Source organism: Shuttleworthella sp. (assembly GCF_057251025.1).
On record NZ_DBHIDN010000004.1, the window covers coordinates 1 to 95,885 of the forward strand.

103 protein-coding genes, 1 tRNA gene and 1 riboswitch are annotated in these 95,885 nt (G+C 53.1%); of the genes, 13 read left to right on the top strand and 91 right to left on the bottom strand.

What is annotated here, in order from left to right; translation table 11 throughout:
- Nucleotides 1-111 precede the first annotated feature (111 nt).
- The 15 genes from ACO5R6_RS01670 to ACO5R6_RS01740 form a co-directional block, all read right to left on the bottom strand.
- Entirely contained in the window at nt 112-618 is a 507-nt protein-coding gene (locus ACO5R6_RS01670; protein WP_485625444.1) for a YfbM family protein, read from the bottom strand.
- A gap of 88 nt (nt 619-706) precedes the next feature.
- Entirely contained in the window at nt 707-1,192 is a 486-nt protein-coding gene (locus ACO5R6_RS01675; protein ID WP_485625445.1) for an imm68 putative immunity domain-containing protein, read from the bottom strand.
- Between the two features lie 145 nt (nt 1,193-1,337).
- A complete protein-coding gene (locus ACO5R6_RS01680; protein WP_485625446.1) occupies nt 1,338-2,246 on the bottom strand; it encodes a radical SAM mobile pair protein B in 909 nt (302 codons plus the stop codon).
- On the bottom strand, nt 2,234-2,923 hold the full coding sequence (locus tag ACO5R6_RS01685; protein WP_485625447.1) for a radical SAM mobile pair protein A: 690 nt from the start codon (nt 2,921-2,923) through the stop codon (nt 2,234-2,236). The genes ACO5R6_RS01680 and ACO5R6_RS01685 overlap by 13 nt, the downstream gene beginning before the upstream one ends.
- The gene (locus ACO5R6_RS01690) at nt 2,920-3,357 is read right to left on the bottom strand and encodes a radical SAM mobile pair system MarR family transcriptional regulator (RefSeq protein WP_009219716.1); all 438 of its coding nucleotides are present in this window, start codon (nt 3,355-3,357) and stop codon (nt 2,920-2,922) included. The genes ACO5R6_RS01685 and ACO5R6_RS01690 overlap by 4 nt, the downstream gene beginning before the upstream one ends.
- A 96-nt stretch (nt 3,358-3,453) precedes the next feature.
- A complete protein-coding gene (locus ACO5R6_RS01695; protein ID WP_485625448.1) occupies nt 3,454-3,768 on the bottom strand; it encodes a TfoX/Sxy family protein in 315 nt (104 codons plus the stop codon).
- Between the two features lie 88 nt (nt 3,769-3,856).
- Complete coding sequence (locus ACO5R6_RS01700) at nt 3,857-4,276, bottom strand: hypothetical protein (protein WP_485625449.1); 420 nt, start codon at nt 4,274-4,276, stop codon at nt 3,857-3,859.
- A 20-nt stretch (nt 4,277-4,296) separates the two neighbouring features.
- Nucleotides 4,297-4,515 (bottom strand): hypothetical protein, encoded by a 219-nt coding sequence (locus tag ACO5R6_RS01705; protein WP_485625450.1) that lies wholly within the window; start codon nt 4,513-4,515, stop codon nt 4,297-4,299.
- 234 nt (nt 4,516-4,749) lie between these two features.
- Nucleotides 4,750-5,598 (bottom strand): YwqG family protein, encoded by an 849-nt coding sequence (locus ACO5R6_RS01710; protein ID WP_485625451.1) that lies wholly within the window; start codon nt 5,596-5,598, stop codon nt 4,750-4,752.
- A gap of 123 nt (nt 5,599-5,721) precedes the next feature.
- Nucleotides 5,722-6,126, bottom strand: coding sequence for a hypothetical protein (locus ACO5R6_RS01715; RefSeq protein ID WP_485625452.1), 405 nt, complete (start codon nt 6,124-6,126; stop codon nt 5,722-5,724).
- Between the two features lie 309 nt (nt 6,127-6,435).
- Complete coding sequence (locus tag ACO5R6_RS01720; RefSeq protein WP_485625453.1) at nt 6,436-6,843, bottom strand: hypothetical protein; 408 nt, start codon at nt 6,841-6,843, stop codon at nt 6,436-6,438.
- A 202-nt stretch (nt 6,844-7,045) separates the two neighbouring features.
- The gene (locus tag ACO5R6_RS01725; protein ID WP_485625454.1) at nt 7,046-7,429 is read right to left on the bottom strand and encodes a hypothetical protein; all 384 of its coding nucleotides are present in this window, start codon (nt 7,427-7,429) and stop codon (nt 7,046-7,048) included.
- A 113-nt stretch (nt 7,430-7,542) separates the two neighbouring features.
- On the bottom strand, nt 7,543-8,706 hold the full coding sequence (locus ACO5R6_RS01730) for a hypothetical protein (protein WP_485625455.1): 1,164 nt from the start codon (nt 8,704-8,706) through the stop codon (nt 7,543-7,545).
- On the bottom strand, nt 8,699-9,670 hold the full coding sequence (locus ACO5R6_RS01735; protein WP_485625456.1) for a DNA-methyltransferase: 972 nt from the start codon (nt 9,668-9,670) through the stop codon (nt 8,699-8,701). Before ACO5R6_RS01735 ends, ACO5R6_RS01730 begins: the two co-directional genes overlap by 8 nt.
- Before the next feature lie 11 nt (nt 9,671-9,681).
- Nucleotides 9,682-9,888, bottom strand: coding sequence for a helix-turn-helix domain-containing protein (locus ACO5R6_RS01740; protein WP_485625457.1), 207 nt, complete (start codon nt 9,886-9,888; stop codon nt 9,682-9,684).
- Between the two features lie 160 nt (nt 9,889-10,048).
- Here ACO5R6_RS01740 and ACO5R6_RS01745 point away from each other — a divergent pair, with 160 nt between their 5' ends.
- Both ACO5R6_RS01745 and ACO5R6_RS01750 read left to right on the top strand, forming a co-directional pair.
- A complete protein-coding gene (locus ACO5R6_RS01745; protein WP_485625458.1) occupies nt 10,049-10,330 on the top strand; it encodes a type II toxin-antitoxin system RelB/DinJ family antitoxin in 282 nt (93 codons plus the stop codon).
- A complete protein-coding gene (locus tag ACO5R6_RS01750; protein ID WP_485625459.1) occupies nt 10,320-10,595 on the top strand; it encodes a type II toxin-antitoxin system YafQ family toxin in 276 nt (91 codons plus the stop codon). Before ACO5R6_RS01745 ends, ACO5R6_RS01750 begins: the two co-directional genes overlap by 11 nt.
- 98 nt (nt 10,596-10,693) lie before the next feature.
- Here the strand turns inward: ACO5R6_RS01750 and ACO5R6_RS01755 are convergent, their stop codons facing one another.
- Entirely contained in the window at nt 10,694-11,329 is a 636-nt protein-coding gene (locus ACO5R6_RS01755; RefSeq protein ID WP_485625460.1) for an L-2-amino-thiazoline-4-carboxylic acid hydrolase, read from the bottom strand.
- A 65-nt stretch (nt 11,330-11,394) separates the two neighbouring features.
- Entirely contained in the window at nt 11,395-11,595 is a 201-nt protein-coding gene (locus ACO5R6_RS01760) for a helix-turn-helix domain-containing protein (protein ID WP_485625461.1), read from the bottom strand.
- Between the two features lie 535 nt (nt 11,596-12,130).
- Between ACO5R6_RS01760 and istA the strand changes: the two genes are divergently transcribed.
- Both istA and ACO5R6_RS01770 read left to right on the top strand, forming a co-directional pair.
- Nucleotides 12,131-13,720, top strand: a complete 1,590-nt coding sequence (istA, locus tag ACO5R6_RS01765; protein ID WP_485625463.1) for an IS21 family transposase — start codon at nt 12,131-12,133, stop codon at nt 13,718-13,720.
- Nucleotides 13,710-14,204: an ATP-binding protein gene (locus tag ACO5R6_RS01770; RefSeq protein WP_485625464.1), complete on the top strand. Its 495-nt coding sequence runs from the start codon at nt 13,710-13,712 to the stop codon at nt 14,202-14,204. The genes istA and ACO5R6_RS01770 overlap by 11 nt, the downstream gene beginning before the upstream one ends.
- Nucleotides 14,205-14,381: 177 nt before the next feature.
- Here the strand turns inward: ACO5R6_RS01770 and istB are convergent, their stop codons facing one another.
- From istB to asnS, 17 genes are all read right to left on the bottom strand, one after another.
- The gene (gene istB, locus ACO5R6_RS01775; RefSeq protein ID WP_485625465.1) at nt 14,382-15,170 is read right to left on the bottom strand and encodes an IS21-like element helper ATPase IstB; all 789 of its coding nucleotides are present in this window, start codon (nt 15,168-15,170) and stop codon (nt 14,382-14,384) included.
- Nucleotides 15,167-15,658 carry a hypothetical protein gene (locus tag ACO5R6_RS01780; protein ID WP_485625466.1) on the bottom strand — a complete coding sequence of 164 codons (492 nt, stop codon included), beginning with the start codon at nt 15,656-15,658 and terminating at the stop codon, nt 15,167-15,169. The genes istB and ACO5R6_RS01780 overlap by 4 nt, the downstream gene beginning before the upstream one ends.
- An 18-nt stretch (nt 15,659-15,676) precedes the next feature.
- Nucleotides 15,677-16,270: a transposase gene (locus ACO5R6_RS01785; RefSeq protein ID WP_485625467.1), complete on the bottom strand. Its 594-nt coding sequence runs from the start codon at nt 16,268-16,270 to the stop codon at nt 15,677-15,679.
- A 12-nt stretch (nt 16,271-16,282) separates the two neighbouring features.
- On the bottom strand, nt 16,283-17,158 hold the full coding sequence (locus ACO5R6_RS01790) for an IS3 family transposase (RefSeq protein ID WP_485625468.1): 876 nt from the start codon (nt 17,156-17,158) through the stop codon (nt 16,283-16,285).
- 29 nt (nt 17,159-17,187) lie between these two features.
- A complete protein-coding gene (locus tag ACO5R6_RS01795) occupies nt 17,188-17,526 on the bottom strand; it encodes a transposase (RefSeq protein WP_485625469.1) in 339 nt (112 codons plus the stop codon).
- A 73-nt stretch (nt 17,527-17,599) separates the two neighbouring features.
- Nucleotides 17,600-18,103 (bottom strand): hypothetical protein, encoded by a 504-nt coding sequence (locus ACO5R6_RS01800; RefSeq protein WP_485625470.1) that lies wholly within the window; start codon nt 18,101-18,103, stop codon nt 17,600-17,602.
- 160 nt (nt 18,104-18,263) lie between these two features.
- Nucleotides 18,264-18,449, bottom strand: coding sequence for a Maff2 family mobile element protein (locus tag ACO5R6_RS01805; RefSeq protein WP_485625471.1), 186 nt, complete (start codon nt 18,447-18,449; stop codon nt 18,264-18,266).
- A 1-nt stretch (nt 18,450) separates the two neighbouring features.
- Nucleotides 18,451-18,762, bottom strand: a complete 312-nt coding sequence (locus ACO5R6_RS01810) for a single-stranded DNA-binding protein (protein ID WP_485625472.1) — start codon at nt 18,760-18,762, stop codon at nt 18,451-18,453.
- Between the two features lie 192 nt (nt 18,763-18,954).
- The gene (locus tag ACO5R6_RS01815) at nt 18,955-19,623 is read right to left on the bottom strand and encodes a hypothetical protein (protein ID WP_485625473.1); all 669 of its coding nucleotides are present in this window, start codon (nt 19,621-19,623) and stop codon (nt 18,955-18,957) included.
- Nucleotides 19,624-19,748: 125 nt separating this feature from the next.
- A complete protein-coding gene (locus tag ACO5R6_RS01820) occupies nt 19,749-20,030 on the bottom strand; it encodes a CD1845 family protein (protein WP_485625474.1) in 282 nt (93 codons plus the stop codon).
- A gap of 18 nt (nt 20,031-20,048) precedes the next feature.
- A complete protein-coding gene (gene rlmD, locus ACO5R6_RS01825; protein WP_485625475.1) occupies nt 20,049-21,821 on the bottom strand; it encodes a 23S rRNA (uracil(1939)-C(5))-methyltransferase RlmD in 1,773 nt (590 codons plus the stop codon).
- A 42-nt stretch (nt 21,822-21,863) separates the two neighbouring features.
- Nucleotides 21,864-22,898: a hypothetical protein gene (locus tag ACO5R6_RS01830; RefSeq protein ID WP_485625476.1), complete on the bottom strand. Its 1,035-nt coding sequence runs from the start codon at nt 22,896-22,898 to the stop codon at nt 21,864-21,866.
- Nucleotides 22,899-23,101: 203 nt separating this feature from the next.
- Entirely contained in the window at nt 23,102-23,350 is a 249-nt protein-coding gene (locus ACO5R6_RS01835; RefSeq protein WP_485625477.1) for a hypothetical protein, read from the bottom strand.
- A 103-nt stretch (nt 23,351-23,453) separates the two neighbouring features.
- Nucleotides 23,454-25,715: an ATP-dependent helicase gene (locus ACO5R6_RS01840; RefSeq protein ID WP_485625478.1), complete on the bottom strand. Its 2,262-nt coding sequence runs from the start codon at nt 25,713-25,715 to the stop codon at nt 23,454-23,456.
- 58 nt (nt 25,716-25,773) lie between these two features.
- Nucleotides 25,774-26,067: a YerC/YecD family TrpR-related protein gene (locus ACO5R6_RS01845; protein WP_485625479.1), complete on the bottom strand. Its 294-nt coding sequence runs from the start codon at nt 26,065-26,067 to the stop codon at nt 25,774-25,776.
- 139 nt (nt 26,068-26,206) lie between these two features.
- Nucleotides 26,207-27,217 carry an aspartate--ammonia ligase gene (asnA, locus tag ACO5R6_RS01850; RefSeq protein WP_485625480.1) on the bottom strand — a complete coding sequence of 337 codons (1,011 nt, stop codon included), beginning with the start codon at nt 27,215-27,217 and terminating at the stop codon, nt 26,207-26,209.
- A gap of 25 nt (nt 27,218-27,242) precedes the next feature.
- The gene (asnS, locus tag ACO5R6_RS01855; RefSeq protein ID WP_485625481.1) at nt 27,243-28,640 is read right to left on the bottom strand and encodes an asparagine--tRNA ligase; all 1,398 of its coding nucleotides are present in this window, start codon (nt 28,638-28,640) and stop codon (nt 27,243-27,245) included.
- 144 nt (nt 28,641-28,784) lie between these two features.
- Nucleotides 28,785-28,885: riboswitch (TPP riboswitch) on the top strand.
- A 27-nt stretch (nt 28,886-28,912) separates the two neighbouring features.
- Here asnS and ACO5R6_RS01860 point away from each other — a divergent pair.
- A complete protein-coding gene (locus tag ACO5R6_RS01860; protein WP_485625482.1) occupies nt 28,913-29,599 on the top strand; it encodes an energy-coupled thiamine transporter ThiT in 687 nt (228 codons plus the stop codon).
- Nucleotides 29,600-29,632: 33 nt separating this feature from the next.
- Here the strand turns inward: ACO5R6_RS01860 and ACO5R6_RS01865 are convergent, their stop codons facing one another.
- The 14 genes from ACO5R6_RS01865 to ACO5R6_RS01930 form a co-directional block, all read right to left on the bottom strand.
- Nucleotides 29,633-30,862 (bottom strand): DUF4317 domain-containing protein, encoded by a 1,230-nt coding sequence (locus tag ACO5R6_RS01865; RefSeq protein ID WP_485625483.1) that lies wholly within the window; start codon nt 30,860-30,862, stop codon nt 29,633-29,635.
- Nucleotides 30,859-31,878: a DMT family transporter gene (locus tag ACO5R6_RS01870; protein WP_485625484.1), complete on the bottom strand. Its 1,020-nt coding sequence runs from the start codon at nt 31,876-31,878 to the stop codon at nt 30,859-30,861. The genes ACO5R6_RS01865 and ACO5R6_RS01870 overlap by 4 nt, the downstream gene beginning before the upstream one ends.
- Before the next feature lie 260 nt (nt 31,879-32,138).
- Nucleotides 32,139-33,458 carry an aspartate kinase gene (locus tag ACO5R6_RS01875; protein WP_485625485.1) on the bottom strand — a complete coding sequence of 440 codons (1,320 nt, stop codon included), beginning with the start codon at nt 33,456-33,458 and terminating at the stop codon, nt 32,139-32,141.
- A gap of 167 nt (nt 33,459-33,625) precedes the next feature.
- Nucleotides 33,626-34,243: an ECF transporter S component gene (locus tag ACO5R6_RS01880; RefSeq protein WP_485625486.1), complete on the bottom strand. Its 618-nt coding sequence runs from the start codon at nt 34,241-34,243 to the stop codon at nt 33,626-33,628.
- Nucleotides 34,244-34,561: 318 nt separating this feature from the next.
- A complete protein-coding gene (locus ACO5R6_RS01885) occupies nt 34,562-35,050 on the bottom strand; it encodes a MarR family winged helix-turn-helix transcriptional regulator (RefSeq protein ID WP_485625487.1) in 489 nt (162 codons plus the stop codon).
- A 14-nt stretch (nt 35,051-35,064) separates the two neighbouring features.
- Nucleotides 35,065-35,979: an NAD(P)/FAD-dependent oxidoreductase gene (locus tag ACO5R6_RS01890; RefSeq protein ID WP_485625488.1), complete on the bottom strand. Its 915-nt coding sequence runs from the start codon at nt 35,977-35,979 to the stop codon at nt 35,065-35,067.
- A 60-nt stretch (nt 35,980-36,039) separates the two neighbouring features.
- Entirely contained in the window at nt 36,040-36,351 is a 312-nt protein-coding gene (gene trxA, locus ACO5R6_RS01895) for a thioredoxin (RefSeq protein ID WP_485625489.1), read from the bottom strand.
- Nucleotides 36,352-36,428: 77 nt separating this feature from the next.
- The gene (locus ACO5R6_RS01900) at nt 36,429-36,722 is read right to left on the bottom strand and encodes a hypothetical protein (protein ID WP_485625490.1); all 294 of its coding nucleotides are present in this window, start codon (nt 36,720-36,722) and stop codon (nt 36,429-36,431) included.
- A gap of 206 nt (nt 36,723-36,928) precedes the next feature.
- A complete protein-coding gene (locus ACO5R6_RS01905) occupies nt 36,929-38,077 on the bottom strand; it encodes an FprA family A-type flavoprotein (RefSeq protein WP_485625491.1) in 1,149 nt (382 codons plus the stop codon).
- 282 nt (nt 38,078-38,359) lie between these two features.
- A complete protein-coding gene (locus ACO5R6_RS01910) occupies nt 38,360-39,220 on the bottom strand; it encodes a hypothetical protein (RefSeq protein ID WP_485625492.1) in 861 nt (286 codons plus the stop codon).
- 11 nt (nt 39,221-39,231) lie between these two features.
- Nucleotides 39,232-40,017 (bottom strand): hypothetical protein, encoded by a 786-nt coding sequence (locus ACO5R6_RS01915; RefSeq protein ID WP_485625493.1) that lies wholly within the window; start codon nt 40,015-40,017, stop codon nt 39,232-39,234.
- A 713-nt stretch (nt 40,018-40,730) separates the two neighbouring features.
- Nucleotides 40,731-41,720 (bottom strand): L-lactate dehydrogenase, encoded by a 990-nt coding sequence (locus tag ACO5R6_RS01920; RefSeq protein WP_485625546.1) that lies wholly within the window; start codon nt 41,718-41,720, stop codon nt 40,731-40,733.
- Nucleotides 41,721-41,854: 134 nt separating this feature from the next.
- Entirely contained in the window at nt 41,855-43,153 is a 1,299-nt protein-coding gene (eno, locus tag ACO5R6_RS01925) for a phosphopyruvate hydratase (RefSeq protein ID WP_485625494.1), read from the bottom strand.
- Nucleotides 43,154-43,236: 83 nt separating this feature from the next.
- The gene (locus ACO5R6_RS01930) at nt 43,237-43,440 is read right to left on the bottom strand and encodes a DUF1858 domain-containing protein (protein ID WP_485625495.1); all 204 of its coding nucleotides are present in this window, start codon (nt 43,438-43,440) and stop codon (nt 43,237-43,239) included.
- A gap of 198 nt (nt 43,441-43,638) precedes the next feature.
- On the opposite strand from ACO5R6_RS01930, the gene ACO5R6_RS01935 reads away from it, so the two are divergent.
- Nucleotides 43,639-44,316 carry a Crp/Fnr family transcriptional regulator gene (locus tag ACO5R6_RS01935; RefSeq protein WP_485625496.1) on the top strand — a complete coding sequence of 226 codons (678 nt, stop codon included), beginning with the start codon at nt 43,639-43,641 and terminating at the stop codon, nt 44,314-44,316.
- Nucleotides 44,317-44,335: 19 nt separating this feature from the next.
- Here ACO5R6_RS01935 and ACO5R6_RS01940 read toward each other — a convergent pair whose 3' ends face one another.
- From ACO5R6_RS01940 to ACO5R6_RS01965, 6 genes are all read right to left on the bottom strand, one after another.
- The gene (locus ACO5R6_RS01940) at nt 44,336-44,512 is read right to left on the bottom strand and encodes a DUF6472 family protein (RefSeq protein ID WP_485625497.1); all 177 of its coding nucleotides are present in this window, start codon (nt 44,510-44,512) and stop codon (nt 44,336-44,338) included.
- Nucleotides 44,513-44,523: 11 nt separating this feature from the next.
- On the bottom strand, nt 44,524-45,024 hold the full coding sequence (locus tag ACO5R6_RS01945; protein ID WP_485625498.1) for a COG2426 family protein: 501 nt from the start codon (nt 45,022-45,024) through the stop codon (nt 44,524-44,526).
- Nucleotides 45,025-45,100: 76 nt separating this feature from the next.
- Nucleotides 45,101-46,165: a histidinol-phosphate transaminase gene (gene hisC / locus ACO5R6_RS01950; protein WP_485625499.1), complete on the bottom strand. Its 1,065-nt coding sequence runs from the start codon at nt 46,163-46,165 to the stop codon at nt 45,101-45,103.
- Between the two features lie 103 nt (nt 46,166-46,268).
- Nucleotides 46,269-48,002, bottom strand: a complete 1,734-nt coding sequence (locus tag ACO5R6_RS01955) for a L,D-transpeptidase family protein (protein ID WP_485625500.1) — start codon at nt 48,000-48,002, stop codon at nt 46,269-46,271.
- Nucleotides 48,003-48,054: 52 nt separating this feature from the next.
- The gene (gene hslO / locus ACO5R6_RS01960; protein ID WP_485625501.1) at nt 48,055-48,933 is read right to left on the bottom strand and encodes an Hsp33 family molecular chaperone HslO; all 879 of its coding nucleotides are present in this window, start codon (nt 48,931-48,933) and stop codon (nt 48,055-48,057) included.
- A gap of 37 nt (nt 48,934-48,970) precedes the next feature.
- Nucleotides 48,971-49,867 carry a class I SAM-dependent DNA methyltransferase gene (locus tag ACO5R6_RS01965; protein WP_485625502.1) on the bottom strand — a complete coding sequence of 299 codons (897 nt, stop codon included), beginning with the start codon at nt 49,865-49,867 and terminating at the stop codon, nt 48,971-48,973.
- 111 nt (nt 49,868-49,978) lie between these two features.
- On the opposite strand from ACO5R6_RS01965, the gene ACO5R6_RS01970 reads away from it, so the two are divergent.
- Complete coding sequence (locus tag ACO5R6_RS01970) at nt 49,979-51,160, top strand: DUF6709 family protein (RefSeq protein ID WP_485625503.1); 1,182 nt, start codon at nt 49,979-49,981, stop codon at nt 51,158-51,160.
- A gap of 132 nt (nt 51,161-51,292) precedes the next feature.
- Here ACO5R6_RS01970 and ACO5R6_RS01975 read toward each other — a convergent pair whose 3' ends face one another.
- The 4 genes from ACO5R6_RS01975 to pta all read right to left on the bottom strand — a co-directional run bounded on the left by ACO5R6_RS01975 (nt 51,293) and on the right by pta (nt 56,018).
- The gene (locus ACO5R6_RS01975; RefSeq protein ID WP_485625504.1) at nt 51,293-52,252 is read right to left on the bottom strand and encodes an alpha/beta fold hydrolase; all 960 of its coding nucleotides are present in this window, start codon (nt 52,250-52,252) and stop codon (nt 51,293-51,295) included.
- A 102-nt stretch (nt 52,253-52,354) separates the two neighbouring features.
- Nucleotides 52,355-54,127 carry a single-stranded-DNA-specific exonuclease RecJ gene (gene recJ, locus ACO5R6_RS01980; protein ID WP_485625505.1) on the bottom strand — a complete coding sequence of 591 codons (1,773 nt, stop codon included), beginning with the start codon at nt 54,125-54,127 and terminating at the stop codon, nt 52,355-52,357.
- Nucleotides 54,128-54,298: 171 nt separating this feature from the next.
- A complete protein-coding gene (locus ACO5R6_RS01985) occupies nt 54,299-54,955 on the bottom strand; it encodes a trimeric intracellular cation channel family protein (protein WP_485625506.1) in 657 nt (218 codons plus the stop codon).
- 76 nt (nt 54,956-55,031) lie between these two features.
- Nucleotides 55,032-56,018 (bottom strand): phosphate acetyltransferase, encoded by a 987-nt coding sequence (gene pta, locus ACO5R6_RS01990; RefSeq protein ID WP_485625507.1) that lies wholly within the window; start codon nt 56,016-56,018, stop codon nt 55,032-55,034.
- A gap of 291 nt (nt 56,019-56,309) precedes the next feature.
- Here pta and ACO5R6_RS01995 point away from each other — a divergent pair, with 291 nt between their 5' ends.
- Both ACO5R6_RS01995 and ACO5R6_RS02000 read left to right on the top strand, forming a co-directional pair.
- Nucleotides 56,310-56,924, top strand: coding sequence for an ECF transporter S component (locus tag ACO5R6_RS01995; RefSeq protein ID WP_485625508.1), 615 nt, complete (start codon nt 56,310-56,312; stop codon nt 56,922-56,924).
- Nucleotides 56,925-56,961: 37 nt separating this feature from the next.
- The gene (locus ACO5R6_RS02000; RefSeq protein WP_485625509.1) at nt 56,962-57,141 is read left to right on the top strand and encodes a DUF4250 domain-containing protein; all 180 of its coding nucleotides are present in this window, start codon (nt 56,962-56,964) and stop codon (nt 57,139-57,141) included.
- 21 nt (nt 57,142-57,162) lie between these two features.
- On the opposite strand, the gene purD is transcribed toward ACO5R6_RS02000, so the two are convergent.
- The 13 genes from purD to ACO5R6_RS02065 all read right to left on the bottom strand — a co-directional run bounded on the left by purD (nt 57,163) and on the right by ACO5R6_RS02065 (nt 69,880).
- Nucleotides 57,163-58,434 carry a phosphoribosylamine--glycine ligase gene (gene purD / locus ACO5R6_RS02005; protein WP_485625510.1) on the bottom strand — a complete coding sequence of 424 codons (1,272 nt, stop codon included), beginning with the start codon at nt 58,432-58,434 and terminating at the stop codon, nt 57,163-57,165.
- A 54-nt stretch (nt 58,435-58,488) separates the two neighbouring features.
- Entirely contained in the window at nt 58,489-59,136 is a 648-nt protein-coding gene (gene purN, locus ACO5R6_RS02010) for a phosphoribosylglycinamide formyltransferase (protein ID WP_485625511.1), read from the bottom strand.
- A complete protein-coding gene (purM, locus tag ACO5R6_RS02015) occupies nt 59,130-60,155 on the bottom strand; it encodes a phosphoribosylformylglycinamidine cyclo-ligase (protein ID WP_485625512.1) in 1,026 nt (341 codons plus the stop codon). The genes purN and purM overlap by 7 nt, the downstream gene beginning before the upstream one ends.
- A gap of 85 nt (nt 60,156-60,240) precedes the next feature.
- Complete coding sequence (purE, locus tag ACO5R6_RS02020) at nt 60,241-60,747, bottom strand: 5-(carboxyamino)imidazole ribonucleotide mutase (protein ID WP_485625513.1); 507 nt, start codon at nt 60,745-60,747, stop codon at nt 60,241-60,243.
- Nucleotides 60,748-60,861: 114 nt separating this feature from the next.
- Nucleotides 60,862-63,150 (bottom strand): aminopeptidase, encoded by a 2,289-nt coding sequence (locus ACO5R6_RS02025; RefSeq protein ID WP_485625514.1) that lies wholly within the window; start codon nt 63,148-63,150, stop codon nt 60,862-60,864.
- 92 nt (nt 63,151-63,242) lie between these two features.
- The gene (locus tag ACO5R6_RS02030) at nt 63,243-63,575 is read right to left on the bottom strand and encodes a hypothetical protein (protein WP_485625515.1); all 333 of its coding nucleotides are present in this window, start codon (nt 63,573-63,575) and stop codon (nt 63,243-63,245) included.
- The gene (locus tag ACO5R6_RS02035) at nt 63,572-64,039 is read right to left on the bottom strand and encodes a VanZ family protein (RefSeq protein ID WP_485625516.1); all 468 of its coding nucleotides are present in this window, start codon (nt 64,037-64,039) and stop codon (nt 63,572-63,574) included. Before ACO5R6_RS02035 ends, ACO5R6_RS02030 begins: the two co-directional genes overlap by 4 nt.
- Nucleotides 64,040-64,111: 72 nt before the next feature.
- Nucleotides 64,112-64,789 (bottom strand): orotate phosphoribosyltransferase, encoded by a 678-nt coding sequence (gene pyrE / locus ACO5R6_RS02040; protein ID WP_485625517.1) that lies wholly within the window; start codon nt 64,787-64,789, stop codon nt 64,112-64,114.
- 54 nt (nt 64,790-64,843) lie between these two features.
- Nucleotides 64,844-65,770, bottom strand: coding sequence for a dihydroorotate dehydrogenase (locus tag ACO5R6_RS02045; protein ID WP_485625518.1), 927 nt, complete (start codon nt 65,768-65,770; stop codon nt 64,844-64,846).
- On the bottom strand, nt 65,767-66,567 hold the full coding sequence (locus ACO5R6_RS02050) for a dihydroorotate dehydrogenase electron transfer subunit (RefSeq protein ID WP_485625519.1): 801 nt from the start codon (nt 66,565-66,567) through the stop codon (nt 65,767-65,769). Before ACO5R6_RS02050 ends, ACO5R6_RS02045 begins: the two co-directional genes overlap by 4 nt.
- A complete protein-coding gene (pyrF, locus tag ACO5R6_RS02055) occupies nt 66,564-67,493 on the bottom strand; it encodes an orotidine-5'-phosphate decarboxylase (protein WP_485625520.1) in 930 nt (309 codons plus the stop codon). The genes ACO5R6_RS02050 and pyrF overlap by 4 nt, the downstream gene beginning before the upstream one ends.
- Before the next feature lie 92 nt (nt 67,494-67,585).
- Nucleotides 67,586-68,848, bottom strand: a complete 1,263-nt coding sequence (gene hflX / locus ACO5R6_RS02060; RefSeq protein WP_485625521.1) for a GTPase HflX — start codon at nt 68,846-68,848, stop codon at nt 67,586-67,588.
- 54 nt (nt 68,849-68,902) lie between these two features.
- Nucleotides 68,903-69,880, bottom strand: coding sequence for a tetratricopeptide repeat protein (locus ACO5R6_RS02065; RefSeq protein ID WP_485625522.1), 978 nt, complete (start codon nt 69,878-69,880; stop codon nt 68,903-68,905).
- A 209-nt stretch (nt 69,881-70,089) separates the two neighbouring features.
- On the opposite strand from ACO5R6_RS02065, the gene ACO5R6_RS02070 reads away from it, so the two are divergent.
- From ACO5R6_RS02070 to ACO5R6_RS02080, 3 genes are all read left to right on the top strand, one after another.
- Nucleotides 70,090-71,337: an adenosylhomocysteinase gene (locus ACO5R6_RS02070; RefSeq protein WP_485625523.1), complete on the top strand. Its 1,248-nt coding sequence runs from the start codon at nt 70,090-70,092 to the stop codon at nt 71,335-71,337.
- A 46-nt stretch (nt 71,338-71,383) separates the two neighbouring features.
- A complete protein-coding gene (locus ACO5R6_RS02075) occupies nt 71,384-72,760 on the top strand; it encodes an HlyC/CorC family transporter (protein WP_485625524.1) in 1,377 nt (458 codons plus the stop codon).
- 87 nt (nt 72,761-72,847) lie between these two features.
- Nucleotides 72,848-73,369: a peptidylprolyl isomerase gene (locus ACO5R6_RS02080; protein ID WP_485625525.1), complete on the top strand. Its 522-nt coding sequence runs from the start codon at nt 72,848-72,850 to the stop codon at nt 73,367-73,369.
- 73 nt (nt 73,370-73,442) lie between these two features.
- Here the strand turns inward: ACO5R6_RS02080 and ACO5R6_RS02085 are convergent, their stop codons facing one another.
- The 17 genes from ACO5R6_RS02085 to ACO5R6_RS02165 form a co-directional block, all read right to left on the bottom strand.
- Entirely contained in the window at nt 73,443-75,095 is a 1,653-nt protein-coding gene (locus ACO5R6_RS02085; protein WP_485625526.1) for an amino acid ABC transporter ATP-binding/permease protein, read from the bottom strand.
- Complete coding sequence (locus ACO5R6_RS02090; protein ID WP_485625527.1) at nt 75,092-76,855, bottom strand: ABC transporter ATP-binding protein/permease; 1,764 nt, start codon at nt 76,853-76,855, stop codon at nt 75,092-75,094. Before ACO5R6_RS02090 ends, ACO5R6_RS02085 begins: the two co-directional genes overlap by 4 nt.
- Nucleotides 76,852-77,388: a YbaN family protein gene (locus ACO5R6_RS02095; RefSeq protein ID WP_485625528.1), complete on the bottom strand. Its 537-nt coding sequence runs from the start codon at nt 77,386-77,388 to the stop codon at nt 76,852-76,854. Before ACO5R6_RS02095 ends, ACO5R6_RS02090 begins: the two co-directional genes overlap by 4 nt.
- Before the next feature lie 95 nt (nt 77,389-77,483).
- Nucleotides 77,484-78,320, bottom strand: coding sequence for a P-loop NTPase (locus ACO5R6_RS02100; protein ID WP_485625529.1), 837 nt, complete (start codon nt 78,318-78,320; stop codon nt 77,484-77,486).
- A gap of 42 nt (nt 78,321-78,362) precedes the next feature.
- On the bottom strand, nt 78,363-79,469 hold the full coding sequence (gene mtnA, locus ACO5R6_RS02105) for an S-methyl-5-thioribose-1-phosphate isomerase (RefSeq protein WP_485625530.1): 1,107 nt from the start codon (nt 79,467-79,469) through the stop codon (nt 78,363-78,365).
- A gap of 12 nt (nt 79,470-79,481) precedes the next feature.
- On the bottom strand, nt 79,482-80,468 hold the full coding sequence (locus ACO5R6_RS02110; protein ID WP_485625531.1) for a DUF3878 family protein: 987 nt from the start codon (nt 80,466-80,468) through the stop codon (nt 79,482-79,484).
- A 190-nt stretch (nt 80,469-80,658) separates the two neighbouring features.
- A complete protein-coding gene (locus ACO5R6_RS02115) occupies nt 80,659-81,720 on the bottom strand; it encodes an electron transfer flavoprotein subunit alpha/FixB family protein (protein WP_485625532.1) in 1,062 nt (353 codons plus the stop codon).
- Between the two features lie 21 nt (nt 81,721-81,741).
- Nucleotides 81,742-82,524, bottom strand: a complete 783-nt coding sequence (locus tag ACO5R6_RS02120; RefSeq protein ID WP_485625533.1) for an electron transfer flavoprotein subunit beta/FixA family protein — start codon at nt 82,522-82,524, stop codon at nt 81,742-81,744.
- Between the two features lie 38 nt (nt 82,525-82,562).
- Nucleotides 82,563-83,708, bottom strand: a complete 1,146-nt coding sequence (locus tag ACO5R6_RS02125; protein ID WP_485625534.1) for an acyl-CoA dehydrogenase family protein — start codon at nt 83,706-83,708, stop codon at nt 82,563-82,565.
- Between the two features lie 24 nt (nt 83,709-83,732).
- Nucleotides 83,733-84,572, bottom strand: a complete 840-nt coding sequence (locus ACO5R6_RS02130; protein ID WP_485625535.1) for a 3-hydroxyacyl-CoA dehydrogenase NAD-binding domain-containing protein — start codon at nt 84,570-84,572, stop codon at nt 83,733-83,735.
- An 80-nt stretch (nt 84,573-84,652) separates the two neighbouring features.
- Entirely contained in the window at nt 84,653-85,852 is a 1,200-nt protein-coding gene (locus ACO5R6_RS02135) for an acetyl-CoA C-acetyltransferase (RefSeq protein ID WP_485625536.1), read from the bottom strand.
- A 253-nt stretch (nt 85,853-86,105) separates the two neighbouring features.
- A complete protein-coding gene (locus ACO5R6_RS02140; protein ID WP_485625537.1) occupies nt 86,106-87,461 on the bottom strand; it encodes a cell wall hydrolase in 1,356 nt (451 codons plus the stop codon).
- A 20-nt stretch (nt 87,462-87,481) separates the two neighbouring features.
- Complete coding sequence (gene ilvN, locus ACO5R6_RS02145) at nt 87,482-87,997, bottom strand: acetolactate synthase small subunit (RefSeq protein WP_485625538.1); 516 nt, start codon at nt 87,995-87,997, stop codon at nt 87,482-87,484.
- Between the two features lie 9 nt (nt 87,998-88,006).
- Nucleotides 88,007-89,731: a biosynthetic-type acetolactate synthase large subunit gene (gene ilvB / locus ACO5R6_RS02150; protein WP_485625539.1), complete on the bottom strand. Its 1,725-nt coding sequence runs from the start codon at nt 89,729-89,731 to the stop codon at nt 88,007-88,009.
- Nucleotides 89,732-89,766: 35 nt separating this feature from the next.
- Nucleotides 89,767-90,258, bottom strand: a complete 492-nt coding sequence (locus tag ACO5R6_RS02155) for a dihydrofolate reductase (RefSeq protein ID WP_485625540.1) — start codon at nt 90,256-90,258, stop codon at nt 89,767-89,769.
- Nucleotides 90,259-90,322: 64 nt separating this feature from the next.
- Complete coding sequence (gene thyA, locus ACO5R6_RS02160) at nt 90,323-91,189, bottom strand: thymidylate synthase (protein WP_485625541.1); 867 nt, start codon at nt 91,187-91,189, stop codon at nt 90,323-90,325.
- A gap of 107 nt (nt 91,190-91,296) precedes the next feature.
- Nucleotides 91,297-91,369 (bottom strand) — tRNA-Gly (locus ACO5R6_RS02165).
- A 185-nt stretch (nt 91,370-91,554) separates the two neighbouring features.
- Here ACO5R6_RS02165 and ACO5R6_RS02170 point away from each other — a divergent pair.
- Nucleotides 91,555-92,751, top strand: a complete 1,197-nt coding sequence (locus ACO5R6_RS02170; protein ID WP_485625542.1) for an Mbeg1-like protein — start codon at nt 91,555-91,557, stop codon at nt 92,749-92,751.
- Here ACO5R6_RS02170 and ACO5R6_RS02175 read toward each other — a convergent pair.
- Genes ACO5R6_RS02175 through ACO5R6_RS02185 form a run of 3 tightly spaced genes read right to left on the bottom strand, consistent with a single transcriptional unit; the run spans nt 92,733 to nt 95,713 of the window.
- Entirely contained in the window at nt 92,733-93,551 is an 819-nt protein-coding gene (locus ACO5R6_RS02175) for an ABC transporter ATP-binding protein (protein WP_485625543.1), read from the bottom strand. The genes ACO5R6_RS02170 and ACO5R6_RS02175 overlap by 19 nt on opposite strands.
- Before the next feature lie 11 nt (nt 93,552-93,562).
- Nucleotides 93,563-94,624 carry a FecCD family ABC transporter permease gene (locus tag ACO5R6_RS02180; protein WP_485625544.1) on the bottom strand — a complete coding sequence of 354 codons (1,062 nt, stop codon included), beginning with the start codon at nt 94,622-94,624 and terminating at the stop codon, nt 93,563-93,565.
- Between the two features lie 24 nt (nt 94,625-94,648).
- Nucleotides 94,649-95,713 carry an ABC transporter substrate-binding protein gene (locus ACO5R6_RS02185; RefSeq protein WP_485625545.1) on the bottom strand — a complete coding sequence of 355 codons (1,065 nt, stop codon included), beginning with the start codon at nt 95,711-95,713 and terminating at the stop codon, nt 94,649-94,651.
- Nucleotides 95,714-95,885 lie beyond the last annotated feature (172 nt).

Here is a 95,885-nt window from a genome sequence, read left to right on the forward strand (position 1 = left end):
TTTCACCTTCTTTCTGACGGAACCCTACACTTAGATCATACAGGAAGCTCCTTTGTGTACCTCATCTGTTCTCACATGGGGATCGGAGTGTCCAGTTTTTTGTCCGCCCCCCTAATAAATTGTAACTAAAACATTCCCTTTCACTTTAAGTATTTTTTTATAAAAGTCTTTCATATTTTGAAAACAATCCATGATTTCTTCTTTTATTTCATCAGTTTCTTCTTCATACTCCCAAATATTCGGATATAAGTCAGCTTCTTTACAGGCTTTCATTGTGAATTTATCTAAAGCCATTTTTATATCAAAATTTTCTAAAGCTGAAACAATATCAGCTATTCTTGTTTTCTCCGTATAGGCTATAAACTCATCAACATCATCAATTGAAATTACACCAACCACTGCTTCGCTAAGAGGATTATTTTCCATAGGATTACTGCAATCTATACCAGTCAGAATAAAATGAAGTGCATCCCACATTTTGTCTATATCAAGCAATATTTCAGCTTGTTCATTCCAATCTTCAACTTCCTCAAAAATTTCATCTTCTTCTGCATTAAAAGATTTAAGTGCTTTTAGATTTTCATCACTTATGTATTGATAATTAGCAATCATTCCCATTTTTAATCCCTCCCGAAACCCCAGTTTGTTCATTTCAAAATATATTTTTGCATAAGTAAGTGGTGTTTCACCATCCTCTTTACAAATTTTAATTTAACAACTCTTGTCTAAGGCTTTCACAAATTTCTGCCATTTCTAACATATCATCCTGCGGAACAAGTTCGCAAAGGTCATACTCAAGAGGGTTGTGAGAAAAATCGGCAAGTGTTCTATCTATAAATTCGTAGTCTTTTTGCGTAGCAATGATATTTATTATACGCGAAGATGTATCAAATGGTTCTAATTCATGCAAATCCACACTACCACTCATTTTACATTCTAACAGTATCGCTGCAAGATCAGTTATTACATCAATAGCAAAATGGAACTCAATATCAATTCCTAAAGAATCAGTGAATCCCAAAGATCCAATAGTGTTCCTAAAATTTTCGACTTGTTTATGAAACCCTAAATTTTTAAGTATCTCGGAAAATGCGATTTCATTACTCTCTTGTTCTTCTAAAAAAGCAATAAGGTTAAGACTATCATCCGTATCCCCAATGTAATTATTCCAATATTTATTCTCAATATACATTCTGACTTTCCTCCAACTTCAAATTTATTGATGAATAGCCTTTTTGAGTTGCATTTAAATCTTTAATTTTAATCATCTCGACAAACTGGAATTGTGCGTTTGAAGCGAAGCAAAATACGAATGCACCGCAGCAATAAATTTCTGTTTAACGATTTCTTTTTCCGGTATTTTCTGTCCCTCGGATTTCCTCATGATAGAAATAATCCACAATCACCGGATGTCCCTGCGTGACCCTGCCATAAGGCATTTCATTATCCACAAAGGGACAATCATACTTCTTAGCCATTTCCGCAGCTTTTACTTCAAGCGCTTCAAAGTAGCTGCGGTTATGCTTGTTATAGATCTCATCGTAAAGCGGTACAAGATCAGGATATTTTCCGGCGATATAATCCATGATCGTCTTTTTGAAGCCGCCCCGAAGATTGAGGTTTTCGAGCCAGAACAGATCGCACTGATCCTTTACCCGCTCAAAGATGGCTTCAAAGTCCGTGATACCGGGGAATACCGGGGATACGAAACAGACTGTACGGATACCTGCATCATATACCTGCTTCATAGCAGCGATACGACGCTCAATGCTCGAAGCAGAGTCCATATCGTTCTTGAAATTTTCATCCAGTGTGTTGATCGACCATGAAACGGTCACTCGTCCAAGCTTCTTCAGCAGATCAATATCACTTACCACAAGATCAGACTTTGTGCAGATCAGAATATCTGCGTCACTGCCAATCAACTGCTCCAGAAGTTTTCTGGTATTCCCGAATTGCTCCTCCTGTGGATTGTAGCCATCCGTCACAGAACCGATGACCACCCGCTGTCCGGCATATTTCTTCGGATTTTTAATTTCCGGCCAATGCTTCACATCAAGGAAAGTGCCCCATTCCTCCGTGTGTCCGGTAAAGCGCTTCATAAAAGAAGCATAGCAATACTTGCAGGCATGTGTACAGCCTACATAGGGATTGACCGAGTAACCGCCTACCGGCAGACTGGACTTGGTCATGATGTTCTTTGTTTCCACCTCACTAATGAGGATTCCATCGATTACTTCTGCCATGATCTCTGTACCACCAACACTTTATTGAATTCCTCCGGCATTTCCTGAATCATATTTTCATCCCCTATGATAGGGACAAGGTCTTCCTTCATAAACACCGGAATGCCGAGCGCATATGCCTGGTCCGTCAGAGACCATGCCCACTCCGGCTCCGTATGAACCTTCCTGCTCTGAGTTCCAGTCATGGTGCCGACAACGATCCAGTTGATTCCGGAAAGATCAACTGTACCGGGATCGTCGAATAACGGCTCAAAGGTAACATGGTAGTGTTTTGCTCTGACGTTTTCCCGAAGGGCGTCAATACGCCACAGTTCTGCTTTCCTCGTCACCGTAACGCCAAACCATGCGTTTTCCAGATCGGTATCAAAATCCAGCAGATCGGGGCACTTGGTCAGGAACAGGAACTGATGCTGTGGATTTTCACGGATCTTTGCAAATACCTCGTCTCTCCATTCCGGCTTCCATCCGGAGAGATCGCTCATGCCGGTAAGAAGAAAGTTCTGCGGACGTTTCTTTTCCATCATCTTGAGCTTGCCCGGAAAGAACTCAGGATCAGCAAAGTCATCGATCATATGCCAGCGCTTTACATTGTTGCGGGCATAGCAATATGCACACCTCACTGTGCAGCCGATGACGAGATTCATGTTCTGAATCTGATCTTTGATACAAATACTCATGACTTCTGCCACTCCTCAAGATTCTTTCTGATGCGGTCGAGGCATTCCTCAAACCGGGTAATTTCTTCCTCTGAAAAACCTTTGTAGTAAATGCTGCCCATCTCATCAGATACAGAATCGTACTCGCCCTTTAAGGCATGTGCTTTCTCAGTCAGAAACAGGAGTGTTTTCCTTTTGTCCGTTTCAGACTGAACACGGCTTATCAGCCCTTGATGTTCCATTCTTTCCAGCATCGTCGTAAGAGATGTTATCGCTAATCCGCATTTGACCGAGAGTGACCTGATCGAGATTCCATCCTCCTGCCACAGCACATAAAGAATGCGCCCCTGGGCTCCATTGAACGCATCAATATTCTTTTCGCTGAGAATCTTCTCAAAAATCCGGTCACCAAGCTGTTTTATTTTGGTGACAAGAAATCCTCCATTTGTTTTCATGCAAAAGCTCCTATATAGTAGTTTATAAAAACATACTATATAGGAGCTTTATTGTCAACAGTTTGTATGTCTGAATAAAGGAAAAATCTAATTTGATTATTTCTTTGGTTTTGGTGCAGGTAACTCCTCATACATTGAGTTGAATAAGCCGGTTAAAAATTCTTTGTTGTCAACATCACCTACCAACAGCATTTCCTTTGCTCCATTATATGGTAATTCATACTTTGCATTTGGCATATATGCTATTGCAGATTTAACAGGCTTCACTAAAAGCCTATCATCATAAATTCCACCAACAATTTTTCCGCGATAATAAACAATATATTCGCCCATCATTGATCTATATGTTATTTCTTCCAACTCGGATAATTGTTCTAAAATGAAATCTAAATATTCTTTACTTGAAGCCATACCCTGCACCTCCAAAAATTCAAATTTACAGATTCAGCATTCGCAGTAACGGAAAGTTCAAATTTCTCCTGTTGTCTTTTTTGATAATTTATTTTTTAACACGATACACCATATCTCCGCTATTCCAAATATACATAATTGCCGATACCGGTGGTTTTCCGTCTACCCAAAGCCAACCTGTATATGTCGTTGTGTTACCAAAATAGCCTTCCGTGATTATTTCAAATTCTGAGTCTGCATATTCATCCATAAATTGCTGTAAGTCAATGGCCTTTCCGTTAAAACGTCCTTCACCCAAGGTTTTGTTAAATATCAATACGTCACACATGTCCACATCGCAATTTCTAAAACATATTTCACCTGGGTATGATTTTTCTTCGCCATCAACAAATTCATATATTTTACCAACTTTTAACATCAAAGTTTTGTTGTGAAATTTGATTTCTTTCACCTTGCTATCATGAAGACTGAAAAGAATGTTACTAGTTCTGTCGTGTATAAAATCCATATGATTCCTCACAGATTAAATCAATATTCCTCGTCAGCAACAGAACCGATACGAATAATTCCTCTTGTTTCCTTTGTTGTCTGTTTTTGTGCAAACTGACTACCATCAACTCTTTTAACACAACATAAAAGTTCCAGCGTAAAACCAGCCGTTCTATCACAGTATCCGTATATTAAAACACCATCAGCATCCTCATATCCCGGAAAATCTTGCGCCACTGCCTTTATTGTTTCGCTCATCGGAAAGATACAAAAATTGTGATATAAAGGTCTAAACCCGTCTCGGAATATTTCACGGCTATACCCCCTATTCTCCCTCAAAAAACAATTTACAAGCAACTCGTAAAAGTACGCGGTAGCATAAAAGCAAAAACTATTAATGTCTTAAAGCCGTAATAGGTATTACGTAAACACCGTCATTTCTTTTATAAGCAAAAGGCGCTTTGGCACATCTGCTGATTTGCACTGATTATATTAGCAACAGTCCCAGCTATACAGGCACTCGGTAAAATCTAAATTACGTAATTGCTCTTTTGTCGCAAAGAAATTTCCTACGCCACAGTCACCCCACAATATGTAATAATCGTCAGTTCCGAACTCGGAATCCAGCTGAAACAGTAACTCGGTGTAATCCTCAAAGTCGTCGTACATGCGTGGATCTTCCTGCGTGAAATGACCATAGCCCCCTATCTGCGTGTGACTCGAGATATCGAGTGCCTCCATAATCTCATCAACCTCTTCTTCGTCTATGTCGTACATCTCGTATATTTCTTCTATCTGCTTCCCCGGAAAGTTCTGATTCCATTTCTCTACGAACACCTCTTCAAATCTGAAATCGTTCGGCATAGTCCACTGGCTAGTTTTTTCAAAGGACATGGCAAATGGTGCACCGTCATTAATCGGTGTGATAAGTTCGTCTTCCTTCTTATCCTTCTGTGGTTCATACATCTCTCTGAGTTCCTCTTCAGAGAAATGCTCGTCTATCTCTGGATAGTAAATAACCCTTTTCTTGCTATCTGAAGTAGGCCTTCTATAGTCGTTGCCCAGATTATAGTCTCCGCCAAATATCCAAAATTGCATGATGCCCTTAACTGGGTAGATACTATTCTCTGGTAGCTCCTCGCAGTTTATCTGCGCCAAATACATCAGCTGTTCGCCCCTATCGGTGGTAGGGATGTTCGCAGTCTTCGGCAAATAAAACCAGCCCGCAACATTGCTGCCTGTCAGCGAAGTCTTGGTTTCGGGGATTAAATTGATTTTTATGGTCTCCTTATTCTCGATTTTCTTGAAATCTTCGATGAAAGCTTTTATTTTATCATTCATAATATCGCCTTTCTTAGTGTACAGTGGTTTGTAATGGTCTGTAATGGTGTGTAATTTAAGTATAGGTTTCGACGAAATGATACCGATTAACCGCATATATCTAACACGTCCCGTCGCTGCGTTTTAGTACACTTCGCAGATTACTTCTGGGTTGGCATCAAATTCCTCATTGAAGCTAACTAGCAGATACAGTTCGCCTGCTGGAGATTCGCCTACATAATATCCTAGTGCAAATGCATCGTAGCATCCACTCTTATCGAACATTATATCAGTGAGCGAGATACCTTCGATATCCTCTTCGGGAAAATTTCCATTTATCAGGCGCAGTGCCTCCTGATCCAGCTCGGTGAGTTCGACACTTAGCCTTTTCATTAATGGGTCTGGGATAGATTTTACATCCCTTTCGCTGTATCCGGAGAAGCTAACGTGCAAGTCCTTATCGGACTTGCGACTTATAAAGTATATTCCTGCTGGTGATCTTTCCCATGACTTGCCCTGCCAGAGGGCGATGAGTTGTTGTTTGGTCATGTGATATCCTCTGTGCTTATTGATTATTGCAATATGTGCTATCGCGGTTTATAGCTCTGAATCTTCATCGGTTAACACTTTCTTCTGCCAGCAACGCCACCGCACTTTGGGCATCTCATATATCTGTCTCTACCTCTATGCGGAGCTAAGATCACCTCTCTATAGGTCGGCACGTATCTGTGATGACAGGACTCACATTCATAATACTCTGCTTTTTGCTCAATGCTAACTGCAATAATATAATGGTTGTCGTAGGAGTCTCCTTGTGCTTGTGCATTATATTCATAAACCTTGATATCTCTTACTATTTTAAATCCAGCTCAGCCCCTCAACATTTTTCAGCACCATAGTTTCCCCAGTATAGTCATTTTTTAATTCGACTTCATTTTCCTTGACTTTCACATTATTATACCAACCACCGAGACTGGCACTTTTCCCAGTATGTATATTGATAAGCCTGCTAGTTATAGGATCCCAAGTGTGCTCCTCCACCGTTTCTGCAAGCAGATAGTAAGCATCTAAAAATATCAGATTCCTTCCATACATCCAAAACGGAAGCTTAACATCTAAAAGTGGCAATTTTGCAGAAAAAATTTCATCGCCATGCGGAGGCACTGTCTGGTAGTGAAATTCTATTTCACTACCAGAGTATGCAATAGTCGCCCCTTCACAGCCGATATTTTGAGGAATCCCTTCCTTAGCTAGTATAAACTCCATAGTATCTCCTTATATTTCGCTTAGTACACGCTCACCAGTTCTTTCCAAAAAGCAAGATTACTGTCAGAATCCTCGCGTTCCATCAATTCCACAAACTCTTCTTCAGTGTGCTTCCATACAGCATGTTGAGCAGTTCCCATCGCTCTTATAAATTCTACAAAATCGGAAGCAATAGGTACTATCTCCTCATAACTCATGTCACTTATGAATGCATATATTCCCCGGATTTACGTTCTAATAAAATAGTATAGGGATCTCCGTTTGCAATAATTATTAAGTTCTTTTTGCGAAGAACCGGATACTCCTCATATTCCAGATTGCGGTTAATTAGCCAGTTGAGGCTCATTTCATCCCCATATCCAAACTGGTAGCTGAGAAAGCCGAAATTCCCCCAATTGTAACTTAAAATATTTTCTGTAAATACCGAATCTAAATACTCTATTTCAAGTTCAGATTTTAATTTCTCGATTTCAGACGGAGGAATTTCCTTTTTGCTAAGAATAATTCCATCTGCTATTTCAGCATCAAGTCCATCTGTTTCTTTTCTTATTGAAGATATTATTTCGTCGATTGTTAGTAATTGCATCTACAGTTACTTCCTCTGCTTTATGACTTCATTGGAATGCCTGTTTTCTGATCTGCCCCACGTGTCAAGATCATTCGCCACCGTCTGTTGGTGCAAACTCGCTATTTTGTTTTCTACTTGTTAATCAATTCCTCAAGGAATGCTTCGGCTTTCTTTTTATCTATTATTGTTCCACTATTATCCGCAAGAATCTCTTTTAAGGCATTCCCGACAAACTGTGTTACTCCTCGTGTATTTCGACCCGCCCAATGGTGTTGTACATTTGTTCCATCTATCAATCTATGATCAAAAGCAGAACACAATCTTGCTACAATATTACCTTTATCATCTACTCCAAGAAGATAAATCATATATACAGATTTTTGGGTTGCTAAAAACTCAAGAAGCTTATCAATATTGTATGCTTTGGGATTACCATTCAAAAACAATACCTTTGTTTTTATATCCGTTTCTGTATCATAGTCCGGATAAGATTTTGAATAATCTCCCAATTTATCCTCTGTCTTAAATTCCGGTAATGGTTTCTTATTCTGCAATGAACCAATAATCTGGTCTTTGAGGGATGAACCATTATTGGTTATCAAATACTCTATCACTCTCCCTCGCAGATTTACATTATCAATAAAAGCAGCAATAGCAATTTCACCTTGCACGCGTTTAACACGACTATCAAGATCAGATTTCAGATCTTTATAATCTGCCGATGTAATAAAGCTCTGAGCACGATCGACAGAAGACATTATCGTTCCCTTATTGCTATCATTAACTTCGAATTTAGGAACCCTTCCTACAATATCGTTCGTACTTGCCACTAATCTTTCAAGGTTATCTGTAAAAGAAAGACCGGAATGGTAAGCATATAATCTATCAAAATAACTTGGATCATTCTCCATGTCATTGTAAACAAGCATAATGTCTCCACCATTAAAACTACCCTTGATATTATCAATCCGCAATTCCTTTGATGAATGGCTAATTTTCTGCAAAAATGTACTGTTTGCAAGTAGCAGATAATTCACTGTGGATGCAACAATACATACCAAGAACGGCTTATCATCGTATTTTTGCAGTGCAGATAGTGACAGTACCGTATTGCTCATTCTTTTGCTTTCAGACTTACTAAATCTTATTGCAAAATCAGTGCAATAATACACCTTGCGATCCTGTACCAATGAAAATTCCTTTTGAACAGCATCAGCCAACTTGTTTTTATCGCCAATTCCATCAAGTTTTTTTATATAGGCAACTAACCTATCAACTACAGTTTTGTTATACATTGGCGGCCTCCCATAATGACAATTGCTGTGGCTGTGTTTTTTTCTGCAGGGCATTTGTATTTCTTTCCCAAAATACTCCATCCGTATATCCTTGAATTGAAGAATCTACGTCTGCCATCTCAATTCTTTTTTCAGCCCAAACACAATACTGTTCATTCGCTTCAATTCCCACATAGTGTCTTCCAAGCTTTTTTGCCGTTACAGATGTTGAACCGGATCCAAGAAAAGGATCTAACACTATATCACCCGCATTTGAACTTGCCAAAATCAGCTTTGCTAATAATTTTTCCGGCTTTTGTGTGGGATGTGCAGTATTCTCAGGCATAGACCAATATGGGATAGATATATCGTCCCAAAAATTTGAAGGATAAGTGTTTCTGAAATTACCATCTGCGGTTTCTTCCCAATCCTTCGGCTTGCCATCAACCTTATACGGTGCAATAACTTTTCTTCTTACCTTAACGCTCTCAACATTGAACGTATAAGACTTTGAGTTTGTTGCAAACCAAATATCTTCCATACCATTTTTCCAATTACTCAAAGCACCTCTGCCTTTTTCACGTTGCCAAGTAATTCTGTTCTGAATATGAAAATGTCTCTTCAAAACAGTACCAATTGCAGGACTTGAAGCCCAATCACAACAAACATATACCGAAGCATTCGGCTTTAGCAGGGGGTTAACCTTGCTTATCCATGCTTCCGTATACTGTTCATACATATCATCAGTAGTTTTCTTAAACTTGTTACCGTGAAAATCCTTATCCAAATTGTAAGGCGGATCAACGACAAGTAAGTCTACAAAGCCTTCCGGTAATAGTGGTAATATCTCAAAAGTATCGCCAACAATAGTTTTATCTATTATCTGATCAAGAGAAGCTGATTCAGTTACATGAATACAACGTTCCAAATAACAACGCCCCTCCTCAATACTGATATCAATTGTCTTGTTTCTACCTGCCTTCATGCGATATCTCCTTAATCCTTTTCTATAAAATCCATCATATCGCTCGGACCGCAATCCATTGCTTTACAGATACTCTCTACCTTATCAAGCGCAATGTATTTTCCCTCTTTTATTTTCGATATGATGTTTGCAGAGATATTTGCTCTGCGCATCAATTCAGCATTTGATATCTCTTTTTCAATCATTAGATGTTGTAGTTTTTTATAACTTACTGACATAAAAACCTCCATTTGCCACTAGATGATTATATCACATAAATGTGAATTTTTCAACAGAAACGTGCTATAATGTAGCTTGCAAAACATATCTTTATTTTGTGTTGACATTGCTTGCGCTCTTTCTTATAATAAAGATACTCAAACGAAAGGAGTGATTTAAATGGCTACAACCAATATCAATGTCCGTGTCGATACTGATTTGAAAAAGTATGCCGAAGCATTATTCAATGATCTCGGTCTGAATATGTCTTCCGCTATTACCATGTTCCTTAAGAGCGCTGTATCTCATAACGGTATTCCGTTCGAAGTAAAGCGTATGACTCCGAATGCGGAAACAATCGCTGCTCTTGCTGAGTATGATGCAATGAGGAAGAATCCCGGCAGCTACAAGCGGTATAGTTCTTTTGATGAAATAATGGATGAGGCCTTTGATGAAGCTTGAAATTGTAATATCAAACCAATTCAAGAAGGACCTGAAGCTTGCCAGAAAACGCGGCCTTAAATTAGATAAGCTACGCGAAGTCATAGACACGCTTGCAGAAAAACAGTCGCTTGAAGATAGATATCGCGACCATAATCTGACCGGAGATCACAAGGGATTCCGTGAATGTCACATTGAACCGGACTGGCTTCTCATCTATCGCATCGATGATAATCTTCTTGAATTATTTCTATTTCGCACCGGCACACATTCAGATCTTTTTTAGGCGGCTCTTCGAGGCCGTCTTTTTTATCTGTTTCCTCGCTTTTTATCTATCTTTTGGTCACGGCTTCTGCATAAGATCACCAGATTGAGGAGAAGGTTTCAGCGGGGATTCTTGTTCTGATCCCCTACAATCCAATAATCACAGATATCTCCGCCTGATGCCAGCGTCTGCTCTCGATGAAGCACGCCCTTTCTCGCAGCACATGATAGATAATCCGTATTACAAGCAACCGGAAGCACATCGAGATAACCATTTTCTCTTGCAAATGTATTCATGGGACACCTTGTAAAGTAATAATAAAAGCCATCTTTGTGAAGCGTTTCATCGAAATGAAAATCCCACGTCTTATTTTTGTATTCCGGGTGACTGTCCGCCCATTCCTGCATTTTATGCATAAGACAGGCAAACTTTTTAAGATCCTCCGTTTTATTCAAATTTAAACCGCTTGTAAGCCTTTTTATGATTTTCCCGTTCATAAAATCCGCTGTGACATCGATAAAATCATCGGGGTTAAAATTACCGGCTCTGCAAATGGCCATAAACACATAGCCCATGTAAATATTTCCTGCCATAGGATTGTCCTGACCGATGTCTTCCGTTTTCTCTATCATTTCTCTGTATACGGGCTTTGCCTTTTTCAAGCTTTCTCTTGTTGCCTTTTCTCCAAATTTTCTAATCATAGGTTTTTTTAAGAAAAAGGTCAAAAATTTAAAGTAGAAACTTTTATACTTCATTTAAATCAACTCCTCATAAGTCATTTACTTTTTTTCAAAGAGCAGCCTTGAGCCTGTAAGCATTTTTATTTTATGTAATCAACAATATCGCTGAAATTACAGTCAAGTACCTCACATATTCTCTCAAGAATATGTAGATGAACAGATTCATCTCTGCGCATTTTTGTCATAGTATTCGGAGCAATTTCAGCCGCCTTTCTAAGCTCCGCTCTGCTCATCTTTCTGTCGATAAGAATTTTCCATAATTTGTTATACGAAACAGCCATATTTCCCCTCTTTCTTCAGTTAGATTACGCTAACATTATATTCCTGTTTGTCTTTATTTTCAATAAAACATCGCAAAACTTGCGAAAACTATTATCGTCCACAACCGCACACCCTACACCTACATGTGAGAGGTGACTCTGACGCTTGTAGGCAAAAATCCTTGTATCAATCACGCAACATTTTCATCTTGATAAATTCCATCCAAAAATAATTCTAACTTATAAAAATTGATTGCACCGTCAACAGTTCCCTTGTTACACACCCTCTAAACCAGCAAAACAATAGTTCCATAGTCTCAACACCTCGAAAAACGCTTCTAACAATAGTTCTGTAGTTACAACCCTCTTGAATATTCCGGCCTCATGGTACCGTTTTTCCGCATGATGATACCGCGGCCCGCAACAGCGTACTCTCGGATTTTTTAAGTTAATCCGCGCAGTAGTACCGGCATTCCGCACATATGTACCAGGCCTTGATCCGGAGTAGAATTTGGGATGGGAAATAGTCCCGCTTCTACGAAAGGAGGCCTCTACTATGGCCAAACGGATCCAGGTGCGGCTGATCTTGCAGCTGCACAACAGCGGTATGTCGCAGGACGACATCGCTTCAAGCCGACACATGTCGAAAAGCTCCATCAGCAAGGTGCTGGCGGTCGCACGGGAGAAGAACATCACCTATGCGGACATCCAGGGAATGGATGATACCGCTGTATACAAAATGTTCTTCCCTGACAACCTTCTCTCCGAGGACATCTATGAACTTCCAGATTATGATGCTGTCAGCGAAGACCTAAAGCAGGTCGGCGTCACTATGATGACCCTCTGGAAAGACTACAGGGACAAGTGCCGCGAACATGGCACCATTTCTGTCGGGAAGACAAAGTTCTTCGACGACTATGGGAAGTACTGCCAGACCCACGACATTTCCAATCATCTAGAACATAAGCCCGGCGAACGCTGCGAGGTAGACTGGAGCGGTCCGACCATGAAGGTCGTGAACCGCTATACCGGGGAGGCTCTCAAGGTCTATCTCTTTGTCGGGTGTCTTACCTACAGCCGCTACGCGTACGTTGAGGCGACGCTGAACATGAAGATGGACACCTGGCTCCGGTGCCATGTCCATATGTATGAAGCTTTCGGCGGCGTACCGACACGCACGATCTGTGACAACCTGAAGACCGGCGTCGTAAAGCATCCAAAGGAAGGCGAGGTCATACTTACGGACGCTTACGAGATGTTCGGCCTCCATTACATGACTGCGATCATGCCTGCAGCCGTCCGGAAGCCAAAGCAGAAGGCATCCGTGGAGAACACCGTCGGAAACATCGCGACCACAGTGATCGCGGCATTCCGCCACCGCACTTTCTATAACGTGCCATTCCTGCAGGAAGCGATCAAGGAAGCCGTAAAACGTTACAATGACCAGCCGTTCCAGAAACGGATGGGGAGCCGTTCTTCCGTTCTGGAAGAGGAACGGAGATATCTGCGTCCGCTTCCGGCAGTCCCTTATGAGATAACGACGCTCGTTCCGGACCGCAAGGTCTATCCGAACTGCCATATCTCCCTGCTGAAGAACTGGTACTCGGTGCCGTATATCTACCGCGGCAAGAAGGTCGACGTCAGATATACCGAGACGACGGTCGAGATCTTCTTTGACCATCAGCGGATCGCGTCCCATCCGAAGTTCCCGGACTATGTGGAGAACCGGTATTCTACCCGCGCTTCGGATATGCCGGACGAATTCAACCGACCGGAAATGGATCAGGAGCGCATGTGTGCCTGGGCATCCACGATCGGTCCATACACCAGGGAGGTGATTGACCGGATCTTCCGCAGCGTAAAAGTAAAAGAACAGGGCTATAATGCGGCATTGTCCGTGCTCCATCTAAGCAGCCATTACTCGAATCAGCGTTTCGAAGATGCGTGCCAGATCGCGCTCACCAATACCACATCGCCCCGTTACAAGTATCTTAAGGCGATTCTGGCAAGCAATCAAGACATTATGCTCCGTCAGCGGAAGGACATCCCGGCCCATCCGGGGGCACTGGATTCAGAAAACATCGATCAGGGCGCCTTTGTCCGTGGGGGCAGCTACTACGGAGGAGGTGATCACGATGATCAGTGATGAATCCAGACGCAAACTCCGCGAAATGCAGCTCGAACCGATGATCGAAGCACTCGACAACCAAGAGACGAACCGGGATTCCTACCTTGGCATGAGCTTTGATGACCGTCTGAACCTGCTGATCGACGAATGCTATACGGCAAAGAATAACGACCGCGCCAAAAGGCTGATGCGCTGCGCAAAGCTGAGATATCCAAACGCCGATATCAACACCATATATTACGAAGGACGCGGCCTGAACCGGAACGCGATCCTTGGGCTTGGTTCGTGCAGCTTTATCACCAGCCGGACGAACCTGATCATCAATGGTTTCACCGGTTCCGGGAAGACCCATCTTGCCTGCGCGATCGGAAAGGAATCCTGTCGCCATCTTCACAGGACAAAATATATCCGGATGCCCGACATGCTGGAAATGCTGAACCTTGCCGTACAGTCCGGAAGCAGTATCAGCAGCACGGTAACAAAGCTCTCGAATTATCTGTGAATGTCAACCACTTTTTTAGGTGGTATGGTAAGCAGCTTTTTATGTTCCTCGGTAATGAGTTCTTACACCACTGTGGTAAGCAGATTTTTATGTCAGGCGGTAAGCACTTTTTTACATAACGGTAAGGAGTTTTTTAGGTAAGGTAACTCCTTCCGCCGGTATCTTGAAAACTTTATATCATGTGGTAAACATCTCCGGATGCTTCAGACGGTAGGACTGTCCTCTCAGTGAGAAGCATGCTGCGTGGTGAAGGATTCTGTCCAGCATGGCTGTGGTAAGAACCGGATCACCCATCATCTCGGCCCACTCGGTGATCTCCTTGTTGGTGGTAAAGATGATCGATGTCGTCTCGTATGTATCACTGATGAAGGTAAAGAACCTGTTGGCCTGTGCTCTGCTGATCGGTGTGTATCCGATCTCATCGATGATGACTAACTGTGCCTTCTTGATGTTCTTCAGCCGGAAGCCTGCACTGCGCTCGGTATCAGCATTGTCGAGGATCTTCACAAAGTTGGACATCCTCTCAAAGCATACCGTGTAGCCGCTGTTGATCGCCTCCATGCCGAGGCCCACTGCCAGCATGGTCTTGCCGAGCCCCGGAGGGCCCGCAAGAACGATGTTTGCATTGGTGTCTATCCAGTTCAGTTCCCTGAGCTGCCGGACCTGGCTCTCGCTGATTCCAGATTCCAGCTCCAGCGGATCGAACAGCTCGACAGGCTTAGGATCCGGCGGGAAGTGAGCAGCAGAGAGGTTTCTCTTTCTGCGCCGTTCATTTCTTCCCCTGACCTCTGTTTCCAGAAGATCGAGAAGGAATGCGCGGTAGGACAGCTGATTCAATTCGGCGCACTCCAGTATCTCAGGCAGTTTTCTAGCCGCGTGTTTCAGCGCAAACGTCTGAAGCAGCGCGCTCAGCCGGTCAAGAGGGATATGATCCGTATCCAGGTTTCTGACGATCTGACGTTTCATACCAGGGCCTCTTCTCTGGAGGAAGTGCATCTGGCCTCAAATGCCTTCTGATACACGCTCAGATCCTGTTTCTGAACATCGCTGCACGTGAACCTGTTGCCGCTGATCTGACCCTTTTCTACGGCAGTATAGACAACCTTGAACTGTGAGAACTGATAACGGTACTTCTCACAGCAGATCTTCATAACGACGGCAACCGTGGCGCGGTCAGGCGACTGTTCGTCCAGGAACCGTTCGATCGCCGAGAACTGCTCCACGAGGTAACGGGGGTTCTCTTTCTTGACACCGTTGACGAAGTGCTGGAAGTCGATACAGTTCCATTTCTTTCGCATACGTTCGACGATCGGAATCCACTTGTCCGTCGACTGATGCCTGTGCTCTTTGAGCTGAACTGTCGTGCCACGGCACTCCGACAGCGTATGCGTGCAGACAAATCTTCTGGATTCGTCATAGACATGCATCCTGTTTCCGACAACCTTGTAGAACACGGAATGGAAACAGCAGTCCTACGGCATGGAATACTTGTTGGATCGGTACTTGATGAATGGATAACCGTTCAGCTGTACTTCCACAAAGGAATTCGGTGAGCTCTCGTAGAACGAAGGAATCAGTTCTCTGAGAGAGGGTAGCTCAACTTCGCGGAACACCTCTGCCGGAACACAGTACGTTGCCTGATGTACCCGTTTGTTCTTGCGTTCCTGCCATCCCGGCAGTGAGCGCCAGACATCATCGATGGTTTCCAGGTTTCTTGCACTGAAGAAGTTTTTCTTCACGAATCCTACAGAATTCTCAATCGGACCCTTGGATTCCGGATCCGCCTTGTGGCAGACCCACAGCTTCAGATCCTGTTCTGTGCAGAAGTCCTCGAAGGTTCTGGTCTTGACGACCTCACCGTAGGTCTCTGTCGCAACGAACACGGCATCCTGATCGATGACTAGCACTGACGGGCGGCCGCCGAGCTTGCAGAAGGACCGGTAGAGTGCCTTGCATGCTTCTTCTGCGTTGTACTTGTGATCCTGCGCGTATACGACAAGGTAACGGCTGTACCGGAGCAGCAGACAGATTGATATTGTCAATAATGGTTGACAGATTTTCCTCAAGGATTTACAACCCTAAGCTGCTTCCTGTAAAGATGAATAGTATTGTTGTCTCTTGACCATGGGTGGAAGGCCATCATTTGCGGAACAGATTCGACGGTTATTCCAGTAGCTCATGTAGTAACGCCAGATAAGCTCTTTTAGCTCAGTTACAGTCATCTTCTCGGTGTCATAGCGATCATATAAGAGTTCAGATTTCATTCTCGCCCACATGCTCTCACAACGAGCATTATCATGGCAACGGCCACCATCACTGTTCATGCTCTGTGTTATATGGCAGTCCTGGACGGCTCTACGGTAGCAATCACTGGTGTACTGTACTCCGCGATCGCTATGGCAGATCGCACCTTCGATCTCCGGGTAAGCCTTATGAGCATTCCTCAGGGTTCGGGCACACAACGGGGCCTTCATGTTGGTAGCCATTGCCAATCCTAAGACAGCCAGATCGAAGCAGTCAAACATAGCAGAAACATAGAGTTTCCCATCACTCGCCTTGATTTCGGTTATGTCCGTAACACATTTTGTCAGTGGCTCTGTTGACCTGAAATCCCGCTTGAGCAGATCATCCGATTTACGAGCAGCCTTGTCGGCTTTCGTTATTCCATTTGGCTTACGCTTTGGACGATGACTGATACCAATTTCTTCCATTACTCGATAGACGGTCCGCTCACTCGGGATATCGACATCCTTCGGCTTCTTCTGCAGAAGAGCATCACGCATCCTGGAACGACCATAGGTATCATTACATTCATCTTCCTTTAGGATATCCCGCATAGCATCGGCCAGCTTCTGATATTTCCAAGGCCGATCCTTACGTTGCAGGTATTTATAGAATGCCTGGCGGCTCACATGGAGCATCCGACAGTAGAATGTAAGTTTCCCTTTCATCATGCCGTCTTCTGTCTTAACAGCGATATATTTCAGCCTTTCATTTTTGCTGACTTCAGACGGCTCGCGGCGAAAAAAGCGCTGGCTTCCTCCAGGAACTCGTTTTCTTCTTTAAGACGACGAATTTCCTTATCCTGATCTTTGACCTGCTTACGTAAGGTGATCAGCTCCTCATTCAGGGTCATAGCACTTTTGGGGGTCTGGGATCCCGCTCCAAGATCCAGATTTCCGAGCCTATTAGCGCGTATCCATGTATAGAGCGTGTTTTTGGGGATGCCTAGTTCACGTGCAGCTTTTGCCTGGCCAATTTCTTTTGCCAGCTTAACTGCCTGGATTTTGTACTCCTGATCGTACTGTCTGTTCGTTGCCACTGTAAACGCCTCCTTATTCTCTTAATTATGGTGAAATCCTTGAGAATAAGATGTCAACTTTATTTATACAGCATCAGATGAAGTAGATCCTCAGTCCGCTGTCGATCTTCAGCTCGCCAAAGTCGATGAGCATCTGTTCACCGGGTGCGGTATCAAAGACGTTGTCGTAGATCCGCTGGTTCTTCGGGACTTCGGCAACAATGCCGTTGTCCTTGAGATAGTGGACGTAGTTGCGCAGCGTCTGCGGATTGCCCGGAAGCGCGGTGAACTCACCGTTCTCTATGAACTTCTCTTCGAGAACGTCATAGACCGAGCTGATACACAGGCTCTTGTTCTTCTCGTTGTTGCGCAGTACCTCGATGATCACGGACCGAAACGGCTCGACATCAAAAGCCTTGGGCTTTTCGAGTTTCTCACCGGGATTGTCGGGAACGACATCCATGTCATAGTACTTGCTGATTGTCGGGGCCGAGGGAGGCTTGATTCCCTGTGCCTCGTAGTAGCCGGGGATCTGGCTCTTTGTGTAACCGCGGAGCTTGAGATCCTGTATTTCCTGCATCATGACTTTTGTCAGCATCGGTTGTTCCTCCTCTCGTATGCCTTGAGAAAAGTATACGTGAGTCGGCGATGCTCCTCCTGTTTTACTTGCTGCACAGGAAAAAAGTCCTTACCGCGTCGATAAAAATCTGCTTACCACCTGATATAAAAAAGTGCTTACCACGCAATGAAAGAAATCCTTACCGTACAACGCAAAAACTGCTCACCGTGCGGTGAAAAAACTCGTTACCGTGCAGCTGTAAAATCAGCTTACCATGCATACCGTAACCTTCCATCAGGTTGATCACGCCCCACGCACCGAGTCCTGCTCCTACCGCCATTACCAATACTTTCAGTACATCTACTGCCTGTGTAAAAAATTCCATTTTATTCTTCCTCCTTGTTTTCTTTCTTTTCAATTTTGTTGTATGACTTCACTACAAAGTTTTTGTAAGTCTTACCGTCTTTTTCACGATCTTTAAAATATCCAAAGATATGAATGAGATCGCCTTTTTCAAAGTCTTTCGCTGTTTCCACCTTCTCACCGTAAGCGGCACAGTTGATATATTCCTTGCCTTTCCCGTACTTCTTTACAAATGCAAAATTAACAACTTCTACCGTTTCTCCGTCTTTTTCAAAACTTGAGAAAGTAGGCTCTGCAACCAAGTTGGCATTGATGTTCATCATTTCCTGCTTCATATTTTTAATTTCTCCTTTTCATTTCAATAAAAAAAGCGACTGAAAGTTTAAGTTTTCAATCGTTTTCTAAGCCTCGATATTAAATTTTTCCTACCTGTCAAGTGGGATTTCTTATCCTTATCATCTTTCCTCCTGATTTTGGGTAAAATAAAAGACGATAGAGTTTTTTATTTTCTATCATCTCTAAATATTTTACTTTTTTAATAATATAGGTTTATATGAGCTATTGTCCAAATTATATGCAATACAGTCTAACATATAAAATCCAAACCTAAATTCCTGTTCATACTCATTCCCTATTAGGTCATAATACTTGATTTTGAATTTCAAAAAATCATTAATTTTTTCTCCATTTTTTAAATCCACCTTAATTTTGAATGTAACCTCTTCTCTTGCAGCTGCATAATACTGACTTAAATATTCATAAATATAATACTGTTTCTTAGGATACCCTTCACTATCAAAATATCCTTGCAATCCTTTATCTGGAAATTTCGGTGATAGCTGTATATTTGTCGCACTTTCTTTTCCTATATTCATGAAACCTATTTCTAAAATCAAGCTATTCTCTTCTTTTTTAATTCTATTGTCCTTTAACACTACATTGAAATATGGAATAATTGACGCTCGGGTATTCTGTTCAGATAACAAATTTTGAATTAAAATATCTTTTTGTCTATTTTCTTCTTTGTATATATCAAAATTTTTCTTCCAATTATAATTTTCTTCATTAATTTTTTCAGCTTGCTTTAAGCGTTTACCAGAACAATAATTGCTTATAATTGTATATATCAACGATATAATAGAAATCACAATTGGAATCCATGTCGCTACATCTATATTTCTTAAAAATTCATACATCCATTTCCCTCCATCTTTTTATTAATTAGATATGAAATATTATAACACTCCCTTCCTTGATTTTTCGCAAAGAAAAAGACGATAGTTTTTTCTATCGCCTCCCATAACTATTTTTATGAAATTTTTTAGATTGATTTTATGGCTTCATTGATTCCTTGTATAAAAGCTATGATTGCCGCTCCAATCATCGGTATTCCGTAAGGACTTAACAAGAAACCCAATATCAACGCTTCAATGCCTATTGCAAAGTTCTTTTGAAACAATGATACAACCCCAACAACGACACACATAAACATAAGCAAATATAATATCGTTGTTCCTATGGCAAGTAAAAATGCAAGAAATGCAGTGAGAATACTTAGCGATAGGCTAATTGGAAACAAGATTATTTTTATTATCCATCTCATAAATACCCTCCATTTCTATTAAATCATTTTAAAATGCCTTAAAGCATCCATGATAGCTTCCTCTTTTTCCGGTGTGCATTGTGGAATAAATTGTTTCCCTTTTTTCGATTTATTATAATGCTCCCTCAGTACAATTCCACACTTCTTTTTAATCTGTGCAATATAGAGTGTCGAAACCTTTAAATCAAATTTTTCTAATATATATTCCTTAATTTGTGCATAAGACGCTTTACTTTCAGCACTTGTCAAATCAAGCTCATCAAGCTTAATTTCAACATCTATATGTTTATCGACATCAAGTTTGGACAATAATGCTACTGTCTCCACATGCACCGTGCCCGGAAACATATCCACACACCGCATCCGATCGACCCGATAGCCTCTGGCGATCAGGACTTCCAAGTCCCTGGCCAGGCTGGTCGGTTTGCATGAGATATAGACCATGGCTGGAGCCCCGTAGTCGATGATCTTAGTAAGAGCCTTGGGATGGATTCCGTCTCGCGGCGGATCCAATACGATGAAGTCCGGCTTAACCGCAATGTCGTCAAGGACCTTGAGCACATCGCCCGCGATGAAGTCACAGTTATGAAGACCGTTTTTCTCGGCATTGCTTCTGGCCGCTCCGACCGCCTCTTCAACGATTTCAACGCCGACCACATGGCCGGCTGCGGGAGCCAGGATCTGGGCGATGGTCCCTGTCCCGGAGTATAGGTCGAAGACGTTTTTCCCCCGGATTGCTTCCAGTCCGCTTCCATCTCCCTGCCCGGTTGCGGCCCCTCGGATGAACCCTCTTGCTGTCTCGTAGAGGACCTCGGCCCCTGAGGAGTTGGTCTGAAAGAAGGAAAAGGGGGTGATGTCGAACCGAAGACCTAGAATCTCCTCCGTCAGAAGATCACTCCCGTAGAGAATGTCCGTCCCCTGATCTTCAATCACATCCGCCGGAGAGTCATTTCTGGTATGGAGGAGACCTGTCAGTTCCCCCTCCCACGCGTGTTCGAGCAGGGCCTGCTTCCAGTCATCGAGCAGGCGCCTCTCCTCCCCCTCTGTGAAGGGCTCTCCCTCCCGGTCGACCCGGTTGCCGGAAGTCACAAGGTCTGCCATGAGACTCCCGTCCCTTTGGCTGCGGCGAACCAGCAGGTGACGCAGATATCCCTCATGGCGCAGCTTGTGGTAGAAGCTCATCTTCCTCTCGCGAAAGAAGTCTAGGGTCAGGCGCAGGACATCCCGCATGTCCTGATTGATAATGCGGCACTGATCTACGGGAACAATATCATAGAAGGAGGACCGCCTGTGCATTCCGAGCGCGAGACTCCCCCCCTTCTCCCGGTCACCGAAGGAGAACTCCATCTTGTTGCGGTATTCCTCCCGCATAGGAGAGGCCGTCACCCCCTCGAAGACCCGGTCGAATTCCTCGCCCAGAACCGGCTTCATGAGGCGGCGGACCTGTTCCTCCTTTAAGGTCAGTTGATCTTCATAGGCCAGATTCTGGTAAGCGCAGCCGCCGCAGTCCGCAAAATGGGGGCAGGCCGCCTCCTGAAGCTCATTGGGGGCCTTTGCCAGAATTTCCATGAGGCTTCCCTGACTCCTGCCGCGCCCGGTCCTCTTGAGACGGAGGCGGACCCTCTGCCCCGGGAGAACATTCTTCACTGCGACAAGCCGGGTGGGGTCTGCCCCCTGCGCGATGGCCTCCCGGGATTCCTCCACCTCAACAAGGCCCCTGTTCGGGAAGTCAAGGCTCCTTACCATTCCATCAACGATCTGTCCCCTCTTCACGGCGTACTCCTCATACATCTGCTTCCCTATCAACAGGACACGCTCCGGCACACATCACCCCTAATGCTGATAGTCCCTGACCGGATCGGTCAAAAGCTCAAAACTTGTCATAAGATCATTTTCGTCAAAACGGATATAGCTGTAGAAACCATCCCAGAAGACGTGGTCGGAGCGGGAATTCCAATGGATTCCATAGACCAGGCTTGTGACATCCGCCTTGCTCCCATTCGTGGGACGAAGCCAAAGCTTCTTCTTGAAAATGTGGGAGATTTCCATCGAATCAAGGGGCTTCATCAGGTCGATCCCCTCAAGCGTGACCTTAGTTCCCCTCTCCCGGTTCACTTGACTTCCCTGCTCCTCGATACCGAAACCGATTACCTTGCTGTCCTCTATCAGCTTGTCTTCCTTCTGTCCCGCATAGAGGATGAGATTCCCGATCACATGTCCGTCCTTGACCAGGATATAAGGCGGATAGCCGGAATCAATATTTCTTGACTCAAAGCCCTTTATGACCTTTCTGCTCCGATCCCAACTGTATCTCTGATAATCTCCGCTGGACAGGTAATCATCATACTTAGCATAGCCGGCCTCCTCCCGCCTCAGGTAGACCTCATACCCCTCCCGGTGGAGATCTTCCGCACTCGTCTGATTCATAACGATCGGCGTCTGATCGACCACCAGGCTGGGGGCCTTGGGCGGCAGACCAATCATGAAATAGAGGAGCATCAGATAGAGTGCCGCGAGGAAAGCGGCCATAATGGCCATCATAGACCGGCCGGTCCGCCGCCTCGCATTGAAGATGGAAGTGGCGATCGGAATGGCAATCAGTCTGCCGATCAGGCCGACATTGACTCCGCCCTCATGGACCAGGTTATAGATCAGAAATCCTCCGATCACGATCAGACTGCCGTAGATCAATATCTCCTCGATGGTCGGCTTTCCGGTCTTGGTCTGCTCATTAACGGCATCATCGATCGCTCTTGTTCCGTCTGCCCTCTTTTGCCGCAAGAAACGGAGCATAAATAGATAGACCAGAATATAAAAAATACCCAGGAGTACAAAACTGCCGATAAGGACTGTTTTTGCATTTATCACTTCAGCAAGCCCCCTTTCCTCTGTCCGCTTGGGCCTAATCTGCCCGCTTGGGCCTAATCTGTCCGCTTGGCCCTAATCTGTCCGCTTTGGCCTATGACAAAGCGGACAGCAGAAAAGGATTTCCCATCCCACGGATCGGAAATCCTTCACTCAACCATATCACATGCGCCCGGGTTCCCCGGGCATAGAGATATTCAAGCCCTTCAGTCCGCGAAGCTGCTCTCATCCTTGAGCTCGGTCTCTGCTGCCTGCTTGGCCTCATCAACCTTGGCTGTGAACTCCCCTTCATCCTCATCCTCGAAGAAATCATCGTCATCGAAGGCATCGTCGATGTCATCCATGAACTCTTCCTCGTAATCGGGCTTAAAATACTTATACACTGCATAACCGACACCGGCAACGAGAGCTGCTACTGCGGTCAAACCAAACAGAGTCTTAAATGCCTTCTTCATAGCGCCATACCTCCTGTATGCATGCACAACTTCTACATGTCTCTGATTATATCACATTGCCCGCCAAAGCAAGATACTTCCGATCAATTTGTTGGGATCTCTGTCATAGCTTGACCAGTTTCGCGAATGCAGCGAACATCTTCTTGGTTCCGGCCCGGTCGAAATCGACGGTCACTTCATAGTCTCGTCCCCCCTCCACAATAGAAGTGACCTCTCCTTCTCCAAACTTCACATGTGACACCCTGTCTCCGACCCGGTAGTCGAGCGCTTCCTTCCCGCCGCTGCCAATGCCCCTGGCCGCCGCCGCATATTTCTGGGCGGAAGTCTTCTTGTGAATTCCTCCCCCGCCCGGGCCGGCATAGGCTTTGGATCCATAGCGGGGGCCCGGTTCATGGTCCTCTTCCGTGAAGAAATCAGCCCGCTTTCCGGGCAGACTTCCGTCGAGGACCTCCGGGGGGATCTCCTCGACGAAGCGGCTGATCGCGGCATACTGCATCTGCCCCCGCACCATGCGCATCCGGGCCGCCGTAATGGTCAGCTGCTCCTTGGCCCTGGTGATCCCGACATAGGCCAGGCGGCGCTCCTCCTCGATCTCCTCCTCGGAATTGTCCGCCGTAATTGACATAAAGCTTGGAAAGAGCCCGTCCTCCATGCCCACCAGAAAGACCCTGGCAAACTCCAGCCCCTTGGCCGCGTGCAGAGTCATCAGAGCCACATAATCTGCGGATTCGTCCAAGCTGTCGATGTCGGCGACCAGGGCGACCTGCTCCAGGAAATCATGAAGGCTTGCCTCCTCTGTCTCCTGCTCATAGAGAATGAGTTTATTCATAAGCTCATCGATGTTCTCGATCCTGGACTTGGCCTCATCGGTCCCCTCGGCCTTAAGTCCCTCCACATAGCCGGTCCGGTCTATGAGATCAAGGAGGCACCGGCTTATGCCCTCCTGGTCTAAGACCTGTCTGGACTGGTCGATCAGGGAGACGAAGTCCCGAATCCCTGCCCCCGCCCGGGCCAAGCCCGGGATCCGGTCCGCTTGGGTCATGGCCTCATAGAAGTCAATCCTCTTGGCATTGGCATAGGCCTGGATCCGGTCCATGGAGCCGGCCCCGATCCCCCGCCTAGGGACATTGATAACCCTGCGGACTGCCAGGTCGTCCCTGGCATTGTCGATGACCTTGAGGTAACTGATCAGGTCCTTGACCTCCCGGCGGGCATAGAAGTTGACCCCGCCGAAGATCTTGTACGGAATATTGTCGACAACCAGCTTCTCCTCCAGAAGGCGAGACTGGGCATTCGTTCGGTAGAGAATGGCGCAGTCCTTATAGGAGCAGTCGCCGCGGCGGACGGCGGCACGGATCCGGTCAGCCACATACTCCGCCTCCTCATAGGCCGTATCGAACTGCCTCAGGACGATCCTCTCTCCGGCGCCCGAGTCGGTCCACAGGGCCTTGTCCTTTCTGCCGACATTGTTGGCGATCACCCCGTTGGCCGCCGTCAGAATGTTCTGGCTGGACCGGTAGTTCTGTTCCAGCTTGATCACCCTGGCGTCCGGATAGTGCTCCTCGAAGTGGAGGATATTATAGATATTCGCCCCCCGGAACTTGTAGATGGACTGGTCATCGTCCCCGACCACGCAGATGTTGCGGTGGCCGTCCGCCAGCAGTCGGACCAGCTCGAACTGGGCTGTATTCGTGTCCTGATACTCGTCCACCATAATGTACTGAAAACGTCTCTGGTAGTAGTCTCTGACCTCGGGATCCCTGCGCAGGAGCTCCACTGTCTTCATGATCAGGTCATCGAAGTCCATGGCGTCATTGGCCAGGAGCCTGGCCTGGTACTCCCGGTAGACCTGGCCCTGGCGGGTTCGGTTGAAGTCCCCGGCCGCCCCCTGCAGGAAGTCCTCCGGCCCGATCAGATTCTCCTTGGCCCGGCTGATCACGGACAGAAAGGACCGCTCCTTGTGGATCTTGGTGTCAATATCCAGCCGCTTGCAGATATCCTTCATCAGGGTCTTCTGGTCATCCCCGTCATAGATGCTAAAGCGGCCGTCATAGCCGATCCGGTCTGCAAAACGGCGGAGGATCTTGACACAGGAGGCGTGAAAGGTCGCCACCCACACCGCTTCTCCGCCGAAGCCCGCAAGGCGGTTGATCCTCTCCCGCATCTCCCCGGCCGCCTTGTTGGTGAAGGTGATCGCCATGATCCGATAGGGGGCCACCCCCTTCTCCTCAATCAGATAGGCCACCCGGTGCGTCAGAACCCGGGTCTTGCCGGATCCGGCGCCGGCCAAAATAAGGACGGGGCCCTCACTTGCAAGGACTCCGTCTCTCTGCTGTTCATTTAATAATTCAAGCGATCTTGACATCTTTTCTCCGTGGGGCATCATCCCTGCCCCTGCTTCCTCCACCGCCGCCATACGGCCGTCATGAGTCCGAGCTGACCCGCTTTAATACGGCGTTATAGCCTCCATCCCCGTAGATGAGGGCCCGGTTGACCCTGCTGATGGTCGCCGTTGAGGCCCCGGTCCGCTCTGCGATGTCCATATAGGTGTAATTCTTCCGCAACATGCCGGCGACCTCGAAGCGTTGGCTCAAGGACACCATCTCGTTGGCCGTGCACAGGTCCTCGAAGAAGAGATAGGCCTCTTCTCTGTTCTTTAAGGTCAGGATCCCGTCCATGAGCCGGTCCATGTTCTCATCTCTCATTTTCTTAATCATTGCTGTCCCCGATCCTATCTGTCAGGCTCTTTGCCCCTATAAATAATCCCAGCAGCCGCCTTTTAGGCAACTACTGAGATTTTAGCACGCTACTTTATGAAATTCAATCGATTCTTCTTTCGGTCCCATCTCCTGTTCATCAGAGAAGGGTGACGCCCCGATCCGCCGCGAGCTTTAAGTCCTCCTCCGGCCAGATGGAGACCTGGACCTCGCCGATGTGGCATTTGCGCAGGAAGAACATGCAGATCCTGGACTGGCCGATTCCTCCGCCGACCGTATAGGGAAGTTTCCTCTCTATAATGGACTTCTGGAAGGGAAGGTCTGCCCGCTCGGGACAGCCCGCCTTGGCAAGCTGACTCAGAAGCGCCTCCTCATCGACGCGGATACCCATGGAGCTTAGTTCCAGGGCGATATCGAGGACGGGATAGTAGACAATAATGTCTCCGTTCAGACTCCAGTCATCATAGTCGGGAGCCCTGCCGTCGTGCCTGTCCCCGCCCCTTAACTTGTCGCCAATCTGCTCGATGAAGACCGCCCCCCGGAGCTTGGCGATCCGGTATTCCCGTTCCTTCGGCGTGCAGTCCGGATACATATCCTCTAATTCCTGGGTGCTGATGAAGCTGATGTCATCGGGCAGGATGCAGTCCACATAGTCATACTTGTTGGCCACATACTTCTCTGTCACATGCAGGGCCTCATAGACGTTTTTAACGATTTTGTGCAGGAAGCTCCGATTGCGGTCCGCCTTGTCGATCACCCGCTCCCAGTCCCACTGGTCCACATAGATGGAATGGATGTTGTCCGTGTCCTCATCCCGGCGGATGGCATTCATATCCGTGTAGAGTCCCTGCCCCCGGGTGAAACCGTAGCGTCCCAGGGCATACCGCTTCCACTTGGCCAGGGATTGGACGATCTCCACCGCATGGTCTCCCTGCTCCCGGATCCCGAAGGAGACGGGGCGCTCGCTCCCGTTTAAGTTGTCGTTTAGGCCGGAGGAGGGCTCGACGAAGAGAGGAGCCGTCACTCGCTGCAGATTCAGTTCTGCCGCCAGCTGATTCTGGAAGAAATCCTTGACCTTCTTAATGGCGATCTGCGTGTCCCTAAGGTCCAGGGCTGACTGATAACCGGATGGAATTTGAATACTGCTCATAGATAACTCCTAACTCACCGGTCCCTTACAGGTCACAGGTCCCCACCGTTCTGGGGAATGGCAGGACGTCCCTGATATTGGAAATCCCGGTTAAATACATGATCAGACGCTCGAAGCCGAGCCCGAAGCCGGCGTGACGGGTGGAGCCGTACTTGCGCAGGTCCAGGTAATAGGCATAGGTGGACTCGTCCATCCCGTTCTCCCGGATCCGCTCAAGCAGCTTGTCATAGTCGTCCTCACGCTGGGAGCCACCGATGATCTCTCCGATCGCCGGAACCAGGCAGTCGACCGCGGCGACCGTCTTATGATCTTCATTCAGCTTCATGTAGAAGGCCTTGATCTCCTTGGGGTAGTCCGTGACGAAGACCGGTCTCTTGAAGACCTGCTCGGTCAGATAGCGCTCGTGCTCGGTCTGCAGGTCACAGCCCCAGAATACCTTGTAGTCGAACACGTCATTGTGCTTGGTCAGCTCCGCAACCGCGTCTGTATAAGAGATGCGGCCGAAATCCGAATTCACCACGTGATTCAGGCGGTCGATGAGCCCCTTGTCCACAAAGCGGTTGAAGAAGTCAATCTCCTCCGGACAGTGTTCGAGCACATAGGATATCACATACTTGAGCATGGACTCGGCCAGCTCCATGTCGTCCTCGAGGTCAGCGAAGGCGATCTCCGGCTCAATCATCCAGAACTCGGCCGCATGTCGGCTGGTGTTGGAATTCTCGGCCCGGAAGGTGGGGCCGAAGGTGTAGATCCTCTGAAATGCCTGGGCGAAGGTCTCACCCTGCAGCTGGCCGGACACGGTCAGGTTGACGGGCTTGCCGTAGAAATCCCGGGTGAAATCCACCTTTCCCTGCGCATCCTTGGGCACATCGTCTAAGTCCAGGGTGGTCACCTGAAACATCTCCCCCGCTCCCTCCGCATCCGAGGAGGTCAGAATGGGGGTGTGGACATAGACGAAGTCCCGCTCCTGGAAGAACTTATGAATGGCATATGCGGCCACGCTCCGGACGCGAAAGGCAGCCTCAAAGGTATTGGTTCTGGCCCGCAGATGGGGCATGGTCCGCAGGAACTCCAGACTGTGCCGCTTCTTCTGCAGGGGATAGTCCGGTGTGGACGCCCCTTCGACCTCAATCGCGGTCGCCTGGATCTCAAAGGGCTGTTTCATGTCCGGCGTCAATGTCACAAGACCGGTCACCCGAACGGCGGCTCCGACATTCTGATGTGAGATCTCCTCGTAGTTTGGAATCTGATCCGCGGAGAAGACCACCTGGACGGGGGTGAAGAAGGTTCCGTCATTTAAGACCATGAAGGAGAAATTCTTGGAATTCCGGATGCTTCTGACCCATCCGCCGAGGGTCACTTCCCTGTCCCCGTACTCCTTGTAATTCCGCTGTAAGCTGCGGACGTCTAATCGATCAGCCATCTTTATCTCCTTCATCTGTCGCACAAAATTATGCTATAGTTTATCCCATCCAATCCCACATTTCAACCGAAAGGGCCCGCATCTTGCGTCTCCTCCCTTGACATTTCGCGGTGAAGTGATAGCCTTTTGTTCAGTAAATAAATTGTATATCGCTGGGGGTGCCCTGTGGCTGAGAGAAGCGTCTGCTTCGACCCTTATCACTTGATCCGGATCATACCGGCGTAAGGAAGCAAGATTCCACCCCCCGCGCATCAGTCAAGGGAGGTTATTTTATGTCATTTTTTGCAACTGCCGACGCAAGCGGTTCCTATTCTCTCACGGTCTGGGGCTACACCGCCCTGATCCTTGCCTTAATTGCCGTCCTCCTTCTGGGCAACTTCCTCTTCGGTCGGAAGAAGAAATTCTCCGCCAGAGAGATCTCCTTCGCGGCCATGGCCATCGCCCTCGGCACCGTAAGCTCCATGATCAAGCTCTTTAATCTGCCCATGGGAGGGTCTGTCACCCTCCTCTCCATGCTCTTTATCGTCCTGGTCGGCAACTGGTACGGCCTTGGCATGGGCCTGTCCGCGGGTCTGGCCTACGGCATCCTCCAGCTCCTCCTGGGCCCCTATATCATCAGCCTGCCCCAGATGATCTGCGACTACCTTCTTGCCTTCGGCGCCCTGGGCCTCTCCGGCCTCTTCGCCGGGTCCAGGAACGGTCTGATCAAGGGCTATCTCCTGGCCGTCCTGGGCCGCTATTTCTTCGCTGTCTTGTCCGGGGTCATCTTCTTCGGCGCCTACGCCGAGGGGGTGGTCTTCGCCGGATACGACTTCTCCGGCCGCCCCTTGCTCTATTCCCTGGCCTACAACGGCTCCTATCTGCTGGCAGAAGCCCTCATCACCATCCTGATCCTCGCCATTCCCGCTGTTCGCAGGGGTCTGTCCCGCGTCCGTGACCTGGCCCTGGGCGAGCGCTGACCCCTCCGGCTTAAATCCCGGAAAATCAGCAGATCAGAAGAGGTAATCCTCCCCATTCAGGCTGGCCTGATCGTCCGGCTCCAGGGGGATGATCAGGCATTTGCGGCCATCCAGAAAGCTCGTCTCCACCGTATCCAGGCGTTCCTCCGGGACTCTGACGACCACGTCTATGGCCTTGCCGTCTCTTGCGATCACGCCTGCGGCCTCCAGCTGATCCGTCAGCTCCACGACCTTCTTCTGCAGGTGATTCTTCTCCTTGCGGACCTCATTGTCCTTTAAGAGTTTGCTGTCCAGCAGATCCTCAGCAGCGGGCGTCTCGTCTGCGAAGAATTCCTCGAATTCGGCTCCGACCCGGTCGGACCGGTCTGAGGGCAGGCCGGAGTCCTCCAGGATATCCACCAGATCCTCCCTGGTCAGAAGAAGCGCTTCCTCGTCGCTCCTTCGATCTTCCTCCATTGCGATGAAATCATTCAGATTGGACTGGACCTCCAGGAGAAAGTCTTCCGCCGCGTCCTCCTCTTGTGCAGCACTCCGGCAGACCATCCGGCCGAAGGCCTCCCGCTTCTCTGTCGCCGTAAGCCTGCTCTCACAGCCCAGTCCGTTCTCCCAGAACTCCCTGTGGGGATCCTTGACGCTCTTTGCGTACATGAGAACATGGTGGATATCACTCGTCCGGTCATCGAAGGAGGGAAAGAGGAAGCCGGTGTCGACCGGCCCCACCACCCAGTCGCGGTTCCTGGCGGCGATTGCATTGTCCTCCTCCCGGTAGCCGAGGCCTGGCTTGGAGAGGGCTACGGGACAGATGGCACAGAGGATATAGTCAAATGCCTCAGCGGACTCGTCCAGGTCTATGTTGTCGGAGCCCCTGCTCATGAGATCGTAGACATCGTGAAAGAGCAGGATCAGATAATTGCCCGCGCACTCATAGGTCTCAATGACATGATCATAGAAGCGGTTCAGGACCGGCTCCTGTTCGATTCTTGTACTGCGAAGGGCCATCAGGAGCTGCTGGCGCCCCCCCTCCTCCTCTTCTCTCAGCGGAAATTCAAGCTCGATCAGCTGGTTGCCCAGCTTACCGGACAGGACCTTGTTGGCAATCTCTAAGTATTTGGAGAACTCCTCGTCCTCCAGATTGAGAAAGGACCGATTGAAGGTCGTCACCTTGTTCTTATTGGCATCGACATAACATCCGGCCATGCGGGAAAAGGATACGGTTTCCCTCTTCAGCCTTCTCTTGAGTTCCGTCACTTCCTTCTTGTTCATCCGACAAGCTCCTTATCTGTTTCCCTGATCCTGACATATTTCCGGCTTGCGGCAGGATCCGCCATCTCCGCCGGGCCCTCCTCTGTTCCTCCGAAGAGGGTGGCAAGCAAAATCGCCGCAAAGAGAACCGCGCATCCCATCATCTCCAAAGCGGACAAGCGCTGATGGAGGAAGATCCATCCGGCGACGGCGGAGATAACTGACTCAAAGCACATGAGGATAGATGCTAAGGTGGGATTTAAGTTCTTCTGCCCTATGATCTGCAGGGTGAAGGCCACGCCGCTGGAGAGTATACCCGCATAAAGGAGGGGGAAGATGGCAAGGCCGATATCCTCTATCCCGGGATGTTCCAGGATCAGGGCGAAGATCAGGCTTAAGGCAGAAGACACGGCGAACTGGATCATGGCGAAGACCACACCGTCACAGCGGGGAGACCGGTAGCCCACATACATGATGTGAACCGCAAAGCAGAGGCCGGAGAGAAGTTCCAGTCCGTCACTCAGATTTAAGGAGACCCGGCCCCCCTTCATGGAGAGCATGTAGAGTCCGACGATGGACAGGGCCACGCAGAGCCAGATCATCTTCTTGGCCCTCTTGCCCAGGAAAATGCTCAAAATCGGCACGAAGATCACATACATGGCCGTGAAGAATCCGGCCTTAGCCGTTGTTGTGCCTGCGATTCCAAGCTGCTGGACATTGGATGCGATGAAGACAATCAGACCCAGAACGGACCCGCAGGCAAGCTCTGTCTTGGTCACAAAGGCCCTCTGCCCCCTCCTGCCGGGGATGAAGATATTGTCCGGCCGATCCTCTTCCATGGGGCGGGCGGAAATCCCCCTGGCCTGAAAGAGGACCGCCACGGGAATCAGAAAGAGGAAGCCGATCAGGTTGCGAAAGGCCGTGAAACTGAAGGCTCCCAGATGGCTTGATCCCAGGCTCTGGGCCACAAAGGCAGTTCCCCAGATCAGAGTCGCGACAAATATCAAAGAGGCGTTCTTGAATTCTGCCTTTCTCACAGCCCCCATGCCTCCTGTCCCAATTCTCATAGTCCGCATTCCACCTGCTTGGATTCCAAGTTCCTGCATGACGCTCCTCTTAATTTCCTCCTGCTTTAGCAGGCTAAATTCCCCCTAAAACCACACGAAACGCATTTCCCGATCCGGAAATGCGTTTCGCTCATATCTTATATTCGCCCCACAAGGGCGCTTCTCTTATGCCTACATACTAACACAGGATTTGCCGTCGCATAACCCCCTGATGCGAAAAAAGATCCATTTCAGAGGTTGATTGTCACGAAAATATCGTAGATTGCCTTGATCGCCCCCTCAAAATCCTCATTGGCCACGCCGATGATGATGTTTAGCTCAGAGGATCCCTGGTCCATCATGCGAACGTTGACATGGGCGTGGGCCAGGGCCGAGAAGATCCTTCCGGCTGTTCCCCGCATGGATTTCATTCCCCGGCCCACGACCGCGATCAGAGCCAGGTCAGACTCGATCTCCACCTGGTCCGGCTTGGTTAAGCGGTGGATCTCAGAGACAACGGCCTGCTCCTTGTGGAGGAACTCGTCTTCATGCACCACAATGGTCATGGTGTCGATTCCGGAGGGCATGTGCTCGAAGGAGATGCCGTTGTCCTCAAAGGACTGCAGGACCTTGCGGCCGAAGCCGATCTCGGAATTCATCAAGTCCTTGGTGATGGAGACGGCGCAGAAGCCCTTTTTCCCGGCAATCCCGGTGATGGTGAACTTGGGCTTCCTGGCCGTGGACTCCACGATCCAAGTGCCCTCGTCGTCCGGCGCGTTGGTATTCTTGATATTGATGGGGATACCCTTGGACCGGACCGGGAAGATGGCATCCTCATGGAGAACAGAAGCTCCCATATAAGAGAGCTCTCTGAGTTCCCGATAGGTTAATGTGTCGATGGATACCGGGTTGTGAATGATGCGGGGGTCCGCAACCATAAAGCCAGAGACATCGGTCCAGTTCTCATAGACATCTGCGCCGGCAGCCGCTGCGACAACGGAGCCGGTGACATCGGAGCCGCCCCTGGAGAAGGTCTTGACCTTGCCGTCCGGATCACAGCCGTAGAATCCCGGAATCACTGCGTACTCGGCGTCTTCTAAGGTCTTGCCCAAAACTCTGGCGGTTTTATCCATGTCCAGGAAACCCTCCCGGTCGAAGAAGATATTCTCCGCCGGCTCGATGAAGCGGTAGCCCAGATAGGCTGCCATGACTTTGCCGTTTAAATGCTCCCCCCGAGAGGCCGCATAGTCAAGACTCGGCTCTGTCTTGAGCCTGGCCTCAATCCGGTCAAAATCCTCCTCCAGGGAGATCGCAAGCTGCAGATGATCAATAATCTCCTGGTATCTGGCCTTGATGTCCATCAGCTGCCCATGCAGGTCCCCGCCCTCTAGTGCGGTCCGATAGGCGCCAAGGAGCATGTCCGTCACCTTCTCGTCTCCGTCAAAGCGCTTCCCGGGAGCGCTCGGAACGATATAGCGGCGGCCCGGGTCGCTTCGAATGATCTCCCCCGCCTTCTCAAACTGCCTGGCATCTGCAAGAGAGCTGCCGCCGAACTTCACAATCTTCTTCATGGGATCCTCACGATCTTCTTCCTGCCGGCCCGGTCCTGTGTTTGCCGGGCGGATTCTGCGCGTTCTGTCCGCGACGCACGAACAAATGTGCGTCACTAGTCGGAATGGTATCACAGGAGGAGAGGAATTTCAATTCAAATTCCCTCAGGCCTGGGTCCGAAGCACTCTTAGAACTTCGACCCATCCCTCCTGGCTCCTCTGTCGATCAGACGCGCTTTCGCAAGCGTCGCGACAATCGGCCCCGTCACAAGAGCAGAGACAATCATCTCGAAGATCGCATTCCCGGCGATGATGGACAAGATGAAGGCCAGTACGCTCCTGCCGGCCATCATCTTCTGCAGATAGGGGGTCTGCCCGAAGAGGAGCACAATGGTTGACATGAAAAAGAGGGTGTTGAGAAAGGCCGACAGAAAGCCGACCACAGATCCGCTGACAAGAACATTGGTAAATCTGCGCAGGCCCCGATAGAGTAACGAGACGACCAGTCCGTCCAGCATACGCGGAACAAAGCACAAGACCAGCGTTGACAGGGGGGATATGTTAAAGAGAATGCTTGTCATTCCGCTGGTTCCCAGAAGTGCCTTGAGCAGGGAGGCCAGTCCCCAGACAGCTCCGGCGGCCAGTCCGCCTGCAGGCCCCAGCGCGACCGCCGCGACAGAGACCGGCACCATGGCCAGGGAGACCGTGATGGCGCCCAGGGGAATCGTCACAAATTGCAGGACGAAAATCAGGGCCGTCATGAGAGCCATGACCGCCAGAGACTTGCTTCTTGTCTTCGTATTCATCTTCTACCTCCGTTATCGTTCCCTGTGGCCGACCGGTCTCAGACATGCCAGACGCACCGCTGTCACTCCGTGAGGATGCAACGCGGTGCGTCTTGACGCAGGTCTCAGACGCGAGCTCCAACTGTGGGATACAATACATTGTCCTTCCTGCGTATTATATTTTCACCCGGGTTTCACGTCAATATCCTCCCGGTCTCTTCCTGTCACGAGGGAACATAATTGCAAGGAGACGAGATCACAAGGGAACAAGATCAACTGGGGAAATTTACATAAAAAGAGACCTTCGACTATCCCTGCCGAAGGCCTCTGTCTGACTGCTTATGCCTCAAGTGCTTTCAGTCTCGCCTCGAGATCCTCCATGGGTCCCTGGCCGGGATCCATCTCGGCGAGCATATGATAGAGCAGCTTATAGAGGGCAAGAACCTCCTTGCGTTTTAGCTTAAAGCACCCCTGCATCTGCAGCGGGACAGCCAGGGCCTCATCTCGCAGCTTCATCCCGCTCTTCGTCACTGTGACGATCAAAGAGCGCTCATCTGCCTTAGATCTGGCGCGGTCAATATAGCCCTTGGCCTCGAGCTTCTTGAGCACCGGAGTCAATGTCCCGGAATCGAGAAAGAGGACCTGACCCAGCTCCTTGACCGTCAGTTCCTGCCTCTCCCACATGACCATCATGGTGATGTACTGGGTATAGGTCAGCTGGAGGGGATCCAGAAAGGGCTTGTACTTGCGCACAATTTCCTTAGAGACGGCATACAGCGGAAAACAGAGCTGGTTCTCCAATTTGAGTGAATCATACTTATCGCTCATACCGCGAATCCTCCCTAAGCTGATTGATCTATATAGGCGACGGCAGCGAGCGCTGCCACGGCTCCGTCACCGGCTGCGGTCGCCAGCTGACGGACCGTCTTTGTCCTCGTATCGCCCGCGGCAAAGATTCCATCGACATTGGTCTTGCAGTCCTCGCCCGCGACAATATAACCGCCCTCATCAAGGCTGACAACATTAGAGAATATCATATTCTCCGGCTTCTGTCCAATGGCAACGAAGAGGCCGTTGACCGCAATCGTCCGCTTGTCCCCGCTGATCTTGTCCGTAATCTCCAGGGCCTCAAGCCGGTCCTGACCCAGGAGGGCTGTGATATTGGCATTGAGGATAAACTCCACATTCTCCTTGGCCCGAAGCCTTTCAACGCGCAGGGCCTCTCCCCGGAACTGTTCTCTCCTGTGAATGACATAGACCTTCTCCGCAATCGCGGCAAGGAATTCCGCATCCTCCAGAGCCGTATTGCCGCCGCCGTTGACAGCCACGATTTTCTTCCGGTAGAACATGCCGTCGCAGGTCGCGCAGTAAGAGATTCCCTTGCCGATCCACTCCTGTTCGTGTGCAAGACCAAGCGGCCTGTTCTTGGCCCCGGTCGCAAGAATGATGGTCCGGGCGGCAATGTGGTCTCCGTCCTCCAGGACAGCGACCTTATGATCCTCCCGGCTCTCAATGGCAGTCACCCTGGCCTGGCGGTAGGCAACCCCCAGGTCTGTGGCCTGCTTGTAGAGTCCCATGGCGAAGTCAAAACCGGACGTGTGGGCAATCCCCGGATAATTCTCTATATCCGGCGTATTGATGATCTGGCCGCCGTAGTTGCTCGCCTCGAGAACCAATACGCTCTTATTCTGACGGACCCCGTAGATCCCGGCTGACAGACCGGCGGTACCGGCGCCTACAACTAAAATATCATACATACAAATGCTCCTTTTTGATTTCAGGGAGATCCGCTCTCATCTAGGCGGATCCGGGCCGCATCACTTGAGCAGGTCCAAGAGCTGTGCCTTGGGGACAGCGCCGACCGATTTCTTGTACACCTGCCCATCCTTAAAGAGGATGACCGTCGGAATGGACATGATATTGTATTTCTCCGCGATCCCCATCTCCTCATCGACGTTGACCTTGCCCACCTTGTAAGTGCCGTCGGATTCTCCGGCTATCTCAGAGATGACAGGGCCCAGCATCTTGCAGGGGCCACACCAGGAAGCCCAGAAATCAACCATGACGGGGACAGAACTCCTTAGCACTTCATCCTCGAAGTTGGCAGCGGTAAGTGTTAACTCAGTCATATTCTCCTCCTAACTCTTCTCTCCTTCAGAAAGGGATCTTGTGTCTTGTTTTTACTTTCAGACAAATTGTACGCAATTTATTTCGAGCTGTCAATACTATTGCGCGCAATTTTTATCTCTGCGAGAAGGTCTTCCGCCCCGGGCTCTTGCCTCTTGGCGGCGTATGAGGCCCATTTGAAAGCCTTGATCAGGTTCTTCTCCCCATAGGTCCCCCTGAGATAGCTTTCTGCCAGTTCCAGGGCCGCTCCCCGGTCTCCCCCGGCTGCCCTGTCAAACAGGGCAATCCATGCGGGACTCGCCATGGTGGACTTGAATTCCACGGCCTTCTTATCCACCCTTAGTCCAGTCTTTCGCTTGTGATCGTAGGACATCTCAGTCATCCCTTCTACTGTTCTTCTATTCCGTTCCCCATTAGTGTTCTTCTGTTCTGCTTCTGACCCTCTGGTACAGCAGAAAAGCGGCCGCAGGATACCGCAGGACCCATATGCAGGTCAGCAGTCTCCTGTAGTCGCTTCATCCTCTTAATCACATGGATCGGTCATCGGTTCTTTTGACCCGTCCCCTTCCGGACTTTCATTTATGCCTCTGCCAGGGCCTCTGTCAATTCCTCCATCTTCTTCCTGCTCTCCGCGTCAAGAGTAGACCGGATGGTCACCTGAGGATCGATCCATTCGATATTCTTCCAGCCCTCCATGATCTTCTTCATCGTGCGGGCGGCCGTGGGGCCCCAGGATCCGTTCTCCATGATGCCGATCTTCCGCCCCTGGAAGGCCTTGTTGGCGAGATGATGGAGGAAGTCCTGCATGGGGGGATAGACCTGGGCGTCATAGGAAGAAGCCGCAAGGAGCATGCGATCAAAGCGGAAGGCCTGGGCGACTGCGTAAGAGACATCTGTCTCGGTCAGATCCATGAGCTCCGTCTTGACCCCCTTGGCTTCCAGCATCTTCTGAGCCTGTCTGGCGGCCTCCAGCGTGTGCCCGTAGATGGAGGCAACCGGAATGAAGACCCCGCTCTCCTCCGGTGCATAGGAGGACCATGTCTGATACAGCTTTATGTACCGGTCCAGATGTTCCGTCAGAAGCGGGCCGTGCAGGCTGTAGATCTTCTTGATTTCAAGACCGGCCGCCTTCTTCAGCAGGGTCTGCACCTGAGGGCCGTACTTGCCGACGATATTAAAGTAATAGCGGCGGGCCTCCGTCACCCAGTCGTCTTCCACGTCCCCGCAGCCGAATTTTCCGAAGGCGTCTGCCGCAAAGAGCACCCGGTCCGTAGAATCATAGGTCAGCATCACCTCCGGCCAGTGGACCATGGGCGCGAAGATAAAGTGAAGCTTGTGACTGCCCAGATCCAGGACATCATGGTCCTGAACCATGAGCTTGCGGTCAATGGCCAGGTCCAGGTCCGGAAAGAAGGCGTGAATCATATTGAAGGTCTTATTGTTGCCGACTACCTTGGCGTTGGGATGCTGTTCTAAGGCAGCGGCCAGGGACGCGGAGTGATCGGGCTCCATATGCTGAACAATAATGTAGTCCAGCCGGCGGCCGTCCAGGGCTTCCTTCAGAAGATCCAGCCATTCCTCCGTCTTTCTGGCATCGACCGTGTCCATGACGGCCGTCTTCCGGTCATCGATGAAATAGGAATTATAAGACATGCCCGCGGACAGGGGATACTGCCTCTCGAACATCTTCAGATCCCTGTCATGAGTCCCGATAAATTTAATGCTCATCTTCCTCTCCTCTGTGCCTCTTCTTCACATCCTGCCGGCGCTTCCGGTCGTGCGGCGTTCTCCCGCGAAGACCTACTCCCCGCCGAACCGACTCCTCAAAACAACTCTATCGATTATAGCATGGAGACAGGGAAATAGGAATTACTTTGCCTCCTCGTCCATGGACAGGTCTGTAGCTTTACAATTTCCCCTTGTCTATCTGTGATTTCACCTGGTCAAACTTCGATATGTCAGAAGCGAAGCCAACCTGTATGTACTTAATTATATCAGATTGAAATCCCCTTACTTCTCGGGCAAGCCCTTGGGCTCTTGGATCTTTTCAATCTGATTGATATCCCGGTAAGAGGCCTCAAAGTGATCCTCATTGGAGACGACCCCATGATCTTTCTCGCTTTCCAGGCCGGTCTTGATATGAATCCTGGCCTCACTCGGGGTCAGCTTCTTCTTTATGAAGCCACCGTCCTTTTTCAGAATCAGCCGGATATCCAATTCCAGTGACTGGACATTCTTCTTTCCCTCGCCGAAAAGTTTACTCTCCAGGAAACTATCCCTTAAAGCAGCGATCTGCTCTGCATTATCCTTGACATCGCCCTGAAAATGCAGGTAAATATAGTGTTCATCCTCTCGGATCTGAAACTGATCCGCATATTTCTCATAGACCTGTAAAAAGGCCTCACTCCGTCCCACTTCCGGCGCCTTAATGTCCTTTGCGGCCTTCCAGACCCAGTTCTTTTTTGTATCTATATCTGCCCGATAAATCAGGTTCGCACCTGATGAATATACCTTGGATGTCCCCAGCAAAAAGTCTGTACTGCCATATTGGGCAAGGCTTTTTTTGATATCTTGCGGATTAACCAGTTGACTGCTGCCTGTGCAATACAGCTCTTCAAAGACCTTTTGCTCAAACTCGATTTTTCCCTGCCGCCGGATTGTTTCCGACCGATACTGCTTCACTTCCGGATTGCCGATGGAGTACCTTCTGTAGTTCTCACTCATGTACTCCAGATTTTTTGCCTCTCGAAGGCTCCTGACATAGTTCTTCACATAGCCTGCGGCTCTTGCTTTCGCATCCTGCTGACAGGCACAGAGACATGTAACAGCGAGCAGAACCAGAGACAACAGTATGATTTTCCCTCTCTTCATTGCTTTCTCCTCTACCTGATAACTGCCTCTGCAATTCCCTCCGGAACTTTCACGCAAACCCCGGTATTCACCTTGTCATAGCTTATTTGGCTCTGAAGATCCTCTACACTATAACTGCTCTCTCTGTGACAAGTATAGTTGACTCCCAGAATCTGACAATCCTTATTCGAGAGTTTCAGCTCGATCTTCAGCTCCGCCTTTACATCCTTGTCCCCATATCTTAAGCTGTCAAAGTTGGCTCCGGTCAGGATATCGCCATCGGCTGCTAAGAAGGCCGGGTCCTTGCTCTCAAAGTGCAGGGTAAAGCTCTCCTCTTCTCTACTCACACCTATCTCATTTTTCCTGCTCTGCAAGATGTAAACAGCCTGCTGATTAATTCCCACCGGCTGAAAGTACCTGATCGTGACGTGCTTATGGTTACCCCATTGACTCTCTGTCTCGGACTTTGTGTACTTGGCCATGGAATCGCCATAGTATTCGTAGCTCTTTTTGCCGTCGCTGTACTTGCCCAAAATGTGATCGGGTCTGAGTTCAAAGCTCCCGTCAAATGTCCGTTTTTGATGAAATTCCCCGCTCTGCCCTTCTTTGGCCAGCTTGCTAACCACATCCTTTTTTGTTTCGATGTGGATTTGCCCATTCTTCATATCTTCAAAGGCCATCAGTCCCTGGTCAATGAGCTCTACATCTGACAGTTTCCCTGCCTCTTTCTTCCATGCCTTTGTCCCGCAGCTTGCCAAGGTCAGGATGCTCAGAAGACAAATGCTGATAATGAAGTTTCTTTTTCCGTATCTTTTCATATTCTCAACTACTCATTCTTGAGTTCCTTGCCACATCAATGGCAGGTACAACCATAAGGGCTCCCAGGGCATGATCCGCCTGGTCGATATCAATTTTATTTTACCCTAAGGAAAGTCCACATGTCAGTAAGAAAAAAAGCGGCAGAAGATCTCTGTGTAGCTGTGTAGCTTTACAATTGATGTGACACAGTAACCCTATACAAAAAAGCGATTGATGTTTCCTTTTAGAATGTAAGTTTCCACACAAAACATTCTGAAAGGAGACATCAATCGCCATATTCACTGTAACATACTCAAAGCGATATTTGCCACATGATCTTTCCACAAAGTATCATGTCGGGATTATCACAAGCGCACCCCTTCCATCACAGTCTGCGAGTTGTACGATAAGCTGCATACCGAAAAAGGCTATTCCCGTCATCCGGGCTCTCTATATCGGGTCTTTGTACGTCTTGGCTACCGACAAGCTGTGAGCTCAACGAAAAAGGCATATAGGCCAAAGCCTGCTATACTGGCTTTATGACAGATAAATTCTATCAATATACGATAATCGATGAGGCCTCCAAAGAGCGTTTCATCGATCCCTATCGAGAGCATAGCAGCTACTCAACAGTAGACTTCTTAAAACGAGCGATTGACTATTTGGGCTTGCAATCATGATACTCTATCTGTCTTATTATTTTTCGGATATCGGTATCACATCATTTACAAACTTACTTTGCCTCTTCGTCCATGGACAGGTCCACCTGACTTAGGATGTCTTTCAGCGTCTTGGCCGAGTTCTGCAGGTTGGTGAGTTCCTCGTAGCTCAGATCAATGTGCACCTTGGTCTCCACCCCGGAAGAAGTCACAACGGCCGGCATGGACAGGTAGATATCCCCGATTCCGTACTCCCCCTCCATCAGAGAGGACACCGGCAGGATGGACTTCTCGTTCTTGAGGATGACCTCCGAGATCCGGCGAACTGCGGATGCGACCCCGTAATAGGTGGCATGCTTCTTCTCGATGATCTCATAAGCTGAGTTCTTCACATCATCCGCGATCTTCTTCATCGAGGATTCATGCTGAAAATGTCCTCGAATCTCGCAGAACTGATTTACATTCACACCGGATACGTCGGCAGAGGACCAGGCCACGATCTCAGAATCCCCGTGCTCGCCGATGACGTAGGCATGGACATTTCTCGCATCCACATCCAGATGCTCGCCGAGCATGTACTTGAGGCGGGCGGAGTCCAGCACGGTTCCTGACCCGATCACGCGCTCCTTGGAGAAGCCGGAGAGCTTCCAGGCCACATAGGTCAGAATATCGACCGGATTAGAGACGATCATCATGATCCCGCAAAAACCGCTGTCCCGAATCTGAGGAATAATAGACTTGAAGATCTTAACGTTCTTATTGACCAGGTCCAGCCGGGTCTCTCCCGGCTTCTGCGCGGCGCCTGCGGTCACTATGACCAGGGCGGCATCCTTGATGTCGGCATAATCTCCGGCATAGATGCGCTGAGTCGTTGAGAAGGGGATGGCATGGCTGATATCCATTGCTTCTCCCTCAGCCCGCTCCATATTGGCGTCGATCAGGACGATCTCAGAGGCGATTCCGGACTGCATAATCGCGTAGACACTGGTGGATCCGACGAATCCGCAGCCGATCATGGCGACCTTGCGGGGATTGATATTGGCATTTTCCAAGACATTGGACATTGTATTCACACTTTCTCAAACAACAAGGGGGGTCACAGTCTGCCTCCTGCACCCCCCCTATAACCACAATTAGATTCTAACACGAGAACATGAAAAAGGGGATCTGCGGGCCCTTGTTCCTGATATTGTACTTCTTATCTCTTCACCTTGAAAGCGCCCATTCCCGGATAGAGAGCAGAATCTCCCAGCATCTCCTCAATCCGAAGGAGCTGGTTGTACTTGGCAACCCGCTCGGAACGACTGGGAGCACCGGTCTTGATCTGACAGGTATTCATAGCCACTGCCAGGTCGGCGATCGTGGTATCCTCCGTCTCTCCGGACCTGTGCGATGTGATCGCCGCATAGCCGGCCTCATGCGCCATCTTGATCGCCTCGAGTGTCTCGGAGACAGACCCGATCTGGTTGAGTTTAATCAGGATCGCATTGCCGACGCCCATGTCGATTCCCTTCTTCAGGCGCTCGGTATTGGTGACAAAGAGGTCATCGCCCACCAGCTGTACCTTGTCTCCCAGGCGGGCCGTCATCCGCTGCCATCCCTCCCAGTCCTCTTCATCGAGGCCATCCTCAATGGAGATGATGGGATACTTTTCAACCAGCTTGGCCCAGTGGTCGATCAGCTCATCGGATGTGAACCTGGTCTTGGCCTTGGGAAGGATATACTCGCCCTTCCTGGACCCCTTCCACTCAGAGGATGCCGCATCCATAGCGATCATGAAGTCCTTGCCCGGCTCATATCCCGCAATCTTCACCGCCTCGAGAATCGCCTCAATCGCCTCCTCGTCGGACTTGAGATCCGGGGCGAATCCGCCCTCATCGCCGACAGAGGTTGCAAGCCCCTTGCTCTTGAGCTCGGCCGCCAGAGCGTGGAAGACCTCAGCGCACCAGCGCAGGGCCTCCTTGAAGGAGGGCGCCCCGACCGGCATGATCATGAACTCCTGGGCGTCAATGGTGTTGGCCGCATGGGCTCCTCCGTTGATGATGTTCATCATGGGAACGGGAAGACGGTTTCCGTAAATTCCTCCCAGGAAACGATAGAGGGGGATTTCCAGGGACTGAGCTGCCGCCTTGGCACAAGCGATGGAGACAGCCAGAATTGCATTGGCTCCGAAATTGCTCTTGTCTTTGCTCCCATCCGCCTCAATCATGGCCCGGTCAACCGCATAGATATCAGAGGCGTCCATTCCCTCCAGGGCAGAATTGATATGGGTGTTGATATTCTCCACCGCCTTGGTCACGCCCTTGCCCAGATAGCGGGACTTGTCTCCGTCGCGAAGCTCCAGGGCCTCGAATTCACCGGTAGACGCGCCGGAGGGAGCTGTTCCGCGGCCAACCGTTCCGTCCAGAAGGGTCACCTCAGCCTCGACGGTCGGATTACCTCTGGAGTCCAGAATCTCACGGCCTACCACTTTCTCAATCTGCAGATACTCATTCATTGCACGATCCTCCGTATTGTTAGTCTTTGCTTACAGTCATGATTCTAGCACAGGTCTTCCGCTTCGTAAACCGGCTTCTGTCGTCAGATCCCCAGTTTCTCAGCCTCCTCGTTTAGGAATTTGACAACCGCCTCCACCGGGAGATTATGCACTGCGCAGGCCTCCTCCAGCGTCTCCATGCGGGAGACCGAGCAGGAGCTGCAGTGCATCCCCAGCCCCAGCAAGACTTCGATCATATCGGGGCTCTCTGCCAGGAGATCCCCAAGAAGCGTATCCTTATTCCACATGCTCTCATCTCCTTCCTCTTCTCATCGCATCCTCCGATAGATTTTGGTCCCCTGGCGAATTCGATCTGCCGGTTCCGACGAATCTCAGTATACTCCGATCTTCCTTTCTTTTTTGTTGTAATTGCAACGATTTTGTAGTAATTATAGACCTATAATATGAAAAATAACTTCGACAAAAGCTTTCAAGGAGAATCGAATATGGTCGCATACGAGGAATATCTTCCCACTCTTAAAAAGTCAACGCTCTTTTTGGGCGTATCCGAGGCAGAGATCCGACATATGATGACCTGCATGAATCCGCAGAAGCGCAGCTACGAGAAGAATGAGACCATCCTGCGGGCGGGCGAGCAGATCCACTCCTTCGGTCTGATCTTGAACGGAACCGCCCTGATTGAGAAGGAGGATTTCTGGGGCAATGTCGCCGTCATGTCCGCCCTCTCTGCCAGTTCCATGTTCGCCGAGGTCTATGCGGCCCTCTCACAGATTCCGACCGACGTCACTGTGATTGCCACCTCCCGCTGCGAGGTGATGTTCTTCGACCTCTCCTCCTTCACTACCCTCTGCAGTGAATCCTGCAGCTATCACAGCCGCATCATCCAGAATGTCATGACCTCCATCGCCAGGCGGACCCTTCAGCTGAACCAGAAGATTGACTGCATCTCCAAGCGGACCATCCGGGACAAGCTCCTGGCCTATCTCTCCTCCGAGAGCATGCGGCAGCACTCCAACAGCTTTGATATTCCCTACAACCGCCAGCAGCTGGCCGACTATCTCTTCATCGACCGGTCTGCCCTCTCCAACGAGATCAGCAAGCTGACAAGAGAGGGCCTGATCTCAAGCCGGCGCAATCACTTTGAAATTCTCCATGAAATCTGATGAGACCAGGCCCTCTTTCTCAGAAGGCCTGGTGTCTCACCAGATCATACTCGTCATTGCTCTGATAGTAGGGACAGGATCCGGTATTGCCCTGCAGAAATCGGACCATATCATCCTCATCCAGACGAATGTCACAAATATAACACTCCTCCTCATCATCCCAGAGGTAGTTATTGCACAGTTCACACAGATCCATAGCATCCCCGCTCAGTGTAAGATCAGGCCCAGGAAGCCGTAGCTTACGATTGACATGATGACCGTCGCAATGGCAACGCCGACCAGCTCTGCCAGGACGGCCTTCTTAATATCCATCTCCAGGAGGGCTGCAATCAGAGACCCGGTCCAGGCCCCGGTGCCCGGCAGCGGGATACCGACAAAGAGGGCCAGGCCCAGGAATTCTGCCCGCGAGACCTGGCCGGACTTCTTCATGGCCCTGGCCTCAAGCTTCTCCACAAACCCCTTCATTCCCTTGAACTTCTTCATCCAGGCGAATATCTTGCGGATAAAAAACAAAATAAAGGGAATCGGTATGATATTTCCGATGATACATATGGGGATCGCCCTTAAAAGGGGGATCTGGAGCAGGCTTGCGGCCAGGAGACCTCCGCGAAGCTCCAGGAGGGGAACCAGCGATATAATAAATACGACTGCCTCTCTTGAGATGTGTTGCCCCAGGGTTGATGTAAACCAGCTTACAATCGCTTCCATAGAAAACTCCTTTATACTCTTATATGCATCCGAATCGGCCGTAAGTACATCCGAATCAGCCATGCCTGTATCCGAATCAGCCATGCTTCTCCAGGTACCGGTCCAGGAAAGCAACCAGTGTCCGCATCTCTTCCTCCGTCCCGATGCTGATCCGCAGATAGGGATCAATTCTGGGCTGCGCGAAGTGGCGGACCAGGATTCCCTCTTCCTTGAGTGCCCGGTAGAGGGCATCAGCCGACAGACGGTCGTGCCTGGCGAAGATGAAATTCGCCCTGGAGTCGGGGAAGTCAAAGCCAAGACGCTTCAGTTCTCCCTTGGTCCACTCCCGGCTTGCGATGATCCTGGCAAGCTGTTCCTGAAAATACGCCTCGTCTTCCACTGCGGCGGCCCCAATGGCCTGGGTGACCCGGTCCATGGTATAGGAATTGAAGGCATACCGGACCTCCGAGAGGGCCCGAATCAGTTCCCGGTTGCCCATGGCACAGCCGATCCTGCTTCCCGCAAGGGCCCGGGACTTGGAGAAAGTCTGGACCAGCAAGAGGTTGTCGTAGCGGTCAATCAGAGGGAGAAGACTGGTCGCCCCGAAATCCACATAGGCCTCATCAATAATGACAACGACATCCGGGTTGGCCCGGAGGATCTGCTCCAATTTCTCTGTCCCCGCATCGATCCCGGTCGGTGCATTGGGATTTGGGATGATCAGTCCCCCATTTTCCCCCGCATAGTCCTCCGGACAGATCTCAAATTTCTCGTCCAGAGGGATTCTCCGATAGGGAATGGCAAATGTCTCCGCCCATACATCGTAAAAGGAGTAAGTGATATCCGGAAAGAAAATCGGCCGACCGGAATGAAAGAAGGTCATAAAGGACATGGCGAGGACATCATCCGAGCCCACGCCGACGAAGACCTGGTCCCTCGCAAGCCCGTATCTCCGGGCGATGGCATCTACCAGGATGGTGGATGCGGGATCCGGGTACCTGCGCAGGTCATCGGCGCAGAAGCCGCGGAGGATCTCCCTGACGGCAGGCGCCGGCGGATAGGGATTCTCATTGGTGTTTAGCTTGATGATATCCTTCTCCTTCGGCTGTTCTCCCGGAATATAGGGCCTGACCCTGCGGATGTTCTTCTTCCACTCGTACATTCCTGTCCTCACTCCACTGCGTCGGCTGGCTCCCGCCAGCTTCCAAGACCATTTCCTGCCCGCTGCGATGACCTCTGCATGGGATCACTGCATCGGACCATTTTTACTCGTGGTCGGTATTCACCGCCTGGTCATGCTCTTCCAGCTTGGCCGCCTCTGCCAGAGCACCGGCATACTTGGCCTGGGCCTGCTTTAAGACGGAGAGATTATAGACATCGCTCTTCTGCGCAGCGGACAGGCTCTTGTAGGCGTCGGTCGCCGCCTTTGCAGCCTGCACGCTCGAATTGGCCTTGCTGATCTTGTTGATGACGTTCTGCACCGCCCCGTCCGTGCAAGAGGTCTCAGTTCCTGGCAGATTGTAAACGACCACCGGCATGCCGACATAGGTATTGGCATAGACTGCCCCTGCGATAGAGGGGGGGATATTGACGCAGCCGTGCGATCCGTTCGTCAGATAGTTCTTTCCCCCGTAATTGGCCTTCCAGGGGGCGTCGTGGAGGCCTATTCCGCCGTTGAAGGGCATCCAGTACTTGACCGGACTGGCATAGGGAGTCCCGTCGTCATTTCTCCCCTTGAGCGTTCGGTTGGTCTCCCGGCTCTTAATGCGAAAGATCCCGGGATTTGTCTGGTGGTTATTGACAGGCTTGCCTGTGGTCACCGCCGTATCCACGACCTTCTGTCCATCCTTATATACAAAGAGGTGCTGGGCCGTCAGGTTGACCTCGACATAGCTGTTTCCGATATCGCTTCCCGCCTTCTGGGAGAAAAGCATCTCCCGGGTCAGGTCCTTACCCTCTGTCAGATTCTGCTTTAAGGCGTTGAACTCTCCCTCCTGGTCGACCTTCCTCCCATAGTCTCCGGAGGCGATATTGACCGTGGCCCCGTAAGAGGTGCGGAAGTTGCGCCCCTTGCCCACGGTGTCATACTTCTGAGCCAGCTGGGCGACATAGGCCCGGATGGCCTCATCCCGGATGACCAGCTTGACTTCATCGTCCACCCCCAGCCAGCTGATGATGGTCTCTTTGGGGACCTCCTCCTGGTCCTTGTCAGCCTGCAGGGTGATCTTGATCTGGGACAGCTGATTCAGCTTTCCGACCATGTCCTTTAGCCGGCTGTCATCTGACTTGAGGGTGGGCTGGACTGCATAGTCCGCCAGGGAGATCTCCCCCTGCAAGGCCTCGATCGAAGCTGCCAGTGCGCTCTTAAATCGGTCCGTGTCGATATTATTGCCGTAGACCTCCTTCTCAATGACGAAGGAATTCTGCTCCTTGTCATAGACCAGTCCTGCATTCTTAGTCTGCACCAGGTCTGCTCGACTGACCTCCGGGAGACCGTCGACGATAGCGTTTAGCTTGTCGCGATTGAAGCTGGCCCCCTTGGTCTTCTCCTCGCGCACACCCCCGAAGAGATACTTGGGCCAGAGAAATGCCTTTTGGCCTGCCAGGAGGGTCTCTATATCAGACAGCTGCAAGTCGCTGGACAGATCAATCATATCCGGGGTGATCACCTGCTCGGTCGCCCCTCCATCGGTCTTTATAACCAGATGATAACGTCTCTCTTCGGCCATGAGCGCCTCGGTCATCTGCTTGGCATTCTTGCCGAAGGCATTGATCCCATTGACCCTGCAATTGGGGAGGAAATGGGTCCGAAAGAACAGGCCCGCCCCCAGATAGCCGATCGCCGCAAGCCCCAGAAGGCAGCCGACAAGCAGTCCCTTGCGGGGACGCTTCTTCTTGACATCCGGATCATTCCTGTTGTTTTCCGGATCCCTCATGTCATTATCTTGATCCCTCGTGTTATTTTCCTGATCACTCATAATAACATCTTTATCACTCATACTTCACTCCATGCGATTTCCGTCGTAAATCCGACCTATTATAGCACATTTCTTACTCCGGTCTGCCGGAAATCTCCCTCAAGTCCTCCGGCGTAAAGGAATAGGCCCTTCCGCAGAACTGGCACTTGACCTCAACTGTCTTCCCGTCATGGATCATCTCCTCCAGGTCCCTGTCCGGCAGGGCCATCAGAGTCCGCTCCGCCCTCTCTTTAGAACAATCACAGAGGAAAGAGACCGGCCCGGTCTCCATCATCTCCGGCGAGAGTCCGTCCAGGATTCGGTCGAGCATATCTTCCGGCCGATCCCCCGCCGCGAGCATCCGACTGACATCAGGGATCTTGGACAGGTTTTCTTCCAGCCGGTCAATCACCGCATCTTCCGTGAAGGGCATAAGCTGAATGATAAATCCCCCGGCACTGATGACATTGCCGTCCGTCCCCACCAGAACGCCCAGTCCCACGGCCGATGGGACCTGCTCGGACGCAGCGAAATAGTAGGTCAGGTCATCGCCGATCTCTCCTGTTTGAATGTCGACGGTTCCGACATAGGGCTCCTTGAGTCCCAGGTCCTTGATCACGCGAAGGGATCCCCTGCCAACCGCTCTCCCGACATCCAGGTGTCCGTTGGCCTTCGGCTCCAGATAGACCTGCCCGTTGCCGACAAATCCCTTGACATGCCCCTTGGAGTCCGCCGTCACGGTCATGGGTCCCAGGGGGCCATCTCCCAGGAACTGGAGAGTCATCTCATCCTCCGGCCCCTTCATCATGCTTCCCATCATCAGGGCAGCGGACAAGCCCCTGCCCAGAGCCGCAGTCGCAAGCGGACTGGTCTCGTGCTTCCGGTGGGCGGTCTGAACCAGATCCCTGGAGGAGATGGCAAGAGCCCGAATCTGATCCCGGGCTCCCATCCCTCTGACAATATAATCACTCATCGATTGGCCTCTCTTTTGTGTTCCCTTGTGCTTCCTGTCATAAGCTGTGCTTCTTCCATATTTCCCTGGCCACAAAGTAATAGCGGCCGGTATCCTCTGTGATCTCTCCCATGGTCTCTGCGTCCAGAACCTTCTCGAATGCGAGGCCGGCCTTCTCAATCAGGCCGATGACGCAGTCTACCGGGTAAGCTCTCGTGATATGCACTTCATGGCGACGGAAGTAGGCCAGTCTCTCCTCTAATAAGTCTTCCTCTAAGTCATCCTTGGGAAGGTCCGTTCCTTGCTCCTTCCGGACCTCCCGCAAATCTCTTTGGGCTGCCCGGTCTTCTGCGTCTTCCCGAATGAACATCTCCAGATCGTAGCGGTTGACCTTCCTCGCCTCATCAAAATCATTCTGCCAGATGAAGGCTCCGATGTCCCGGCAGTCCGCGATGGTCTTCTCTCCCATCTTCCGATAGGCCCTCTCGGACACCAGGTCAAAGATGAAGATGCCGCCCGGATCCAAATAGTTGTTGACCAGACGAAGGACCCTGAGAAAGTCCTCCTCTGTCAGCAGATAGTTCATGACATCGCAGACGGCATAGATCCCCGCCATGGTCCCATAGAGTTCAAATGACCGCATGTCCTGGCAGAGATACAGGATACGGGGGCCGGTCCCTTCTCCCTCCGGTTCCTCCGCCGCCATGAGCCGGTTGATCTGCTTCTCCTGGGCAATCCGCAGCATATCCTCCGACCGGTCAATCCCTGTCATGTCATATCCGCAGGCCGCCATCCGGTCTGTCATATTGCCTGTTCCACAGCCGAGTTCCGTGAGAAGACCGCTGTGGATCCCGTATTCTGCGAGGATAGTCAGCAGATTGTCCCTCCACTTGTCGTAGGGCACGTCATCCATGAATCGGTCATATATTTCTGCAAAGCTCTCATAATAGGCCATGTGGATTCTCCTCTTTTTCGAGTCATATCGATTATCTTAACATTTTTCTGTGCTATACTGAATGAGCATTTGACTGCCCACACCGGCACTCTCGATCAGACAGGAAATTCCATGAAGTACAGGTTCAAGACTCCATTTCGCTGGCTCAGAAAACCAAATATCAATGCTCCCATGACCGACACGGAGGGGGGTACCAATGTCTCTGAGCGCTTTAACCACTATATCAGCCGGTCCATCGCCGGCTTCTATAAGCGGCGGATGATTTCTCCCGCCATCTACCTTCTCATCCTCCTGGCCCTTCTTCTGGTCTCTCCCACCCGCTCCATACTCTTTCCCAGGCAGCTGGATGGTCCAATAGACCCGGCCGCCCTCTATCAGAGCCGGTCTCACTATGTCCACATTCCCCTGTCTCAGCTCCGCTTCACCGGCTATACCCGGCAGATGTTTGGTCTGACCACGGGATATTACTACTATACGATCATCGATCAGAAGAGCTATCTGGTCCTCCTGAAACCGGACACGGCCTCTCAGGGACTGGCTCAGATTGATCAGGTCAAAGTCTACGCCAAGATCATCAAGAACCCCCCCTCCCTCGATCGGATCAAGATCCACCTGACCGAGGACCTGGGGGAGAGCGCCGGCATAGCCGGAGCCCTCTCTCCCTATATGATTTCCGAGGCCGATGCCAGGGGCATCCTCCACCGGATCCTTGTCCTCTTCATTCGGCTGACCGGCATCTATGCCGTAATCAGCCTCCTCCTGGACCTCCTCTACGTCTTCTTTCCGAAGCTATCCACCCCTGTCCGGCGGCTTGGCGCCTATGGCGACCCCTGGAAGCTCCTGGCTGAGGCGGAGGAAGAACTGGCGACCATGCCCCAGCTCGCGGCTGAGGATATGTTCATTACGGAGCATTTCTTTATTGAAACTTCTGTCTATGGGGTCGCAATCGTTCCCATCTCAGAGATCAAGTGGATCTACAAATACTCCACCCTGCACCGAATCCTCTGGCACCACTTCAGCATCTCCTATACCCTCTATATCATGGCGACACACCGCCAGACCATCCACTGTCCCAAGAACGCCAAGTCCGATATTGACGGCGTCATCGACTACCTGTCTGAGGCGAATCCGGATATTCTGGTCGGCTTCACCGAGAGAAACCGTCTCCGTATGCAGTGGTATCTGCGCAAGCTTCCCCTGAGCGATCTTATCCCCTTCATGCGCAACCGCCCCCTGCATCACCGCAAGGATCATCCGGGCAAGGAGGAGGCGCCGGAAGACACCGGAAACTGACCGCACTTCCTCTTCTTCTCTCAGAAGAACCCTCCGATGGTCAAGACAGCCATCGGAGGGTTCTTAATTCCAATTTACTTTTCCGGGCCGCTTTTCCAAACCGATCCCCGACACCGGTTCCCGACAGGGGACTCAGTCGGCCGGATCTACCACGCCATGCTCCCGCATGAAGTCCCACAGGTCCCTGTAGACCTCCTCCCGGTCCGTCTCATTTAAGATCTCATGCCGGTCCCCCTCATAGAGCTTCATCCGCAGGTCCTTGATGCCCAGTTCCTCAAATTGCTTTTTGACCCGCTCGACTCCCCTTCCGAAGTCTCCCACGGGGTCGTCTGCCCCGGAGACCAAGAAGAGGGGCAGGTCTTGGCGCATCTTCTCAAGATGTTCTTTCCGATTGTCATAATAACAGGCTTCAAGGAGGCCCCGGTAGGCGCCCAGACTGAAGAGGAAGCTGCACTTGGGATCGGCATAGTACTTCTGAACAATGGCCGGATCCTTAGTCAGCCAGGAATTGGCCGGATCCTGCCCGGTCAGGTCGTACTTCTTATAGGGTCCCGAGAAAGTCATCTTAGTGATCATGGGACTGCGGTGGTCCCAGCCCTTTAATGCGGCAGTTAGCTTGAGCACAGAGAGGCCCATGCGGAGAGTGGCATCGGGCAAAGACCCGGTCCCCATAATGATTGCCCCCCTGAGACCGTCCAGATGGCCGGCCTTCTTGGACAAGAACATGCGGAGCAGATAGCTTCCCATCGAGTGCCCCAGGATAAAGAAGGGCTGCTCGGGCCAGCGCTCCCTGCCGGCCTGGTAATTGCGGAAGATATCCTCCACCATAATATCCGCCGGATGCCGGGCAGACATGATCCCCCACTCCTCAGGACCTGCAACGGAATCCCCATGACCGATGTGGTCATGTCCCAGGACCGCGATCCCCTGCTCATTCAGCCAGAGGGCAAAGGGCTCGTAGCGCTCAATATACTCCTGCATGCCGTGAACAATCTGAAGGACGCCCGTAACTCGCCCCGAATCCGGGACCCAGCGCACCACATGGATCTGAGACCTCCCGTCTCTGGATATAAAACTGTCATTCTCTCTCATGATGACTCTCCCCTTCTGTTCTCCCCCGGTATCCAATCGGATCTCTCATATGATTTCTTATATTATCTCCAAATTTCCCGGATCTTTCCATATTTTTCTTGATTATTCTCGATCCGGCTCAATCTCCCGGATGACAACCTGCAGGCTCTCCCTGCCCCGATAGGCGTTGATTTGGGCCTCATAGACCATCCGGACCTTGAGATCTCTTCGAAATCCATCCAGGAAGTCCTCCCAGGCGCCGTCGCCGTAGGCTCGGTCCACGGCAGAGGCAAATGCCCTCGAATCTCCGAAATACACTCCCGCCATGTCTGATGATCCGGTCCTCAGAGAGAAAGCGAGATACTGTCCATCCCGACCGATGGTGCGAAGGGACCGGACCGGAACATGGCGAAGAGCAAACAGGGGCTTGACATTCCCGTTGCCGAAGGGCTCCAGCCTCTTCAATTCCCTGACCAGGGGAATGGAGATGTAGTCGAGGGGCATAGGGACATCAATGTAGACCTTGGGAATCAGGTCCTCTTCTGTCAATCTGCAGTTAGCATTGAGGGACTCACGGAGGGAATCGATATTTTCCCTACGCAGGCTGAGTCCGGCCGCCATGGGATGGCCTCCGAACCCGATCATCAGATCCCCGCACCGGCTCATCTCCTCATACATGGAATAGGGGGGAATTGACCGGCCGCTCCCCTTGACCACCCCCTCGGTCGCCGTGTCGGTCAGAACGAAGCAGGGATGACCAAGCCCCTCTTTCACCTTGCCGGCCACCAGTCCCGCAATACTCTCATGCAGATCTGGCAGGTAGAGCAGGAGGACCCGATCCTTCTCATAGCCCCTGTCTCGGATCTGGTCAAAGGCGGCCTCAAGCCCCTTTTGCGTCATATCCTGCCTAATCTCATTTAAGCTTGCCAGCTCTTCCGCCAGAAGATCTGCCCTCTTTTGATCTCTCGCTTCCAGCAGTTCCACGCTTATATCCGCTCCCTTAAGCCTTCCTGCGGCATTGAGACAGGGGCCGAGGACAAAGCCGATCTGATGGGCGGTCAGCCGGTCGGGGACAATCTCTCTGACCCGCATCAGGGCCGCCATCCCCGGATTTTGTGTCTTGCGCAGCCTCTCAAGCCCGAGCGCGACGATGGACCGGTTCTCATCTACCAGCTGCATGACATCGCCCACGGTGGCAAAAGCGGCGTTCTCCAGGAAGTCCAGGGCCCGCATCACCGGAATCCCTCGCTTCTCATAGAGGACAAAGACCAGCTTCCAGGCCACCACGGCTCCGCAGATCCCCTTAAAGGGATAGGGACAATCCGCCTGCTTAGGATTGACGATGGCGTCGGCCGCCGGAAGCTTCTCAAGTTTCTTTCCATCCACCAGGACGAAGGGAACCTCATGGTGGTCTGTGACAATGACTGTCATTCCCAGATCCTTGGCACGGGCGACTGCCTCTCCGGCAGAAATACCGTTGTCGCAGGTGATGATGCAGGAGATGCCGTCTTCGCCGGCCCTGTCCACTAGATGCGGATTCAGGCCATAGCCGTCCTTGATCCGGTTGGGCAGGACATAGTCCACCCGGCCCCGACAGGTCAGGAGGGCCTTGTGGAGAATATAGGTGGACTGAATGCCGTCAATATCATAGTCTCCGATGATGCGGATTTTCTCTCCCCGATCTATAGCCTCGGAGAGGAGATCTGCCGCCTTGTCTATATCTTTGAGATCATGGGGGTCTCGAATCTGATCCAGCGATGGATTCAGATAGGCATCAAAGTCCTCCTCTGCGATCCCCCGATTGATCATAATCCTGGCGGTCACCCGGTCGATCCCATTGGCCTTGGCCAGGGCCGTAAAATCCGCCTTCTTATTGATCAGAATCCATTGACTCATAGCTTATCCTCTCCTCAAAAGGAAGCCTCCTGGTATGAAGAGTCGGCCCTCGGGATTCCCGGGGCCGGTCCTGATTTCTGTCCGGTCAGAGTTTTCTTGGACCTCGGCACTCTTTAGAGAGTCAGGGGAGGAGCCACGTAGGTCCGCATGAATCTGCATGCGCGTTACAAGTCAGTCCTGTCTCCAGCGAATCCTCGGGAGGTTCCAGTGCCATTTGGTCGCGCACATGCGGATCAGAACAACCAGGAGGACGGACAGAAAAGCCGCCGGCCGATCGTCCAGCTTCTGCCGGAGCATGATCAGATAGGAGAGACTCCCGACCAGGGACGCAACCGCATAGATATTTTTCTTGATGATGATCGGAATCTGCATCGTAATCAGATCTCTCAAGAGACCTCCTCCGACCCCGGTCAGCATTCCCATGAAGAGGACCAGAAAGACATTGTCTCCATAGCCCGCAAGGATCGTCGCATGCACCCCGGTGACACTGAAGAGACCAAGCCCCAGAGAGTCAATCACATTGTTGATCATGGAGATTCTTCCCCGATGGCTAAAGTAGTAGGCCTGATTCAGATAGGCAAAGAGGAAGACGACCGAAGCGGAGACCAGGGAGGCGATCACTCCTCCGTAATTATAAAAATTCGACGGTGGGAATCTCCCCAGGATCAAATCTCTTAAGACCCCGCCCCCAAGAGCTGTAATCAGACCCAACATGAGCGTCCCGAACAAATCCAGTTCTTTTTCGACTGCGATCATGGACCCTGAGATTGCGAACGCAATCGTTCCGACCAATTCCGCAAGAATCGATAAGGCGAAAAGGCCCTCCATACTCTCCTCCCATTAGAAAACCGCCTTCCCTGCCGCCCGGGCTCAATCGGATCCGGCAGGGAGGGCGGTCATTGAATTAAGCCAGAGAAGCGGTCACAATCGCCATATCATAGACTTCCTGGGAGTTGCACCCGCGGGAGAGGTCATTGATGGGGGCATTGAGGCCCAGAAGAATCGGTCCATAGGCATCGAAATTTCCCATGCGCTGCGCGATCTTATAGCCCAGATTCCCGGCATTGATGTCGGGGAAGATGAAGGTGTTGCAGTGGCCCGCAATGGCAGATCCCGGTGCCTTCTGCCTGGCGACGGTGGGAGACACGGCGGCGTCAAACTGCAGTTCGCCCTCAATCGGAAGATCCGGGTACTTGGCCTTGGCCTTGGCCGTGGCATTCTGCATCTTGGTGACCGTCTTGCCCTTGCCGGATCCCAGGGTGGAGAAGCTCAGGAAGGCAACCTTGGGGTCGACACCGAAGCGCTCGGCACACTTGGTCGCCTGTCCGCAGATCTCGACCAGCTGGTCCTCATCCGGCATCAGGTTGATGGCGCAGTCAGCCATACAGAGAACCTCATTGCCGCCGGTCGCTGACGGACGGACCAGAATAAAACAGGATGAGACAATGCTGTTGCCGGGCGCCGCCTTGATGATCTGCAGGGCAGGGCGAACCGTATCCGCCGTGGAATAGGTAGCTCCGCCCAGAAGAGAATCTGCATAGCCCATGCGAACCAGCATGGTGCCAAAGTAATTGGGTTGCTTTAAGGTCTCAATGGCCTGGTCCCGACTCCCGGCCTTGGGCCCCCGGAGTTCCATAAAGAGGTCAACCATCTCCTCCATCCGGTCGAAGTTGTCGGGATCAAGAATCTGAGCACCGTTGATATTATCGCCATCTGCCTCAGCGACCCTGCGAATCTCCTCCGGATTTCCGACCAGAACCGGCTGGAGCCAGGTTCCTGCCAGGAGCCTGGAGGCTGCCTGAAGAATTCGCTCATCATTGCCCTCTGTGAAGACAATCTTCTTCGGATTTGCCTTCAACCGGTCAATCATCGCTCCAAATCCATAACCCATACTTTAATCCCTCCTACAATTCGGTATTGTCACAGACAATTTCCCTTCCCTAAATGTTTCATAATCCTTCTGTTATTGTAGAACCCTTTCGGTAAGGGCACAATGGGTTTCTGTTCGAAAGTCGATACATCTTTTCATGTATTTGATTGTGTGCAATTTTCCGTTAATCTTTTGTCAGAGAATGGGCTCCTCCCCCTATACAAAGAGGTCCGCTTTGAGGATAATAAGAGAGGTTATTTCCCCTGTTTTCAATGCTCAAAATAATCCATGAGAAGAGAAGGAGACAAGATTATGACAAACCTGCGCAAGCTGATCTTAGCTGCCCTTCTGGCTGCCCTGACCGCTGCCACGACGATGGTTGTTCGCATTCCCACCCCAACGATGGGCTACATCCATCCCGGCGATGCCATCGTTCTGCTCTGCGGTCTTCTCCTTGGGCCTGTGACCGGAGGCCTGGCCGCCGGAATCGGAAGCGCCCTCTCGGACCTCTTCGCCGGTTACCTGACCTATGTGCCCGGCACCTTCTTGATCAAGGCCCTGACCGCCGCAATCGCCTCTCTTCTGTCTGTCTGGCTGACCCACATCACAGGACATACAAAGACAGAGTCGGAATCCATATCCGACTCTGTCAAACCCGGCAGGAAGAACCGGCCGGGAGTCCTGATCTGCGCGGGTGTTGTTGCGGAGGCCTTCATGGTGACCTCTTATTTCATCTATGAGATCCTGCTGGCAGCCCTCGCCGCAGGCAGCGGGTTCAGCTCTGCCGTCCTGTCTGCCGCGATTATCTCTTCTTCCGCCGGCATCCCCTTTAATATTGTCCAGGGAATTGTCGGGGTCGCTCTCGCCGCTATCCTCAGCCCCATCCTGACACCTCTGACCGGGCGGCTCTTGCAGGCCGACCGCTGATCAAAACATCTGAGGTCCTACATCAAAGGAGGCTTTCATGCTTGATCTCCCAAGAGATCCCGTCCTCTTGCTCAGCGTCGTCAACACCGAGCTCAGAGACACCTATCCCAGCCTGACCCGGCTCTGCGCCGCCCACATGACCAACACAAAAGAAATCATCCAAAAACTGTCCTCCATCGACTACGAATATGACCCCAAGAAGAATCAGTTCGTATAAGTCCCCATGGCAGGCCTTGCATCAGGCCTCATCGATGGCCTTTCCGATGTCATGACGCATATACTTGTTGGCAAAGGAGATCCACTCGGTCGCCCGGTAAGCATTGGCCCGGGCCTCCTTCAGGTCGGCCCCCTTGGCCGTGATGCCCAGGACCCGTCCTCCGTCCGTCACAAGGGATCCGTCTTCTGCCAGCCTGGTTCCGGCGTGGAAACAGAAGTAATTGACATTATCAAAGTGCTCGAATCCCTTGATGGGAAAACCCTTCTCGTAAGAGACCGGGTATCCTTCGGATGCGAGAACCACACAGACTGCCGCATTGTCCTCAAATTCCAGGTCAATCTGATCCAGGCTTCCGTCCATGCAGGCCTCGAAGACATCCAGAATATCCGTCTTCATGCGGGGCAGAACCACCTGGGTCTCCGGATCTCCGAAACGGGTGTTGTACTCCACCACCTTGGGCCCCTCTTGTGTCAGCATAAGACCGAAGTAGAGAACCCCCTTGAACTCGCGTCCCTCTGCCCGCATCGCATCGACGGTGGGCTTGAAGATATGCCTGTCACAGTAGTCCCGGACCTCCTCTGTGAAGAAGGGGCTGGGGGAGAAGGTCCCCATACCCCCGGTGTTGAGCCCCTGATCCCCATCCAAAGCCCGCTTGTGGTCCTGGGAAGAGGTCATCAGCTTATAGTGTCTTCCGTCACAGAAGGCCAGGACGGAGACCTCGCGCCCGGTCATAAATTCCTCGATGACCAGTTCATTTCCCGCAGCCCCGAACTTCTTGTCCGTCATGATCTCCCGGACACCGTCTCTTGCCTCCGTCAGGTTCCGGCAGATCAGGACCCCCTTGCCGAGAGCCAGTCCGTCCGCCTTCAGAACAATCGGAAACCGCGCCCGGTCCAGATAGGCACAGGCGGCTTCCGGATCTGTGAAGACTTGATAGGAGGCCGTCGGAATTCCATACTTCTTCATCAGGTCCTTGGAGAATGCCTTGGATCCCTCGATGATTGCCGCATTCTCGCGCGTTCCGAAGATGGGGATGCCGGCGTCCTCGAAGGCATCGACAATTCCCGCGCAGAGGGGATCATCCTGAGAGCAGACGGCAAGGTCAATTTCCTTCTCCCTGGCGAAGTCGATCAGTCGATCGAATTCCATCACGCCGATATTCACGGTCTCTGCCATATCGCGCATACCCGCATTCCCGGGGGCAACGTAGATCCGGTCCACCCTGGGACTCTTATAAATCGCATGGAGCATGGCATGCTCCCTGCCCCCTCCTCCAATCAATAACAGTTTCATGAAGTATCTCCTTATCGCCTGTTTTGCCGCTTCCTTCAATCGACAAGTACAAAATCAGAGTTTGAGCACATCCAGCTCCTCCGTGATGACCACTTTCCCGTCTATGACCCTGACCTTGCCTCTTGCGATCAAGTCAATCGCCTTGGGCAGGATCTTCCACTCTGCCTCTTGCATGACCCGAAGCTGCAAGCTCTTCGCATCGTCGTCATCATGGACTAAAACCGGCTTCTGCAAGATGATCGGTCCGGAATCCGTCCCCTCGTCCACAAAGTGAACCGTCGCCCCGGTCAGTTTAACCCCGCGCGCAAGCACTCCCTCGTGGACCCTGAGTCCGTAAAAGCCCTTCCCGCAGAAGGAAGGGATCAGCGAGGGGTGAATGTTAATAATCCGGTTGGGGAAGGCCCGCACCATGGCAGGCGGGATCACGACCAGGAAACCGGCCAGAACGATCAGGTCCGGCTTGACCGACTGCAGACTGTGCAACAAGGCCCTGTCATAGTCCTCCCGGTCCGGATGATCCGCGCGAGAAACGCAGGCGGTTGCGATCCCCGCCCTCCTCGCTCTCTCCAGGGCGAAAGCTCCCGGATGGTTGGACAGGACCTGAACGATCTGCGCGTTATGAATCTCATGCGAGGCCAGCGCGTTTATCACGGCCTGCAGGTTGGTCCCTCCTCCGGAGACGCAGACTGCGAGCCTCAGCATATGGTCACACCCTTCTTGCCGTCCTCGATGTGACCGATGACATAGGGGCTGTCCCCGGCCGCCCGGATGGCCTCCATCGCCGCATCCACATCGGAGGGATCTGTCACAAGCATCATGCCGATTCCCATGTTATAGGTGTTGTACATCATCTTCTCGTCAATATTGCCTGTCTCTGCCAGGAGGCGGAAGACAGGCGCGATTTCATAGGAGTTCTTGTCAATGACAGCCCTCTTCCCCTCAGGCAGCATGCGGGGGACATTCTCATAGAATCCGCCACCCGTGATATGGCTGCAGGCCTTGATGGTCACGCCCGCCCCCCGGATGGCCTTTAAAGCGTGCACATAGATCCGGGTCGGCGTGAGCAGAGCCTCTCCCAGGGTCGATCCCAGTTCCTCATAATACGTCCCGAGCGAGGCCCGGTTCATCGCAAAGACCTTGCGGACCAGAGAGAAGCCATTGGAGTGGAGTCCGCTGGACGCCATTCCGATGATGGCATCCCCCGCCCTGACAGTCTGACCGGTCACGATATCCTTGCGGTCAACCACTCCGACCGCAAAGCCGGCGACATCGTACTCGTCCTCCGGCATCAGTCCCGGGTGCTCTGCGGTCTCGCCGCCGATCAGGGCGCAGTCTGCCTGCTTGCAGCCTGCGGCGACACCCTTGACAATCGATGCGATCTTCTCGGGTTCATTCTTCCCGCAGGCGATATAGTCCAGGAAGAAGAGGGGGTCGCCCCCGGCGCAGACCACATCGTTGACGCACATGGCAACCGCGTCAATTCCTATGGTATCGTGCTTATCCATGAGGAAGGCCAGTTTGATCTTGGTGCCGACCCCATCGGTTCCCGACAGGAGGACCGGGTCGTCCATCTCCTTACAGGCAGACATACAAAAGGCCCCGGAGAATCCGCCCAGGCCACCCAGGACCTCAGGCCGCATGGTCTCCTTGACATAAGCCTTCATCAACTCCACCGACTTATATCCCGCTTCAATATCGACTCCGGCGCTCTTATAATCCATAGTCTTCTCCTCTTTCAAGGGCTATGCCCCTTCGCTCCTGACGCTCTTTCTTAGGACCGCTTGGATCCGAAAGCAATTGATGCAACTACTTCTCGAATGCCTGCCGGCCCAGTTCCTGCAGCCTCGCATCCTTCTCTAAGACCTGATGCTTCAGATCCTCGGAGTACTTCTTCAGTCTCTCAAGCAGGTCGGCATCGGAGCTTGCCAGAATTTTGGCGGCCAGAATACCCGCATTGGCACCGCCGTTGATTGCAACCGTAGCCACGGGAATCCCCGTGGGCATCTGGACGATGGAATAGAGAGAGTCCAGGCCGCCCAGGTCCGAGGTCTTCATGGGGATGCCGATGACCGGCAGGGGAAATAGAGCCGCGCACATGCCCGGCAGATGCGCCGCCTTGCCGGCGCCGGCAATGATTAGCTTATAGCCCCTTTTCTCCGCGCCCTTGGCGTACTCAAAGAAGACATCCGGCTCTCTGTGCGCGGAGATAATCCGCATCTCGTAGCTGATTTGAAGCTGATCCAAAATATCCGCTGCCTTGGCCATAACCGGCATATCCGAGTCACTGCCCATGACGATTCCGACATCTGCCATATATCCTTCCTTTCCAATTTTACGCCTATATTCTACTATATGTGGTCCAAGGGGGATTGTTAGACTTTCTAATCAGATCCATAAGCGAAGGGCCTGATTCTCTTTCCGCCGGCATCACTGCTCAAGCGGGAGATTTAATTCCTCTGTCCCCGGCACAACGAACCTGCCGTCCCTGATAATGTCCCTGACGGACCCGTCTGCCAAGACCAGTTCAATGACCCCCAGCTCTTCAAAGGGGATGGTGATATCCGTGTGACAGCCGAAATAAGCCCCCTCGGGATCTTCGTCTCTCCTGCGCGAGACGGAATTCTCCTTGGCCACAATCTCCTTGCCATCCGGATTGTAGATCCGGTTGTCCTCCTCGTGGGAGTAGCAGGTGTCTCCCACCGCGAAGTGGGGGCCGGTCTTCTCCGCGATCAGGATGGGAAGCTTGGCTCCGATCCCATAGTCCCTGGCCATCCGGTAGGCGGTGGTATTGGTTCCGATGGCGAACTCCCCCATCGGCAGACTCTTGTGCTGGCAGAGAATATTTTCCTCTATCAGCCGCCTTCCCTCCTCGCGGTTCTTGAAGTTGCCGCAGGCGTAATCTGTGACCATCCCGTCTTGGAAAGTCAGTTCCAGGTCCCGGTACTCCATCCCCTCCAAGTAGACGTGGGATACATGGAGCAGACCATGGGTCCCCTCAAGAACCGGGGATGTGAAGACCTCTCCCACCGGGATGTTGACATCGGCGACACAGTTTTCGAACTTGGTCATGCGGTCCGGGTCCGAAATCCTGTATAGTTCCACCCAGATATCCGTCCGATTCCCCTTCTGTCCCTTGACATGGACCCTCTCCCCCCGGTCCATAAGATCAATGATCTTCTGCTGCATGGTCCGGTATCTGTGATAGTCCAGGGTGTTGATCTCCATGGTCTTGGCGAAGATCTCCTCGAACCGGTCTCCGATCGAGGGCAGGGGAAAGGCGATCATTGTAAAGCTCCTCTCCTCTCCCACAATATAGCGGTTTGTGATCTGACCTGCCTTGGCGGCATAGCTGACATTCAGTTTCTGCTGTCCGCTCTTGTAATGGTAATTGGCCTCGTAGTTGACTGCCGTGAAATCCTCCAGTCCGAAGACATCAATGACGGCTGGACCGCCCATGCCCCGGGCCAGCTCCTTGTGCTTCTCGAAGCAGTCCTGCATCCGCTCCAGGCGGCGCTGGTTGAGGCCGGCATCCAGATAGTAGCCCAGATCATTCTTGTGATCATAGTCGAACTGGCGATTGAGCGAGCAGGAGTAGACCCCCCGCTTGCTCTTGCCCCGTCCCTGGAGGGAGAGAAGACTCTCACGGACCAGGACAGGGGCAAGTCCCATGTCTCTGAAGTTCTCAATAGCGCGGCGCACCATGCGTTCCATCCCGATCGGGTATTCAATCTTGACGCTGGATTTGATCGATATGTCCTTGCCCGTGACCGCGAAGCCGATGCGGTAGCCCTCCGTATAGGTGTCTGCCATGCGGCGGATCTCCTCCTCAGAGAGCCGATTCAGATAGGAGGCCATGATGAGCTCATTGTCCCCGATGGGACTCCCATAAGAATAGAGATAGGACAGGTCGTCCAGGTCGGATTCTATGACGATGCGTGTCAGGAAGTCCCGGCTTGGATCAATGAGGTTCATCACCGCGTCCTGCATGAAGATCTCGCTGTAGTCATGGTAGAACCAGTAAATGCTGTCTCTTACCGCATGGGCAGCCTCCTTGGAGTCCTCCGCCAGAACAAGACTCCTCTGGATCATCACAAATAACTCCGCATAGATGACGAGAAGATCCAACCTTCCCTCATAGGTCCAGGGGATCAGTGCCAGGAGGTCTGCCGCCAGGGCGGACAGGATGCCTCCGACCTCCTCGCCCAGCCGCCGGACCGCATAGTCCGGGCAGAGATAGGAGGAATGATAGTTCTCCTCTTCTAGGGAGGCGTAGAGCTGCTTCTGCCAGTAAGCTCCCTCTTCCCGGGTCAGCCGGACCATTCCCGGGCCCTCCCCATCCTTCTCTTTCCTCCCCGTGCCTGAAGATCCGAACCGGGTCTCAGCTTCTGCCCCTTCTCTGTGCGCCTCGATGAAGGTCCTGTGCCGATCGATCTGAAGGAAGAAGCGTCCGACCCGCACCAGATAATCGTCGAGGGGGGCTCCCTCCTCCGGATCCTCGACAATCTCCGCAATTCTCCCCATCACAAGCGCATAGCGCTCAGCAAGAATCCTCCGCGCATCCGGCCGATCTTCTGACGGCTCTCCTGTCTTCCTCTTCATCCAGTCCATCGGCTTGCTCATATAACCTGCTCTCTGTTTCCTGTGTCTGCTGTCTTCTGCCTCGTCTGTCTCTTCTGCCTCGTCTGTCTCTTCTGTCTCGTCTTTCGCTTCTTTCACTTCACCTGTGCACCCGACGACCACCGGCGCCCTCCGGCTCCGGATAATGATCGTCCTCTTCCTCTGCCCTCTTGGCCCTCCGACAGTCCGGCTCAAGACAGGAGTCCCAGAATATAGGTCCCGAGCCAGAGCAAGCTCGCAAGAAGCGGCAAAAGAAGGCCCGGCAGACGAGAGCTTCTGGTGTAAGTCTTGATTCGAAACTCCCTGGCCCCCTGATAGAGGCTTCCCAGGGAGAGGAACATGCAAAAGACAGCAATCGCCCCCATGATATGGGGGCTGTCTCCCTCGAGACAGGCGGCCCGATAGGCGATGAGCAGATAGGCCCCGATGGACAGGCCTCCCAGGACCGCCATGAGTATAGACCGATTGGAACGGTTGTTCTTCTGATGTATGCGCTGCCTGCGCCGCCGTCTCTCGTCTCTCATCGTCTCGCTCTTTCTATCCCGGCCCGGATGGCGTGAGCAATCTTGTAACAGATCAGGCCGACGACGACACCCAGGGTATTTAAGATTATGTCATCCACGTCGCAGGTCCCGAGCCCCGACACAAGCTGAATGAGCTCCACAAGGCAGGAGGTGAGAAAGCCCGCCAGTACCACTCCCCATCCCGAATTCCTCCGCACAAGCATGGGCAGAAACAGCCCAAAGGGCACGAATGCAGCAATATTCCCGCCCAGATTCAGGGCTGTCAGGTAGACTCCGATCCTTCTCCGGTATCGCAAATAGCGCCCGATCTCATGGAAGGGGACGAAGTTGTGCCCGTTGATCCCCGGGTCTCCGCGGCCGAACATCTCTGCGAAGAAGAGAAAATAGACCATGAGGATGACGTAGATAAGAAAGAGGCCAAAGAGAATCCGTCTCTCCCTCTTCGACCTGTATCTTGTGCTCAAGAGGAACTCCTTTCTCAAGCCGGTCTGACCGGGGACAGGGCATGATCGCATGCAGTCTTCCCCGCCTCTGACTCAATTGACCCCGTAGCGGTCGTAATAGGCGTCAATGGCGGCCTTTCGCCTGTCATCGATAATGACCCGGCCCTGATAGGGGCGATTGTAGAGATGGTCGACCACCTCTTTCATGCTGACGATGGCACAGGTCTTCATCCCATAGATATCTCCGATCTCCTCCAGGGCAGCCCTGTCTCCCTGGCCGCGCTCCATCCGGTCCACAGAGACAACCAGACCTGCCACTGTGACTTCTTCTGCCTGGGACCGGATGATGGGATAGGTCTCCTTGATGGATGTTCCGGCCGTGGTCACATCCTCGATCATGATGACCCGATCTCCCCGCTCAATCGGACTCCCGAGAAGAAGCCCCTTGTCTCCGTGGTCCTTGACCTCCTTCCGATTGGAGCAGTAGCGGATATCCGCCCCGTATTCCTCTGAGAGGGCGATGGAAGTGGCCACCGTCAAGGGAATTCCCTTATAGGCCGGCCCGAAGAGAATGTCAAAATCCGTGCCGAACTGATCTGCAATCGCCCTGGCATAGTAGCTGCCCAGGCGGCTGAGCTGGCTTCCGGTCCGATAGAAGCCGGTGTTGACGAAGAAGGGGGTCTTCCTCCCGCTCTTGGTCACAAAGTCGCCGAACTTGAGGACCTGACAGTCAATCATAAACTCGATAAATTTCTGCTTGTATGTCTCCATATTCACCTCCCGGGTCCCGGCAGCCCTTCTGCCGTCCGAAGCCTCATCCTATCGTCATCCGCGGGCAAGATCGAGAGGCCGGACTGCTCCGACCAGGTCTCCGATGTCCGCGACACCCTGCGCATACATATACTCTTCGATTCCCTCAATCACATCAACGGTTGCCCTTGGATTATAGAAATTGGCCGTTCCGACGGAAACCGCACAAGCTCCGGCCAGAATCATCTCCAGGGCGTCCTCCGCGTCGGAAATCCCCCCCATCCCCACGATGGGAAGGTCGACTGCCTGCGCCGCCTCATAGACCATGCGGACCGCGATGGGGTGGATGGCAGGCCCGGACATCCCGCCGGTCTTATTGGCCAGGGCAAATGTCCGCCGGCCCACATCGATCTTCATTCCGGTGATGGTGTTGATCAGGGAGATGGCATCCGCCCCTCCCGCCTCTGCCGCCCTGGCCACATCGGCGATGCTGGTCACATTGGGGGTCAGCTTAATGATCAGGGGCTGTCTGGCCTTCTCCTTGGCCCTGCCTGTTATGTACTCAACCATCTTGGGGTCCGTCCCGAAAGCCATGCCTCCCTCGCGGACGTTGGGACAGGAGATGTTCAGTTCCAGCAGATCCACTTCCTCCCGGTCAGAAAGGGCCTCCACCACGCGCAGGTACTCCTCCTCCGTGTGCCCGCAGACATTGACAACCACCCTGGTGTCATAGCCCGACAGGAAGGGCAGGTCTCTCTCTATAAAGGTCTCAAGGCCCGGATTCTGCAGTCCGATGGCATTGAGCATCCCCCCGGTCACCTCCGCGATGCGGGGAGTGGGGTTGCCGGGCCAGGGGCGGTCCGCCACCCCTTTGGTGACAACTGCCCCCAGTCGATTCAGATCGACGAATTCGCTGTACTCCATCCCGCTTCCGAAGGTCCCTGAGGCCTCCATGACAGGATTCTTGAGACAAACTCCCGCCAAATTCACAGAAGTATTCATGACAGGTCTACCTTTCTGGCGTCAAAGACGGGGCCGTCGGCGCAGACACGGCTGTTCATCACCCCGGAGTGGTCATCAAGGACCAGCGTCTTGCACACACAGGCGAGACAGGCCCCGATTCCGCATGCCATGCGCTCTTCCATCGAGATGAAGCAGGGCAGGTCCTCCCGGCCGGCATAGGCCTTGACGGCCCGCAGCATGGGCTTTGGTCCGCAGGCGAAGATGGCGTCTCCCGCAAGCTTCTGCTCCCGAATCGCATCCATCACTGTGCCCCGGGTTCCGACACTTCCGTCATCACTGGCCAGATAGAGGCTTCCTGCCGCCCGGCACTCATCTGTCAGAAAGAGGTCGGCGCTCCGATAGCCCATAACGAGAATGGGATCTACGGATGCGTCCCGGTCGCGCAAGGCCTCCGCCAGTCCCAGCATGGGCGGAATGCCGATGCCTCCGCCAATCAGAATCGGCCTTTTGCAGTCCGGCAGAGTCCCCGCCTCCCTGGAGAATCCGTTTCCCAGAGGGCCTAAAACGCGCAGTCTGTCTCCTGGCCGAAGCCGGGAGAACTCCTCCGTCCCCCTTCCGACTACCCGGTAGACCAGACGCAGACTCTCTTGCTGACGGTTGATCTGGCAGATCGAGATGGGCCTGGGCAGGAGCCGGGACCCGTCGCGCGAATAGGCCGAGATGAACTGTCCGGCCCCGGCCTCCCTTGCAATGCTTGTCCCAAGAAGCAGAGAGAAGACCCCCTCTGCCAGGGGCTGGCTCGCCAGAACGCGGGCCTCTTCCATCCTCTTACTCATCTTCCCAGTGCTCCGTTGATATCAGCCAGCATGTCAAGAACCGCCTGCCTGGCGGCCTCTGCGAAGTGGTCCTCCCCGAATCCCTTATATTCCTCTTTCTGATATGCCGCAATGATCCCGCGCGAAGAGTTGACAATTGCCCCCAGTCCGTCCCGGTCGAAGAAGTGAACCAGGTCCTCTCCCTTCGCTCCCTGGGCCCCGTAGCCTGGCACCAGAATGTATGTGTGAGGCATCAGTGCTCTCAGCCGCTCTCCCTGCCGGGGATAGGTGGCTCCGACCACAGCTCCCACATTCGAGTAGGCGCCTTCTTGTGTCTCCTCTCCCCACTGCTCGACCATATGGGCAACCGCCTCATAGAGGGGTCTCCCGGTCTCTGCTAAGATCTGGTCCTGAAATTCGCCCGAGGATGGATTGGATGTCTTGACCAGGACAAATATCCCCTTGTCCTGGTCCTTGCAGACATCGACAAAGGGGCGGACGGCATCCGTTCCCATATAGGGATTAACCGTGACGAAATCCTCTCCGAAGGGGCTGTAAGTCTTCTCTCCCACCCGGACCCGGCCCAGGTGCCCGTCGGCATAGGCGGCGGAACTTGACCCGATGTCCCCCCGCTTGATATCTCCGATCACCAGCAGGCCCTTATCTCTGGCATAGGCGATGGTCTTGTGATAGACTTCCTCTCCGGCCAGACCCAGTCTCTCATACATGGCCGACTGGGGCTTTACCGCCGGGATCAGATCACAGCTGGCATCTATGATGGCCCTGTTGAAGTCCCAGAAGGCCCCTGCAGCCCCTTCCAGGGTCTGCCCATAGGTCTCGTAATTCTTGTCCAGGATCTGCTTGGGGATCATTGCCATCTGGGGGTCCAGCCCCACGACCACAGGCGCATTCTTCCTCCGGATCTCTCGGATCAGCTTTTGAATCATTCTAGCCTCCTCTTTATATCTGCGTGTATACTCGCTTCTTCCTGTCTCGCGCAAGGGCTCCGGCCCGGCAAGCCTTCACCCGGGCGAGAGAACTAGTCGTCAAGTCTTCCGTAAAGGGCCTGCGGGACATAGGCACGGATATGGATGCCGTCCTCCTCATAGGACTCCTCCATGACCTGCCCCCGCTCGTGAATCGCAGCCAGAATCTGCATCTTGCGATAATCAAGGACCCGCTCGACGAAGATCCGATCCTCTTTTAAGAAGTCGGACAGGGCCCGCTTGACCTCCTCCAATCCCATCCCGGTCTTGGCTGAAATGCGCAGGGACCGGTCTGCCCTAAAGTCATGCAGGATCTGATCCTCCTCCAGTCGGTCGCACTTGTTGAAGAGGGTCAGGACTTTCTTATTTCGAACGCCAAGCTCCTCCAGGGTCTGCCTGACGACATGCATGCGCGCTTCCATGTCCGGATCCGTGGCGTCCACCACCTGAATGATGTAATCGGCATGTCCGGCCTCCTCCAGGGTGGACCGGAAGGCATCGATCAGACCATGCGGCAGCTTTCGGATGAAGCCGACGGTGTCCGTCAGGAGCATGGTCTCGGAGCCGCCCAGGTCCACCGTCCGCGTCGTCGTATCGAGAGTCGCAAAGAGCATATCTCTGGCCAGGACATCCGATCCGGTCAGGGCATTGAGCAGGCTGGACTTGCCGGCGTTGGTGTAGCCGACAATGGCAGCCTCCGGTATTTCTTCCCGCTTCCGGTGTTCCCTGGTCAGCTGCCTGTGGGCCGCCACTTCCCGCGACATGGCCTTCAAGGCCCCGATGCGGGATCGGATCCGCCTGCGGTCGATCTCCAGCCTGGACTCGCCGGGTCCCCTTGTCCCAATCCCTCCGCCCAGGCGGGACATGGCAAGGCCAAGCCCGGTCAGATGGGTGGCCCGGTAGCGAAGCTGGGCCAGTTCCACCTGAATCTTGCCCTCAGCGCTATTGGCATGCGCGGCGAAAATATCGAGAATCAACATGGTCCGGTCCATGACCTTACAGGCCAGGTCCGCGGTCAGATTGCGCATCTGTGCCGGCGTCAGCTCATCATCACAGATGACGCCGTCCGCTCCGGTCATCTCCAGATAGGAGCGAATTTCCTCAATCTTGCCCTTTCCCACATAGCTGGCGGCATTCGGGGCGGACAGCTTCTGCGTGACTCTCCCGACCACCCGGCCGCCGGCGGTGTGAACCAGGTCTTCCAGTTCATCCAGAAGAAGATCGGTTGACGTCTCCTCCTCCGAGCAGACTGCCAGCAGGAGGAAGGACTCCGGCTTCTCTATTCTCTCTTGTCTCTCTATCACAGACTGGTTCACAGATCACTCTCTTCTCAAGTATCAAGCGATTGGCAGAGATCTTTTGGGGGCCGCCTATTCCCGGATCGGCCTCCTGGCGTATTCAATCAGTTCGAGTTCCCGAATCATCTCTCCATCCCTCGGATAGAGCTTCACATAGGCCTCTGCCTTTTCCTTCGCCTCGTCAAACCGGCACAGACGCTCCAGACAGGCAACCTGATCGGCAAGGAGCTGCCTCTGATCGGTCTCCTTGAGTTTCTTTTCCGAGAGTGCCTTCTCCACATCCGCATTCGCATCCTCGTAGGAGGCCCTCTTCAGCTGAATATTGACAAGCCTGTGATAATCGCCGGCCGTCAGTTTCTTTCCCTTGTAGTCTGCCAGGACGGCATCCGCCTCTTCCGTCCTCTGCTCCCGGTCAAGAAGGGCGATCAGGGGACCATAGGCCTCCTTCTTTCCAGCCCGAATCGCGGCCTCGTAGTCTGCAATGGCCGCATCGGTCTGCCCCAGATAGTCCTTGGCCCGGGCACAGGCAAGTCGGTCCTCTCCGCCATGGTCAAGCACATATTGCAGGTGGGCCCTGCCCTTCTCCTCCTGCCCGTATTTCCTGTAAGACTCGTAGATAAAGATCTGATATCTCAGGTCCTCTGCCTTCAACTGACTGACCCGGTTGAAATCGGCCTCAGCCGCGTCCATGTCCTGCTTGGACAAGTAGACATTGGCCCGCAGAAAATAGGCGTCCGCATTCTTTTCGTCCGCCTTGATCAGGTTCCCGTAAGTGGCAATGGCTCCATCCTCGTCCTGGGCGTTAAATTGGGCGATTGCCTGATAGTAGTAATTGTCCAGGCCGGAAGAAGTCTTGGTGTCTGCATCCAGTTCCATGGCCTGCGCGAAGAGATCCTGGGCCTTGCCGTAAGATCCCTGGGCCATGGCGCTGATCCCCTCTGTCCGATAGGCCTCAGCCTCCGAGGATCGGCCGGAAGTACAAGCCGTCACAGAGATCATACCGGCAAGCAGAAGTACCGGAATCAGGGCTCTTGTTTTCATCTTGTGCATGTCATCCAACCTCTCCTAAGAATTTCATCCATTATAGCAAAAACTTTCCCCCTCTGGAATGGAGGGATCTGCTCACCCCCGGTCTCCCCCATCCCCAGAGATCGCCCCGGTGGCGCAAATATGGCTCCTGAGCTATAATATTTCCTGTCTGCCGCCCGGACATACTCTGTCCGACGAGCATCCAAAAGAAGCATCGAGGAGAACAAGCTATGAGCTATGAGATCAGAGACATCGACCTGGCCCCAAGCGGCGCCCATAAGATTGACTGGGTCCGAAAGAACTGCCCTCTCCTAAGAGGCCTGGAAGAGGACTTCCGGCAGGATCGGCCCTTCGCCGGCATCCGCATCGCCCTCTCCGTTCACCTGGAGGCAAAGACAGCCTATCTCTGCAAAGTTCTGGCCGCCGGCGGCGCCCAGATGTATATCACAGGCTCTAACCCGCTCTCCACGCAGGATGATGTCGCCGCCGCCCTGGTTCAATCCGGTCTGAACGTCTACGCCTGGTACAATTCCAGCGAGAAGGAGTATCGGGACCATTTGCGGCGGGTGCTCTCCCACCACTGCAATATTATCATCGATGACGGGGGCGACCTGGTGCACATGCTCCACTCCTCCATGCGGGAGGAGCTCCCCTATGTCATCGGCGGCTGCGAGGAGACCACGACCGGCATCATCCGCCTGCGGGCCATGGCAGCAGCCCACCGGCTCGCCTTCCCCATGGTCATGGTCAATGATGCCGACTGCAAACACCTCTTTGACAATCGCTATGGGACGGGCCAGTCTGTATGGGACGGGATCAACCGCACGACAAACCTGATTGTCGCCGGAAAATACGTCGTTGTCGCCGGCTACGGCTGGTGCGGCAAGGGTGTCGCCATGAGGGCCAAGGCGCTTGGAGCTAAGGTCATTGTCACAGAGATCGACCCCATCAAGGCCATTGAGGCCCACATGGACGGCTACGAGATCATGCCCATGGAGGAGGCGGCCGAGAGGGGAGACTTCTTCATCACGGTCACCGGCTGCAAGCATGTCATCAATCCGGACCATATGCGGAGAATGAAAGACGGGGCAATCCTCTGCAATGCCGGTCATTTCGATGTCGAGATTGATATGGCCGGGCTTAAGGCAGCCGCTCTCTCCTCGATCGATCAGAGGAAGAATATCATCGGCTATGAACTGAATCCCGGCAGCTATATCTACGTCCTGGGCGAGGGACGCCTGGTCAACTTAGCCTGCGGCGACGGGCATCCGGCGGAGATCATGGATATGTCCTTTGCCGTGCAGGCCATGTCCGCCCTCTACCTGGTTCAGAACCGCGGCAAACTGAAGGAGAGGCTCATCCCTGTTCCCCGGGAGGTTGATCTTGAGATCGCCCGCCGCAAACTGGCCTCTCTTGCCCTTCAGATTGATCAGCTGACCCCGGATCAGGAGCACTATCTCAACGAGTCGGCCATCTGACAGCTGTCTTCTCCTCATCCCCCGACTGAAAAAAGGATCAACCCTCATGCATAAGGATATCATCATCCAGGTCATCATCCTGATTCTGCTTCTTCTGGCATCCGCATTCTTCTCCTCTGCGGAGACCGCTCTTACGATGGTCAGCCGCATCAAGGTCCGGACCCTTGCGGACAGCGGCCATCGCCGGGCCGGAGTGGTCCTAAAGGTCACAGACCGCCAGAGCAAGATGCTCTCTGCCATCCTGATCGGCAACAATATTGCCAACTTGTCCGCCTCCTCGCTTGCGACCATCCTGGCCATCCGGCTCCTGGGCGATGTGGGGGCAGGAGTCGCGACAGGCGTTCTGACCTTCCTCATTCTGATCTTCGGAGAAATTGCCCCCAAGCGGATCGCCGCGCTCAACAGTCTCGGCCTCTCCCTTGTGTTCGCCCCCATTATCTGGCGGCTGATGTGGATCCTCACTCCGGTCATCTTCATCGTCAACTTCTTGTCCAATGCCATGATCCGCCTCATGGGGACCGATCCCAACCGGCGCAAGGAGAACCTGACGGAAGAGGAATTGCGGACCATCGTCGATGTCAGCCAGGAGGCGGGCGTAATTGAGCACGAGGAGCGCAATTATATCCACAAGCTCTTCGACTTCACGGATTCCACGGTCCGCGAGGTCATGATCCCCCGCATTGATGTGACCGTGGCCAATGTCAATTGGTCCTATGACAAGCTCCTCACCGTCTTCTCCAAGTGCATGTTCACCCGTCTTCCGGTCTATGACGAGAATCGCGGATCCATTGTCGGAATCGTCAATATGAAGGACCTGCTCCTGGTCAAGGACAGGGCCCGCTTCTCCCTGCAGGATTATCTGCGCAGCGCCTACTTCACCTTCGAGCTCAAGAATACCCAGGAGCTCTTCGAGGAGATGCGGCAGAATTCCATCGCCATGGCAATTGTCATGGATGAATACGGCGCATTTGCCGGGATCATCAGCTTAGAGGACCTTCTGGAGGAGCTGGTCGGAGAGATCCGCGATGAGTACGACGCCAATGAGGAGGACGACATCGTCCAGCTGAACGAGCGCGAGTATCAGCTGGTCGGCTCCATGAACTTGGAGGACCTCATGTCGATTATCCCCCTGGGCTATACGTCTGAGGACTACGACACCATCGGCGGCTACCTGACCGGTGAATTCGATCACTTCCCCAGCCAGGGCGAGACCTATGTGGATGGCAACGGGGCTGTTCTCCGGGTGGACGCCGTCAAGAAGAACCGGATCACAAGGATCCACATCACCCTTCCGGAGGCGATCGCCGAGAAGGTCGATGAGGAATCGATCCCTGACTCCGACGAGGACGAGGAGCCCGGCATGCTGTCTACGCCCGCCTCGGACAAGGTCAGCCAGGGCCCCTCGAAGCCGGTGCAGAAATAAGCTTTTTTTGCTATTCTTATACATGTATATAACCTGTTACAGGCCCCATCAGCCATTGTGCCCGGGCGCAGCAAGGAGGAATTTTCTATGGAACAGAATCCGATCGTCACCATCGAGATGGAGGACGGTTCTGTCATGAAGGCAGAGCTCTACCCCCGGATCGCACCCAACACTGTCAACAACTTCATCAGCCTGATTCAGAAGGGCTACTACGATGGCGTCATCTTCCACCGTGTCATTCCGGGCTTCATGATCCAGGGCGGGGATCCGCAGGGAACCGGAACAGGCGGCCCCGGCTACTGTATTCCCGGAGAATTCTCTCACAACGGCTTTCACAATGACCTAAAGCACACCAGGGGAGTGCTCTCCATGGCCCGCACCATGGTCCCCGATTCCGCTGGAAGCCAGTTCTTCATTATGCACGAGACGGCGCCCCATCTGGATGGAGAGTATGCCGCCTTTGGCCGGGTCACCGAGGGCCTTGAGGTCATTGATGCCATCGCCAATGCCGACCGCGACAGAAACGACCGGCCTCTGACCGACCGGAAGATGCGCAAGGTCACTGTGGAGACCTTCGGCGTCGATTATCCTGAGCCAAAGAAGTGCTGACCGTCAAAATCAATATTGTTTCAAAAAGTCCTGCCCATGTAAATCGACAGGACTTTTTCTGTGGCTCCATGATCTAGCTCAGGCGACCGCTCTCAATGGAGTAACTTCGGTCCGCAATGCCAAGCGTTGACTTGCGATGAGATACCAGGGCAATGGTCCGGCCGGAGGCCTCTGCCTCCTCCCGCAGGGCCTTTAGAATAGCGCCCTCATTCAAGCTGTCCAGATTGCTGGTCGGCTCATCCAAGAGCATGAAGGGAGCATCGTGCAGGAAGGCCCTTGCGAGTCCGATCCTCTGCCTCTGTCCCCCGGAAAGGTTGTCTCCCAATTCCAGGATCCCGGTCTCATAGCCCTGGGGCAGGGTCATGATGAAGTCATGGATATTGGCCTTTTTCGCCGCCTCCTCGACCTGGGCGTCGCCGGCCTCCATACAGCCGATCCGGATATTCTCCCGGACGCTGGTCGCAAAGAGATCTGTGTCCTGGATCATATAGCTCTCCAACTTGCGCAGGTGCTCCGTCTTGATCCTACCCAGGTCTTCTCCGGATATGGTAAGAGCCCCATCTTTGGCCTGCCAGAACCGCATCAGGAGCTTGAGCAGGGTCGACTTGCCGCTTCCGCTGCGGCCTGTGATCGCGACAATCTCTCCCTGTCTGAATTCCAGGGAGAGATCATGGAGGATCTCTTCCTCCTCATAGGAGAAAGACAGGTGCTTAGCCTCGGCTCCCGAGAAAGCCGGACAGACCCCATCCGTCACATCCTTAGTCATGGGCTCTTCTTCCAGGAGGGAGAGGACTCTCTCCCCGGCGGCAAGCGTCGAATCCATCGCCGCGGATAAATTGGCCAGGGCCAGAACCGGGCCGAAGGAGGCGGACAGCATGAAAGTCGCCAGGATCAGGGCCGGGAAGCTGACCTTGAGCCAGATCCCCGCTCCCAGGAGGAGGATCGGCCAGAGCATAACAAGGGCCGCCGACCAGGCGGATACGGCTCCGGCATGGTGGGCGATCTGCAGCTGCAAGACATTTAATTCCTCTGTCTTGCGATAGATCTCCTCTTCCCTCTGCGCTCCCAGATGAAATTGCAGGATCTCCCGAATTCCTCTCAAGCTCTCCAGAAAGACGTTGTTGAGTCCTCCCAGCCGTTCACGAAGGGCCATGCCTCCGGACCTCCCCATTCTGCTGGAAAGCAGGGGCAGGAAGAGACCCAGGCTCAGATAGGCAAGTGCTGCCACAAGTCCAAGCGCCGGGTGGAAGCTCCCGATCATGAGACTCATGATCAGGCTCACAATCAGGGCAATGCTGATCGGCGCAATGGTGTGGGCATAGAAGACCTCCAGGAGTTCTATATCCCCTGTGATCAGGGCGATCAGATCTCCCCGTCCCCTTCCCTCCAGTTTGGCCGGAGCCAGACGGCGCAAGGCTCCAAAGACCTTGTCACGGATCACGGCCAGGAGCTTAAAGGCGATATAGTGACCGCAGGTCTGCTCTCCATAGCGAAGTCCCGCCCGGGCTGCAGCAAACAGGATCATGAGAAGAGCCGTCACCCGAAAGGAAAGGGTCCAGGGACTGTCTCCTGTCACAAGAAGGAGCAGATGTCCTGCCAGGACCGTGATGAAGATGGCGCAGAGATAGCCCAGCACGCCCAGGCTGACGCAGGCGAGCATGACATGGGCCAGGGGGGCAAGCAGGCGCAGGAGACCGGCCATAATTCTCAATCCGCTTCTTCTCATAGCAGTCTCTCCTCCTTGCGCGTTTCCTCAGGCCTTGGCATGGCCTTCCCCTTCTGATACTGTTCCAGTTCTTCCTGCGCCCGATAGAGTCCGGCATATCCGCCATTCTTCTCCATCAGGGAGGAATGCGTCCCCATTTCCCGGATCCGGCCGCCCTCCAGATAGACGATGCTGTCGGATCCGACCACATTGGCCAGGCGATGAGAGATCAGAAGAATGGTGTGGTCTCTTCGCATCTTCTCGACGGCCTTCATGATGACCTCTTCACTCTCGGCATCAATATTGCTGGTCGCCTCGTCAAAGATATAGATGGGGCTGTCCTTGAGCAGGGCCCTGGCCAGGACCAGACGCTGTCTCTGTCCCCCGGACAGGTTCTCCCCTCTCGGTCTCAGCTGAAAATCAAGTCCTCCCTGACTTTCGATAAAGTCAAGAAGGGAGACCTTGCGGAGGGCCTCAAGCATCTCCCGGTCTGAGGCATCTGCCTTCCCCTCCAGGAGGCAGTCGCGGACACTTCCCTCGAAGAGACAGCCGGCTGAGCCCACCACAGTCACCAGAGATCGGATGCTCTCTGCCGAGACCTGTCTGCACTCCTTGTCAGCAAAGTAGAGTTCCCCCTGATAGCCGTCCCGGAATCCGGAGAGAATTGCCGCAAGCGTCGACTTGCCGCAGCCGGATTCTCCGACCAGAGAGACCATGCTCCCCCTGGGGATCAGGAGACGGATCTCCTCCAGAACCTCCTTCTTCCCGTCATAGGAGAAGGAGAGATTCTCAAGGCGTATGTCGCCGTTCTCAGCCACCTCCTCTCCCCAGTCCCTTTCCTTCAGGTCCAAAAGCCGGAAGATCCGGTCTGAGGCCGCGATTCCGTTCATGGCCGTGTGGAAATAACTGCCCAGAGCCCGCATGGCCAGGAAAAACTCAGCGGATAACATGACCATGGCGATGGACTGGCCGAAATTCACGCTCCCAGACCGATAGGCCAGGGCGGTCAGAATACAGCCCACGGCGCTTCCCCCATAGGCGACCAGGTCCATAATCGTGACCGAGTTGAGCTGCATGGTCAAGACCTTCATCGTCACCCTGCGGAAATGCTCAGCCTCCTCATTCATCTGCTCATGACGCCTTGCATCCGCCCCGTATACCTTGAGCGTGGTCAGCCCCTGCAGGTTCTCAAGGAAACTGTCTCCCAGCTTGGCATAGGCATCCCAGTATTTTGACAGGAGCCTCTTGGCGAAGCGCTGCACCTTGGCTATAGCCAGGGGGATCAGGGGGACGCAGGCAAAGAGAATCAGTCCGGTCATCGGGGACAGGGGCCAGAAGACCAGGAGGAGGGTCAGGGGGGCCAGCATGGCGAAGAAGAACTGGGGGACATAGTTGCCGAAATAAGACTCCAGCTGCTCCACCCCATCTCCCGCCAGCTGCACCAGTTCCGCCGTCGGAAATTGATCCGCGTAGGAGGGACCAAGACGGCAGATTTTGGCGTAGATGTCCCTCCGCAGCCTGCTCTTGACACAGGAGGCCGCCCTCTGTCCCCGATCTGCGATCAGACGAGCCAGGACAAAGCGGATCAGGATACATGCGAGGACCAAAATAAGGAGGGGCGGAATCAAATCCTTCCCCTCTTTTACTCTCTGTATCTGCTCTCCCAGCGAGAACCAGAGGATGATTCCTCCCACCAGGCTGAGCCAGCTGAAAATCACCTTCTGGACCATGTATGTTGCGGCTTCGGGCACAAGGGCCAGAAGACGTTTCTTTGGCATCATACGCTTTCACCTTCCTGACTGAAATTAACTTCTCGAATCTGTCCGCGCTCCTCTCGGCCGCTGTCTTCCCCGGCAGCTCCTGCCGCGTGATCTGCGTCCATCTGGCAGGTGGGTATCATCCACAGGAAGGCAATCACATGCCCAAGCCAGACCAGACCCATAACGATGACCCCGACCAGGGCGAACACTTTCCCCTTGATCAGGTAAGCCCGCAGCATGAAAAAGGATGCGAGCCCCATCAGAAGGGTCACTGTGGCCAGAATCCTGAGCTTGGCCGGCAGAGTCATGCCTTCCTTTCGCTTGATTCCGGCCAGATGACTCTGATAGAATCTCGTCGATTGCAGCCAGAGATTGAGCCTCCCGGAACTCCTGGTAAAGAAAAAGACCGCCAGAATGAGAAAGGGCGTCGTGGGAAGGATCGGCAGAAAGGCGCCGACAAGTCCGGCTCCCAGGCAGAGAAGGCCAAGAAGCAGGAAGATCAGGCGCAGCAGTCCCGCATGTTTCTCCTCGGATTGTAAGTTATTTCGATTCATTTGATGTCCTCCGGAATACAGTTAGTATATTCTAACACATGTGACTTATTTTGTATCCGGAGATTTTCTCATTCCGATCTGTTTCCTTTTTCTTTTTACTGATTTAAGGCCTCCAGGACCTCGACTCCCTTGTCCAGGAAGGGATTTTGAATTTCGAACACTCTTCCCCTGTCCACCGTCTCGGCATATTCCGGATTCAGGGGCATCTTGCCCAGGAGGGGAACATTCAGCTCGGCAGCGACTTCCTCAATATGAGACTGGCCGAAGAGACGAATGTGTTTGCCGCAGTCGGGGCACTCCAGATAAGAGTAATTCTCCACCAGACCGAGCACAGGGATCTCCATCATCCTGGCCATATTGTAGGCTTTCTTTACAATCATCCGGACCAATTCCTGCGGGGAAGTGACAATGATCACTCCATCGACCGGCAGGGACTGGAAGACGGTCAGGGGCACGTCACCGGTTCCCGGAGGCATATCCACAAAGAGGTAGTCGATGTCGCCCCAGTTGACTCCGGACCAGAACTCCTTGACCGTGCCCGCAATGACGGGGCCGCGCCAGACAACCGGCGTCTCCTCGTTATCCAGGAGAAGATTGACTGACATGATCTTGGTAGAGTCTTCCGCCCTGACGGGAATGGTCCCCCTTTCATCTGCATAGGCCGGCCCATGCACCCCGTACATCTTGGGGATGGAGGGACCCGTGACGTCGGCGTCCAAAACACCCACCTTGTAACCGGCCAGATTCATCCGGCAGGCCAGAGAGGCGGTGACAAATGACTTGCCAACGCCTCCCTTACCGGAGACAACACCGATTACGTGCCGGATATGGGAATTGGGATTGGCGTCCACATGAAAATCCGGCTTCTCGACTTCCTTTTTATTCTTGGTAAAACGCTCTGTATCAAACTGCGGTTCTTGATTCTCTGCCATCTCATACTCCTTTCACGTCTGCTAAGATGCCTTAGTATCATACTATATTCCGGCCTCACTGGTCTTCTTTCTGTTGAAAATCTCCTTCAGGCTCTCCGTGTAGGGAGCTCTTGCGATGCCGTATTCCGTGACGATTGCGGTGATCAGATCATGGTCCGTCACGTCGAATGCCGGGTTATAGACCTTGACCCCTTCGGGCGCCATCCGCTCGCGATACCACATCTCAGTGACCTCCTGGCCCTTTCTCTCCTCGATCACAATATCGTCTCCGCCGGCCGTATTCATATCAATGGTGGATGTGGGGGCCACAACATACAGGGGGACCCCGTATTGCCTGGCCACAGCCGCAAGAACCGAAGTTCCGATCTTATTGGCCGTATCTCCGTTCGCCGCAACACGGTCACAGCCCACAAAGACGGCCTTGATCCAACCACGCTTCATTACGGAGGCGGACATATTATCACAGATCAGGGTCGTATCCACACCGGATTCCTGCAGCTCGAAGGCGGTCAGGCGGGCTCCCTGCAAGAGGGGCCGGGTCTCATCGCAGAAGACCCGGTAGTGGTTTCCGGCCTCCATCCCTACATAGATGGGGGCCGTGGCCGTTCCATAGCGAACCGCCGCCAGCTTCCCCGCGTTGCAGTGGGTCAGAATCCCGTCTCCGTCCTCAATCAACTCCATCCCGTACTCGCCCAGCTTCCGGCAGACCGCAATATCCTCTTCATAGATCCGAAGAGCCTCATCATGGAGGCAGGACAGCCAGTCCTTCCGGCAGGAGTGCCTGTGACTGCGGCAGGAAGACACATAGCTTTCCATCAGCTTGTCCTCCATCCGCTTCAGGGCCCAGGACAGATTAACAGCGGTCGGACGAGAGGAATTCAGGTAGTCGGCCCTGGCCCTCAACTGGGCCCGGAAGCTCTTGAAGTCCTCCTCCTTGATCCGGTCTGCCATGACATAGAGACCCAGGGCCGCGCATACGCCAATGGCCGGAGCTCCGCGAACTTGAAGGAGGTATATGGCATTCCAGATTTCCTCTGCCGTCCTTAAGGCAAGCAGTTCCACCCGTCCGGGCAGCCCGGTCTGGTCAATGATGACCACTTCCTTCTTCTCCTCGTCCAGGCGGACCGTGTCAACTTCCATGATATTCATCTTCTGCCCTCTTTATCTTGTCTCATCGACAGGCCTCTCCGCCAGCTTCCGAATCTCAGTCATCAGGTGCCCTTGCTCCAGAAGCGTCTCCTGCCGGTAGAAGCGGTAGGCCATGTCCCTGTAGTCCAGGAGGCTCATGGCAAAGGGCATTTCCTCAGTGACAAGAAGGATCCTCTTTCTATCCCTGCTCCGATAATGGGGATAGCGTCCCACATACCCCTCTTCCCTCAGGGCCGCATCAATGCACCTTCTCTCCATCTGAGCCCAGGCCTCTGTTTCATCCGAAAACCGCCTGCTCGCATACGGCTTCGAGGCCAGCTCGAGTTCAATCTGCAGGACATGACAGAAGGCGAATCCCCGGTCGGAGGACAAGTAATCGATCAGATAATTTCTCAGTTCCCATCCGGGCAGCTTGCCGAAAGAGGCCGCAAGCCAGGACAGGCGGCTGTCGCCGCAGGTCCGGGCCAGATCCAGCATAACTGAGACTCCCTCCTCGGAGTTTTGATACCGGTCATCCAGCTTCTCCCCCGTCGGCGAGAAGAAGCGGAGTGGTCCGAATTCCACCAGCCTGGCCAGCTCCATCTCCTTCTCGCTGACTGCTTCCCGCCCCAGATAGGTCATCTTCTCATGAATGCATCCCAGCTGATAGACCAGGCGGCGTAGGTGTTCCTCTCCCTGAACCCAGTAGTGACCGGGTCTGTGATACTGGTAGTAGGTCCTTGATTCCCAGATCTCCTCGATCTGACCGATTCCGGGAGATCCATCTGTCCCGCCCCCGGCCCAGGCCGCGAGCAGGTCCCTCATAGCCTCAGGATCTCGGACATGTGACCGGGCATCCTTCCTCAAGTCTATGAGCAGATAGTCCTCCACACAGTCACTCATCATATAGGGAATATAGAGGCGGCCGGGCCGCTCGGGATCCGAGACGACTTCCAGGGCGTCCGCCAGGACCAGGTCCTTCATCTTGTCCTTGAATTGGTCAATTGATATCTTCTGCATGCGTCTTCCGCCTCCGCGGCCGCCAATATCCGCGAGAATATCTGCGGACCCCGCTTTTCTCGCATGCCGCCGGCGGCGCAGCTTACTTTGAAAAAGAAGTTCTCCGCGCATTGTGGAGAACTTCTTTTGGTCAATTAGCTATAGGAGCCGCCGGCCTGCCCGGCAGGGACGGCACTGGCACAAGATCGGATCAGTCTGCCTTCTTGGCCTTCTCTGCCTTGATCGCCTCGGTCAGGGCAGGAACAATCTTCTGATAGTCACCGACGATGCCATAGCTTGCCACATCGAAGATGGGGGCCTCGGGATCCTTGTTGATGGCGATGATCACATCGGACTCCTCCATACCGGCTACATGCTGGATGGCGCCGGAGATGCCGATGGCGAAGTAGAGGTTGGGGCGGACGGTCTTTCCGGTCTGTCCGACCTGAAGATCGTGGGGCTTCCAACCGGAATCAACAACTGCGCGGGAGCAGGATACCTCTCCGCCGATCGCCTGCGCCAGGTCCTCCAGAATATTGAAGTTCTCGGGAGAGCCGATGCCGCGGCCGCCGGATACCAGAATCTTGGCCTGCTGAATATCAACCGTCTGAACCGTGCTCTTTACGATATCCAGGATCTCGACAAAGCGTCCGTTCTCCTCGATGTGAGCGTCAAACTTGATGACCTCAGCCCTTCTGCCGGCCTCGGGCGCAATCTTCTGCATAACGCCGGGACGAACCGTAGCCATCTGGGGGCGGTTGTCGGGGCAGGCAATGGTTGCGATTGTATTGCCGCCGAAGGCAGGACGGGTCATGAGGAGCTGCTTGTGCTTCTGCTCGCCGTTGGCCGGAGGATTGATGGGGAAGTCACCGATCTCCAGGGAGGTACAGTCTGCCGTCAGTCCGGTCGCAACACGGGCCGAAACGGTGGGTCCCAGGTCACGGCCGATCGCGGTCGCGCCCACCAGGAAGATCTCCGGCTTAAACTCCTTGATCACTGCCGCAAGAGCCTGTGCATAGGGCTCGGTCCGGTAGGTCTCAAGCTTGGGGTCATCGACTAAGATGACCTTGTCTGCTCCGTACTCGCCCAGCTTGTCGGTCAGGCCGGCCACATTGCTGCCGAGAAGAACGGCCGTGACCTCCTCATTTAAGTCTGCCGCAAGCTTTCTGGCCTCGCCCAGAAGTTCCAGAGAAATATTAGAAATCTTGTTGTCGACCTGCTGAGCGAAGATGTATACGCCCTTGTAGGCCTCGATATTAGCTGTCTTACCCATTTATTTCACCACTTTCTTTGCTTAGATAATGTGCTTTGTTACCAGCTTGTCCATGATATAGTCCACGGACGCAGCGGGATCAAGCTCAACCTTCTCGCCGGCACCCTTGCGGACCTTGTCAGAGGCGCGGGCGATCTTGGTGGGAGAACCGGCAAGACCGATGTTGGAATCATCAAGGTCCTTCAGGTCATTTCTGCCCCAGGTGGTGATCTCGGCGTCAACAGCATCCCAGATGCCTGCGGGGGTCATATAGCGGGGCTCGTTGAGCTCTGAGAGAGCGGTGATAAGGACGGGCATCTTGGCCTTGACCATATGATAGCGGTCCTCATACTGACGCTTCACGACAACGGAATCACCCTCAAGCTTGACCTCTTCCGCATAGCTGATCACGGGAAGACCGAGATGCTCTGCGATCTGAGGTCCGACCTGGGCCGTATCTCCGTCAATAGCCTGACGACCTGCGAAGATAATGTCATAGTCCAGATTGCGAAGTGCTGCCGCAAGGGTGGAGGAAGTTGCCCAGGTGTCGGCGCCGCCCAGGCAGCGGTCGGTCACAAGGATTCCCTTGTCCGCTCCCATGGCCAGGGCCTCGCGCAGCGCGTCGGCGGCCTTGGGAAGGCCCATGGTCAGAACCGTAACCTCTGCGCCGTACTGGTCCTTCAGACGAAGGGCAGCCTCTAAGCCCGCCTTGTCGTCAGGGTTCATGATGGTCATCATGGCCGCTCTGTTCAAGGTTCCGTCGGGATTAAAGACAACGCCGCCCTTGGTGTCCGGAACCTGCTTAATACATACAACGATTTTCATGGATCTACACTCCTATCTCTATTCTGCAAATGTTCCACTTATACGAGCATGCCGGCAGAAATAACCATTCTCTGTACCTCAGAAGTACCCTCGTAGATCTTGGCATCACGCATCATGCGCTCAACCTCGTACTCTCTGGTGTATCCGTAGCCGCCATGCAGCTGAACGGCCTTGGTGGTGACATCCATGGCAGCCTCGGCGGCGAAAAGCTTGGCCTCTGCCGCCTCCGCTGAGAATCTGGGCTTCTCTGCCTTGGCGCAGGCGGCCCGATATACTAAGTACTTGGCGGCATCCATCCGGGTCTTCATATCGGCCAACTGGAACTGGGTGTTCTGGAAAGCTCCGATGGGACGGCCAAACTGCTTTCTCTCCATGACGAAAGCAACCGTGCGGTCAATGGCTCCCTCGCCCAGGCCGAGTGCCTGTGCGGCGATACCGATACGGCCGCCGTCCAGAGTATGCATGGCCTCCTGGAAGCCCTTGCCGCGCCTGCCGAGCAGGTTGTCCTTGGGGATCTTGCAGTCCTGGAAGATCAGCTCGTAGGTGGCAGAGCCCCGGATACCCATCTTCTTCTCCTTGGTTCCGAAGCTGAATCCGGGCGTTCCCTTCTCAACAATGAAGGCGGAGAAGAGTTTCTTGGACCGGCCCCGCTTGTCTTCAACGGTATCTGTCACTGCAATAATGATGTAGACATCTGCTTCCTTGCCGTTGGTGATGAAGCACTTGGACCCGTTTAAGATCCAGCCGTCCTCAACCTCAACCGCCTTGGTCTGTGCTCCCTGGGCGTCTGTACCGGCGCCGGGTTCCGTCAGGGCGAAAGCGCCCAGCTTCTCTCCCTTGGCAAGGGGAACCAGGAACTTCTGCTTCTGCTCCTCGGTACCATAGTTGAGAATGGGATCGCAGCAGAGGGAGGAATGTGCAGACAGGGCAACTGCGGTTGTACCGCAGACCTTGGCGATCTCCTCAATTGCGATCACATAGGTCAGGGGATCACAGCCCTGGCCGCCATACTCTCTGGGAATGGCGATTCCAAGGAAGCCCGCCCTGGCCATCTTCTCGATGGTCTCACGGGGGAAGCGCTCCTCCTCATCTACGTCCTTGGCCAGAGGCTTCACCTCGTTCTCGGCGAAGTTCTTAAAGAGCTCACGGGCCATCTCATGCTTTTTATCTAAAGTGAAATCCATGGATAATCTCCTTACATCCTTATCTTACTTGCTGTAATCGTAGAAACCGATTCCGGTCTTTCTTCCCAGCTTGCCTGCGCGCACCATCTTGCGGAGCAGGACATGGGCACGGTACTTGGAGTCATGGGTCTCGTTGTAGAGGACGTCCATGATTGCCAGGCAGACATCCAGGCCGATCAGATCGCCCAGAGCCAGGGGACCCATGGGATGATTGGCGCCAAGCTGCATAGCCGTGTCAATGTCTTCCACGGTGGCAACGCCGTCCGCATAGATGCTGATCGCCTCATTGATCATGGGGATCAGGATCCGGTTTACAACGAATCCGGGAGCCTCGTTGACCTGAACGGGGGTCTTGCCGATCTTCTTGGAAACATCAACGATGAAATCGCGAAGCTCATCCGGGGTATTGCCGCCCTGGATTACCTCGATCAGCTTCATGACCGGAGCCGGGTTGAAGAAGTGCATGCCGATCACGGGGCGGTCCAGTCCCTGACCGATCTCTGTAATGGACAGGGAAGAGGTATTGGTCGCAAACTTGCAGGACGCAGGAACAATCTCCTGCAGCTCCTTGAAGGTCTGGCGCTTGATCTCCATGTTCTCAATCGCAGCCTCAATGATCAGATCCGCATCCGTGCAGATATCCTTGGTCCCGGTTGTGATCTTGGCGAGAATTGCGTCTGCGGCAGCCTGGTCCATCTTGCCCTTTGCAACCCTCTTGGCCAGGCCCTTCTCGATCTTGGCCTTTCCGCCGGCAGCAAACTCATTGTTGATATCGGTCAGATAGACCTCGAAGCCCTCGGTCTGGGCGAATGCCTGCGCAATACCGCTTCCCATTGTTCCGGCACCAATAACGCCTACTTTCATTTGTTATCCTCCTGAGAAAAATCTCAATCTAAAACACCAGTGACCGACTGCATAAGTCGGTCACAAGAAGTTAATTTCAATCAGCCCTCATACTTCTTGACGATGGCAGCACAGCCCATGCCTCCGCCGATGCAAAGCGTTGCAAGGCCCATCTTGGCATTGGCATCCTGATCCATCTCATGAAGCAGGGTAACCAGGATTCTGGCGCCGGAAGCTCCTACGGGATGACCCAGAGCGATGGCGCCGCCGTTGGGGTTGACCTTGGCCATATCAAAGCCGAGATCTCTTGCTACTGCGACAGACTGAGCGGCAAAGGCCTCATTGGCCTCGATCATATCCATCTGGTCAACCGTCATGCCGGTTCTCTTCATGACATTCCGAACAGCTGCGACAGGGCCGACTCCCATGATGCTTGGATCCACGCCACCCATAGCGCCGCCGATGTACTCAGCCATGATGTTCTTTACGCCGAGCTCCTTGGCCTTCTCCTCGCTCATAACTACGATTGCGGCTGCGCCGTCGTTGATCCCAGAGGCATTGCCGGCAGTGACAAGTCCGCCCTCCTTGCCGGAGCAGCAGCGGAGCTTTGCAAGGCTCTCAGCCGTTGTGCCCGGACGGGGTCCCTCATCCGTATCTACGACATAATCGCCCTTCTTGCGGTCATGCATGGGAACGGGAACGATCTCGTTCTTGAATGCGCCTCTTGCCATTGCCTTCTCGGCCTTCTGCTGAGACTCGGCTGCGAATGCGTCCAGCTCCTCGCGGGTCAGGCCCCACTGCTCGGCGACATTCTCAGCGGTGATCATCATGTGATAGTGGTTGAAGGCATCGGTCAGGGCATCGTTGACCATGGTGTCGACCAGGGTTCCGTTGTTCATCCGATAGCCGAAGCGGGCATTGGGCAGAGCATAGGGAGCCATGGACATGTTCTCCATGCCGCCGGCAACGACGATGTCTGCCTCGCCGGCCCGGATCATATTGGCGGCCTCAACGACGCACTTCAGACCGGAACCGCATACAACGTTCAGAGTTAAGGCCGGAACTTCCACGGGAATGCCAGCCTTGATGGCAGCCTGACGGGCAACATTCTGGCCCAGACCGGCCTGGATGACACAGCCCATCTTCACTTCGTCAACCAGCTTCGGATCAACACCGGCTCTGTTCAGGGCCTCCTTGATGACGATGGCGCCCAGATCCGCCGCTGAGGTCTTGGCGAAAGCCCCTCCCATCTTACCGATGGCTGTACGACAAGCACCTGCTAATACCACTTTCTTTGCCATAGTTTTCTCCTTACCTGTATGGATTTCCTGCCTGCGCGGCGATCTTGCCGGATCGGACGGACCGGTCGGCGGCCCTTGGCTTGTTATTTTTTTAACAAGAAGGGTAAAAAAAAAGAAATTGCCCACGCTTACTGTTTGAGGATAACACAAGAAAAACACCCAAACAAGGGGCAATTCCCCAATCAATCAAGATCCCGTCCGTCGGCTCTCCTGCGAGCAGACAGGCGGGATCCCGAAACAGAGACCCGGTCTGTCAGGAATTCTGAATGACCCGGCCGAAGAAGACCGTCCGGCCCATAATGATGGACCCGGCCGGCTTGGAATTCGACACGGCCCAGAAGAAGCAGAGATTGGTGTTTCTCTTCCCGTTCAGAACATCAAGAGCGGCCTGGCGGCAGGTCTGGTAGGCCCTGGAATTCTTCAGGAGGGGCTCCCTCTGCCCGTGGAAATAATCGAACATGACCTGATTATCCCACCTGCCTGCAAGTTTGATCCAGGTTGGCTCGAACTGGCCCGGGGCGAAAATCACTCTATGAATTGTGCCCGGGAAATAGGGGCTTCGAACCCGGTTTAGGATGACGGACCCCACCCCGAGCTGGACCTTATAGCCCTCTCCTCCGGCCTCGCAGAAGATAATCGTGGTCAGTTCCTCCAGTTCCTGCTGTGAGTATCCCATGGGCTTGACCCAGTAGTCCGTCCCCGCCTGTCCCTGCGCATGCGTTGTCTTCCAATCGGAAGCGGCGGATGACCCGTTCTTGGAGGCAGACCCATCCTTGCCCTTTTCTCTCCCCGGATCAGCCTTCTGATCGGCCTTTTGTCCGACCGCCTCCGCCTGACGCGCGATCCGGTCCGCCTCGGCCAGTTTCCGGGCCTCATTTCTCTTCTGCTCTGCCATAAGTGCCGCCTGCATATCGGCAATCGACTGATCAATCTGCTTTAGCCGGTCTCTGGCCCCGGAGTAATCCATGTATTTCATCCTGACTTCATCAGAGGCAGAGGCAAGAAGCCGGTTCATCTCATCCTGCTGGCCCAGGAGGGTCTCTTGCTCCTCTTGGAGGGCGTCCTGCCGACTTGAGAGGTCTGCCGCCTTGGCGTCAATCTCCTCCTGCAGTTTCTCCATCTCTCCGATCATCTTCTGCTCATATCGGGTCAGCTGCGCCGCGTAATCGAACTTGGCAAGGAAGTCAGCGAAATTCTCGGATGTGAAGAAGAGTACCAGCAAGTCATTGCTGCTTCCCTGCTCGTACATATAGCGGATCCGCAGTTTCATGGCGGCCAGCCGGCCAGACTTATCGGCCTGGGCCTGCCCCAGCTCTTCCTGCAGGCCGCTAATCTTCCGGTTGTTCTCATCCATGGTCTGCCGGGTCGTCTTGATTCGGTCCGACAGCAGATCCAATTCTCGCTCCAGGCCCTGCTTGCTCTCTGCCGCCTGATCGAGCTTGGATCTTGCGTCATCCACCCTGTCCCTGGCCTCTGTCTTCTGCCGCTTCAGGTCCTCGAGAGAATCCTCCGCACGGACCTGCAGGCCGACAGAGGAGACAGAGCCCATTAGGAGCGCAAGTGTCAGAGCCAGCGCCGGTATGCTCATTTTGTGATTCGTCCGTCTCATATGGATCGCTCCTGCCCCTGTCATACCCTGTGCGAGTGTGAAATGCTCTCACAGGCCACCGCGCCGCCCCGGACCACATGCACTCTTCCGCGGAACTTGCTCTTTAAGAGGGCAATCAGTTCATTATTGGTGTTCTCTGTCAAAAGGCACTCGAAGATCAGGGCGTCCTCTCCCATGTCGTTGATGTCCACCTTGAAGACCCGGGCAATCTGGAAGGCGACCTGCATGTCCTCCGGGCTGAGTCTGGTCAGGGTCGCATACATGATCTCCTTCATGTGCAGGGGAACATGGGTCAGGTCCATGACCTTGATGACCTCGACCATACTGTTGAACTGCTTCTTGATCTGCTCGAAGGTCACATCGTCCGCCAGCACGGAGATGGTCATCCTGGACACGTCCTCCTGTTCTGTGGTGCCGACCGTCAGACTCTGCATATTATAGGACTTGCCTGCCAAAAGACCTGACACCTTGGCCAGGACGCCAACCTGGTTCTCCACCAGAAGCGCAATCCAGCGCATTTTCATATCTTCAGCCATCTCATCTCCTCACTTCAGGATCATGTCGGTCATGGGTCTGCCTCCCTTGACCATGGGCAGGGCATTGTATTCTCTTGCGATCATGAATTCGATCAGCATCGGCTTCCCCGCCTCCTGGTTCTTCCTGGCCCTCTCCAGGGCCGGAATGATCTCATCCTCCCCGGTCACCCGGACGGCATCCACCCCATAGGCCTCCGCCCACTTGACAAAGTCAGGCTCATAGGGTCCCTGATCCGCATCCAAGAGGTCATCCTTCGGATGGACCCTGTGATTTAGGTTGACGATCGCATAGCGCTTTCCGTAGATATACTCCTGCTGCTGGCGCACCATGCCCAGATAGCCGTTATTAAAGATGCAGACCGTTACCGGCGCGTCCTCCAGGACGGCTGTCGCCATCTCCTGCATATTCATCTGAAAGCCCCCGTCTCCGGTCAGGCAGACGACATTTTGGTCTGGACAGGCAATCTTGGCCCCCAGGGCCGCCGGAAAACCAAAGCCCATCGTCCCCAGACCTCCGGAGGTAAACATCCGCTTGTCCTTGTTCAATGTCATATAGGAGTAAGCCCACATCTGATGTTGCCCCACGTCCGCGACAAAGATGCCCTCTGTAAAGACGGTATTGATCGACGCAAAGACCGCCTGGGGAGACATCTTTCCCTCCCTTCTGGCGACCTTCAGGGGATGCTCCCGGTCCCAGGACCCGATCCGGTCCCGCCAGGAATCGCAGGCCAGGGGCCTGGCCCACACGAGCAGGTGGTCCAGGGCCAGATTGGCGTCTGAGACCACCGGGACATCCACGAGAACATTTCTTGAGATGGAGGCCGTATCGATATCGATATGGACGATCTTGGCCTCCGGGACAAATTCCTTGAGATTGCCTGTGATCCGATCATTGAACCGCGTTCCGATGGAGAAGAGGACATCGCAGTGGTAGAGGGCCATATTGGCGGCGAAGCTTCCGTGCATGCCCGCATCACCCACATAGAGCTCGTGTCCGGAGGGCAGAGCCCCCTTCCCCATGACCGTGGTCACCACCGGGACGCCCGTCTTCTCCGCAAATGCCAACAGCTTGTCATTGGCTCCCGCAATATTAATGCCGCCGCCCGCCAGAATGACCGGCTTCTTAGCCCTCTCAAGGAGCTTGAAGGCCTTCTTGAGCTGGCCGATATGGACCGACTCGTTGATTTTATAGCCCCGGATGTCCACGTGATCGGGGTAGGTGTCCGGCCCATACGCCTGCTGTATGTCCTTTGGAATATCGATCAGAACCGGGCCGGGCTTGCCGGAGGAGGCAATCTGAAAGGCCATTTTCAGACTTCTTCCAAGCTGCTTCCTGTCGTGAACCGTAACCCCCCACTTCACAACAGACCGGGTCATTCCCACAATGTCGACCTCCTGAAAGGCGTCATTGCCGATCAGACTCTGGGAGACCTGCCCCGTGATCACCACAAGGGGAATGGAGTCGTAGTGGGCATCGGCAATTCCCGTGATGGCGTTGGTAGCGCCGGGGCCGGAGGTCACCAGACAGACACCCACGCGGCCGGTCGCCCGGGCATAGCCCTCCGCCTCATGGACCAGGGCCTGTTCATGGCGAGGCAGGACCAGACGGATATCGCCGGACTTGTAGAGTTCGTCCAGCAGGTCCGTAATCATGCCGCCCGGATAAGCGAAGATCGTGTCGACCCCCTCATGCTCCATGGCTCTGACAAATAACTTTTTTCCCGTGATATCCATATGGCAGGGATCTCCTTATGTCTCTTCTCTGGTCTTTATGACCTGCGGCGATAACTGGTGAAATAATACTCCACATCGTAGTAGGTCTGCTCCTCTGAGCTCTCCACGCATTCCCAGTCCTCCATCCGATCCAGGTTGGGAAAATGCGCATCCGCATCATAGGCATAGTCGATTTTCGTGACATAGGCCTCGTCGCAGAAGGGCTCCAACTGGCGATAGACCGCCTCTCCGCCGATGACGTATACCTCTTCCGGGTCATAGTCCGCCAGGACCTCCTGCAATTCATCCATCGAGTGAACCGCCCTCACCCCCTCCCTTGTAAAATCGGGATCCCGGGTCAGGACAAGATTGACCCGATTCTTAAGGGGCAGGCCATGGGGAAAGGAGTCAAGCGTCTTTCTGCCCATGACGACAATCTTGTTCAGCGTCATCCTGCGGAAGAATTTCATGTCCTCCGGGATGGAGATCAGGAGCTCTCCCTTCTTTCCGATGCCCCAGTTGCGGTCGACAGCGACAATCATTTTCATACGGCAGCCTCAATTCTTTCCCCGGTCATATCTGCTTGGTCAAAGAGGGATAATAAAAGAACTCTTACACGGCGATGGGAATATTCTGAATCTGCGGCCCGTGCCGGTAGTGGTCCAGACGGATGTCATCTTCTGTGAACCGGTAGAAGTCGTGAATGTCCGGATTCATCCAAAGGACGGGCGCCTCATACTGATCTCTTTGGATCAGCTCCCGGACCAGGGGGACATGCCGGTCATAGATGTGGGCATCAGCGATCACATGCACAAGTTCTCCCACTTCCATGTCACAGACCTGGGCCAGCATATGCAGCAGAACGGCATACTGGCAGACATTCCAGTTATTTGCGGCGAGGACATCCTGAGACCGCTGATTCAAGATGGCATTTAGGACCATCGCCCCGGTCTCCCTGCGCTTGGTCACATTGAAGGTCACAGAATAAGCGCAGGGGTAGAGGTGCATCTCGTGCAGGTCATCGAAATTGTACATATTGACCATGATGCGGCGGGAGAAGGGATTGTGCTTTAAATCATAGATTACGGCATCAATCTGATCCATATAGACCGGCTTCCCGCATTCATCCATGTGATGGATGTACTTCTTGCCGATCTGATAGCCGTAAGCCTTGCCGATGGACCCCTCTTCATCCGCCCACTCGTCCCAGACAGAGGACTTGAGGTCCTTGATATTGCTGGATTTCTTCTGCCAGATCCAGAGCATCTCATTGACACAGGACTTGATTGCCGTCCGGCGCAGGGTGATCGCCGGGAATTCCCTGGACAGGTCGTAGCGGTTTACGATACCGAAGCGCTTGATGGTGTGGGCGGGGCTTCCGTCCTCCCAGCGGGGCCGTACCGGCATTCCCCGGCTGCTGGTCCCCTGATTGATGATCTCCTCGCACATGTCAACGAAGACACGGTCCGCATAGCTCATAGCCCTACCTCCTAGCAGTAAACTTGCTCATAATTATAGGGAGAAGGAAGCTTTCTGACAAGTAAGAGAGCCCCCTGGATCCGCAGGAGGCTCTCTGATATCAAAAAAGCGCGAGACGGGACTCGAACCCGCGGCCTCGACCTTGGCAAGGTCGCGCTCCACCAACTGAGCCACTCGCGCAAATGCCGCTTGATCAACGACAAGTGTTATATTATCGGACTTGCCCAATCCGGTCAAGTCCAAATTTCAATCGTCTTCTTTTCCCATTCTTCTGCGCACAAGCAGAAGGCAAGTCAGGAAGTTGGCTTTTCTCACGCAAAAGTCAGATAATAAACTCATCCACTGCAAACAGACAGGAGTACTTTATGGCCGACTTGATCGAATACATCCGCTGGCGTGGGGACCTGACCTTCATCGACCGCCCCTTCAATGAGGTGGACAATCTGGTCCTCTCCCAGATCGCCTATCATGCCTTCGACGGCATCATTCCCTCCCCTGGTCAGGGACAGATCTCCCTGCAGGAGGCTGCAGATCTCTTCCTGGAGCATCCGGAGCGGGGCGCGATTCCCGGTCAGGACCAGACCATGAACAACAACTTCCTCAGGGATGCCGCCGGCTGCCCGCGCTTCGGTGACCTCATGGTGAGCAACTTCGTCAATGATATCGCCGACTACAGCAACAATCACATGCAGTTCTCCGCCCTCTGCTACCTGCTGCCGGACGGCAGCCGCTACTGTGCCTTTCGGGGCACAGATGACACGGTCGTGGGCTGGAGAGAGGACTTCATGTTCTCCTACCAGGTCACAAATGCCCAGAAGGAGGCAACCCTCTACCTGACCTCCCGCATCAGGGAGAACCCCTCGGCTGTCTGGCGGGTCGGCGGCCATTCCAAGGGCGGGAATCTGGCTGTCTATGCCGCCATACATCTGGCCCAACCACTCCAGAATCAGCTTCAGGCTGTCTACTCCAATGATGGGCCGGGTATTCCCGAGGAGTTGCGGGATCAAGAGGGCTATGCCCGCATCCGGGACCGGATGCACAAGTTCACCCCCGCCTACGGCATGATCGGCATGCTCTTAGAGGACCCCGCCGTCGTTCACCACCCGGCCAAGGCCCAGACAGAGGGTCGGATTACCATTGTAAAGAGCTCTGCCAGGGATATCGTACAGCACTGGGCCCTGTCCTGGCAGGTTGAGGCTGATCACTTCCAGACTGCGGCAGATCAAAGTCCCAAGGCCAAGCGCATGAACCGGATCTTCGACCGCTGGATTCGATCCGCCAGTTTCGAGGAGCGAGAGGCCTTCATCCGAACCCTCTTTGACTCCATGAATGAAGTAGGATCCAATGTCTCCGACCTGCTCAAGAGTCCGATTCAAGTCGGCAATATTGTCCTCGGACGGATGCGGGACGCGGATCCCCTGACACAGTCCGCCATCCGAAAGTTCTTCGACAGCTTAGGCTACGAGAATCAGAAGCAGCTGGAGGACGGCTTGCAGCAGACGCAGAAGGCGCTCCTCAAGGGACTCGGCCTCTACACAGGAGATCATAAATCCGGCAAATAAAGGATATTGTTGCGACCTGTCTGCTCGTTTTTTATAATCTTGCAGCCGATCCCAAAGAGATCTCTGATGCGCTCCGGAACCAGGATCTCCTCCGGACTCCCGGCGGCAAGAAGGCGGCCCTCTTTCATGAGGAGGATCCGGTCGCAGTAAGTGCCGGCGATATTCAGGTCATGAATGCTGGACAGGACGGTCAGCTTCTGCCTCTTGAGAATCTTCATGATCTGATATTGATAGCCGATGTCCAGATGGTTGATCGGCTCATCCAGGATAATGAACGAGGCCTCCTGAGCCAGGGCTCTTGCGACCAGAGCCCTCTGCTTCTCCCCTCCTGACAGGGAGAGAAAGTGCCGCTTCTCATAGCCGGTCAGCCCCACCTCCGCGAGACAGTCCATGACGACCTTTCGGTCTCTTTCCGAGCTACCGGACAGGGCCTTCTGGTGGGAGAAGCGTCCCAGAAGAACCATCTCATAGACCGTAAGGTCAAAGGAAATCTGGTTCTCCTGCTGCATGACGGCCATATGACGGGCCCTCTGCCGGCCGGACATCCGATCGATCCGATGGCCGTCCAGATAGATCACCCCCTTGTCCGCCTTCAGTACCTGGTAGATATTCTTGAGCAGGGTGGACTTTCCGCAGCCGTTGGGGCCTACCAGGCCGACGAAACTCCCCCTCTCGATCTCCGTACAGATCCCGTCGATGATCAATTTTCGGTCCAGGGAGCAGCTGATATCTTCCACCCGAAGCTTGACTTTGCTCTCCCCGGCCCTCTCTTCCGGTCTCATTCTATCCGACTTCTGCATAATTTCCTCCCCTAGGCCTGCGCTCTCTTGATCAGATAGAGGAAGAAGGGGGCGCCGAAGAAAGCGGACACGACACCGATCGGCAGTTCTTCCGGGCGAATCAGGGTTCTCGAGATGAGGTCCGCAAGAACCATGAAGCTGCCTCCCAGCAGAACCGAGGCCGGAATCAGGCGGCTGTGCTTGCTTCCGACCATGGACCTTGTCATATGCGGAACGGTCAAACCGACGAAACCGATCACGCCGCTGATCGACACGATCACACCGGTCAGACCGGTCGCAATCATAATGATCGCAAGCTTGGCTCCGGCAGTGTTGACTCCCAGAGTGCTTGCAGTCTCATCCCCCAGCATCAGGGCATCCAGGCTCCTGTGCATGATGAGAATTCCGAGAAAACAAACGACAAATGCCGTCGTGGCGTAGAAGAGCCGGACCCAGTTGGCACCGCTCAGTGAGCCGAGCAGCCAGTACTGAGCCGTCTTCACCTTATCCGATCCGCTCTGGTGGGCATAGATCATCAGGTTGGTCAGGGCCCCGAAGAGGGCCGATACGGCGATGCCGGCCAGGATCAGGTTGGTTGCCGTGAGCACATTCCTGTTCCTGGCGATTCCGAGAGCCAAGACCATGGCAATCAGGGCTCCGACGAAGGCCCCGCACATGGTCGCATAATAGCCCAGGAAGGACAGGTATCCGTACATAATCACCGAGACCGCTCCCGCAGATGCCCCCTGGGAGATCCCGAGGACAAACGGATCCGCCAGGGGGTTCTTCGTCAGAGCCTGCATGACAATGCCGCAGAGGGTCAGGCCGGCGCCGACAATCCACGCCGTGAGGATGCGCGGCAGACGGATGTTCCAGATAATGGACCTCGTGCTCTCTTCCCAGCGGACCGGAACCAGCTCACGGCCCGTGATCTGATTGACGATCACCCCTCGTATGGTTGAGGGATCAAGAGATACGCTTCCGAACACAATCGCAATAAAGACGGAAAACGCCAAAAGCAGCAGCATGAGCAGGAGGAAGACGGAGAAAGAGACCTTGCTCTCCAGCGGAAAGATGGTTTTTCTTTTGCTCATGGTCTCTCCTCATCATCTGCCTGATCAGCGGAATTTATCCGGGTAGAACTGTCTTGCCATGATCTCAATGGCATTGGCAGATCCTGCAGACCCCTGCATGTCAGCACAGCAGGCACTGTAGATTCTGCCCTCTTTTACGGCCCGGAGGTTCTTGGTGGCCTCATTGCTCTTCAAGAAGCTGATCTTGCTATCCGTGTCGTGATTGTAATCCAGAATCAGAATCACATCCGGATCCCTCTCTACCACTTCTTCCCAGGAAGGCGTCGCCCAGCCCTTTTGGATGTCATTGAAGATTGACAGGCCTCCCGCCTTCTTGATCATATCTCCCGGGATTCCCTGGCAGGCTGTAAAGGGGGCATCCTGCCCGGAGTCATAGACGAAGACTGTGATCGGCTTCTGGTAGGCCTCTTCTCCCAGCTTGCCGTGGACATCATTGATCTTGGCCTTCATGGCATTGATGCGGTCCTGGGCCCTGTCTGACACTCCGAACACATGGCCCAGGACATCGTAGTCCTTGTAGATATCCTCCATGGTCGCGGAGTCCGAGCAGCAGTAGGGAAAATAGGGGATGATGTGATTCTGCAGGCACCAGTCCACAGAGTAATGACTCTCGGAGAAGAGCGAATCCCAGCCCATCATAAAATCCGGCTTTAAGTTGAGGATCTGTTCCTTGGAAGAGCTGCTCAGATTGGACCCGTCCGGCAGGATCTTATTGAGGGAATCCCTGGCCGGGAAATTGCTGACCGTGGACAGGCAGGCCCCTCTGGTGTACCCGGCGATGTGGTCCTCAAGCCCCAGGTCTAAGAAGATGTCCGTCATCTGATCCCCGTCCAGGAGCACTCGCTTGGGGGCAGACGTAAAGGTCTCCCTGATATTTTGGCCGATCCCGGATCGCTCCAGGTTCAGTGTGATCGTATAGGGCTCATACTTCTTGTTGGCCTCATCGCTTGAGATAGACTTCTCCTGATCGCTGACCTGGTACTGGTCTCCCTTGGAGCCGGTCACGGTCTTGCCGGAACCGGAGCAGGCAGTCGTCAGCAGCATGCTGCCGCAGAGCGCAAGAAGACCAAGCGTTTTCATAGATTTCATGCGACAATTCCCTCCTCGATATAGAGCCATAGATACGTATTGCTACAAGGTTTTCCCCTATCCTAGCAGAAGAAGCCGGTGCAAACAGACAGACTTTGTCCTGCAAACTTCGGAAGATAATAGAAAAAGAGCCGGAATCCCCAATAATAAAACAAGGACTTCCGGTCTTCTG

Coding starts and splice junctions, on each gene's coding strand:
- ACO5R6_RS02050 (WP_485625519.1), bottom strand. CDS start 66,567: ATGAGTAAGAGGATGGAAGAGGCCCGCGTTCTGGCGAGCCAGCCCCTG.
- ACO5R6_RS02045 (WP_485625518.1), bottom strand. CDS start 65,770: ATGAATACTTCTGTGAATTTGGCGGGAGTTTGTCTCAAGAATCCTGTC.
- ACO5R6_RS02115 (WP_485625532.1), bottom strand. CDS start 81,720: ATGGGTAAGACAGCTAATATCGAGGCCTACAAGGGCGTATACATCTTC.
- ACO5R6_RS01690 (WP_009219716.1), bottom strand. CDS start 3,357: ATGAAAACAAATGGAGGATTTCTTGTCACCAAAATAAAACAGCTTGGT.
- trxA (WP_485625489.1), bottom strand. CDS start 36,351: ATGACTGAGTTAACACTTACCGCTGCCAACTTCGAGGATGAAGTGCTA.
- pta (WP_485625507.1), bottom strand. CDS start 56,018: ATGGGTTATGGATTTGGAGCGATGATTGACCGGTTGAAGGCAAATCCG.
- ACO5R6_RS01670 (WP_485625444.1), bottom strand. CDS start 618: ATGGGAATGATTGCTAATTATCAATACATAAGTGATGAAAATCTAAAA.
- ACO5R6_RS01755 (WP_485625460.1), bottom strand. CDS start 11,329: ATGAAGTATAAAAGTTTCTACTTTAAATTTTTGACCTTTTTCTTAAAA.
- ACO5R6_RS02140 (WP_485625537.1), bottom strand. CDS start 87,461: ATGAGACGGACGAATCACAAAATGAGCATACCGGCGCTGGCTCTGACA.
- ACO5R6_RS01800 (WP_485625470.1), bottom strand. CDS start 18,103: ATGCTGACAAAAGTCATGATGCAGGAAATACAGGATCTCAAGCTCCGC.
- asnS (WP_485625481.1), bottom strand. CDS start 28,640: ATGGCTGATCGATTAGACGTCCGCAGCTTACAGCGGAATTACAAGGAG.
- ACO5R6_RS01885 (WP_485625487.1), bottom strand. CDS start 35,050: ATGAGCGATAAGTATGATTCACTCAAATTGGAGAACCAGCTCTGTTTT.
- ACO5R6_RS02170 (WP_485625542.1), top strand. CDS start 91,555: ATGGCCGACTTGATCGAATACATCCGCTGGCGTGGGGACCTGACCTTC.
- thyA (WP_485625541.1), bottom strand. CDS start 91,189: ATGAGCTATGCGGACCGTGTCTTCGTTGACATGTGCGAGGAGATCATC.
- ACO5R6_RS01920 (WP_485625546.1), bottom strand. CDS start 41,720: ATGTCCAATGTCTTGGAAAATGCCAATATCAATCCCCGCAAGGTCGCC.
- ACO5R6_RS01835 (WP_485625477.1), bottom strand. CDS start 23,350: ATGAAGAAGGCATTTAAGACTCTGTTTGGTTTGACCGCAGTAGCAGCT.
- ACO5R6_RS02125 (WP_485625534.1), bottom strand. CDS start 83,708: ATGGATTTCACTTTAGATAAAAAGCATGAGATGGCCCGTGAGCTCTTT.
- ACO5R6_RS01815 (WP_485625473.1), bottom strand. CDS start 19,623: ATGTATGAATTTTTAAGAAATATAGATGTAGCGACATGGATTCCAATT.
- ACO5R6_RS02130 (WP_485625535.1), bottom strand. CDS start 84,572: ATGAAAGTAGGCGTTATTGGTGCCGGAACAATGGGAAGCGGTATTGCG.
- ACO5R6_RS01945 (WP_485625498.1), bottom strand. CDS start 45,024: ATGGAAGCGATTGTAAGCTGGTTTACATCAACCCTGGGGCAACACATC.
- ACO5R6_RS01725 (WP_485625454.1), bottom strand. CDS start 7,429: ATGCAATTACTAACAATCGACGAAATAATATCTTCAATAAGAAAAGAA.
- ACO5R6_RS01680 (WP_485625446.1), bottom strand. CDS start 2,246: ATGGCAGAAGTAATCGATGGAATCCTCATTAGTGAGGTGGAAACAAAG.
- ACO5R6_RS02100 (WP_485625529.1), bottom strand. CDS start 78,320: ATGGCAGAGAATCAAGAACCGCAGTTTGATACAGAGCGTTTTACCAAG.
- ACO5R6_RS01735 (WP_485625456.1), bottom strand. CDS start 9,670: ATGAAGGCAGGTAGAAACAAGACAATTGATATCAGTATTGAGGAGGGG.
- ACO5R6_RS01715 (WP_485625452.1), bottom strand. CDS start 6,126: ATGACCAAACAACAACTCATCGCCCTCTGGCAGGGCAAGTCATGGGAA.
- ACO5R6_RS01875 (WP_485625485.1), bottom strand. CDS start 33,458: ATGAAGAAGATTGTGAAGTTCGGCGGCAGCTCTCTTGCAGATGCCAGG.
- ACO5R6_RS02075 (WP_485625524.1), top strand. CDS start 71,384: ATGCATAAGGATATCATCATCCAGGTCATCATCCTGATTCTGCTTCTT.
- ACO5R6_RS01685 (WP_485625447.1), bottom strand. CDS start 2,923: ATGAGTATTTGTATCAAAGATCAGATTCAGAACATGAATCTCGTCATC.
- ACO5R6_RS01760 (WP_485625461.1), bottom strand. CDS start 11,595: ATGGCTGTTTCGTATAACAAATTATGGAAAATTCTTATCGACAGAAAG.
- ACO5R6_RS01975 (WP_485625504.1), bottom strand. CDS start 52,252: ATGAGAGAGAATGACAGTTTTATATCCAGAGACGGGAGGTCTCAGATC.
- pyrE (WP_485625517.1), bottom strand. CDS start 64,789: ATGGAGACATACAAGCAGAAATTTATCGAGTTTATGATTGACTGTCAG.
- ACO5R6_RS01700 (WP_485625449.1), bottom strand. CDS start 4,276: ATGGATTTTATACACGACAGAACTAGTAACATTCTTTTCAGTCTTCAT.
- ACO5R6_RS01695 (WP_485625448.1), bottom strand. CDS start 3,768: ATGGCTTCAAGTAAAGAATATTTAGATTTCATTTTAGAACAATTATCC.
- ACO5R6_RS01705 (WP_485625450.1), bottom strand. CDS start 4,515: ATGAGCGAAACAATAAAGGCAGTGGCGCAAGATTTTCCGGGATATGAG.
- ACO5R6_RS01915 (WP_485625493.1), bottom strand. CDS start 40,017: ATGAAAAGATACGGAAAAAGAAACTTCATTATCAGCATTTGTCTTCTG.
- rlmD (WP_485625475.1), bottom strand. CDS start 21,821: ATGTATGAGGAGTACGCCGTGAAGAGGGGACAGATCGTTGATGGAATG.
- ACO5R6_RS01940 (WP_485625497.1), bottom strand. CDS start 44,512: ATGGATCTGTGTGAACTGTGCAATAACTACCTCTGGGATGATGAGGAG.
- ACO5R6_RS01985 (WP_485625506.1), bottom strand. CDS start 54,955: ATGGAGGGCCTTTTCGCCTTATCGATTCTTGCGGAATTGGTCGGAACG.
- ACO5R6_RS01995 (WP_485625508.1), top strand. CDS start 56,310: ATGACAAACCTGCGCAAGCTGATCTTAGCTGCCCTTCTGGCTGCCCTG.
- ACO5R6_RS01750 (WP_485625459.1), top strand. CDS start 10,320: ATGAAGCTTGAAATTGTAATATCAAACCAATTCAAGAAGGACCTGAAG.
- ACO5R6_RS01970 (WP_485625503.1), top strand. CDS start 49,979: ATGAAGTACAGGTTCAAGACTCCATTTCGCTGGCTCAGAAAACCAAAT.
- ACO5R6_RS01710 (WP_485625451.1), bottom strand. CDS start 5,598: ATGAATGATAAAATAAAAGCTTTCATCGAAGATTTCAAGAAAATCGAG.
- ACO5R6_RS01790 (WP_485625468.1), bottom strand. CDS start 17,158: ATGATGAAAGGGAAACTTACATTCTACTGTCGGATGCTCCATGTGAGC.
- istA (WP_485625463.1), top strand. CDS start 12,131: ATGGCCAAACGGATCCAGGTGCGGCTGATCTTGCAGCTGCACAACAGC.
- purE (WP_485625513.1), bottom strand. CDS start 60,747: ATGGCAGATGTCGGAATCGTCATGGGCAGTGACTCGGATATGCCGGTT.
- ACO5R6_RS01730 (WP_485625455.1), bottom strand. CDS start 8,706: ATGTATAACAAAACTGTAGTTGATAGGTTAGTTGCCTATATAAAAAAA.
- ilvN (WP_485625538.1), bottom strand. CDS start 87,997: ATGGCTGAAGATATGAAAATGCGCTGGATTGCGCTTCTGGTGGAGAAC.
- ACO5R6_RS01865 (WP_485625483.1), bottom strand. CDS start 30,862: ATGAACAAGAAGGAAGTGACGGAACTCAAGAGAAGGCTGAAGAGGGAA.
- ACO5R6_RS01675 (WP_485625445.1), bottom strand. CDS start 1,192: ATGTATATTGAGAATAAATATTGGAATAATTACATTGGGGATACGGAT.
- purD (WP_485625510.1), bottom strand. CDS start 58,434: ATGAAACTGTTATTGATTGGAGGAGGGGGCAGGGAGCATGCCATGCTC.
- ACO5R6_RS01965 (WP_485625502.1), bottom strand. CDS start 49,867: ATGGCCTATTATGAGAGCTTTGCAGAAATATATGACCGATTCATGGAT.
- ilvB (WP_485625539.1), bottom strand. CDS start 89,731: ATGGATATCACGGGAAAAAAGTTATTTGTCAGAGCCATGGAGCATGAG.
- eno (WP_485625494.1), bottom strand. CDS start 43,153: ATGAATGAGTATCTGCAGATTGAGAAAGTGGTAGGCCGTGAGATTCTG.
- ACO5R6_RS02090 (WP_485625527.1), bottom strand. CDS start 76,855: ATGATGCCAAAGAAACGTCTTCTGGCCCTTGTGCCCGAAGCCGCAACA.
- ACO5R6_RS02030 (WP_485625515.1), bottom strand. CDS start 63,575: ATGAGAGACGAGAGACGGCGGCGCAGGCAGCGCATACATCAGAAGAAC.
- hisC (WP_485625499.1), bottom strand. CDS start 46,165: ATGTACGAGTGGAAGAAGAACATCCGCAGGGTCAGGCCCTATATTCCG.
- ACO5R6_RS02180 (WP_485625544.1), bottom strand. CDS start 94,624: ATGAGCAAAAGAAAAACCATCTTTCCGCTGGAGAGCAAGGTCTCTTTC.
- ACO5R6_RS02070 (WP_485625523.1), top strand. CDS start 70,090: ATGAGCTATGAGATCAGAGACATCGACCTGGCCCCAAGCGGCGCCCAT.
- ACO5R6_RS02110 (WP_485625531.1), bottom strand. CDS start 80,468: ATGCAGAAGATATCAATTGACCAATTCAAGGACAAGATGAAGGACCTG.
- pyrF (WP_485625520.1), bottom strand. CDS start 67,493: ATGATTCAAAAGCTGATCCGAGAGATCCGGAGGAAGAATGCGCCTGTG.
- ACO5R6_RS02095 (WP_485625528.1), bottom strand. CDS start 77,388: ATGAATCGAAATAACTTACAATCCGAGGAGAAACATGCGGGACTGCTG.
- purN (WP_485625511.1), bottom strand. CDS start 59,136: ATGCTGAGGCTCGCAGTCTGCGTCTCCGGAGGAGGGACCAACCTGCAG.
- ACO5R6_RS02120 (WP_485625533.1), bottom strand. CDS start 82,524: ATGAAAATCGTTGTATGTATTAAGCAGGTTCCGGACACCAAGGGCGGC.
- ACO5R6_RS01820 (WP_485625474.1), bottom strand. CDS start 20,030: ATGAGATGGATAATAAAAATAATCTTGTTTCCAATTAGCCTATCGCTA.
- ACO5R6_RS01930 (WP_485625495.1), bottom strand. CDS start 43,440: ATGTGGAATAAGGATACGCTTCTTGGGGATCTCCTGGCAGAGAGCCCC.
- ACO5R6_RS01745 (WP_485625458.1), top strand. CDS start 10,049: ATGGCTACAACCAATATCAATGTCCGTGTCGATACTGATTTGAAAAAG.
- ACO5R6_RS02185 (WP_485625545.1), bottom strand. CDS start 95,713: ATGAAATCTATGAAAACGCTTGGTCTTCTTGCGCTCTGCGGCAGCATG.
- ACO5R6_RS01880 (WP_485625486.1), bottom strand. CDS start 34,243: ATGAATACGAAGACAAGAAGCAAGTCTCTGGCGGTCATGGCTCTCATG.
- hslO (WP_485625501.1), bottom strand. CDS start 48,933: ATGAGTGATTATATTGTCAGAGGGATGGGAGCCCGGGATCAGATTCGG.
- ACO5R6_RS01840 (WP_485625478.1), bottom strand. CDS start 25,715: ATGTCAAGATCGCTTGAATTATTAAATGAACAGCAGAGAGACGGAGTC.
- ACO5R6_RS01890 (WP_485625488.1), bottom strand. CDS start 35,979: ATGTATGATATTTTAGTTGTAGGCGCCGGTACCGCCGGTCTGTCAGCC.
- ACO5R6_RS01900 (WP_485625490.1), bottom strand. CDS start 36,722: ATGTCCTACGATCACAAGCGAAAGACTGGACTAAGGGTGGATAAGAAG.
- ACO5R6_RS01810 (WP_485625472.1), bottom strand. CDS start 18,762: ATGAAGCAGGAAATGATGAACATCAATGCCAACTTGGTTGCAGAGCCT.
- ACO5R6_RS01860 (WP_485625482.1), top strand. CDS start 28,913: ATGTCATTTTTTGCAACTGCCGACGCAAGCGGTTCCTATTCTCTCACG.
- ACO5R6_RS01720 (WP_485625453.1), bottom strand. CDS start 6,843: ATGGAGTTTATACTAGCTAAGGAAGGGATTCCTCAAAATATCGGCTGT.
- ACO5R6_RS01905 (WP_485625491.1), bottom strand. CDS start 38,077: ATGAGCATTAAATTTATCGGGACTCATGACAGGGATCTGAAGATGTTC.
- ACO5R6_RS02175 (WP_485625543.1), bottom strand. CDS start 93,551: ATGCAGAAGTCGGATAGAATGAGACCGGAAGAGAGGGCCGGGGAGAGC.
- ACO5R6_RS02155 (WP_485625540.1), bottom strand. CDS start 90,258: ATGAAAATGATTGTCGCTGTCGACCGCAACTGGGGCATCGGAAAGAAG.
- mtnA (WP_485625530.1), bottom strand. CDS start 79,469: ATGAATATCATGGAAGTTGACACGGTCCGCCTGGACGAGGAGAAGAAG.
- ACO5R6_RS01845 (WP_485625479.1), bottom strand. CDS start 26,067: ATGATTAAGAAAATGAGAGATGAGAACATGGACCGGCTCATGGACGGG.
- ACO5R6_RS02000 (WP_485625509.1), top strand. CDS start 56,962: ATGCTTGATCTCCCAAGAGATCCCGTCCTCTTGCTCAGCGTCGTCAAC.
- istB (WP_485625465.1), bottom strand. CDS start 15,170: ATGAAACGTCAGATCGTCAGAAACCTGGATACGGATCATATCCCTCTT.
- ACO5R6_RS01955 (WP_485625500.1), bottom strand. CDS start 48,002: ATGAGTGATAAAGATGTTATTATGAGTGATCAGGAAAATAACACGAGG.
- ACO5R6_RS02080 (WP_485625525.1), top strand. CDS start 72,848: ATGGAACAGAATCCGATCGTCACCATCGAGATGGAGGACGGTTCTGTC.
- ACO5R6_RS01935 (WP_485625496.1), top strand. CDS start 43,639: ATGGTCGCATACGAGGAATATCTTCCCACTCTTAAAAAGTCAACGCTC.
- purM (WP_485625512.1), bottom strand. CDS start 60,155: ATGGATTATAAGAGCGCCGGAGTCGATATTGAAGCGGGATATAAGTCG.
- ACO5R6_RS01740 (WP_485625457.1), bottom strand. CDS start 9,888: ATGTCAGTAAGTTATAAAAAACTACAACATCTAATGATTGAAAAAGAG.
- ACO5R6_RS02085 (WP_485625526.1), bottom strand. CDS start 75,095: ATGAGAAGAAGCGGATTGAGAATTATGGCCGGTCTCCTGCGCCTGCTT.
- ACO5R6_RS01770 (WP_485625464.1), top strand. CDS start 13,710: ATGATCAGTGATGAATCCAGACGCAAACTCCGCGAAATGCAGCTCGAA.
- recJ (WP_485625505.1), bottom strand. CDS start 54,127: ATGAGTCAATGGATTCTGATCAATAAGAAGGCGGATTTTACGGCCCTG.
- ACO5R6_RS01805 (WP_485625471.1), bottom strand. CDS start 18,449: ATGGAATTTTTTACACAGGCAGTAGATGTACTGAAAGTATTGGTAATG.
- ACO5R6_RS02135 (WP_485625536.1), bottom strand. CDS start 85,852: ATGGCAAAGAAAGTGGTATTAGCAGGTGCTTGTCGTACAGCCATCGGT.
- asnA (WP_485625480.1), bottom strand. CDS start 27,217: ATGAGCAGTATTCAAATTCCATCCGGTTATCAGTCAGCCCTGGACCTT.
- ACO5R6_RS01910 (WP_485625492.1), bottom strand. CDS start 39,220: ATGAAGAGAGGGAAAATCATACTGTTGTCTCTGGTTCTGCTCGCTGTT.
- ACO5R6_RS02065 (WP_485625522.1), bottom strand. CDS start 69,880: ATGCACAAGATGAAAACAAGAGCCCTGATTCCGGTACTTCTGCTTGCC.